Origin of the sequence: Rhodoferax ferrireducens, assembly GCF_049302455.1 — a bacterium.
GTDB classification, from domain to species: domain Bacteria; phylum Pseudomonadota; class Gammaproteobacteria; order Burkholderiales; family Burkholderiaceae_C; genus Rhodoferax; species Rhodoferax ferrireducens_B.
On the sequence record NZ_JBAQMD010000029.1, the window covers coordinates 1 to 115343 of the forward strand.

Annotated in this window: 107 protein-coding genes, 2 tRNA genes and 1 pseudogene (1 of these 110 running past the window's edge); 38 read left to right on the forward strand and 72 right to left on the reverse strand. The window is 59.2% G+C overall.

Annotated elements, in window-relative coordinates; translation table 11 throughout:
* Positions 1-446: 446 nt before the first annotated feature.
* On the reverse strand, positions 447-2318 hold the full coding sequence (locus WA157_RS04805; protein WP_422619885.1) for a DEAD/DEAH box helicase: 1872 nt from the start codon (positions 2316-2318) through the stop codon (positions 447-449).
* A gap of 236 nt (positions 2319-2554) precedes the next feature.
* Positions 2555-3142, reverse strand: a complete 588-nt coding sequence (orn, locus tag WA157_RS04810; RefSeq protein ID WP_422619886.1) for an oligoribonuclease — start codon at positions 3140-3142, stop codon at positions 2555-2557.
* On the opposite strand from orn, the gene WA157_RS04815 reads away from it, so the two are divergent.
* The 3 genes from WA157_RS04815 to rsgA are packed head-to-tail and all read left to right on the forward strand — an operon-like array spanning position 3141 to position 5760.
* Entirely contained in the window at positions 3141-4457 is a 1317-nt protein-coding gene (locus WA157_RS04815) for a M48 family metallopeptidase (protein WP_422619887.1), read from the forward strand. The genes orn and WA157_RS04815 overlap by 2 nt on opposite strands.
* A 21-nt stretch (positions 4458-4478) precedes the next feature.
* The gene (locus WA157_RS04820; protein ID WP_422619888.1) at positions 4479-4814 is read left to right on the forward strand and encodes a 4a-hydroxytetrahydrobiopterin dehydratase; all 336 of its coding nucleotides are present in this window, start codon (positions 4479-4481) and stop codon (positions 4812-4814) included.
* A gap of 25 nt (positions 4815-4839) precedes the next feature.
* Positions 4840-5760 (forward strand): ribosome small subunit-dependent GTPase A, encoded by a 921-nt coding sequence (rsgA, locus tag WA157_RS04825; RefSeq protein WP_318667388.1) that lies wholly within the window; start codon positions 4840-4842, stop codon positions 5758-5760.
* On the opposite strand, the gene hisC is transcribed toward rsgA, so the two are convergent.
* From hisC to rpsP, 7 genes are all read right to left on the reverse strand, one after another.
* Positions 5737-6837, reverse strand: coding sequence for a histidinol-phosphate transaminase (gene hisC / locus WA157_RS04830; protein ID WP_422619889.1), 1101 nt, complete (start codon positions 6835-6837; stop codon positions 5737-5739). The genes rsgA and hisC overlap by 24 nt on opposite strands.
* Before the next feature lie 57 nt (positions 6838-6894).
* Positions 6895-7881 carry a CobD/CbiB family protein gene (locus WA157_RS04835; RefSeq protein ID WP_422619890.1) on the reverse strand — a complete coding sequence of 329 codons (987 nt, stop codon included), beginning with the start codon at positions 7879-7881 and terminating at the stop codon, positions 6895-6897.
* Positions 7882-7906: 25 nt separating this feature from the next.
* Entirely contained in the window at positions 7907-8608 is a 702-nt protein-coding gene (locus WA157_RS04840) for a CoA pyrophosphatase (RefSeq protein WP_422619891.1), read from the reverse strand.
* 82 nt (positions 8609-8690) lie between these two features.
* Entirely contained in the window at positions 8691-9071 is a 381-nt protein-coding gene (rplS, locus tag WA157_RS04845) for a 50S ribosomal protein L19 (protein WP_422619984.1), read from the reverse strand.
* Positions 9072-9237: 166 nt separating this feature from the next.
* Positions 9238-9984: a tRNA (guanosine(37)-N1)-methyltransferase TrmD gene (gene trmD / locus WA157_RS04850; RefSeq protein ID WP_422619892.1), complete on the reverse strand. Its 747-nt coding sequence runs from the start codon at positions 9982-9984 to the stop codon at positions 9238-9240.
* Positions 9985-9994: 10 nt separating this feature from the next.
* Entirely contained in the window at positions 9995-10558 is a 564-nt protein-coding gene (rimM, locus tag WA157_RS04855; protein ID WP_422619893.1) for a ribosome maturation factor RimM, read from the reverse strand.
* 10 nt (positions 10559-10568) lie between these two features.
* The gene (gene rpsP, locus WA157_RS04860) at positions 10569-10820 is read right to left on the reverse strand and encodes a 30S ribosomal protein S16 (protein ID WP_011463703.1); all 252 of its coding nucleotides are present in this window, start codon (positions 10818-10820) and stop codon (positions 10569-10571) included.
* Positions 10821-10953: 133 nt separating this feature from the next.
* On the opposite strand from rpsP, the gene WA157_RS04865 reads away from it, so the two are divergent.
* On the forward strand, positions 10954-11478 hold the full coding sequence (locus WA157_RS04865; RefSeq protein WP_422619894.1) for a GNAT family N-acetyltransferase: 525 nt from the start codon (positions 10954-10956) through the stop codon (positions 11476-11478).
* Between the two features lie 9 nt (positions 11479-11487).
* Positions 11488-11934 (forward strand): hypothetical protein, encoded by a 447-nt coding sequence (locus WA157_RS04870; RefSeq protein WP_422619895.1) that lies wholly within the window; start codon positions 11488-11490, stop codon positions 11932-11934.
* Between the two features lie 65 nt (positions 11935-11999).
* Here the strand turns inward: WA157_RS04870 and WA157_RS04875 are convergent, their stop codons facing one another.
* From WA157_RS04875 to WA157_RS04885, 3 genes are all read right to left on the reverse strand, one after another.
* The gene (locus WA157_RS04875) at positions 12000-13010 is read right to left on the reverse strand and encodes an inorganic phosphate transporter (protein WP_422619896.1); all 1011 of its coding nucleotides are present in this window, start codon (positions 13008-13010) and stop codon (positions 12000-12002) included.
* A gap of 12 nt (positions 13011-13022) precedes the next feature.
* Complete coding sequence (locus WA157_RS04880; protein ID WP_422619897.1) at positions 13023-13670, reverse strand: DUF47 domain-containing protein; 648 nt, start codon at positions 13668-13670, stop codon at positions 13023-13025.
* Between the two features lie 81 nt (positions 13671-13751).
* On the reverse strand, positions 13752-15080 hold the full coding sequence (locus tag WA157_RS04885; protein WP_422619898.1) for a cation:proton antiporter: 1329 nt from the start codon (positions 15078-15080) through the stop codon (positions 13752-13754).
* Between the two features lie 131 nt (positions 15081-15211).
* On the opposite strand from WA157_RS04885, the gene WA157_RS04890 reads away from it, so the two are divergent.
* Positions 15212-15556, forward strand: a complete 345-nt coding sequence (locus tag WA157_RS04890; protein ID WP_422619899.1) for an HPF/RaiA family ribosome-associated protein — start codon at positions 15212-15214, stop codon at positions 15554-15556.
* Between the two features lie 59 nt (positions 15557-15615).
* Here the strand turns inward: WA157_RS04890 and WA157_RS04895 are convergent, their stop codons facing one another.
* Both WA157_RS04895 and WA157_RS04900 read right to left on the reverse strand, forming a co-directional pair.
* The gene (locus tag WA157_RS04895; RefSeq protein WP_422619900.1) at positions 15616-15846 is read right to left on the reverse strand and encodes a hypothetical protein; all 231 of its coding nucleotides are present in this window, start codon (positions 15844-15846) and stop codon (positions 15616-15618) included.
* Positions 15847-16216: 370 nt separating this feature from the next.
* Positions 16217-17134 (reverse strand): LysR family transcriptional regulator, encoded by a 918-nt coding sequence (locus WA157_RS04900; RefSeq protein ID WP_422619901.1) that lies wholly within the window; start codon positions 17132-17134, stop codon positions 16217-16219.
* 414 nt (positions 17135-17548) lie between these two features.
* Between WA157_RS04900 and WA157_RS04905 the strand changes: the two genes are divergently transcribed.
* The 3 genes from WA157_RS04905 to WA157_RS04915 all read left to right on the forward strand — a co-directional run bounded on the left by WA157_RS04905 (position 17549) and on the right by WA157_RS04915 (position 21093).
* Positions 17549-18643 (forward strand): class 1 fructose-bisphosphatase, encoded by a 1095-nt coding sequence (locus tag WA157_RS04905; protein ID WP_422619985.1) that lies wholly within the window; start codon positions 17549-17551, stop codon positions 18641-18643.
* A gap of 80 nt (positions 18644-18723) precedes the next feature.
* Positions 18724-19602, forward strand: a complete 879-nt coding sequence (locus tag WA157_RS04910; protein WP_422619902.1) for a phosphoribulokinase — start codon at positions 18724-18726, stop codon at positions 19600-19602.
* Positions 19603-19713: 111 nt separating this feature from the next.
* Complete coding sequence (locus WA157_RS04915; protein WP_422619903.1) at positions 19714-21093, forward strand: ribulose-bisphosphate carboxylase; 1380 nt, start codon at positions 19714-19716, stop codon at positions 21091-21093.
* Between the two features lie 37 nt (positions 21094-21130).
* Here WA157_RS04915 and WA157_RS04920 read toward each other — a convergent pair whose 3' ends face one another.
* A complete protein-coding gene (locus tag WA157_RS04920) occupies positions 21131-22057 on the reverse strand; it encodes a DHH family phosphoesterase (RefSeq protein ID WP_422619904.1) in 927 nt (308 codons plus the stop codon).
* A 97-nt stretch (positions 22058-22154) separates the two neighbouring features.
* On the opposite strand from WA157_RS04920, the gene WA157_RS04925 reads away from it, so the two are divergent.
* Positions 22155-22448 (forward strand): 2Fe-2S iron-sulfur cluster-binding protein, encoded by a 294-nt coding sequence (locus tag WA157_RS04925; RefSeq protein WP_011463690.1) that lies wholly within the window; start codon positions 22155-22157, stop codon positions 22446-22448.
* On the opposite strand, the gene ylqF is transcribed toward WA157_RS04925, so the two are convergent.
* The 4 genes from ylqF to yegQ form a co-directional block, all read right to left on the reverse strand.
* The gene (ylqF, locus tag WA157_RS04930; RefSeq protein ID WP_422619905.1) at positions 22443-23393 is read right to left on the reverse strand and encodes a ribosome biogenesis GTPase YlqF; all 951 of its coding nucleotides are present in this window, start codon (positions 23391-23393) and stop codon (positions 22443-22445) included. The two genes, WA157_RS04925 and ylqF, sit on opposite strands and share 6 nt — an antisense overlap.
* 52 nt (positions 23394-23445) lie before the next feature.
* Positions 23446-24036, reverse strand: a complete 591-nt coding sequence (locus WA157_RS04935; RefSeq protein ID WP_422619906.1) for an NAD(P)H-dependent oxidoreductase — start codon at positions 24034-24036, stop codon at positions 23446-23448.
* A gap of 125 nt (positions 24037-24161) precedes the next feature.
* The gene (gene arfB / locus WA157_RS04940; protein ID WP_422619907.1) at positions 24162-24587 is read right to left on the reverse strand and encodes an alternative ribosome rescue aminoacyl-tRNA hydrolase ArfB; all 426 of its coding nucleotides are present in this window, start codon (positions 24585-24587) and stop codon (positions 24162-24164) included.
* A gap of 9 nt (positions 24588-24596) precedes the next feature.
* Positions 24597-25955, reverse strand: a complete 1359-nt coding sequence (gene yegQ, locus WA157_RS04945) for a tRNA 5-hydroxyuridine modification protein YegQ (protein WP_422619908.1) — start codon at positions 25953-25955, stop codon at positions 24597-24599.
* A gap of 444 nt (positions 25956-26399) precedes the next feature.
* Between yegQ and WA157_RS04950 the strand changes: the two genes are divergently transcribed.
* Positions 26400-27530 carry a beta/gamma crystallin-related protein gene (locus WA157_RS04950; RefSeq protein WP_422619909.1) on the forward strand — a complete coding sequence of 377 codons (1131 nt, stop codon included), beginning with the start codon at positions 26400-26402 and terminating at the stop codon, positions 27528-27530.
* Between the two features lie 72 nt (positions 27531-27602).
* Here the strand turns inward: WA157_RS04950 and WA157_RS04955 are convergent, their stop codons facing one another.
* The 16 genes from WA157_RS04955 to WA157_RS05030 all read right to left on the reverse strand — a co-directional run bounded on the left by WA157_RS04955 (position 27603) and on the right by WA157_RS05030 (position 46580).
* Positions 27603-28892 (reverse strand): TRAP transporter large permease, encoded by a 1290-nt coding sequence (locus WA157_RS04955; RefSeq protein ID WP_422619910.1) that lies wholly within the window; start codon positions 28890-28892, stop codon positions 27603-27605.
* On the reverse strand, positions 28889-29407 hold the full coding sequence (locus WA157_RS04960; protein WP_422619911.1) for a TRAP transporter small permease: 519 nt from the start codon (positions 29405-29407) through the stop codon (positions 28889-28891). Before WA157_RS04960 ends, WA157_RS04955 begins: the two co-directional genes overlap by 4 nt.
* A 75-nt stretch (positions 29408-29482) precedes the next feature.
* Positions 29483-30517: a DctP family TRAP transporter solute-binding subunit gene (locus WA157_RS04965; protein ID WP_422619912.1), complete on the reverse strand. Its 1035-nt coding sequence runs from the start codon at positions 30515-30517 to the stop codon at positions 29483-29485.
* Positions 30518-30592: 75 nt separating this feature from the next.
* Entirely contained in the window at positions 30593-30721 is a 129-nt protein-coding gene (locus WA157_RS04970) for a hypothetical protein (RefSeq protein ID WP_422619913.1), read from the reverse strand.
* Position 30722: 1 nt separating this feature from the next.
* A complete protein-coding gene (gene fusA / locus WA157_RS04975; RefSeq protein ID WP_422619914.1) occupies positions 30723-32777 on the reverse strand; it encodes an elongation factor G in 2055 nt (684 codons plus the stop codon).
* Positions 32778-32904: 127 nt separating this feature from the next.
* Entirely contained in the window at positions 32905-34209 is a 1305-nt protein-coding gene (locus WA157_RS04980; RefSeq protein ID WP_422619915.1) for a dihydroorotase, read from the reverse strand.
* A 1-nt stretch (position 34210) separates the two neighbouring features.
* The gene (locus WA157_RS04985) at positions 34211-35173 is read right to left on the reverse strand and encodes an aspartate carbamoyltransferase catalytic subunit (RefSeq protein ID WP_422619916.1); all 963 of its coding nucleotides are present in this window, start codon (positions 35171-35173) and stop codon (positions 34211-34213) included.
* Between the two features lie 3 nt (positions 35174-35176).
* Positions 35177-35674: a bifunctional pyr operon transcriptional regulator/uracil phosphoribosyltransferase PyrR gene (gene pyrR, locus WA157_RS04990; RefSeq protein ID WP_422619917.1), complete on the reverse strand. Its 498-nt coding sequence runs from the start codon at positions 35672-35674 to the stop codon at positions 35177-35179.
* Positions 35674-36144, reverse strand: coding sequence for a Holliday junction resolvase RuvX (ruvX, locus tag WA157_RS04995; RefSeq protein ID WP_422619918.1), 471 nt, complete (start codon positions 36142-36144; stop codon positions 35674-35676). The genes pyrR and ruvX overlap by 1 nt, the downstream gene beginning before the upstream one ends.
* 11 nt (positions 36145-36155) lie before the next feature.
* Complete coding sequence (locus WA157_RS05000; protein ID WP_422619919.1) at positions 36156-36755, reverse strand: YqgE/AlgH family protein; 600 nt, start codon at positions 36753-36755, stop codon at positions 36156-36158.
* 305 nt (positions 36756-37060) lie between these two features.
* On the reverse strand, positions 37061-42712 hold the full coding sequence (locus WA157_RS05005) for an Hpt domain-containing protein (RefSeq protein WP_422619920.1): 5652 nt from the start codon (positions 42710-42712) through the stop codon (positions 37061-37063).
* Between the two features lie 44 nt (positions 42713-42756).
* Positions 42757-45036 carry a methyl-accepting chemotaxis protein gene (locus WA157_RS05010; protein ID WP_422619921.1) on the reverse strand — a complete coding sequence of 760 codons (2280 nt, stop codon included), beginning with the start codon at positions 45034-45036 and terminating at the stop codon, positions 42757-42759.
* Between the two features lie 20 nt (positions 45037-45056).
* Positions 45057-45587, reverse strand: coding sequence for a chemotaxis protein CheW (locus tag WA157_RS05015; RefSeq protein WP_422619922.1), 531 nt, complete (start codon positions 45585-45587; stop codon positions 45057-45059).
* Between the two features lie 15 nt (positions 45588-45602).
* Positions 45603-45968, reverse strand: a complete 366-nt coding sequence (locus WA157_RS05020) for a response regulator (protein WP_011463674.1) — start codon at positions 45966-45968, stop codon at positions 45603-45605.
* Positions 45968-46366 (reverse strand): response regulator, encoded by a 399-nt coding sequence (locus tag WA157_RS05025; RefSeq protein ID WP_011463673.1) that lies wholly within the window; start codon positions 46364-46366, stop codon positions 45968-45970. The genes WA157_RS05020 and WA157_RS05025 overlap by 1 nt, the downstream gene beginning before the upstream one ends.
* Positions 46367-46427: 61 nt before the next feature.
* A complete protein-coding gene (locus WA157_RS05030) occupies positions 46428-46580 on the reverse strand; it encodes a rubredoxin (RefSeq protein WP_422619986.1) in 153 nt (50 codons plus the stop codon).
* Positions 46581-46837: 257 nt separating this feature from the next.
* On the opposite strand from WA157_RS05030, the gene hemL reads away from it, so the two are divergent.
* Complete coding sequence (gene hemL, locus WA157_RS05035; protein WP_422619923.1) at positions 46838-48148, forward strand: glutamate-1-semialdehyde 2,1-aminomutase; 1311 nt, start codon at positions 46838-46840, stop codon at positions 48146-48148.
* A 170-nt stretch (positions 48149-48318) separates the two neighbouring features.
* Here the strand turns inward: hemL and WA157_RS05040 are convergent.
* From WA157_RS05040 to cysS, 6 genes are all read right to left on the reverse strand, one after another.
* Positions 48319-48411: transfer RNA gene (locus WA157_RS05040), tRNA-Ser, on the reverse strand.
* A gap of 37 nt (positions 48412-48448) precedes the next feature.
* On the reverse strand, positions 48449-49717 hold the full coding sequence (locus WA157_RS05045) for an aspartate kinase (RefSeq protein WP_422619924.1): 1269 nt from the start codon (positions 49715-49717) through the stop codon (positions 48449-48451).
* Positions 49718-49729: 12 nt separating this feature from the next.
* The gene (gene tilS, locus WA157_RS05050) at positions 49730-50692 is read right to left on the reverse strand and encodes a tRNA lysidine(34) synthetase TilS (RefSeq protein WP_422619925.1); all 963 of its coding nucleotides are present in this window, start codon (positions 50690-50692) and stop codon (positions 49730-49732) included.
* 39 nt (positions 50693-50731) lie between these two features.
* The gene (locus tag WA157_RS05055) at positions 50732-51709 is read right to left on the reverse strand and encodes an acetyl-CoA carboxylase carboxyltransferase subunit alpha (RefSeq protein ID WP_011463653.1); all 978 of its coding nucleotides are present in this window, start codon (positions 51707-51709) and stop codon (positions 50732-50734) included.
* Positions 51710-51897: 188 nt separating this feature from the next.
* On the reverse strand, positions 51898-52548 hold the full coding sequence (locus WA157_RS05060; protein ID WP_422619926.1) for a DNA-3-methyladenine glycosylase family protein: 651 nt from the start codon (positions 52546-52548) through the stop codon (positions 51898-51900).
* A 45-nt stretch (positions 52549-52593) separates the two neighbouring features.
* A complete protein-coding gene (cysS, locus tag WA157_RS05065; RefSeq protein ID WP_422619927.1) occupies positions 52594-53973 on the reverse strand; it encodes a cysteine--tRNA ligase in 1380 nt (459 codons plus the stop codon).
* Positions 53974-54157: 184 nt separating this feature from the next.
* On the opposite strand from cysS, the gene WA157_RS05070 reads away from it, so the two are divergent.
* From WA157_RS05070 to WA157_RS05090, 5 genes are all read left to right on the forward strand, one after another.
* Positions 54158-55180 (forward strand): L,D-transpeptidase Cds6 family protein, encoded by a 1023-nt coding sequence (locus WA157_RS05070; RefSeq protein WP_422619928.1) that lies wholly within the window; start codon positions 54158-54160, stop codon positions 55178-55180.
* A 120-nt stretch (positions 55181-55300) separates the two neighbouring features.
* The gene (locus tag WA157_RS05075; RefSeq protein WP_422619929.1) at positions 55301-56494 is read left to right on the forward strand and encodes a L,D-transpeptidase family protein; all 1194 of its coding nucleotides are present in this window, start codon (positions 55301-55303) and stop codon (positions 56492-56494) included.
* Positions 56495-56544: 50 nt separating this feature from the next.
* Positions 56545-57090, forward strand: a complete 546-nt coding sequence (locus tag WA157_RS05080) for a peptidylprolyl isomerase (RefSeq protein WP_422619930.1) — start codon at positions 56545-56547, stop codon at positions 57088-57090.
* Between the two features lie 3 nt (positions 57091-57093).
* A complete protein-coding gene (locus WA157_RS05085) occupies positions 57094-57600 on the forward strand; it encodes a peptidylprolyl isomerase (protein WP_422619931.1) in 507 nt (168 codons plus the stop codon).
* Between the two features lies 1 nt (position 57601).
* Complete coding sequence (locus WA157_RS05090) at positions 57602-58432, forward strand: UDP-2,3-diacylglucosamine diphosphatase (protein WP_422619932.1); 831 nt, start codon at positions 57602-57604, stop codon at positions 58430-58432.
* 55 nt (positions 58433-58487) lie between these two features.
* Here the strand turns inward: WA157_RS05090 and WA157_RS05095 are convergent.
* The 11 genes from WA157_RS05095 to WA157_RS05145 all read right to left on the reverse strand — a co-directional run bounded on the left by WA157_RS05095 (position 58488) and on the right by WA157_RS05145 (position 69755).
* Positions 58488-58564, reverse strand: a tRNA-Pro gene (locus tag WA157_RS05095).
* A gap of 38 nt (positions 58565-58602) precedes the next feature.
* Positions 58603-59052, reverse strand: coding sequence for a MerR family transcriptional regulator (locus WA157_RS05100; protein ID WP_422619933.1), 450 nt, complete (start codon positions 59050-59052; stop codon positions 58603-58605).
* A 103-nt stretch (positions 59053-59155) separates the two neighbouring features.
* Positions 59156-59491: an integration host factor subunit alpha gene (locus tag WA157_RS05105; RefSeq protein ID WP_422619934.1), complete on the reverse strand. Its 336-nt coding sequence runs from the start codon at positions 59489-59491 to the stop codon at positions 59156-59158.
* A gap of 37 nt (positions 59492-59528) precedes the next feature.
* Complete coding sequence (gene pheT, locus WA157_RS05110; protein WP_422619935.1) at positions 59529-61961, reverse strand: phenylalanine--tRNA ligase subunit beta; 2433 nt, start codon at positions 61959-61961, stop codon at positions 59529-59531.
* 21 nt (positions 61962-61982) lie between these two features.
* Positions 61983-63059 (reverse strand): phenylalanine--tRNA ligase subunit alpha, encoded by a 1077-nt coding sequence (gene pheS, locus WA157_RS05115; RefSeq protein WP_422619936.1) that lies wholly within the window; start codon positions 63057-63059, stop codon positions 61983-61985.
* Between the two features lie 101 nt (positions 63060-63160).
* A complete protein-coding gene (rplT, locus tag WA157_RS05120; protein ID WP_011463641.1) occupies positions 63161-63520 on the reverse strand; it encodes a 50S ribosomal protein L20 in 360 nt (119 codons plus the stop codon).
* Between the two features lie 25 nt (positions 63521-63545).
* Positions 63546-63749 carry a 50S ribosomal protein L35 gene (gene rpmI, locus WA157_RS05125; protein WP_041791621.1) on the reverse strand — a complete coding sequence of 68 codons (204 nt, stop codon included), beginning with the start codon at positions 63747-63749 and terminating at the stop codon, positions 63546-63548.
* Positions 63750-63944: 195 nt separating this feature from the next.
* Positions 63945-64526, reverse strand: coding sequence for a translation initiation factor IF-3 (gene infC / locus WA157_RS05130; RefSeq protein ID WP_422619987.1), 582 nt, complete (start codon positions 64524-64526; stop codon positions 63945-63947).
* 89 nt (positions 64527-64615) lie between these two features.
* A complete protein-coding gene (gene thrS / locus WA157_RS05135; RefSeq protein WP_422619937.1) occupies positions 64616-66541 on the reverse strand; it encodes a threonine--tRNA ligase in 1926 nt (641 codons plus the stop codon).
* Between the two features lie 263 nt (positions 66542-66804).
* Positions 66805-68124: an isocitrate lyase gene (aceA, locus tag WA157_RS05140; RefSeq protein ID WP_422619938.1), complete on the reverse strand. Its 1320-nt coding sequence runs from the start codon at positions 68122-68124 to the stop codon at positions 66805-66807.
* Positions 68125-68510: 386 nt separating this feature from the next.
* Complete coding sequence (locus WA157_RS05145) at positions 68511-69755, reverse strand: nitronate monooxygenase (protein ID WP_422619939.1); 1245 nt, start codon at positions 69753-69755, stop codon at positions 68511-68513.
* Between the two features lie 313 nt (positions 69756-70068).
* Here WA157_RS05145 and WA157_RS05150 point away from each other — a divergent pair, with 313 nt between their 5' ends.
* Complete coding sequence (locus WA157_RS05150; protein WP_422619940.1) at positions 70069-70977, forward strand: CoA transferase; 909 nt, start codon at positions 70069-70071, stop codon at positions 70975-70977.
* A gap of 40 nt (positions 70978-71017) precedes the next feature.
* On the opposite strand, the gene ispD is transcribed toward WA157_RS05150, so the two are convergent.
* On the reverse strand, positions 71018-72274 hold the full coding sequence (ispD, locus tag WA157_RS05155; RefSeq protein WP_422619941.1) for a 2-C-methyl-D-erythritol 4-phosphate cytidylyltransferase: 1257 nt from the start codon (positions 72272-72274) through the stop codon (positions 71018-71020).
* A 110-nt stretch (positions 72275-72384) separates the two neighbouring features.
* On the opposite strand from ispD, the gene mfd reads away from it, so the two are divergent.
* From mfd to serB, 5 genes are all read left to right on the forward strand, one after another.
* Positions 72385-75927: a transcription-repair coupling factor gene (gene mfd / locus WA157_RS05160; RefSeq protein WP_422619942.1), complete on the forward strand. Its 3543-nt coding sequence runs from the start codon at positions 72385-72387 to the stop codon at positions 75925-75927.
* Between the two features lie 57 nt (positions 75928-75984).
* The gene (locus WA157_RS05165) at positions 75985-76770 is read left to right on the forward strand and encodes an NRDE family protein (protein ID WP_422619943.1); all 786 of its coding nucleotides are present in this window, start codon (positions 75985-75987) and stop codon (positions 76768-76770) included.
* Between the two features lie 54 nt (positions 76771-76824).
* On the forward strand, positions 76825-77151 hold the full coding sequence (locus tag WA157_RS05170) for an antitoxin (protein WP_422619944.1): 327 nt from the start codon (positions 76825-76827) through the stop codon (positions 77149-77151).
* The gene (locus WA157_RS05175; RefSeq protein ID WP_422619945.1) at positions 77148-77576 is read left to right on the forward strand and encodes a type II toxin-antitoxin system VapC family toxin; all 429 of its coding nucleotides are present in this window, start codon (positions 77148-77150) and stop codon (positions 77574-77576) included. Before WA157_RS05170 ends, WA157_RS05175 begins: the two co-directional genes overlap by 4 nt.
* Positions 77577-77645: 69 nt before the next feature.
* Entirely contained in the window at positions 77646-78359 is a 714-nt protein-coding gene (gene serB, locus WA157_RS05180; protein ID WP_422619946.1) for a phosphoserine phosphatase SerB, read from the forward strand.
* Between the two features lie 17 nt (positions 78360-78376).
* Here the strand turns inward: serB and WA157_RS05185 are convergent.
* Positions 78377-79737 (reverse strand): annotated as a pseudogene (locus WA157_RS05185) (TrpB-like pyridoxal phosphate-dependent enzyme).
* 215 nt (positions 79738-79952) lie between these two features.
* Between WA157_RS05185 and WA157_RS05190 the strand changes: the two are divergent.
* Complete coding sequence (locus WA157_RS05190; RefSeq protein WP_422619947.1) at positions 79953-81230, forward strand: O-acetylhomoserine aminocarboxypropyltransferase/cysteine synthase family protein; 1278 nt, start codon at positions 79953-79955, stop codon at positions 81228-81230.
* A 142-nt stretch (positions 81231-81372) separates the two neighbouring features.
* On the opposite strand, the gene WA157_RS05195 is transcribed toward WA157_RS05190, so the two are convergent.
* Together WA157_RS05195 and polA are read right to left on the reverse strand one after the other, a co-directional pair.
* The gene (locus tag WA157_RS05195) at positions 81373-82989 is read right to left on the reverse strand and encodes an alkaline phosphatase D family protein (protein WP_422619948.1); all 1617 of its coding nucleotides are present in this window, start codon (positions 82987-82989) and stop codon (positions 81373-81375) included.
* A gap of 8 nt (positions 82990-82997) precedes the next feature.
* Complete coding sequence (gene polA, locus WA157_RS05200; protein WP_422619988.1) at positions 82998-85895, reverse strand: DNA polymerase I; 2898 nt, start codon at positions 85893-85895, stop codon at positions 82998-83000.
* A 60-nt stretch (positions 85896-85955) separates the two neighbouring features.
* Here polA and WA157_RS05205 point away from each other — a divergent pair, with 60 nt between their 5' ends.
* The 7 genes from WA157_RS05205 (at position 85956) to WA157_RS05235 (ending at position 91532) form a co-directional block, all read left to right on the forward strand.
* Positions 85956-86252, forward strand: coding sequence for a hypothetical protein (locus tag WA157_RS05205; protein ID WP_422619949.1), 297 nt, complete (start codon positions 85956-85958; stop codon positions 86250-86252).
* 3 nt (positions 86253-86255) lie between these two features.
* Positions 86256-87251 (forward strand): homoserine kinase, encoded by a 996-nt coding sequence (locus WA157_RS05210; RefSeq protein WP_422619950.1) that lies wholly within the window; start codon positions 86256-86258, stop codon positions 87249-87251.
* The gene (locus WA157_RS05215) at positions 87248-88027 is read left to right on the forward strand and encodes a BPSS1780 family membrane protein (protein WP_422619951.1); all 780 of its coding nucleotides are present in this window, start codon (positions 87248-87250) and stop codon (positions 88025-88027) included. Before WA157_RS05210 ends, WA157_RS05215 begins: the two co-directional genes overlap by 4 nt.
* Before the next feature lie 104 nt (positions 88028-88131).
* Positions 88132-88416 (forward strand): DUF1778 domain-containing protein, encoded by a 285-nt coding sequence (locus WA157_RS05220; RefSeq protein ID WP_422619952.1) that lies wholly within the window; start codon positions 88132-88134, stop codon positions 88414-88416.
* Between the two features lie 8 nt (positions 88417-88424).
* Positions 88425-88724 carry a type II toxin-antitoxin system RelE/ParE family toxin gene (locus WA157_RS05225; protein WP_422619953.1) on the forward strand — a complete coding sequence of 100 codons (300 nt, stop codon included), beginning with the start codon at positions 88425-88427 and terminating at the stop codon, positions 88722-88724.
* Positions 88725-89095: 371 nt separating this feature from the next.
* Positions 89096-90661, forward strand: a complete 1566-nt coding sequence (locus WA157_RS05230) for an ATP-dependent nuclease (protein WP_422619954.1) — start codon at positions 89096-89098, stop codon at positions 90659-90661.
* A 241-nt stretch (positions 90662-90902) separates the two neighbouring features.
* Positions 90903-91532: a hypothetical protein gene (locus tag WA157_RS05235; protein WP_422619955.1), complete on the forward strand. Its 630-nt coding sequence runs from the start codon at positions 90903-90905 to the stop codon at positions 91530-91532.
* Between the two features lie 397 nt (positions 91533-91929).
* Here the strand turns inward: WA157_RS05235 and nadA are convergent, their stop codons facing one another.
* The 4 genes from nadA to WA157_RS05255 all read right to left on the reverse strand — a co-directional run bounded on the left by nadA (position 91930) and on the right by WA157_RS05255 (position 96902).
* On the reverse strand, positions 91930-93066 hold the full coding sequence (gene nadA, locus WA157_RS05240) for a quinolinate synthase NadA (RefSeq protein ID WP_422619956.1): 1137 nt from the start codon (positions 93064-93066) through the stop codon (positions 91930-91932).
* A 42-nt stretch (positions 93067-93108) separates the two neighbouring features.
* Positions 93109-93987, reverse strand: a complete 879-nt coding sequence (gene nadC, locus WA157_RS05245) for a carboxylating nicotinate-nucleotide diphosphorylase (RefSeq protein ID WP_422619957.1) — start codon at positions 93985-93987, stop codon at positions 93109-93111.
* 129 nt (positions 93988-94116) lie between these two features.
* Positions 94117-94605, reverse strand: a complete 489-nt coding sequence (locus WA157_RS05250) for a DUF1854 domain-containing protein (protein ID WP_422619958.1) — start codon at positions 94603-94605, stop codon at positions 94117-94119.
* A complete protein-coding gene (locus tag WA157_RS05255) occupies positions 94602-96902 on the reverse strand; it encodes an ABC transporter ATP-binding protein (protein WP_422619959.1) in 2301 nt (766 codons plus the stop codon). Before WA157_RS05255 ends, WA157_RS05250 begins: the two co-directional genes overlap by 4 nt.
* Positions 96903-97037: 135 nt before the next feature.
* Between WA157_RS05255 and cphA (WA157_RS05260) the strand changes: the two genes are divergently transcribed.
* Together cphA (WA157_RS05260) and cphA (WA157_RS05265) are read left to right on the forward strand one after the other, a co-directional pair.
* Positions 97038-99206, forward strand: a complete 2169-nt coding sequence (gene cphA / locus WA157_RS05260; protein WP_422619960.1) for a cyanophycin synthetase — start codon at positions 97038-97040, stop codon at positions 99204-99206.
* 4 nt (positions 99207-99210) lie between these two features.
* Positions 99211-101787 carry a cyanophycin synthetase gene (gene cphA, locus WA157_RS05265; RefSeq protein WP_422619961.1) on the forward strand — a complete coding sequence of 859 codons (2577 nt, stop codon included), beginning with the start codon at positions 99211-99213 and terminating at the stop codon, positions 101785-101787.
* A gap of 40 nt (positions 101788-101827) precedes the next feature.
* On the opposite strand, the gene WA157_RS05270 is transcribed toward cphA (WA157_RS05265), so the two are convergent.
* The 4 genes from WA157_RS05270 to WA157_RS05285 form a co-directional block, all read right to left on the reverse strand.
* Entirely contained in the window at positions 101828-102868 is a 1041-nt protein-coding gene (locus tag WA157_RS05270) for an NAD(P)H-dependent glycerol-3-phosphate dehydrogenase (protein ID WP_422619962.1), read from the reverse strand.
* A 51-nt stretch (positions 102869-102919) separates the two neighbouring features.
* On the reverse strand, positions 102920-103384 hold the full coding sequence (gene secB / locus WA157_RS05275) for a protein-export chaperone SecB (protein WP_422619963.1): 465 nt from the start codon (positions 103382-103384) through the stop codon (positions 102920-102922).
* A gap of 174 nt (positions 103385-103558) precedes the next feature.
* On the reverse strand, positions 103559-103819 hold the full coding sequence (gene grxC, locus WA157_RS05280; RefSeq protein WP_422619964.1) for a glutaredoxin 3: 261 nt from the start codon (positions 103817-103819) through the stop codon (positions 103559-103561).
* 40 nt (positions 103820-103859) lie between these two features.
* A complete protein-coding gene (locus WA157_RS05285) occupies positions 103860-104267 on the reverse strand; it encodes a rhodanese-like domain-containing protein (protein WP_011463612.1) in 408 nt (135 codons plus the stop codon).
* A 105-nt stretch (positions 104268-104372) separates the two neighbouring features.
* On the opposite strand from WA157_RS05285, the gene gpmA reads away from it, so the two are divergent.
* The 3 genes from gpmA to WA157_RS05300 all read left to right on the forward strand — a co-directional run bounded on the left by gpmA (position 104373) and on the right by WA157_RS05300 (position 107602).
* Positions 104373-105116, forward strand: coding sequence for a 2,3-diphosphoglycerate-dependent phosphoglycerate mutase (gene gpmA, locus WA157_RS05290; RefSeq protein ID WP_422619965.1), 744 nt, complete (start codon positions 104373-104375; stop codon positions 105114-105116).
* Between the two features lie 250 nt (positions 105117-105366).
* Positions 105367-106839, forward strand: a complete 1473-nt coding sequence (locus WA157_RS05295) for a S41 family peptidase (protein WP_422619966.1) — start codon at positions 105367-105369, stop codon at positions 106837-106839.
* Between the two features lie 10 nt (positions 106840-106849).
* Positions 106850-107602, forward strand: coding sequence for a HesA/MoeB/ThiF family protein (locus WA157_RS05300; RefSeq protein WP_422619967.1), 753 nt, complete (start codon positions 106850-106852; stop codon positions 107600-107602).
* Between the two features lie 10 nt (positions 107603-107612).
* On the opposite strand, the gene WA157_RS05305 is transcribed toward WA157_RS05300, so the two are convergent.
* Positions 107613-108140 (reverse strand): thermonuclease family protein, encoded by a 528-nt coding sequence (locus WA157_RS05305; protein WP_422619968.1) that lies wholly within the window; start codon positions 108138-108140, stop codon positions 107613-107615.
* A 180-nt stretch (positions 108141-108320) separates the two neighbouring features.
* Here WA157_RS05305 and WA157_RS05310 point away from each other — a divergent pair, with 180 nt between their 5' ends.
* Together WA157_RS05310 and WA157_RS05315 are read left to right on the forward strand one after the other, a co-directional pair.
* Positions 108321-109091: a GGDEF domain-containing protein gene (locus WA157_RS05310; protein WP_422619969.1), complete on the forward strand. Its 771-nt coding sequence runs from the start codon at positions 108321-108323 to the stop codon at positions 109089-109091.
* Between the two features lie 2 nt (positions 109092-109093).
* Entirely contained in the window at positions 109094-109930 is an 837-nt protein-coding gene (locus WA157_RS05315) for a MinD/ParA family protein (protein ID WP_422619989.1), read from the forward strand.
* Here the strand turns inward: WA157_RS05315 and WA157_RS05320 are convergent.
* The 7 genes from WA157_RS05320 to aspS all read right to left on the reverse strand — a co-directional run.
* Positions 109914-110786 carry a DUF429 domain-containing protein gene (locus WA157_RS05320; protein WP_422619970.1) on the reverse strand — a complete coding sequence of 291 codons (873 nt, stop codon included), beginning with the start codon at positions 110784-110786 and terminating at the stop codon, positions 109914-109916. The two genes, WA157_RS05315 and WA157_RS05320, sit on opposite strands and share 17 nt — an antisense overlap.
* 21 nt (positions 110787-110807) lie before the next feature.
* The gene (locus WA157_RS05325) at positions 110808-111230 is read right to left on the reverse strand and encodes a BLUF domain-containing protein (protein ID WP_011463604.1); all 423 of its coding nucleotides are present in this window, start codon (positions 111228-111230) and stop codon (positions 110808-110810) included.
* Between the two features lie 2 nt (positions 111231-111232).
* The gene (folE, locus tag WA157_RS05330; protein WP_422619971.1) at positions 111233-111961 is read right to left on the reverse strand and encodes a GTP cyclohydrolase I; all 729 of its coding nucleotides are present in this window, start codon (positions 111959-111961) and stop codon (positions 111233-111235) included.
* Between the two features lie 78 nt (positions 111962-112039).
* Complete coding sequence (gene clsB, locus WA157_RS05335; RefSeq protein WP_422619972.1) at positions 112040-113275, reverse strand: cardiolipin synthase ClsB; 1236 nt, start codon at positions 113273-113275, stop codon at positions 112040-112042.
* Positions 113276-113317: 42 nt separating this feature from the next.
* On the reverse strand, positions 113318-114076 hold the full coding sequence (locus WA157_RS05340) for an endonuclease/exonuclease/phosphatase family protein (RefSeq protein ID WP_422619973.1): 759 nt from the start codon (positions 114074-114076) through the stop codon (positions 113318-113320).
* Positions 114073-114552 carry a dihydroneopterin triphosphate diphosphatase gene (nudB, locus tag WA157_RS05345; RefSeq protein WP_422619974.1) on the reverse strand — a complete coding sequence of 160 codons (480 nt, stop codon included), beginning with the start codon at positions 114550-114552 and terminating at the stop codon, positions 114073-114075. Before nudB ends, WA157_RS05340 begins: the two co-directional genes overlap by 4 nt.
* A gap of 63 nt (positions 114553-114615) precedes the next feature.
* Positions 114616-115343, reverse strand: the end of a protein-coding gene (aspS, locus tag WA157_RS05350; RefSeq protein ID WP_422619975.1) for an aspartate--tRNA ligase. It continues 1108 nt past the right edge of the window; the window shows 728 of its 1836 coding nt (coding positions 1109-1836); the start codon falls outside the window, past its right edge; its stop codon occupies positions 114616-114618.

Consider the following 115343-nt stretch of genomic DNA (forward strand, 5'->3'; position numbering starts at 1 on the left):
GGGGGGGGCCTCCGGCGGCCTGGCAGGGGCCTGATTTAAAAATATCCAAAACCGAATTCAGAAACACCTTTCACGGAGTCCAGTTTCATTGGTTCGGGAAACTACAGAACGAATGTTGCACTACCAACTGAGCCCGTCAGTGTCGGGTATCTGGCACACAATTTCGCAAGCTGCAGGCCAGCTTACAGTCTAAATCTGTCTTAGAGTGGCGCCTTGAAGCCTTGGAAGTAGGACTTGTCGGTTTATCTAAGTAGTCCCGGATAGTTGGCGAAAGAAAAGCCCGGTTGGCCCGGGCTTAATAGTTTTAAGTTGTAACCTGTAGACAGCTTTTTTCGAACCATAGACAAAAAAAACCTCGCTACCGTTATGGCAGCGAGGTTTTTTTACTAAAAAATACTTTTTTCAGTGCCGCAAGCCGGCTTTTGAAAAGGCATTAAGCCGCTAAATCAAGCACTGCGCGTGGGGCGCTTCTTCGCGTCGCGCGGCACAAACACCTTGCCGCCGTTACCAGGTTTCACACCCATCGGCTTGCCAAATGCTGGCTTGCGGGCGCCAAAGTCGCCACGCGGCGCAGCACCGTCGTTGCGGGCGCCGGCAAAACGATCATTAAAACCGCCTTTGCGTTCGTAGTTGAAGCCTTCGGGCGCACCACCACTGCGCGCATCGCGTTGACCGAAGCCGTTATTGCTGGCATTTTGGTAACCGTTGTTGCCTGAATCACGGGGCGCGCCCGCGTTTCTGTCTGCAAAGCCACCACGATTGGCGCCGAAACCGCCAGGACGGCCACCGCCACCAAAACTACGCTCACGCGAATGGTAGTCACCGCCACCACCACGGCTTTCACGGCCACCAAAATTGGAAGTGGGACGCGAGTCAGGGAAACGCTGTTGCGGCTCCATGCCAGGAATGGTTTCGCCCTTGAACTGCTGGTGGCTGTAGTGCTCGATGTCCATGATCTTGCGCCGATCACGGAACTCGGCAAAGGTCACGGCAATACCGTCGCGCCCAGCACGACCGGTGCGCCCAATACGGTGCGTGTAATCTTCTGCCTTCATCGGCAAGCCAAAGTTGAACACATGGGTGATGGTGGGCACGTCGATGCCGCGTGCCGCCACATCGGTTGCGACCAGAATCTGCACCTGGCCTTGGCGCAGCGCCATCAAGCGTCGGTTGCGCAGGCCCTGGCTCAAAGCACCATGCAAGGCAACGGCAGAGAAGCCTTCTTGCTGCAGGTCGTTGGCCAGGCCGTCACACTCGATCTGGGTGCTGGCAAATACCAGCGCCTGATTGATGGTGGTGTCGCGCAACCAGTGATCCAGCAATTTGCGTTTGTGCTGGGCGTTGTCAGCCCAGAACAGCTTTTGGCTGATGTTGGCGTGTTTTTCTTGCGGCGAATCGATTTGCAAACGCTGGGGTTCGCGCATGACACGTGAGGCCAGTTGCTGGATGCGCGGCGCAAACGTGGCACTGAACATCATGGTTTGCTTGCGCTCAATGGTCAACTGGTTGATTTCAGCCAGGTCATCGGAGAAACCCAGGTCCAGCATGCGGTCGGCTTCGTCAACCACCAGGAACTGCACCTGATCGAGCTTGATTTGCATGGAGCGCTGCAGATCCAGCAAACGCCCCGGTGTGGCCACCACGAGATTGGCATTTTGCAGCTTGGCAATTTGCAGCTGGTAAGGCATGCCACCCACAATGTTGGCAACGCGCAGACCGCGGCAATGCTGCACCAGATCAATGGCGTCGTGGGCCACTTGCTGGGCCAGTTCCCGCGTCGGGCAAACGATCAAGGCGCCGGGCGCAGCAGGTGCGAAATGGCGCGGGTTGGTCGGGTCTTTGCGCTTGGCGCGCTTAGGGGGCGCCTCGCCTTTGGCCGCAGCATCGGCCACGGCGCGCTCGAAATCGCTACGTTCTTTCGCCTCGGCTTGCGCCATTTGTGTCAGCAGGGTGTGCAACACGGGCAACAAGAAAGCAGCGGTCTTGCCACTGCCGGTCTGGCTCGACACCATCAGGTCAATAAAACGTGCTGCGTCGTCGCTTGCACTGTGGCCTTGCATGGCCAGGGGAATGGTTTTGAGCTGCACCGTGGTGGGCTGGGTGAAACCCAGGTCTTTCACGGCTTGAATCAACTCGGGGGCCAGGCCCAGAGTGACAAAGCCATTGGGGACCTCGGCAACGGCCTCAACGGTGGCAGGCACCTCGGCAATTTGAATTGCCGCAGCGACTTGCACAACGTCTTGCGTCACTTCGACGGTGTCATTGGAAAAATTTTCGACAAGCGAAATATCGCCCGTCGCTTGAATAGCGTCAGTCATGAATTTACTCACACGCGAGCGCCGCAAGGTATGCGACTGCTCCGTCAATGGTTAAAAAACATCAACCATCAAACGGAACCTGCTCTGACTCACAAGGAGTTCAATCAGCGCTGGGGCCCTTTTGTGGAAAACGCAAATGCGAATTCGCTGCGGGCCTGTGAATGAAGGGAGATGTACAAATATGCATTGCAGATTGCAACACAGCCTCGCATTATGCCATGGATCCGGGTTTCTACCTAATCAGTCATCTTGATAAAGTGTTTCCGGTAGTGCTCCAGTTCGTCAATCGACTCGTGCACATCGGCCAACGCCGTGTGGCGCTGCTTCTTTTTGAACGATTTGTACACATCCGGGCGCCAGCGTTTGGACAGCTCTTTGAGCGTGCTCACATCCAGGTTGCGGTAGTGAAAGAAAGCCTCCAGCTTGGGCATGTACTTCGCCAGAAAACGCCGATCCTGCCCGATGCTGTTGCCACACATGGGGGCGCCCTTCTTGGGCACATACTGACTCAGGAATTCGATGATCTGCGCCTCAGCCTGCGCCTCCAGCAAGGTCGAGGCTTTGACCTTGTCAATCAAGCCGGTTTTGCCATGCGTGCCTTTGTTCCATTGGTCCATCTTGTCAAGCAGTTCATCGCTTTGATGGATCACCAGCACCGGGCCCTCGATTCGGCATTCAAGATCGGGTCCGGTGACGATCACGGCAATTTCAATGATCCGCTCCACTTCCGGATCAAGACCCGTCATCTCGCAGTCAAGCCATACCAGGTTTTGGGCGGATTTGGCCAGCGTTGCGCTCGCCACAGGGGTGTTGGTGGAATCCATGGCGAGAATTGTCGCCGATGACATAAACTCGCTCGCCATGGCTGATCCGTTTCCCTCTCTTTCCCTTTCATTGGTGTTGACCTTCGCTTTTGCGCTGGCGTTGCTCGCCGGTCTGGTGTTGAACTTCTGGCTCAGCTCCCGGCAGATCCGGCATGTGGCACAACACCGTGGGCAAGTGCCGCCGGCCTTCGCCCAGACCATCCTGCTTTCCGCGCACCAGAAAGCGGCCGACTACACCATCACCAAAGCACGTTTTGGTTTGCTGGAGCTGACGCTGGGTGCTGCCGTTCTTTTGGGTTGGACCTTGCTGGGTGGGCTGTCCAGCCTCAACCAGGCGCTGCTCGGGTGGCTGGGCGGCGGCATGGGGCAGCAAATTGCGCTGCTCGCGGCGTTTGTGCTGATCAGCGGCCTGATCGATTTGCCCGTGACCCTTTACCAGACCTTCGTGATCGAGGAGCGCTTCGGCTTCAACAAGATGACGCCCAAGCTCTGGCTGCTGGATTTGCTCAAGTCAAGTCTGATCGGTGCCGTCGTGGGCCTGCCGATTGCCGCATTGATTTTGTGGATGATGGGTGCGACGGGCAGTTGGTGGTGGCTGTGGGCCTGGGGCGTGTGGATGGGGTTCAATTTGCTCCTGCTATTGATCTACCCGACTTTCATTGCGCCGCTGTTCAACAAGTTTGTGCCCCTGGAGGATGAAACACTCAAGGCCCGCGTGACGGCGCTGATGAAACGTTGCGGCTTTGCCGCCAAGGGCTTGTTTGTGATGGACGGCTCTAAACGCAGCGCCCACGCCAACGCCTACTTCACCGGCTTTGGCGCATCCAAGCGGGTGGTGTTTTATGACACCCTGCTGGCCAAACTGTCAGCAGGTGAAGTGGACGCCGTGCTGGCGCACGAATTGGGCCACTTCAAGCACAAGCACATCATCAAGCGCATCGTGTCCATGTTTGCCCTCAGTCTGGTGGGCTTTGCCTTGCTGGGCTGGCTGGCAACGCAGGCCTGGTTTTATGCCGGGCTGGGGGTTCAGCCCAACTTGGGTGCGCCCAATGACGCACTGGCGCTGTTGTTGTTCATGCTGGCGTTGCCAGTGTTCAGCTTCTTCATCGCGCCTGTCATGGCCCATTTCTCACGCAAGCATGAGTTTGAGGCCGATGCCTATGCCGTACGCCAGACCAGCGGCCCGGACCTTGCCACTGCTCTGCTCAAGTTGTATGAAGACAATGCATCGACGCTGACACCGGATCCGCTGTATGTGAAGTTCCACTACTCGCATCCACCGGCGTCCGAGCGTCTGGCGCGGATGACAAGCTGAACACAGCGACCGAATGACGCCATGAACACTATTCATAAGACAAATGAGGCTCTAGCCCCCGTCAGACGGGCGTTTAAAGCTACAGAAATTGTAGCAAATCTGGCCAAACTGGAAGGCTGGAGGCTGACCGGCGATGGTGCCGCAGTGGCCATTGAAAAGACCTTCACCTTTGCGAATGACCACGAGACCATTTCCTTCGTGAATGCGGTGGCCTTCATCGCACACAGGCAGGATCACCACCCCGAGTTGTCGGTGCATTTCAAGCACTGCGTGGTGCGCTTCAGCACCCATGACGTGGGCGGTCTCTCGATGGCCGATTTTGACTGCGCGGCGCGGGTTGACGCGCTGTTGGCATGACGACAACGCACCAAGGACACGCTTGATGGAACGGGCCACACTCGACCGCGGCCTGATCGTCGCCAACTATGGTCGCCACTTTCTGGTCGAGACACCGGAAGGAAAGCGACTGATTTGCCACTCGCGCGGCAAGAAAAGCCAGGGGCTGGTAGGCGATCGCGTCCTGTGGCAGGCCTCGCAGGACGAAGGCACGATTGAAAAGATCGAAGAACGTCGCAACGTGTTTTACCGTCAGGATGAAATTCGCACCAAGTCATTTGCGGCCAATCTGGACCAGATATTGATCCTGATCGCGGCGGAACCCGAGTTCTCCAGCAGCCAGCTTTCGCGTGCCCTGATCGCTGCAGAGGCGGAGCACATCACGCCCATCATTGCCCTCAACAAAAGTGATCTGGTCGAGCCCTTTGCGCGCGCCTGGGCATGGTTGCGGCCTTACCGGCAAATGCATTACGGCGTGTTGCCGCTGTCGCTCAAACAATCGGGTGACGCTGATCGCGCCGAACTGCTCAAGCTGCTGCACGGTAAAACAACGCTGGTGCTGGGACCGTCGGGCGCGGGCAAAAGCACCTTGATCAACCTGCTGGCACCGGGCGCACTGGCGCAGACGGGCGAGATTTCGCAAGCCCTGAACTCGGGCAAACACACCACCACCAGCACCACCTGGTACTGGGTCGACGCGGACAAGACCACGGCTTTGATTGATTCACCGGGCTTCCAGGAGTTTGGCTTGAACCACATCGACCCGGCGCAATTGGCCGCTTACATGCCGGACTTCAAACCCCATGTGGCCAATTGCAAGTTCTATAACTGCAGCCACCTGCATGAACCCGGTTGCGGCGTCATGGCCGCCGTCAAACCCGACGGTAGCCCGGACGGGATCAGCGCGAACCGCTATAAGATTTACAGCGACTTGTATGCGGAGTTAAGCCAGCGCCGCAAGTACTGAGCCCAGCGCCTGCACCAAAGCATCGCATTGTGCCGGCGTGCCGATGCTGATCCGCAAGTACTGCTCGATGCGCGGCAGTCTGAAATGCCGCACCAACACACCACGTGCACGCAGGGCGGCGGCGATAGCGGCCGCATCCTGCGTGGGATGCCGTGCAAACACAAAATTCGCCTGTGACGGCAGCACCTTGAAGCCCAAATCCTCCAGCGCCAGGGCCAGCCCTTCGCGGCTGCTCATCACAGCGCGACGCGTCTGCTCGAACCAGGCCTGATCCTCAAAAGCCGCCACCCCACCGGCAATGGCCAATCGATCCAGCGGATAGGAATTGAAGCTGTTCTTGACCCGCTCCAGCGCCTCAATCAAGTGGGCCTGACCACAGGCAAAGCCGACACGCAAACCGGCCAGTGAACGTGACTTGGACAGGGTGTGGACCACCAGCAAGTTGGAATAGCGCGCAATCAGTGGCATGGCACTGTCGCCGCCAAAGTCCACGTAAGCCTCATCCACCAGCACCACGCGCTGCGGGTGCAGACGCAGCAATTGCTCCACCTGTTGCAGCGGCAAGCCGACGCCGGTGGGGGCATTGGGGTTGGCGATGACCACGCCAGCCACAGCCACACCGTCGGTACGGGCGTAAGCCGCGACGTCAAGGCACAGGGTTTCGGTCAAGGGCACGGTTTCAACCGGGATACCGTAGAGCCGGCAATACACTTGGTAAAAGCTGTAGCTGATGTCGGGCATCAGCAACGGGCAACCCTGCTGAAAAAAGGCGCAAAAGGCATGCGCCAACACCTCATCGGAACCGTTACCCAGGAACACTTGTTGCGCCGCCAGTCCGTGATGGGCCGCAATGGCTTGGCGCAGTGCCGTTGATTCAGGATCGGGATAAAGCTGCAAACCCTGCTGCGCCGCCAACTGGATGGCGGCAATCACACGGGGTGACGGCGGGTAGGGATTCTCGTTGGTATTGAGCTTGACCAGCTTGTCGATCTTGGGCTGTTCACCCGGCACATAGGGCACGAGTCGACTCACCACCGGGCTGTAAAACGAGGTCTCCAGGCAAGAATTCTGCTTCAATTTAAATAGCAACTTATGCAGTAGGGACGGTGGTTAGAGGCTAATTTTGTATAAAAACTAGCCCAACAGCCGGGCCAGCGTCAACAGTGCGAGCAGAAACATCCACATCACCACGGCGCGCCACACCAAGCCAACAATAATGACCAGGTGGGCCAACTCAGGCGTCTGTCCCGGCCTGGCTTCTCTACGCCTGTCAACCGTTCCTGGCGGCAACGCCGGTGCGCCGTTGGCCGCAGCTGCAGTCACCGGGGCGGCGACACCCAATCTGATATTCACGGCGCCCGCTGTGGCGGCCAGGACAATACCGTCGTTGTCCCCGTCAAAGCGCGACTCGTAATTTCGCCAACCATCGATCGCATCCTCAAAACTACCCACCACCGCAAAGCTGATCGCCGTGATGCGGGCGGGCAGCCAGTCAATTGCCGTCCAGATCACAGTCGCGGTCTGCTGCAATGCATCACTGACAGGCTGATGATGGGCTTTGCGCTTGTGCTGCCAGTAGCGGGCAACAAATTCACTCAATCGGTACAGCACTGCACCAGTCGGGCCAAAACCAAAAGCCGCCAGCACCGAGAACCAGGCCAGCACGCCGAACACGTGGCGATGCGCCGACAGCACCGAATGCTCAATGACGTGCCGGACAATTTCGCTGCGCGGCAATTCGCTGGCGTCCATCTGCTTCCAACTGGCCAGCAACTCGCGGGCGCGGTCTTCGTCACCGTCGGCCAAGGCATCCCGAATCTCGGTGAAATGGAAACTGAATTGCCGAAAGCCCAAACAGGCATAAAGCACTGCAGCGCTCCAGATCACCCCCAAGGGCCAACCCACAAACGTGATCAACAACCAGTAAATAAGCAATGCCGCCACGGACGGGCCACCGACCGCAAAACCCCATGCCAGCCAGCCGTGAAACGGCTTGCCGGCGTCAAAATTCTGGGTACTCCAACGCACCCAGGCACGCAGCCCGGCATGGATCGGGTTACCTTTGCTCAAGGGTCGGACCTGCTCAAGCAGCAGGGCAAAAAGCACCGAGATAAAGCTCATGGCTTCATCATAACGGCACAACGCATCAGGCTGACAGCAGCCGGTAAAAGTTGCGCAGCATGCCCGCCGTGGCGCCCCAAATGAAGCGCTGGCGCAACTGATCCTGATAGGGCATGGAGAACCATTCGCGCTGAACGCCTTCCCACTCAAAAGCATGACGCCGATGATGCGCGGGATTCATCAGAAATTCCAGCGGCACTTCGAAAATATCGGCCACTTCATAGGCATTGGGGGTCAGCGAGAAGCCCGGCTGCACCAGGGCCACGACCGGCGTGATGATGAAGGCAGACCCCGTCACGTAGTGTGGCATCACGCCCAGCACCTGCACAAAAGCGGGGTCCAGCCCAACTTCTTCTTGCGCCTCGCGCAAGGCCGTGGCGGCTGCATCAGCGTCATCTTCATCGGCCTTGCCGCCCGGAAAGGCAATTTGCCCGGAATGCGTTGACAAATGCATGGTGCGCTCGGTCAGCAAGACGGTCGGGTGTTCGCGCATCACGATTGGCAGCAGCACCGAGGCATGCATCGGTGCCCGATCCAGAAATTTTTTCTCCGCCAACAGTTCAGGTACCCACACCGGGGGCGAAGCGAAGCGTTGCCGCAAGGCCGCCGGCTGCAGCGATGCCAATGGAACCGCAGGCAAATGTGCATCCACACCGATAACCGGGATCTGGCGCGGATCGAACTGCGGCAGACTCGACAGCGGCCTATCGGGCAAGTTGATTGACATGGGGAACCATGTTTTTAAAAAAAGACAACAAAAAAGCCGCCCCAAACATCAGCTGGGACGGCTTTTTTGCAAAACAGTTCGCTTATACAGCAGCCGTCTTGATCTTGCGGGCTGGCAATTTTTCTTTGATACGCGCCGACTTGCCGCTACGGTCACGCAAATAGTACAGCTTGGCACGACGCACATCGCCACGACGCTTGACTTCGATAGCGGCGATCAACGGACTGTAGGTCTGGAACGTGCGCTCGACACCTTCGCCGCTGGAAATCTTGCGTACCGTAAACGCGCTGTTGAGGCCGCGATTGCGTTTCGCAATCACAACGCCCTCATAGGCCTGCACACGTTTGCGCGCACCTTCAACCACGTTGACACTCACAACAACAGTGTCACCGGGGGCAAATTCGGGAATTGTTTTTCCGAGACGAGCAATTTCTTCCTGCTCAAGGGTTTCGATCAGATTCATGATGTCCTCAAATGATCTTGGATGCGCCAGTGTCGGGATTGACACAAAGAGCCAACTGCACAGCAGTCGAACGGCCAGCCAGAGGATCGGTAAGCCCGCCATTATAGCCAGATCAAGTGTTTCCTCTTGAAAAACTGGCGTCTTGGCAAACGGCTTCCAGCGTCTTTCAGACTTGGCTGGCCAGAAAAGCTTCATCGGCGCGACTCAAACGCCCATCGCGGCGCGCCTGGTCGATCAACTCCGGGCGCAGACGCAAAGTCAGCGCCAGCCTCTGTTCGCGCCGCCAGCGCTCAATCTGGACATGGTGCCCCGACAGCAGCACCTCCGGCACGGGCCGGCCCAACCAGTTCTCGGGCCGGGTGTAGTGCGGGCAATCCAGCAAGCCGTCCAATACGGGGTTAAAGCTATCCTGCTGGTGACTGTCTGCCGCATTCAATACACCGGGTTGCAGGCGCGCCACGGCATCGAGCAAGGCCATGGCCGCAATTTCGCCACCCGACAGGACAAAGTCACCCAGGCTGATCTGCTCGGTGACATAGGCATCGATAAAGCGCTGATCCAGGCCCTCGTAGCGGCCACAAATCAGGATCGCACCCTGGCTGTCGGACCAACGCTGAACCATGGCATGGTTCAGCGTCTGGCCCGCAGGCGAAAAAAGCAGCACCGGGGCGATTTCGGTTCGTTGGGACTGGATGTTCTTCAGGCATTGTGCCAAGGGCTCGGCCATCATGACCATGCCGGGGCCACCGCCAAACGGACGGTCATCGACCCGCCTGTAATTGCCTGCCGCAAAATCACGCGGGTTGGCCAGTTCGACATCGACCAAACCCGACTCAAACGCGCGTCGCGTAATGCCACTGGTCAAAAACGGGGCGAATAGCTCGGGAAACAGCGTGACGACGTCAAAACGCATGGGGCAACGCTTAGAAGTCCGCTTGCCAATCCACCAGAATGCGCCGGCCGGGCAAGTCGACCTCGTCGATATAAACCGAGACAAAAGGAATCATCCGCTCCTGCGGCTTGCCATCTTGCGCATAGTCCAGCACCAGCACGGTCTGCGCCCCGGTCGAGAGCAATTCTTTCACCGTGCCCAGCGCCACGCCCTCACGGTTGACGACATCCAGTCCAATCAGGTCAACCCAGTAATACTCGTCTTTTTCTGCGCTTGGGAAACTGGAGCGGGCCACAAAAATACGCGCCCCGCGCAAGGCCTCGGCGGCAGTGCGGTCATCCACGGCTTGGGCTGAGGCGACCACAGTGTCTGAATGCACCTTGGCTTCCTTGATCGCCAGTTGGGCTACACCAGAGAAAGTCCTGGCACCTTTTTCGGCTGGCAGCAGAAACCAGCGCTTGGAAGAAAAAAGCGCCTCGGGATCGGCGCTGTAGGGCAGGACTTTGAACCAGCCTTTGATGCCCCAGGCATCCGCGATGCGCCCGACTTCGATAGCATCCGCCGGCAATTCGGCGGCTTCAAGGCCAGGCAACATCACAATAAAATCAAGCCGCTTTTTTGGCCGCTTGGCTGATCAGGCGTTCCACCGTGGGAGAGGCCTGAGCGCCAACGCTGCGCCAGTAGGTCAGGCGGTCCTGGGCAATGCGGATACTCTCTTCATTGGCAGTCGCAATCGGGTTGTAAAAACCCAGGCGTTCGATGAAACGGCCGTCACGACGGGTGCGCTTGTCAGCGACGACAATATTGAAAAACGGGCGTGCTTTTGCACCGCCACGGGCGAGTCGGATGACGACCATGATTTATCCTTTGGGAGACGGAGTTTGACATCCATCGTTTGATTCAGTATCTAATTCAGCGTTTGAGACACGCGACATAGCCACCCGGCCAGCGACACACTGAATAGCCGGCCATTATAACGTTCCAATTTGTATGACACTCATTCGCCCCAGCCAAACTGAAGACATCCCGGCCATCGCCGCCATTTATGCCCACCATGTGCTGCACGGCACCGGCACCTTTGAGATTGATCCCCCCTCACCAAACGACATGGCGCAGCGCCGCCTTGACGTCCTGGCCAAGGGTCTGCCGTATCTGGTTGCGGCAAAAGGCGACCAGGTAATGGGTTTTGCCTACTGCAACTGGTTCAAGCCACGCCCGGCCTATCGGTTCTCAGCCGAGGACTCGATCTACCTGGCCGATGAAGCCATGGGACAGGGCCTTGGACGCGCGTTGCTGGCGGAACTGATGGCCCAGGCCGAAAAAGCGGGCGTACGGAAATTGATCGCGGTCATCGGCGACTCAGCCAACCACGGATCGATCGGCGTGCACCGGTCTGCCGGGTTTTCCATGGTCGGCGTGCTCAAATCATGTGGCTGGAAATTTGATCAATGGCTCGATGTGGTCATGATGGACAAAGCCCTGGGTCTGGGCGACACCAGCACCCCGCAAACATAATCAGTCCTCATGAAAAACAAAACTGTGGCCGCCTGGCTGGCCTTTGTCGGCGGCCCCTTGGGCCTGCACCGTTTCTATTTGCACGGCAAGGGCGACCTGCTCGGCTGGCTGCTGCCGGTGCCCACGGCACTGGGCCTGTATGGCCTTGAGCGTGTGCAGCAAAATGGTCTGGACGACCTCTGGAGCTGGGTCTTGATACCCTTGCTGGGTTTCACCATGGCCGGTTGCGCCTTGAACGCCATCGTCTATGGTTTGATGACGCCTGAGAAGTGGAACGCCCGCTTCAATCCGTCAGCATCAAAGGATGCGGCACCCGGGCGCACCAACTGGTTCACCATTGGCGTCATCAGCCTGGCCCTGCTGGTGGGCACCACGGCACTGATGAGCAGCCTGGTGTTCAGCTTTCAACGCTATTTCGAATACCAAATCGAGGAAGCGCGCAAGATTTCTCAATGAAATTTCCAGCAAGACGGGGCGGGCCCGGCTTGAAACGATTTCAGTTGACGACTGTTTTTGGAACTCTAAAAAATCTGCAAACTTAGCCAATAGGCCAAAGCCGCCATCAACGCCGTGGCCGGAATTGTGAGAATCCAGGCCCAGATAATGTTGCCCGCCACACCCCAGCGCACAGCGCTGGCGCGCTGGGTGGCGCCAACACCGACGATAGCGCCGGTAATGGTGTGCGTGGTCGACACTGGAATGCCCAGAACCGCCGCAATGAAAAGCGTGACGGCGCCCCCTGTTTCGGCGCAAAACCCATGCACCGGCTTGAGCTTGGTAAGCCTCTGCCCCATCGTCTTGACAATCCGCCAGCCGCCAAACATGGTGCCCATGGCGATCGCCGAATAACAAGTCAACACCACCCAGGTTGGTGGCGATTTGTCTGCCACCGCGGTGTAGCCGGTGGCGATCAACAGCATCCAGACAATGCCGATGGTCTTCTGCGCATCATTGCCGCCGTGACCCAGACTGTAAGCCCCGGCCGACACCAGTTGGAGACGACGAAACCAGCGATCAACACGACTCGGCGTACTCAGGCGCAAAGTCCATGAAACCGCAATCAGCATGAGCGATCCAAGCAAAAAACCCATCAAAGGCGACACAAATATGAACAGCACGGTCTTCATCACGCTGGCAAACACCAAAGACGAAGCACCGGCTTTGACCATGACAGCGCCCACAATGCCGCCGATCAGTGCGTGGGACGAACTACTGGGAATACCGAAATACCAGGTAATGAAATTCCAGCTGATGGCCCCGACGAGCGCACCAAAGACAATATGCACGTCCACCACGCCCGGTTGTGCCAGCCCTTTGCCGATCGTGGCAGCAACGCTGAACTGGAAAACAAAAATGGCAACAAAATTGAAAAATGCCGCAAAAAGCACCGCCTGCCCCGGCTTGAGCACGCCGGTGGACACTACCGTCGCAATTGAATTGGCAGCGTCGTGAAATCCGTTCATGAAATCGAACACCACGGCCAGTACCACCAGCAATATCACGACCCACAACCCCACCTGAACCGATGCCATGACGGATCGGCCTCAGGAATTCTCGAGGACGATGCCCTCGATGACGTTGGCAACGTCTTCGCATTTGTCGGTGATCGTCTCCAGCAATTCATAAATCGCCTTGAGCTTGATCAATTCCCGCACGTCCGGCTCTTCCCGAAAGAGTTTGCTCATGGCACTGCGCATGATGCGGTCGGCGTCCGACTCCAACTGGTCGATTTCTTCGCAGGTTTTCAGGGCTGCTTCCGCTGTTGCCGGGTCGGCAATCCTGGCCAATAGTTTCACCGCGTCGCGTACCCGCTCGCAGCATTTCACGCTGACATCGGTCAGGCGCACGATATCGTCAGTCATATGGTGCACGTCATACAGAGCCATGGTTTCAGCCGAGTCCTGGATCAGGTCGGCGATATCGTCCATGGTGTTGATCAAACAATGAATTTGCTCGCGATCAATCGGCGTGATGAATGTCTTGTGAATACCTTTGTTGACTTCGTGCGTGACGCGGTCGGCCGCGCGTTCAGCGATATCAACGTCCTGATTGAATTTCTGGCGCAAGTGCGGGTCACTGTAATTGGCCACCAGCTTGGAAAACGCGTGGGCCGCCTCCACGATTCGGTCAGCATGCTGGTTAAACATTTCAAAAAAATTGCCGTCGCGCGGCAACAACTTGGCAAACAGCATCGCTTACTCCATGGGAAATATATCAGTCAGATGACTTCTCTATGACAGGCGGGAGTTTAACCGCCGCCCCGGTGGCATCTCCTATGGCGATGATCGATGTGCCTGGCGCTTCCAGAAATACCCCATCAACGGCTTGACGCTGATACCGTGCAAAAGAATGGACAGCGCCACAACAACCAGCGTCAGTTGTATCAAGTGCAGAGCCAGTGGCTCGGACAAGCCGTGTTGAATCGCATACATCAAATAGTAGAGCGAGCCGATGCCGCGCACACCGAACCAGCCGATCATGCCGCGTATCGGCCAGGTGGTACGCGTACCCAACAGACCAAGCAGAACACTGACCGGGCGCGCCACCAGAAACAAAAACAATGCCAATCCAACCGCTTCCCAGCTCCAAGAGTTCAAAAACAATGTGCCACCGACCAATAGAACCAGCACCACTTCCGACAACCGCTCCAGATGCTCTTTGAATACCAGTGATCCTTCACTCACCGTTGGCAGCGGCTCAAGGTCAGGGCCTGAAGGGTTTACCTGGCCTGTCTTGGCATCGGAGTCATTCGGAACCTGACACTCGTGCGTGGCATGCTGCGCTGCTTTGGCCAGCTTCAGCTCAGTCTGACGCAACGCGACGGCCGCAAAAAAAACGGCCAGAAAGCCCCAAGCGTTCAGCATCACAGACAAACCATAAACGACGCCAATCAGCCCGAGGCCGAGGAAGTCATCCATCAACTCATGTTGATGCGGTGCACGACGCAGTTTCCAGCCCAGGCGCGCCAGCGCCACCCCCGCGACGATGCCAATCGCAATGCCACCTGCTACAGCCCACAGCACATCGACCACGACCCAGCTCAGGTTGAACTCGCCGAGTTCATGCAGCCCCAGCATGCCCAGCCCCAGCATCACAAAGGGGAACGCACTGCCGTCGTTCATGCCCGCCTCGCAGGTCAGGGTAAAACGCAGCTGGTCACGGTCTCCAGGGTGGCGGCTTTGCACATCGGTGGCCAACACCGGATCCGTCGGTGCCAGGATCGCGCCCAGCAGCACGCCGGCACCCAGGGGCAAGCCCAGCATGTAGTAGGCAAAGGCAGCAACCAATGCCACCGTCATACTCATGGACACGGTCGCCAGTAAAAGCGGCGCGCGCCAGCGCGAAAAGCTGAACGGCACCGGCATTTTGACGCCCGCGGAAAACAGGGAGATCAAGACCGCGACTTCAGTCAATACCTCCAGCAGCGCCGATTCCTTGAATGGATTGAAATGAAACAGATTGAGTACGCTAGGCCCCACCAGCAAACCCACCGCCAGATAAAACATGGCGGCCGTGACCGGAGAGCGCTTAAGCAGGGTCGGCGTGAGACCCCTGACAAGCAATAGCCCGCCGATCAACGCAAACCAATGTGCGTTAGTCATTGAGAGGGTGCTGATTCATCCACACAAGTTTAGTCCGGGAAACAACTATCCTGCCGCAAAACCACGCCAAAGGCAAGGAAACCGGCACCAGTCCTGCGCCCGGGCACCAAGCTAGGATGAATAATGCACGCATGCAAATTCAAATCAATACCGACCATCACATTGAAGGTCACGACGCGCTGGCGGCATGGGCTACTGGTGAGGTCAGAAGTGGCTTGAGTCGTTTCAGCGCGAGTGTGACACGGGTGGAAGTCCACCTGAGCGACGAAAACGGCCACAAGAGTGGACCGGATGACAAACGCTGCGTGATGGAAGCTCGCGTGCAAGGCCGACAACCCCTGGCGGTGACGCACAACGCACCAGGCCTGTACCCGGCAGTGACCGGCGCGGCCGAAAAATTGTCACGATTAATTGACAGCACCCTCGGGCGCGCGGCGCGCTCGGACACCTTGCCCGGGTCCATTAATCCAGACTGATCAGGCAGGCGACCCATGGGCGAAAGCCCAAAAAAAAACCACCTGACGGTGGTTTTTTTCTAAGAAGCAGAAAGACTCAGCTTACTTCTTCGGGGCTTCTTCAGCAGCCTTGGCTGCGTCCACAGCAGCAGATGCTGCGCCAGTGGCAGCGTCTGCTGCACCGGTAGCAGCAGATGCTGCACCAGTGGCAGCGGCAGCCGCATCAGTGGCGGCAGCAGCAGCGGGGGCGGTTTCAACGACGGCAGGTGCAGGAGCTGCAGCAGGTGCGGGAGCTTCTTCTTTTTTGCCACAAGCGACCAAAGCAGCAGCAATTACAGCGGCCAAAACGAGCGATTTATTCATTTTAAAAATTACCTAATAAGTTGACGAAACAATTTCCGGAAATTGTCAATGCAGAAAACTGCAAGGACCAAGTAAAAATGACTCGAGCTCTTTTTACTTAGCAATATATTATAGAGTGAAAATTCGATAGCGGATGTCTGCGCCTGAAGACCTCGGCCAAGCAATGAATGCTGTCGTGTAGCGCACGCGGCAAGCCTTTCGCACGCAATATTTGGTCAGCAGAAAACTGACCCCAATTTAAAGAATTGGCATTTGGCTTGAAATAACAACAACTGATATCCCGTGCCATTTCGCGCTGGCGTTGACCCGGCGCTCGATTCAGCTCCAAGCGTCCATCAGGCTGGCGCCTTGCTCAAGCAAAAATTCCTTGAAGGCCCGGGCCGCCGGTGACAGTTTTTTGGTGCTCAGATGCGTGATGTACCAGTCGCCCATCCAGGGCAGGCCCTCAATATCCACCAGCGCGATGTGACCGCTGGCCAGTTCCTGGCGCACGGTGCGCAAGGACAAAAAGCTCAGACCCATGCCCGCCATGACCGCTTGTTTGATGGTCTCGTTGCTGGGCATTTCCATCACCTTATTCAGCGCAGTTTTGTTGGCAGCAAACAGTCGCTCCATCGCGGCGCGGGTGCCCGAGCCCTCCTCGCGCACCACAAAGGCATACTCAGCCAGCACGGAAAAGGGCAACTTCTTGCGGCGCACCAAGGCGTGTTCGGGCGCCGCCACGATCGCCAGCGGATTGCTGGCAAAAGCGGTTGCAACGCAGTCCAGATGGGCCGGCGCGCGGCCCATCATCACCAGGTCAACCTCGTTGCGTGCCAACAGGCCCAGCACATTCTCCCGGTTGTCAATGCTGAGATGAACCTCAACGCCTTGAAACAATTGTTTGAAGCGCACCAGCAGCATCGGCACAAAGTACTTGGCGGTACTGACCACCGCCAGGTCGATACGGCCTTTTTTCAAACCCACATGCTCGGCCATCAAGGCCTCCAGGTTTTTGAGCTGCCCCATGGCCGCCTGGGCGTGGGTTAAAAAAACCTCACCCGCATGCGTCAACTGGATGTTGCGGCCCAGGGGCTCGATCAAGGGCACGCCAAAAGCGTCCTCCAGCTGGCGGATTTGCATGGATACGGCCGGCTGAGTGACAAACAAGCGCTCGGCCGCCTTGGAGACCGAGCGCTGCTTGGCCACCTCCATAAAGGTTTGCAGTTGCTTCAGGGTATAGGGACGCATGGACATGCTTTCTTCATCAGTTTTATCTGATGACTTATTCACAAAACGTGATTAGATTTTATGTATTAAGGTGTTTAAAGTAAATCCATCACAAGCGATAGGCATGCACTTTGCGCTGACTTGATGGAGGTACCCGATGTCAATCCCTGCCCTGCAAACCCTGATTTTTGGTGTCGATGGCACCTTGGCCGATACCGAAAGCGCGCACTGCAACGCAGTTGATCGGGCGTTTGCCGAGATGGGATGGGACTGGACTGGGTGTGGGACCGGACCTTGTACACCGAACTGCTCGACATTTCGGGCGGCAAGGAGCACATCCGGCATTGTTGGCAAACCTCGCAGCCCACGCCAGCGTCACCCGACCCGACAGCAGCTTGTCACATTACAAAAATCCCGCTTCATCGCTTTGAAGGAAGTGCCATGCCCTTAACCTACCGATCCACCCTGACCCAATTCCTGATCGAGGAGCGCCGCCGCTTCCCCGGCGCCAGTGGCGACTTCAATGCGCTGATTCTGGACGTCGCCCTGGCGTGCAAGGCCATTGCCCGGGCGGTGGCCCTGGGCGAGTTGGGCGGCGCCATGGGCGACCACGCCGCCGACACTGGCGGCAGCGTCAACGTGCAGGGCGAGACACAAAAAAAGCTGGATGTGCTGAGCAACGAGGTCTTCATTCGGCGCACCGAATGGGCGGGAAATCTGGCCGGCATGGCCTCCGAAGAAATGGAACTGCCGTATCAGATTCCGCGGCAGTACCCGCGCGGCAAATACATGCTGGTGTTTGATCCGCTGGACGGCTCCAGCAATATCGACGTCAACGTCTGCGTCGGCAGCATCTTCTCGGTCTTGCGGGCGCCGCAAGATGCGCTCGACAGCGGCCGCGACCTGAACGAGGCCGACTTTTTACAGGCCGGGCGCCAGCAAGTGGCCGCCGGCTACGCGGTGTATGGTCCGTCCACCCTGCTGGTTCTGACCGTGGGTAACGGTGTCAATGGTTTCACACTCGACCCCAATCTGGGTGAATTCATGCTGACACACCCCAAGATGCAGATTCCACCGGAAACCCACGAGTTCGCCATCAACGCCTCCAACAGCCGGTTTTGGCAGGCGCCCGTCAAACGCTATGTGGACGAATGCCTGGCGGGCCAAACCGGGCCGCGCGGCAAGGACTTCAATATGCGCTGGATTGCCAGCATGGTGGCCGAGGCGCACCGCATCCTGATGCGCGGCGGCGTCTTTATGTACCCGCGCGACAACAAGGACCCCGCCAAACCAGGCCGCCTGCGTCTGCTGTACGAAGCCAACCCGGTGGGCATGCTCATGGAGCAGGCGGGTGGACGGGCTTCAACCGGTGAGTTACCCATGCTGGACGTGCAGCCGACCTCGCTGCACCAGCGCATCGGCCTGGTGTTTGGCTCCAAAAATGAGGTTGAGCGCATTGAGCGTTACCACGCCGAGCCGGTTCAGGCCGAACCCAGCAACCCGCTGTTTGCCGAACGCAGCTTGTTCAGGAATTAATTTGATAGCTACTCACGCTTATTCAGCGGGGGCTAGAGCCCTATTTCATATAAATTTTTATCCAAAGGGGAGAACCCGCCATGTCGATACGCCATCCCATCATCGCCATTACCGGCTCCAGCGGTGCCGGCACCACCTCGGTGACCCGCACCTTCGAGAATATTTTTCGGCGCGAAAAAATCACGGCCGCTGTGATTGAGGGCGACAGCTTTCACCGCTTTGACCGCCAGGCCATGAAGGCCCAGGCAGCCGCAGCCGAAGCCGCGGGCAACAAAAACTTCAGCCACTTTGGCCCCGAAAACAACCTGTTTGCCGAGCTGGCCGAGCTGTTTCGGGCCTACGGCGAAACCGGCACGGGCCAGCGCCGCAAATACCTGCACGACGCGGAAGAAGCCGCGCCCCACGACCAGGACCCCGGCACCTTCACCCCCTGGGAAGACGTGCCGACGGGCACCGACCTGCTGTTCTACGAAGGCCTGCACGGTGCCGTGGTCACGCCCGAGGTCAACATCGCGCAGCACCCCGATTTGCTGATTGGCGTGGTGCCGGTGATCAACCTGGAGTGGATTCAAAAGCTCTGGCGCGACAAAAAGCAGCGCGGCTACAGCCTTGAGGCAGTCACCGACACCATCCTGCGGCGCATGCCCGATTACGTGAACTACATCTGCCCGCAGTTCATGCACACCCATGTCAACTTCCAGCGCGTGCCGATGGTCGACACCTCCAACCCGTTCATCGCGCGCGACATTCCGAGCGCCGACGAGAGCATGGTGGTGATCCGTTTCGCCAACCCCAAGGGCATCGATTTCCAGTACCTGCGCAGCATGATTGACGACAGTTTCATGAGCCGCGCCAACACCATCGTGGTGCCCGGCGGCAAGATGGAGCTGGCCATGCAGCTGATCTTCACGCCTTTTGTCTGGCGAATGATGGAGCGGCAAAAAAAGGTGAGCAGCTGAACCGCTCATTCATCATGAATAGCTGATCAAACAGACAATTTATTTGAATTTTCATGATGAATTGCCTTGCCTATAGTCGAATCCATTAGCACCCAACACCGGAGATTTCACATGGACCAATCCAAGCGCTACGCTGACTTTAGCCTCCAGGAAGCCGCCCTCATTGCAGGTGGCCAGCACATTCTGTGCGCCTACAAAATGGCCCCCAAAGACGGGCTGAATTATCTGGAGGCCGCAGCCCACTTTGCCGCCGAGTCCTCGACCGGCACCAACGTGGAGGTGTGCACCACCGACGATTTCACCAGAGAGGTGGACGCGCTGGTGTACTACGTCGATGAGGCCACCGAGGACATGCGCATTGCCTACCCGTTGGCGCTGTTTGACCGCAACATCACCGACGGGCGCTTCATGCTGGTGTCCTTTCTGACGCTGGCCGTTGGGAACAACCAGGGCATGGGTGACATCAAGCACGCCAAGATGATCGATTTTTACGTGCCCGAGCGCGTCATCCAGATGTTTGACGGACCGGCCAAAGACATCAGCGATTTGTGGCGAATTTTGGGCCGCCCGGTCAAAGACGGCGGCTTTATCGTCGGCACCATCATCAAACCGAAACTCGGTCTACGCCCCGAACCCTTTGCCCAGGCGGCTTACCAATTCTGGCTGGGGGGCGACTTCATCAAAAACGACGAGCCGCAAGGCAACCAGGTGTTTTCGCCGATCAAAAAGACCTTGCCGCTGGTGTATGACGCGCTCAAGCGCGCCCAGGACGAAACCGGCCAGGCCAAGCTGTTCTCGATGAACATCACGGCCGACGACCATTTTGAAATGTGTGCCCGCGCCGACTTTGCGCTGGAAACCTTTGGCGCCGACGCCGACAAACTGGCATTTCTGGTCGACGGTTTTGTCGGCGGCCCCGGCATGGTCACCACCGCTCGGCGCCAGTACCCCAACCAGTACCTGCACTACCACCGGGGCGGCCACGGCATGGTGACATCACCCTCGTCCAAGCGCGGCTACACCGCCTTGGTGCTGGCCAAGATGAGCCGCCTGCAGGGGGCATCGGGCATCCACGTCGGCACCATGGGGCACGGCAAAATGGAAGGTGCGGGCGACGACCGGGTGATTGCTTACATGATTGAGCGCGACGAGTGCCAGGGGCCGGTTTATTTTCAGAAGTGGTATGGCATCAAGCCGACCACGCCGATCGTCTCGGGCGGCATGAACGCGCTGCGCCTGCCGGGCTTTTTTGACAACCTGGGCCACGGCAACATCATCAACACCGCGGGCGGCGGCTCTTACGGTCACCTTGACTCACCCGCCGCTGGTGCGATTTCTCTGCGCCAGGCCTACGAATGCTGGAAGGCCGGTGCCGACCCGATTGAATGGGCCAAAGAACACCGAGAATTTGCCCGCGCTTTTGAGTCCTTCCCGCAAGACGCGGATCGGCTATTTGCGGGCTGGCGCGACAAGTTGGGCGTCGGCGCTTGACGCCAACAAGCGGCGGGCCTGCCGCCAGAAGTGTGTCCTATTGCGTTACCAGGGCGTCAAGCGTGCCGCTCAGCAGCTCGGGCAGCCGATCCAGCGCCATCTTGAAACCGCAGGCCTGCGCGTGGCCACCGCCGTCCATGCTTTCAGCCAGGGGAATGCAACTGAAGCCGCGTTGCGAGCGCAGGCCGGCCTTGACCAGACCGCTCTTGTCGACGCTCCACATCAAGGCAAACGTGCCACTTTTCTTGCTCAAAATTTCACCCACCAGACTGTGAAAAATGCCGGGGGCATTGACCATCAGCCCGCGCTGACCATTGAAGCTGATGGGCTGCGCGCCCTCGGCGATGTCCAAGGCCAGCTTGCTGAACTTCTCGTCCATGGCGCGGCCGCGCTCCACGTAGCTGGCCAGCTGCGCGGCATCAAACGCCGCAATATCGCGCCAGCGCTCAAACTCGAACGGCTCCATGTCCAGTGCCGCCAGGAATCCGGCACTCTCGGGGTATTGCCAGACCCAGATGTCGCGGTCCTCAACAAAACGCACCAGATCGGGCACGGCCTGCTCGGGGTGAAAGAACTCCCAAGCCAGGCGCGCGCCGGACTTGTGCATGTCGAAATGCACCACGCCGCAGCGACAGGCAAAACCCGTCAGCTTGTCAGCGGCACTCTTGTGGTGATCGAGCATCACCAGCTTGGCGGCGCGCTCTTCGATCTGGCGCGTGATCTCAGGGGAGAAAGAAAAGTCGAGGATATAAACAGCGCGGCCGTCAAGCGCGGGCAGGTCCGTGATCGACTTGATGTCGCCATGGTCAAGCCCCAGAAATTCGGCCTGACCCGCGTAATACAGCCAGGCTGCCAGCGCCGCCGCGAAACCGTCGGGGCAGTTGCGGCCATGGTAAAGAACAAGCGGCTGCGGGTCGTTGAGGTCGGGCTTGATCAGGAGACTCAGGGGAAGAATAGTTTTCATGGGCAATCGATTTATTGAAATATGCTATCTATTTTATAGCTAATTAGGCAGTAGGTACGGGGGCTACAGCCGGATTTAATACAAATATAATGCAAAGATGAGCAGTACCGAAGCACCCCCATTTTTCATCGCCAGTGTCGCACCAAGCGGGCAGCAGTTTGACGCCTGGTCAAATCAGCCGCTGCTGCTGTCGCTGGAGCAAGGCGGCCTGGACTGGCCCAGCTCCTGCCGCAACGGCACTTGCCGCACCTGCATCGGCCAACTGGTGCAGGGCCGGGTGCGCTACGAGATCGAATGGCCGGGTCTGAGCGCGGAGGAAAAACTCGAAGGCTATGTGCTGCCCTGTGTCGCATTTCCGTGCTCGGATTTAACCTTGCGCCGGGATTCATGAAGAAGCCGGACGCGCAATCTGCTTGAACCGAATCTTGCGGTCGAGTTCAATCGCATCTTTCTTGACCTGGCGCGCGGCATCGAGCTTTTGCCCCTCGGCCAGCCACTGCGCAAATTCCTGTGGAGTTTCCAGCGTGATGCGGCCCAGTGCGGCGGCACGAAAGTCGTAAATCACAATCTCGCCCGCTTTTTGCAGGTTAACCCCCTTGCCACTCTGCAGCGCGCCGCGTTTGCGGCCAATCGCCTCCAGCAATTCCTCATCTTGCAAGCTGCTCACCACGTCAAGCTTGTAGCGCGCCGCCAGCAAGGGGGCGTAATGCACTTTCAGGTAAGCCAGCAGTTCCAGCGCCACCTCTTCCTCGTTGAACGCGTTGCGACCGATGGCGCCGCTGGCGGCCAGGTTGTAGCCGCTCTTGGCCACGATGATGCGCGGCCACAGCATGCCGGGCGTGTCATACAGGTAAAAGTCGTCGGCCAAGGAGATGCGCTGCTCCAGCTTGGTGATGCCCGCCTCATCGCCGGTCTTGGTGGCGCGTTTGCCGGTCAGGGTGTTGATCAGCGTGGACTTGCCCACATTGGGGATGCCGCAAATCAGCACCCGCATCGGCTTGACCATGCCCCCGCGACTGGGGGCCAGCGCAAAACATTCCTTGATCAGCGCCTTGGCCGGCGCGCTGACACTGGCATCCAGGCCAATCGCGCGTGTGCCCGCAAGCGCGTTGTAATGCGCCAGCCACAGGGTGGTGCGCGCCGGATCGGCCAGGTCTTGTTTGTTGAGCACCTTGAGCGTCGGCTTGCCCGCCGTGAGTTCGGCCAGCATCGGGTTGGCGCTCGACCCTGGCAGGCGCGCGTCCAGCAGTTCAATCACCACATCGATATTCTTGATCCGTTCCTGAATCGCTTTGTGGGTCAAATGCATATGACCCGGAAACCACTGGATTGCCATTCTCTTTTTTCCTTTTGCCGATTCAGGCGGGCTCGCCGAACCCGCTATTGTCCTATTGCGCGGCGCCGCCCAGTTGGCGCAGCTTGTCCGTCCACTTTTGCACGCCCGCGTCACCCAGCTTGTCCACCATGCCGATCAAGGTCTCATTGACCGGGGCAATACCGACAGAGCCCAGTATGTTGCGTTCCAGATTCTTGACGCTGTGAGCCCGAAAGTACCAGCGGTACAGCAAGGCCGGCATGCCCATGGTGACCACCACCCGGGCGGAACGCCCGCTCAAGCCCTTCCGGGCGAACAGATCGTCCCCCTGCGCCTGGAACGCAAAACCAGGCCGCGCCACCTGCTCCAGAAAGCCCTTGAGCAGGGCGGGCATGTCGCCCAGCCAGAGCGGGAAGAACAGCACGATATGCTGGGCCCAGGCAATGTCGGTCTGCGCCTGTGCCAGCGCCGCTGGCAAGGCACCATCCTTCCAGGCCTCCTCGCTGCGCAGCAGCGGAAAATCGAGTTGCGCCACGGCCACCCGGCGCACTTCATGCCCCCCGGCCTCGGCGCCCTGGGCATAAGCGTCTTCCAGCGCGTGGCCCAGATGAGGCATCAAGGCGTCAGGGTGACCTTGAATCAGGACAATACGTCGTGCGACCATGTTGACCTCCTTGGGTAAATAGACAGCATAGAAACGCAGCCGGCAAGGGGACTTGATGTTGCGCAACGCGGGCGCGCGAAAAACTGTGCATCGGTCGCAGCGCCGCTGAACAGCGCCGCGCCCGGTCAGGATTGCGCGTCAACCCGGCCGCGCGAGGCCTTGATCTCGGCACGCTGGCGCTTGGCGACGCGCAGCCGTTGTTTCGATGCGTAGCTGGGCTTGGTGGCGCGGCGGGTCTTGGGCGCCAGCGCCACACTGTTGACCAGTTCATGCAGGCGCATCAGGGCGTCGAGCCGGTTCATCTCCTGCGTGCGCTGCTGCTGCGCCTTGATCACCAGCACGCCATCCTTGGTGATGCGACTGTCGTGCAGGGCGAGCAAGCGCTCTTTGACGTCCTGCGGCAAGGAAGAGGCCGCAATGTCAAAACGCAGATGAATTGCGCTGGACACCTTGTTGACGTTTTGCCCGCCCGCCCCTTGTGCCCGGATGGCCGAGAGTTCAACCTCGGCTTCGTTGATTTGCAGCAGGGGCGAGGTGGCAGGCTTGCTCATGACACTCTCTCAGGCGCTCACGGTTTCAGATTCCGGCGCCGCCACGTAGCGCGCCACAAAGGCGCCGACCGCATGGGCGGGCAAGGGCAACCAGACGACGTGGCCACTGCCGGGTGCCACCGTCACGGCTTGCCCGTCGGCATTCTCCATGCGCTCAAGCTGCAAATCAAAGTTGCCGCCCGGGTGGATGATCTCCAGCCAGTCCCCCACCGCAAAACGGTTCTTCACGATAACCTGCGCCAGCCCACGCGCCTGGTCAAACAGCGCCACATCACCCACATACAGGCTGCGTCCCGACTCGGAATAACCGCGCAGATAATTTTGCGTGGACTCTGGCGTGTGGCGCTGGAAAAAGCCCGAGGTGTAACCCCGGTTGGCCAGCCCTTCAAGCTGCCCGAGCAAGGCTGGGTCCAGCTCGCGCCCGGCCACGGCGTCGTCAATCGCCCGGGCATAACTCTGGACCGTGCGCGCCACGTAATACGGGCTCTTGGTGCGGCCCTCGATCTTGAGTGAATCGACGCCGATCTCGACCAGGCGCTTGACATGCTCGATGGCGCGCAAGTCCTTGGAGTTCATGACGTAGGTGCCGTGCTCGTCTTCTTCGATCGGCATGTAGCTGCCGGGACGCTGGCCTTCTTCGATCACATAAACCTGATCCGCGGCAGTGCCGCGTTGGGCCTGCTCCTGCTCACGCTCTGTGGCGGCCTGGGGTGCCAGAATGTCGCCGGAGGCATCGACCACGCCGGGCAAGGTTTTGTAGTCCCAGCGGCAAGAGTTGGTGCAACTGCCCTGGTTGGCATCGCGGTGGTTGAAGTAACCCGACAACAGACAGCGCCCCGAATAAGCAATACACAGCGCCCCGTGCACAAACACTTCAAGCTCGGTGTCCGGACAGTCCTGGCGGATTTGCTCCACCTGATCCAGCGATAACTCACGCGACAGGATCACCCGACTGACACCGACTGCTTTCCAGAAACGCACCGCCGCCGCATTCACCGTGTTGGCCTGCACCGAGAGGTGAATTTCCATCTCGGGCCAGGTCTCGCGCACCATCATGATCAGACCAGGGTCGGACATGATCATGGCGTCGGGCTTGAGCGCAATCACCGGCGCCATGTTTTGCACATAACTCTTGATCTTGTTGCCATGCGGGAAGATGTTGGACACCAGATAAAACTTGTTGCCCAGCCCGTGCGCCCGCTCAATGCCCTGCTGCAGCACCTCGATCGCACCAAAGTCATTGTTGCGCACGCGCAAGCTGTAACGCGGCTGGCCCGCGTAAACGGCCGTGGCGCCAAAGGCAAAAGCAGTCTCCAGCATGGTCAGCGATCCTGCCGGCGCCAGCAGCTCAGGTTGTTTCAAGCTCATGCCCGGACTCCGGCCAGGCCGACAGGCCGTGTGCCCGCTGGCTTGGGCGTGAGAAACAGGGTGATTGGGGCAGTTGACATCAATGAATTCCGTCTTGAAGAAAGAGGGTGACAACGCGTCACGGGTCGCTGATTATCGGTTCTGCCGCAGTTTTCGTCCTGGCAAGGCCAATCGGCAGGCGCCAATGCGAGCGTCGAAGAAGCGGCCGCGCCCGTCGCTGACAAACAAGTCAATTTCGCCTCTAGCCACCGTTGAATATAGGCAAGTAGCTATACAAATAATAGCAAATCAGGTCGATCCATGCGTTTCCCGGCTTATGTTTGCTGCCGCACAGACGCCACCTGGAAGGGAGAAGACAGTTGCGACTGTGTTACTTGTCTTCTGGAGGCCAGCAGCACGTCGGTGAGGATGGGCAACCCACCATAACTTCTACAGGAACAACGAATGAACGCACTATTGAAAAACGCATTGGCAGTAACCGCCGTGGCCATGGCCGCGCAAGCGTCGGCACAGGTTACTTTGTACGAACAGAATGGTTTTCAAGGCCAGTCCATCACGATATCCAGGACGGTGGATAACCTGGCTCGCAGGGGATTCAACGACCGTGCCTCGTCGGCGGTAGTAGCCGGTGAGCGCTGGGAGGTGTGCGAAGACGCGCGCTTCAACGGTCGCTGTGCCGTGTTGCGCCCAGGCCAGTACCCGTCACTCAATGCGATGGGCTTGAACAACCGCATCTCATCGCTGCGAGCCGTGAGCCGCGACGCCCGCATCGATGACCAGCGCTACGCGCCCGCGCCAGCGGCTGCGCCCATGAACCCGCAGGTTACCTTTTACGAAAACGAAGGTTTGACCGGCCGGTCTTTCACCACGGAGAGGCAGATCAACAACTTGAACCGCTTTGGCTTCAATGACCGCGCCTCATCGGCGGTGGTGGTGGGCGAGGGCTGGGAGGTTTGCGACGATGTCCGGTTCCAGGGTCGCTGCGTGGTTTTGCGCCAGGGCAGTTATGACTCGCTCAGAGCCATGGGCTTGAACGACCGCGTGTCGTCAGTGCGAATCCTGGATGACAATGCCCGCAACAATGACCGTCGTTATGCGCCCGCACCCGTTGCGGCGCCGGAGCCAGTGGCCGCCCCCGATTTCCGTCCGCGCCGCGACGAGCGGCTGTTTGAAGCCGATGTCACGTCCGTGCGTGCGGTGATGGGCACGCCTGAGCAGCGCTGCTGGGTCGAGCGCGAGCAAGTCGCCCAGAGCCAGAGCAGTACCAACGTCCCGGGCGCGATTGCCGGCGCCTTGCTGGGCGGCATTCTCGGGCATCAGGTCGGCGGCGGAACCGGCAAGGATCTCGCCACCGCAGGCGGCGCGATCGCTGGAGCCGCCATCGGTGCCAATGTCAACGGCGGCACACCGCAGGCCGCAACCCAGGACGTTCGGCGCTGCGAAACCGTACCCAACCAGAGACCCCAGTACTGGGACGTCACCTACAACTTCCGGGGTCAGGAGCATCGCGTCCAGATGACCGCCCCACCCGGCCCGACCGTGACCGTCAACGCGCAGGGTGAGCCGCGCAGGTAAGCGCTGCTGGCTGGATCAGGCGCCAGCCATCAGGCACCGGCGGTGTGCTCAATAACGCAGAGGTTTGCTGGGCTAGTAGCCCAGCAAACGGGGCAGCCACAACACCAGTTGCGGAAACACCATCACCAGTGTCATTGCCAGCAACATCGCAACCACCATCCACAACGCCCAGCGCACGGTGGATTCCATCGAGACACCCGCAATGCGGGTGCTCACCATCAGGTTGACCGCCATCGGCGGCGTGAATTGCCCGATCGCCATGTTCATCGTGATGAGGACGCCAAACCAGACCGGGTCCCAGCCGTAGGTGAGCATGATTGGCACCAGGATCGGCAGGAACACCAGAAAAATCGACACTGCATCGAGCAACATGCCGGCGATCAGCAGCATGACGGTGATCATCACCAGCATCAGGGCCTCATTGCCGGTGAAACCGAGCAACAGCTTGGCGAACGCATCGAACGCGCCGAGCGTCGAGCCGGCATGCGCGAAGACGCCAGCCAGAGAAATGATGATCAGCACCACGGCCGAGATTTCAGCCGATTCGACCAGCACCTGGTACACCTTGCGCAGGTCCAGCGTGCGGTAGACAAAAACGCCGACAAAAAGACCGTAGAAAGCGGCCACGACCGCTGCCTCGGTCGGTGTGAACATGCCGGTGCGCATGCCACCCAGAATGACCACCGGCGCGAGCAAACCCCAAACAGCTTCCTTGAAACTGTCCCACAGACGTGGTGTTTCTTCGTCTGAAGCGTTGCCCCAACCGTTCTTGCGCGACAGGTACAAGGTCGGAACGATCAAGGCCAGCCCGGCCAGCACGCCGGGCAACATGCCACCGGCAAACAGCGCCGGCACGGAGGCCGCCGGCACCAGCACGCTGTATACGATCAGAGCGATCGAGGGCGGAATCAGGATCGCAGTCGAGCCTGCAGCGGCGATCAGCGTCGCGGAGAAAGCCTTCGGATAGCCCTGCTTGAACATGCCCGGAATCATCACCATCGCCACCGCCGCAGCATCGGCCGGGCCGGAGCCGGAAATGCCGCCCAAAAACATGCACACCAGAATGGCCACCACTCCCTGGCCGCCGCGGCGCTTGCCGACGATGGCGGAGGCGAAACGCACGATGCGCAGCGCCACACCGGCACGCTCGAACATCATGCCGGCCAGCACGAATACCGGTAGCGCCAGCAGGGGATACTTGGCAATGCCGTTGTAGGCATTGGTGGGTACTGCCATGATGCCCAGACCTTCGATCAGGATCACGGCCGTGCCGGTGATGCCGAGCGCAATGGCCAGCGGCGCCCCGATCAGCAGCAGCAGCGCAAAACCGGCAAATAAAATCAGGCTGCCTTCGGCGATCATGACGCGCTCCGATCGGCGACCTGCCGACTAAAACGGATCAGGCGGCCAACGATGCGCAGGAAAATTACCGCCGACAGCAGCGGCAACCAGATCGTGTAAATCCATTGCGCAATGCCGATGCCGGGCGAGGTGGTGTCAAACTGCCAGTCATCCCAGAACAGGAAAGTGCCATACCAGGCCATGATGGCAAACATCAGCGCGCCCAACACCAGCACCACGTATTCGAGCAGACGCGCCAGTCTGACAGGCAGGCGATCCGTCACAAAGGTCATGCGGATGTGGCTGTTACGCGCAAAAGCCGCGGCAGCGCCAAAAAATGTCAGCACCACCATCAGGAAAATTGAAAACTCTTCCGTAAAGGCAAATGAAACATCGGTGAAATAGCGCACCAGCACATTGGCAAATGTGATGCAACAAATCAGCGCCATGGCCAGCGCGGCAAAAAATTCCTCAATCCTGACAGGCACCCGTGGGGCTTCCTCGGTCGGGTGGGTGGTGTCGGGCTCGTCACTCATGGCACTGGCCTTTTCATTGGACTAAAAAACAAAAAAGCCCTGTGGTGAGCAGGGCACATGGGGGGAAGAGTCAGGCTACTTGCGCGCAGCAATTGCCGCTTCGGCTTTTTTAACCAGGCCGGCTCCGATGGTCTTGGACCATTTGTCGTAGGTTGGCCGGGTCAGCTTGCGAAAGGCATCAACTTCAGCCGGGCTCAGGTGCGTGACCTTGACACCCAGCGCTTCAACGTTTTTATAAACGGTGTTGTCAGCCGTCGTGAGGCCTTTGCGTGCCAATGCGGTTTCTTCACTGCCAGCTTGTACGGCAGCAGCGCGCACGGCATCCTGATCTGCCTTGCTCCAGCTCTCCCAAACTTTGCGGTTGACGACAAAGATCAGCGGATCAGCGACATAACCCCACAGCGTCAGGTATTTTTGCCCGACGGCATGAATCTTGGCGCCAGTAAACACCGAAATCGGGTTTTCCTGACCATCCACCGCGCCCGAGGCCAGCGCAGGCTGGGCATCAGCCCAACTCATCTGTGTCGGGTTGGCGCCCAAGGCGGTGAATGTGTCGTTAAACAGAGGCGAACCCACCACGCGGAACTTCAGCCCCTTCATGTCGGCCGGGGTGCGGATTTCACGCTTGGAATTGCTGACTTCGCGAAAGCCGTTTTCACCCCAGGCGAGTGGCACGACGCCATTTTTTTCGATGATGCTGAAAAGGTCCTTGCCGACCTCGCCGTGCGTCAGTGCATCGATCGCCCGGTAGTCGGGCATCAGGAACGGCAGCGAGAACAGGTTGAGCTCTTTCACCTGGGGCGACCAGTTGATCGACGAGCCAACCGCCAGATCAATCACACCCTGACGGATCGCCGTGAATTCACGGGTCTGATCGCCGGCTACCAGCGAGGTGCCAGGGTACATCTTGATGTTGATGCGGCCCTGGGTCTTTTCCTTGACGAGCTCTGCCCAGCGCTCGCCGCCTTTGCCCCATGGAAAAGCGGTGCCCAGCACGGTGGACAGACGGTATTCAGGCTGGTAATTTTGCTGCGCGCCGGCGGGCAGCGAGACGGCGAGTGTGGCGGCAATGGCAGCCGAAGCGGCCAGCGACAAGAGGGACTTAATCAAGGCAGTATCTCCTTCATGGTTTGGAACAGCCGGAACCGGCCAGTTTTTTGACACGTCGATCATAGTGCAGCCCGTTCAACGCTGAAGTTCCCCAACCGGCACATGACAGACAAAGTTGATGATCAGCGGCGCAAGGTGGATGGCGCGCCGCGTGAACAGCAAGGGGATGACATCGGCGGCTGCGTTGATGTTGGTCGCCAGCACCTTACTCGTCGTCCAGGCTGACCGCCTTGTACTTGCCGGCCAGTTGCTTCTGCGTGTCGCCGGGAACCGGTGCGTAGTGCGAAAACGTGATGTTGTAGGAACCCTGACCCCCCGTGAGCGACTTCAAGCGGCCCTGGTAGTCATCGAGTTCGACCAGGGGAATCTGTCCGCTGATGGCCACGTTGCCGCTCAAACGTGGCTGCGTTCCCGTGACATGGCCGCGCTTGGCTGCCAGGTCACCCGTGAGGTCACCCATGCTGCTCTCGGGCGCCAGTACCTCGATATCGACCAGCGGCTCCAGCACGATCGGCCTGGCTTTGAGCACCGCATCGATGGTCGCTTTGCGGCCGGCCGCCATGAAGGCGATGTCCTTGCCATCCACGGCGTGCGTTTTGCCGTCAAGCACCGTGACGCGCAGATCGTGCAACGCAAAACCGGCCACCGCGCCTTCTGCCAGTGCCTGACGCACGCCTTTTTCCACCGCAGCCATGAACACGCCCGGAATGGCACCGCCCTTGACCAGATCCACGAACTCGAAGCCAGCACCGCGCGCCAGCGGCTCCACGCGCAGCATCACCTCACCAAACTGGCCGGCACCGCCGCTTTGTTTTTTATGGCGGCAATGGCCCTCGGCCGGGCCCGTGATGGTCTCGCGGTAGGCGATTTGCGGCGCGCTGGTGTCAAGCTCCAGCTTGTACTGTTGCTGCATGCGCAACAACTTGGTGCGCAGGTGCATTTCACCCAAGCCGCGAATCACGGTCTCATGGGTGCCGGGACGGCGCTCGATCTTGAAGCAGGGGTCTTCCAGCGCCAGCTTGGACAGAATTTCAAACAGGCGCTGCTCGTCACCCTTGCGCCGGGGCTGCACCGCCAGCCCCTGCATGGGCTGCGGAAATTGCAGGGGCTTGAGGTGGATGGCGTCCTGGTCGTGCGACTCATGCAGCACACAGTCAAACTCGATCTCATCGACCTTGGCGATAGCCCCGATGTCGCCGGGAATGAGCGCGGGCACTTCCAGATAGTCCTTGCCCTGCAGGCGGTACAGGTGGGTCACCTTGAAAGAACGTTTTGCTGCCCCCACAAACAGAGCGGCGTCCCTGCGAACCGTGCCCTGGTGGACCCGGAACACGCCGAGCTTGCCGATAAAGGGGTCCACCACGACCTTGAAAACATGGGCCAGCACCGGCAGCTCATCATCGGGCTGGGCCAGAAAGGCTTGCGGCTGCTGGCCCGGCTCGCCCCGATAAAACGGCGGCGGGTTGCCCTCCGCCGGGCTCGGCGCCAGTTTGGCCAGTGCGTCCAGCAGTTGCGCCACGCCAGCGCCGGTCTTGGCCGAGACAAACAGGATCGGAATCAGATGGCCGGCGCGCAACGCGCGCTCAAAAGGCGCGTGCAATTCTTGCGCACTGGGCTCAAGGCCGTCTTCCAGGTAGCGCGCCAGCAGGCTGTCGTCTTCTTCAATCAGCTGGTCGATCAGGTCGCGGTGCGCAGCGGCCACCGAGGCAAAGTCACTCTCGCCCTCATGGTGACCGAGCAGCTCCACCACTTCCTGCCGGTTGTGCATGGGCAGCTCCAGCAACAGGCATTGCTTGCCAAAACGCGCGCGAATGTCCGTCACCAGGGCCAGCAGGTCGATATTGTCGGCATCGATTTTATTAACCACGATCATGCGGCACAGGCCCCGCTCACCGGCCAGCGTGAACATGCGCTCGGTCGAGAGTTCTATGCCGGTTTGCGCGTTGATGACCACCAGTGCCGTGTCCACGGCAGCCAGCGCGCTGATGGCCTGGCTGGCAAAGTCGGGGTAGCCGGGGGTGTCGATCAGGTGAACCTGGGCGCCGCCGGTCTTGAAGCTGACCAGGGACGATTGCAGCGAGTGGCCCAATTCTTTCTCGATCGGGTCGAAATCACACACGGTATTGCCCTTCTCAACCGAGCCCCGGCTGGTGATGGCCCCGGTGGCTGCCAGCAGGCTCTCAGCCAGGGTGGTTTTACCGGCGGCACCGTGGCCGACCAGGGCGACCGTGCGAATTTTGCTTGAGAGGTTCTGGCTCATGAAAGTCCCTTGAAGTAGCGCGGCGCCAAGTTTCAAGCAACCCAGGATGAATTGACTTGCTGTTCGTCAACTGCGGCGCATTGTCTGAACACTTGGGTCCGGTCACTGGCCGAGCCCCTCAATCAACTTATTTCCCGAACGCAATACGCCCGGCCATGATCGTGCAACGCACCCGGCCCGGTAACTCGTAGCCCGAGAACGGCGTGTACTTGCCCTGGCTGCGCAAGGCATCGCTCTGCACCGTCCAGGCGGCTGCCGGGTCAAACACGCACAAGTCGGCCGCGCCACCCGCCAGCAGGCGGCCGGTGCTGGCTTGTCTTTTGCCCAGCGAGGCACCCAGGACGGCAGCTGGCCCCTGGGTCACCACGGCCAGGGCGCGCGCCAGATCAACACCGCTGTCCTGGCTCCATTTGAGTGCCAGACTCAGCAGCAACTCAACGCCCGTGGCACCCGGCTCGCTCTCGGCGAACGGCAGCGTTTTGGCGTCTTCGTCCACCGGCGTGTGATCGGACACCAGTGCATCAATGGTGCCATCGAGCAAACCGGCACGCAGCGCGTCGCGGTCACGCTGCTGGCGCAAGGGCGGGTTGAGACGGGCCCGGCTGTCAAAGTAACCGATGTCGGCATCGGTCAGATGCAGCGAGTTGATGCTGATGTCGCAACTCACCTTCAGGCCGTCGAGCTTGGCCTGACGCACCAAGTCCACGCCCGCGGCACTGCTGAGGCGGCACAAATGAACGCGGGCGCCGGTGGCGCGCATCAGTTCAAAAATGGTGTGCAGCGCAATGGTTTCGGCGACCACCGGCACACCGCTCAGACCCAGGCGGGTCGCCAGGGCGCCGCTGGCGGCCACGCCTTGACCCAAAAACAAATCCTGCGGGCGCAACCAGACGGCGTAGCCGAAGGTGCTGGCGTATTGAAACGCGCGCTGCATGACTTGGGTGTTGGGGAGAGGCACTTCGGCCTGGCTGAACGCCACACAGCCGGCCTCGGTCAGTTCCTGCATCTCGGACAAGGATTCACCGGCCAGATTGCGGGTCAAGGCACCGAGCGGATAAACCCGGGCCTGGTTCAGCTTTTCGGCCCGAAAGCGCAGCATCTCGACCAGGCCCGGCTCATCGAGCACCGGGTCGGTGTCAGGCAGACACACCAGGCTGGTGACGCCACCGGCCATCGCTGCGGCCATTTCAGATTCGAGCATGCCTTCGTGCTCATGACCGGGTTCGCGCAGGCGCACCGCCAGGTCCACCAGACCGGGCATCACGATGCAGCCAGTGGCATCCATGATTTGATCGGGCCGGAAATCAGTAGCTATATTTTTAATAGCTAGAACCGTCCCATTGGCGAGGGCTACATCCACTATTTCATCAAAACCACTGGCCGGATCGATGACCCGGCCGCCCTTGATCAGAATATTCGGCAGTGTTTTCATATCAGGCCTCATTCCCTGCCACGATGCTCATCGCGGCCATGCGTACGGCAATACCAAAAGTGACCTGCGGCAGGATCACGCTGTGCGTGCCATCGGCCACCGCCGAGTCGATCTCCACCCCCCGGTTGATCGGCCCCGGGTGCATCACGATGGCATCGGGCCGGGCCAGTTGCAGCTTTTCCGGCGTCAAGCCAAAGCTCTTGAAGAACTCCTGGCTGGAGGGCAGCAGCGCGCCGCTCATGCGCTCGTTTTGCAGACGCAGCATGATGATCACGTCAGCGCCTTTGATGCCTTCTTCCAGCGTGTGGCAAACGCGCACACCCATGGGCGCCATGTCGCCGGGCACGATGGTCTTGGGCCCCACCACCCGCACTTCAGGGCAGCCGAGCGTGGTCAGCGCATGAATGTCGGAGCGGGCCACGCGCGAGTGCAACACGTCGCCCACGATGGCCACCGTCAGATTGGAGAAGTCCTTTTTGTAGTGGCGGATGGTGTACATGTCGAGCAAGCCTTGCGTCGGGTGCGCATGGCGCCCGTCGCCGGCATTGATCACGTGCACATGCGGCGCCACATGCTGCGCAATCAGGTAGGGCGCGCCCGATTCGCTGTGGCGCACCACAAACAGGTCAGCGGCCATGGCGCTCAGGTTGGCAATGGTGTCAAGCAAGGACTCGCCTTTGGCCGCCGACGAGCGCGCAATATCGAGGTTGATGACGTCGGCACTGAGCCGCTTGGCAGCAATCTCGAAGGTGGTGCGGGTGCGCGTCGAGTTCTCAAAAAACAGGTTGAACACACTCTTGCCGCGCAGCAGCGGCACTTTTTTGACCTCACGGTCGCCGATGCTGACGAAATTGGTGGCGGTGTCAAGCACCTGGGTCAGGATGCTCTTGGGCAAGCCCTCGGTCGAGAGCAGGTGAATGAGCTCGCCATTTTTGTTGAGCTGGAGGTTGCGTTTGTAAAGCATGGTCTAGCGCGCCTTCACGTTGAAACTGAACACCCCGGCGTCACTGCGCGCCAAGGCCAATGACTGAGTCGCGGGCAACACGATGCGGGCCGCACACACGTCGGCCTGAATCGGCAGCTCTCGCCCCCCCCGGTCCACCAGGACCGCCAACTTCACCATCGCCGGGCGACCGAAGTCAAACAGCTCGTTGATGACCGCGCGAATGGTGCGCCCGGTGAACAGCACATCATCGAGCAGGATGATGCTGGCGTTATTGACATCAAAAGAAATTTGCGTTTGCGCCGCAGCGGTCATGCCACGGCGGGCGTAATCATCCCGGTGCAGGGCCGATGAGATCACACCGTGGGGCTCAGTCAAGCTCAGGTCGCGCTGCAAACGCTCGGCCAGCCATGCCCCGCCTGAAGTGATTCCGACCAAATGCATGCCGGGGCGAAACAGGGCGCGCACGCCCATCAACAACTCAAGATACAGGCCTTCAGCGTCCAGCGCCAATATGCTCATCAAATACTCCTTAAAAATTGTTCCAGAATAATGCAGGCGGCCATCGCGTCGGCGTCACGCGCCCCCCGCCCCAGCGCTTCCGTCGTCGTGTAACGCTCATCCACTTCAAACACCGGCAGTTTGAAGCGACCATGCAACTGGCGCGCAAAGCGCCGCGCCCGCAGCGTGTTCTCATGCGCGGCGCCGTCCGGGTGAAAGGGCACGCCGACCACCAGTGCATCGGGCTGCCATTCCTTGATTTGCAGGGCAATTTTGACAAAGCGCGCATCGCCTTCAGCGGCAATCGTGCCCTGCGGTTGGGCCGTACGCAACAGGCGATTGCCGACGGCAAAGCCGGTACGCTTCATACCGAAGTCAAGGGCCAGAAAAGTCTGCAGGTTCGCCGCAACGTGCACCGGGTTTTCTCCGGGAGCCGCGTCAGCCAGGGGTTTGCTCAAGGGTTCCGGCATGGGCTGTAACGGCAATGGCATCATCGAGCGGGTTAGGCGTGCCCGGCGTCAGGCGACAGCATCCACAGCTCCAAACCGAGCAACAACAAGGCCTGCTCGTAGCGCTGGGCCACCGGTGTATCAAAGATGACACTGTTGCTGGCGGCCACGGTCAACCAGCTGTTTTCTGAAATTTCAGACTCCAGTTGCCCTTCACCCCAGGCGGCATAGCCCAGCGACACCAACACTTTGCGCGGCCCGGCTCCGATGGAAATCGCTTCCAGCACATCTTTGGACGTGGTCATCTCCAGCCCGCCCGGGATCACCATGGTGGAGGCGTAAACCGACTCGGCCGGTTTGTCGGCGTCGGCAAAAGTCGCCTCATGCAGCACAAAACCGCGCTCGGTTTGCACTGGCCCACCCAAAAAAACTGGCGTGTTGGAGAGGTCGGCGCGGCACATCGGCAGTTCCACCTTTTCAAACAGGCGCTTCATGTCGATATCACAGGGCTTGTTGATGACCAAACCCAGCGCACCGCGCTGGCTGTGCTCGCACACATAGACGACGCTACGCGAGAAGATCTCGTCCTGCAAACCGGGCATGGCGATCAGAAAATGATTCGTCAGGTTGGTCAAGGCAAAATCTGCAGGCATGCTGCGATTTTAACGGTGATCATGAACAGGCAATTCGATTCTGGTTTGATGTGGCTTCGCCCTGACCTGCGGTTGATCGACAACGCCGCCTTGTGCCTGGCCCTGGACCGTCAAACCGCTTGAATTGCAGATGGCGGGCGTGACGCTGGGCCAAAACTGCCCTGCGCCCAATGTGGCGCACGCTGCGGCACGTGCGCTAACCTTGCAACGCTACGCTGTCGTCAAAAGACATCAATCTGCCGCTTGAATTTTTACTATAAACATAATAGCAAACAATCCAATATTCATGCGGTCTAGAGGCAGTTTTAAGCTTCAACAGTCGCGATGCAATACTGCCGCACCAAACCAATCAGTTCGTCTTCTGAGTACGGTTTGCCCAAGTAGTGATCAACACCGAGTTCACGGGCGCGCTCACGATGTTTCTCGGCAATGCGCGAGGTAATCATGATGATGGGAAGATCGCGCAGTCTGGCATCGCCTCGGATATTTCGCACCAGGTCGAAGCCATCCATGCGTGGCATTTCGATGTCAGAGAGAACAACCGCCGGCTTTTCCTCCTGCAAACGCTCCAGCGCCTGCAGGCCATCGATGGCCAGAGCCACCCTAAAGCCTTCGCGTTTGAGCAGGCGCTGGGTGACACGGCGCACCGTGATCGAATCGTCAACCACCAACACCAGGGGCGCCTGATTGACACTGGTCAGCGACGAAGCCTGTGATGCTGTGGCGGCTTGGTCCACAGCCTGCGCTGCATCCAGACTGAGGTGCCGTGCCCGCTCGCCATAAACAGTAGCCAGGGCCACCGGGTTGTAGATCAGGACCACCGCACCTGAGGCCAAAACCGACATACCGGTCAGGCCCGGCAGACGGGACAATTGAGGTCCGAGGTTTTTGACCACCACTTCCTGATTACCCAGCACTTCATCAAAGTGCACCGCAATTCTTTGACCCGCACTGCGGAAAATAGCCACCGGCAGCGTCTTGGTGACGGCCTCGTTGCTGTGCGCCGAGGCCTGTAACAGAGCGCCACCCCAGAAAAACGGCACCTGCTCGCCACCATAGGCAAAGACATGGTCTTGATAGGCGCGCTCAAGATCGGCAATCGGCACCCGACGCACCATCTCAACCAGATTCGCCGACACGCCGACCACCAACTCGCCGACGCGCAACATGACCACCTGCGTCACCGCCGTGGTCAGCGGCAGCACCAGCTTGAACTTTGTTCCCTGTCCACGTTCGGTCGAGGTTTCAATGCGGCCACCCAGCGCGCTGACTTCGGAGCGCACGACGTCCATGCCAATGCCGCGACCGGCCAACTCGGTGATCTGCTCGGCGGTGGAAAAGCCGGGGGTAAAGATCAGATCGGCGGCCTCGTCATCGGTCAATGTGCCATCCTGCGGCATCAGGCCATTGGCCCGTGCCTTTTCCCGGATCCGGTCCAGGTCCAGCCCGGCGCCATCGTCACTGAACTCCACCGTGACGTCATTGCTTTGTTGTTGCAGATGGATGCCAATGCTACCGGTCATCGGTTTCCCCGCTGCCACGCGCAGCGACGAGTCCTCAATACCATGTGCCACCGAATTGCGCAGCAAATGTTCGAAAACGGGCGCCATGCGATCCAGCACGCCGCGATCCATATCCAGAGCCCCCCCTTTGATGTCGAGCTTGACCTGCTTGTTCGCTTCCTTGGATGCCTGGCGAACAACGCCGTACAGACGGTCCGACATACCGTCGAACTCCACCATTCGGGTGCGCAACAGGTCACGCTGCAATTCACGGGCCTGGCGCCCCTGGGCGATCAGATCGTCTTCACTCCCCTGCACCGCACGCTGCAAGTTACGTTGCACCGTCGCGACGTCATGCACTGATTCAGCCATCATCCGGGTGAGCTCCTGCACCCGGGTAAAGCGGTCAAATTCCAGCGGATCAAAACCCTGCGCGGTGTCTTTGGCCTGTGCCAGCCGCGACTGCATCTGGGACTCCGACTGCACCTCGATATCGCGCAACTGGTTTCTCAAGCGATCCAGATTGCCGGTAAGTTCACCCAGTGACCCACGCAACTGACCCAAGCGAGCCTCCATCCGGGACCGCGTGATCATCACCTCTCCCGCCTGATTCACCAGGCGGTCCAGCAGCTGTGAACGCACGCGCACAGTTGGCTGGGCTCCCGGGCGTGGCAATGCCCGCGGAATGAATCCCGATGTATCGGGCGCCACCAATTTTGTCGGCTCGGTCTCTGCAGCCACCACCTCGGCGAGCCCGGCTGGGGCAATCTCCTCCTGGGGCGCCGCACTGACCTCCGGCAAAATCAAGGCCTGTTCCGGCGTTGCGCGCAATTGGTCAAAGTTGGCCTGCATTGCATCAAACCGAGCCAACAGGGGCTCCAGCTGTGCCGCCGACAAAGATTCGCTCCCCATCCGTTCTATCGCGCTCTCCATGCGGTGAGTCATCTCACCCAATTGCATCGCGCCGGCCAGTCGGCTGCTGCCTTTGAGCGTGTGCAAAACCCGCAGCACTTCATTTCGAGCACCCAGGTTGTCGGGGCGGGCCGTCCACTGCCTCAAGGCGCCGCCGAGCTGCGGCAACAATTCAAGCGCCTCGTCCTCAAAAATCGGGAAGAGGTCAACGTCAAGCGCATCAAGTGCATCAATATGTTCAACTTCGGCATCGCCATTTGCGGGGCCTGCCACAGCTTCGGCGTCAGGCGTCCATACAAGCGGCTCTGCTTCTGCTTCCGACTCCGTCACGACACTGTCCGCGACCTCATCAAAGCCGGGCGGCTCGGCAATTTCCGACTCATCCGCCAGTTGAGCGTAAAAGCTGTCAACCACGCCCGCTGCAACGGCCGGGAATTCGATTTCCAGAATAGCCTTCAGTGCGTCGAGCAGCGCCTGATCGGGCTCCTTGAGGAATCCTGCTGCGAATTGATGCAGCAGGCGGCGCATATCCTCTGCCGCCGCCATGAATACCTGGGCATGCTCTGGAATGCCCTGAACATGAAGCCGCACATGCTGCAAGGCATGTTCCAGCGCCCGCGCCATCTCGGACAGGGCAAAAAAACCAACCGTTGCCGAACTGCCAGCCAGGGAATGCGCCAGTGCCACCGTCGTCTCCGAAACCGGTTGATGCAACTCCAGAGCCCATTCGCTTAGTTCTGTCAGCAAGCGCCGGGACAACTCGTCTGCCTCGTTCAGGTAGACGTTGTAAAGTGGGATACCAATGCGCAGGGATCCGATAACCTTGACCTGTTCTTCCAGATCCAAATCCAAGAAACTGGCCTGTTGAGGCTCAGACTGAACGTCGGGGGCTTGACTCACGAGGACAGCAAGCTCGGCCGAGAAGGGCTCCACTTCGTCCGAAACGTCCGGAGCAACTGCGGCCTCATCAGGTGGTGGCGTCAGGTCAGCGCCAACACCAAAATCGAAGTCGTCAAGCGCCAGCGGCTCATCCGGGACCGGCGCAGCCGGGGACAATCCCGAAGCGCCATCGACCGGCAAGGCGAGATTGACATCAAAAGCCTGCGTCAAGTCCAGATCAATCACTTGTGTCGAGACGAAATCGGCATGCGGGATCTCATCCGGGGTCGGGCTCTGCACCTCTTCACCCGGCAACAAAAGTTCAACTTCAGCGTTATCAAGGCGCAAACCGTCAGCAGCCTTGCGAAAGGCCTGCGCATTCCACTTCGCATCTTCTCCTGCTGCAATATCCTCGACCCAACGGTCGAAGCCATGCATGGCCCTGTCTGCGAGCCTGACCAATTCACTGCTGGCAGGCTTTTGCTCAGCCAACCAGGTATTGAGCAACTGCTCCAGGGACCAGGCTGCTTCACCAAATTCACTCAGACCCACCATGCGTGAGCTGCCTTTGAGCGTATGAAAAGCGCGCCGCAATGTCGTCTGTTGCCCCATATCTGCGGGCTCGTCTGCCAATGCGGCGATGGCCTCAAGCCCGGCATGAAGCACTTCACGCGCTTCTTCAAGGAAGATATCCTTCAAGTCAGTCTCATCGTCATCGTCTGCTGGCTCGGCCAGCACCGGGGTGACCGGTTCTGGCGCCAAGACCAGCGCCGGGGCTGGCTCTTCGACTGGAACTGCTGCCGACAAGCTCTCAGAAGGCGCTTCCACGGCAGCCAGCGCCTTGTCGGAAACCTTGTCAACGCCAGGCACCGACGGGCTCTCTGCGGTCCGGTCGCTCGCCTTTTCACGCCCCATCAGGGGCTTGAACTCACCCAATTCCTCGTCGTACACAAAGAGTTTCTTGGCCAGCGTGCGCTGGTAACTCAGCATGTCAATCAGAAACCCAAGGGCCCCCAGACTGTTACCCAGCTTTTCAAAAACGCCCGCTCGCGCAGCATCAGCGTCAATATCGTCAACCAGAAATTTTTCGACACTGTCACGCATGCGCAGCGTTGCAAGGGCTGCCTGATCAAGGCCCAAAACCGAAAAAACGCCCCGCATCTGTGCCAACTGACTAGGCACCTCGTGCAAGGGAACCTTATCAAGAGGATTACGAAAGAATGAATCCAGCGATTTTTCAACGCCCCCAAGCGTCATTCGCAACTCGTCAACGACACTACCCATGATCTGACGATCACTGACCCTGCGGTACAACTCCTCCATCCAAGCCTCGAGCGGCTCCGGTTGCCCGCCCGCGTTGACATTCTCCATCCGGGCTGCAAGACTGGCACTGCGCTCTTTCATCTGCGAGTCGGTCGGATCCAGATCGTCATAGGCAGCCTCAAGATACAGCACAACGGTCGCAACTTCCATGGCCAGTGCGGGGGCTGGCGCCTCACCAGACAGCGCCGTCTTTTCAATCGCCTGCGTCAATGCCCGCACCAAATCAGCACTCTCGGGATGCATTTTCAATACGGAATCGGTCACCAGACTGAATTGGTCAAGGGCCACCTTCAAGCGATTGGTATCGCCACCGGCTAGCGCAGACCAGGTTTCGGTGGCGGCCGCAATACGCTTGCGGGCCTGAACCAGTAGCGCTGGATCGAAACGTCCAAACTGAGGCCGTTCGTAATCAAATGATTTCGTCTGGGTCAACCCATACGCGGCGCGAACCGCAGCCAGTACGGGCGCATCAGCCGCTTGAGCAGGCACCGCCTGTGCACAAAAAAACAACAAATCCTGCACCAATCGCTCGGAAATTCCCGGCTCGCCTCGAGCCAGGGTCCTGTATTGATGAAGGATTCGGGAAGCTGCCAGCTTGCCGTAAACATCAGGAGGGCACAGACCCAAGGACAGAGCTTCAAAATAGGCCGCAGAAATCTTCCAAAAAACGCGTGCTTCCAATGTCTCTTGGGCCGCTGCAAACCCCAGACTGATACCGCGCATGGCCTGTGCAGCGGCGACGTCGCCTGACTTGACGATTTGCAGAACTGCCTTATCAAGGCGGGTGCGAACCAATGAATCATAGCCAAGCGCCAACGCTTCTTGTGGCAAAACGACGTCAATCCAGCGCAATTCGAGTGGCCACAAGTCCGCAGGATGAACACGATCATTGCCCACCAGCTCCAAAACATCGCGGTACTGGGGAAACAAGGCCACCGGTGAAGCGCTTTTCCCCTTGAGAACCCCTTCCAGATATTCAGTCAGGGCAAAACTGGCACGCTCTACCTTGCTAGCGGCCTCGTCACTGCACAACTCGGGACGTTGCACAAATCGCTGCGCCAGCGCCTCCATCGATCGCAATATCTTGGCCGGCACAGCCATGCCGACCATCTCCAGGGCGCCAACCGCCTGATGCAATTGCTGGCGGGCGATGCGCAACTGACTGGCGTCCAGCGCAGCCAGATCAGAACCTCGCGCCAACTCGGCGTCACGGACGAACCGGCGAAGGGCTTTGGTCGCACCGCTCAACGACTTACGCAGCTCTTCGAGCACCCAGGCCAAAGGCCCAAGGTCGTGGGACACCGGTTCACTGGTGCCGGTCGGGGCAGCGTTTACTTGCATGGGATCGTGCACTCCTGGGGGCAACAAGGTCAGATTGAAGAAGGTCAGGCAATCTTGAACCGTGACACTGACTGCCGCAACTCCTCAGCCATTTTCGAGAGCTCGCGGACCTGGGCTGCCGTGGAACGAGTCCCCTCACCCGTCTGTTCGGTAACCGCAAAAATGTGCTGGATATTGTCAGCCACCACGTTGGCCAGGTTCGCCTCGCGGGAGGTTGAACTGGAAATTTGTTCGATCAGCTCCGCCAGGCGCCGGGACACCTGGTCAATCTCAGTCAACGCGGTACCGGCGTTGTCCGAAAGCTTGGCGCCTTCCACCACCCCTTGGGTTGACCGCTCCATGGCACCCACCGCATCCTGCGTGTCGGTTTGAATCGCTTTGACCAGTGCCGAAATTTGACGCGTCGCATCGGCTGATCGTTCGGCAAGCCGCTGTACCTCCTCGGCCACCACCGAGAAGCCCCGCCCGGCTTCACCGGCCGACGCGGCCTGAATGGCGGCGTTGAGCGCCAACACGTTGGTCTGTTCGGTAATGTCGGAAATCAGCTCCGTGATTTCACCAATTTCCTGCGACGACTCGCCCAGGCGCTTGATGCGCTTGGATGTCTCCTGTATCTGGTCCCGAATCGAGTTCATGCCGCCAATGGTGTTTTGCACCGCCTTCAAACCCACCTCCGCAGCCTGCAGAGACTGCCTGGCAACCGAGGCAGATTCCTGTGCCTGCACAGAGACGTCATTGATTCGTGAAGCCATATCCACGACCGAGCGACCGGTTTCCCGAATTTCATGCAACTGTTCATTGGAGGCTGCCAACAACTCTGTCGACGTCGTGTCCACTTCAGCGGTCGTCTGCGCCACGCGGGTGACCGTGCTTTGCACATTACCCACCAGCGACCGCAGCTCCTCCACCGTGTAATTGACCGAATCGGCGATGGCCCCCGTGATGTCCTCTGTCACAGTCGCCTCTTGCGTCAAATCGCCTTCGGCGACAGTTTGCAACTCGTTCATCAAACGCAAAATGGCAGCCTGGTTGGCATCGTTCACACGCTTTGCCTCCTTCTCCTGACGCTCGGCCTCCAGGCGCTGCGCTTCGGCCGCGACCTGACGCTTGCGGCTGTCAAGCAATTGAACATAGGACAAGCCACCAGCACAAAGCAGCGCCAGCAAAACAGAACCCACCAGCATCGACAAAGCGCCCGCACCGAGACCTGCGTGTGCTGACAGTTTGCCCTGCAGCTCTTCAAGATTTCGACGCAGAGGTTCACTGTCCGCAATAATGGAAACCTGTGCTTCACGGGCCGAAACCAGCCCTTGCAGATTGCCCAAAATGGCACCCGCCTGCTTTCGGGTCTCCTCAAAAAGATTGATCAAGGCAGCCAACTGCTCACGTGTTTGCGGGTCTTTCGTCGCGCCCAAACGCAACTCGGGACTGCCATCAAGCATGCCTTGAGCGATTTCCTTGAACGAGTTCAAGTCCTTGCCCAGCAGAAAAACCGCCTCCGGACTCACACCCTCAACCGTCAGGAACTCGTTTGAAGACTTGCCAATACGCTGCGTCAACATCACCAACTGACCGGCCGCCGATATCTCGGCGGCGGCGGCGTTTTGTTGCAGCTTGAGGGAGGACACCGTCTCTGCGATTTCCAGTAAATCCGAAGATTGCCGATTGATCAGCCGAAGTGCGGCACCGACCTGCGTCAATATCTTTTGTTGACCTAACACAATCGCCGCATTCTTTTCTGCCCGCTCCATCAGCGGCGTGATTTTGTCAAGCTCGGGCAAATAATCTGGACTCAAGGCACTCAATCCCATTTGCTCATCGCCGGCTTTCAGACCGCGTACTGACTTGGCTAAAACGCCCGAGCTCTCCACCACGTCGGGGAAGGCCTCTGCACCACCCACCAACGCCTGAGAAACCGACTTCGCCAGACGCTGTGACTGCATCAGCGACTGTCCCGTGGCTCCTAATTGCTGCGCCACCTTGTTCGCCTGGTTTAACGCAAACAAAGTCACAACTGCGAGCAAAACCAGGGCCAGACCCAGCAGTGTCGAAAGCAGGCGCTGATGCTGGACTACCGTTTTCTTTCCCAAAACCGGAAGCGCAATCAGGTTGGTCGCCTCGTCATCAATCGCCTCACCCGTGTCGCCGTTGGACTGCCCTGGTGCAACCGGTCTTTGTTGTCTGGATTCTGTTGTGCCCGTTATTTGATCCATCTCCATCGGATACATGGTGGCGCCCGGCACGCCAAGGCTCAAGCGGGAATCTTGATCAGACTCGGGTACATTTTTGACAAAAAAATTTTTCAGTTGATCAACGACGGACATGATGAAACCCTAGGTAAAACTTAAGCGCTAATGCTGAGAAATTCTGGAAGTTGAGACAAGGACTGCAAGTTGATTTCCTGCCAATGCGCGCCGTCGCGGTCAGTAAACCGGGTGCCAAAAAAAACCGGAGAACCCTCGGGTGACGCCTCGGCAACGGTAAACGCATCACGCTTGCGAAGTCCGGCCAGGCCGTCCACCATCAAAGCACAATTGAGCTCCAGCGCCGCGTTGATCGTGATGACACTGGACTCAGCGAGCGACTGTTCGGTTCTGCCCCGAGTCGATCCGCCGCTCATGAAACTTGCCAGATCGACAACGCCAAAAAGGCCACCACGAAGATTGACAACACCCATGAACCATTGACGGCAATAGGGGACAGCCTGAACGTTGATCAGTGGAAATATCTCGCCGGATTGCGCCAGCGGAAAAAGGTAGTTTGACTCGCCCGCCTTGACAGCCAGCCACGCAACCGACACGTCCCCGGAGCGAGCCGCCTGCAATCGACTGGCAAGGCGGGTCTGGAGTTCTCGAAGTGCTTCGCGATTAGCCATGCGATCCTGGGGAGTTCAGCCCAGTGCCTTGATCTTGACCAACAACTCGGCCGCATCAACCGGCTTGGTGATGTAGTCGCGCGCGCCTTGGCGCATACCCCATACGCGGTCTGTCTCCAGACTTTTACTGGTGCACATGATGATTGGAATATCCGAATACTCGGGCGTACGATTGATGGACCGCGTCAGTTGAAAACCGTTTTGACCCGGCATCACCACGTCCATGAGGATCAGATCGGGCTTTTCTTCTGCGAGTCGACGCAGCGCTTCATCAGCGCCCTCTGCCGTGCGCACCGACATACCGTTTTTTTGCAGCAAATTGGTCATGAACATCAACTCGGTTTTTGAGTCGTCCACGATCAGAACTTTATGGATAGCCATCAGTTAACTCCTTGCGCCACTTTGCCGAACTGCTGTACAGCCTGCAATAACTGGTCTTTGGTAAATGGTTTTGTCAAGTAATCTTGCGCCCCGACCATGCGTCCGCGCGCTTTGTCAAAAACGCCGTCTTTCGAAGACAACATGACTATGGGAACGTCTGAATACTTGGCATTTCGCTTGATGATCGCACAGGTCTGGTAGCCATCCAATCTAGGCATCAGGATGTCGCAAAAAATGAGCTGGGGCTGGTAGTCATTGACTTTTGCCAAGGCATCAAAACCATCTTCAGCCAGCATGACTTCATGCCCGCCTTGCTTCAAAAAAATCTCGGCACTGCGCCGGATGGTGTTGCTGTCGTCAATCACCAGAACTTTGAAAGTCGATCCAGTCGTATTCACAAAACAAGACTCCTGAAATGGTGATAAATCTTAGCGATAGTACACATTTCAATAACGGCGCCTAAATTTGCACCATTTCGAAATCCTCCTTGCGCGCACCACATTCAGGGCAAGTCCAGTTGACAGGCACTGCTCTCCATTCTGTCCCCGGGGCAACGCCGTGATCGGGATCCCCCCTGTCTTCGTCATAGATCCATCCACAAATCAGACACATCCATGTTTTGGTCGATTCCACAGCTTAAAAGGCCTTCGAATAGAATGCAAGCATCGAAAAAAAAGCGGCATTCGCAAGCTTCGCCGCACGCCACGCTATGTGATATTTTGCCTGAAGAAACACACTGGCCCGCTCACACCAGCCCCCATGGTTTCCCCTAGTAGCCAAATACTTGAACCAGTCATTGGCAGAGGTCCGCCGAACCAGCGCGTTACCCTCATCTTCCTTTTTATCCCCACTCTGAAACCCCCTTCCCCATGACACTCAACACTGATAACAACCAAATTTTGTTCGAACGTGCCAAACGCGTAATCCCCGGCGGTGTCAATTCACCGGTCAGGGCCTTCAAGGCAGTTGGCGGCACGCCACGTTTTGTCAAACGCGCCCAAGGCGCCTATTTCTGGGATGCCAATAACCAGCGTTACACCGACTTTATTGGCTCTTGGGGCCCCATGATTCTGGGACACGGGCACCCGGCGGTCGTAGAAGCGGTACAGGCCGCTGTACTTGAAGGCTTTTCTTACGGCGCGCCAACTGAACGCGAAGTTGAGCTGGCCGAAGAAATTCTGCGCCTGGTTCCGTCCATGGACATGGTGCGCCTGGTCAGTTCCGGTACCGAGGCCGCCATGAGCACGATTCGCCTGGCGCGCGGCGCCACCGGCCGCAGCAAGCTCATCAAATTTGAGGGCTGCTACCACGGTCACGCTGATGCACTTTTGGTGAAGGCGGGTTCAGGTCTGGCCACTTTTGGCAACCCGACCAGCGCCGGCGTGCCTCCTGAAGTGGTGCAACACACAGTGGTGCTGGAATACAACAACATTGAGCAATTGGAGGAGGCCTTTGCCATGCAGGGCAGTGAAATTGCCTGCCTGATGATGGAACCCATTTGCGGCAACATGAACTTTGTGCGCGCCAGCGTGCCATTTGTGAAACGCTGCCGCGAGCTCTGCACCCAGTACGGCGCACTGCTGGTTTTTGACGAGGTGATGACTGGTTTCCGGGTGGCGCTGGGCGGCGCACAGAGCGTTTATGCCAAGGAAATCCCCGGCTTTGAACCCGACATGACGGTGATGGGCAAGGTGATTGGCGGTGGCATGCCGCTGGCCGCCTTCGGCGCCAAACGCGCTGTCATGGAGCACCTCGCACCCTTGGGAACGGTCTACCAGGCCGGCACACTGTCAGGCAATCCGGTAGCGACGGCCTGCGGCCTGGCCACCCTGCGCGAAATCAGCAAACCCGGATTTTATGAAAATCTTGCGCGCACCACCCGCTCACTGACCGACGGACTGAAGGCTGCCGCAGCCGCCGAAGGCCTTGCTTTTAGCGCCGACAGCGAAGGAGGCATGTTCGGCTTTTTCCTGCTCGATACCCTGCCGCAAAATTACGTCCAGGTCATGAAATCCGACAGCGTTCGCTTTAATCAACTTTTTCACGGATTGTTGGATCGCGGTGTGTACATTGCACCAGCCTTGTATGAGGCGGGGTTCGTGAGCGCAGCCCATACCGCTGAAGACATTGCGGCCACTGTGGCAGCGGCGCGCGCGGTGTTCAAGGTAATTTCAAAATAACAGGGTGGAGTTTTTGCCCAACATGGCTCAACACCCCAACTCAAATTTGACCGTCGGTTAGCGTGTGCTGGTCAAGACCCAAAAAAATAGCCCCGGCTCCAATGAGGAACCAGGGCATTTTTTTTGGGGTCATTTTTTCAAGTCACGGAGACTGTCAAAAATATTCAATTTGGCGGAAACGGAGGGATTCGAACCCTCGATGAGGATCTACACCCCATACTCCCTTAGCAGGGGAGCACCTTCGGCCACTCGGTCACGTTTCCTGAATTGGCTGGATTATCTCATGAGTCGGACTGAATTTTAAGCAGGCGCCTGTTCAAGCTCAAATGCCTTGTGCAATGCGCGCACGGCCAGTTCCATGTACTTCTCGTCAATCACCACGGAGGTCTTGATCTCGGAGGTTGAAATCATCTGAATGTTGATGCCTTCTTCACTCAGGACGCGAAACATTCTGCTGGCCACACCCACGTGACTGCGCATGCCAATACCGACGATCGACACTTTGCAGATTTTGGTGTCGCCCACCACCTCTTGGGCCCCCAGCTTGGGAAGCACTTTTTCTTTCAGCAAATCGACGGTCTTGGCATACTCGCCCCGGTTGACTGTGAAGCTGAAATCGGTCTTGCCATCTTTGCTGATGTTCTGAATGATCACATCGACATCAATATTGGCATCGGCCACGGCGCCCAGAATCTGGTAGGCAATTCCGGGCTTGTCGGGCACGCCCAGGACGGAGATTTTGGCTTCATCGCGGCTGAACGCAATGCCGGAAACAATGGCTTGTTCCATGTGTTCGTCTTCCTCAAAAGTGATCAAGGTGCCGGAGGCGGCTTCCTCGTTGATATCAATATCCCACGGCGTAAAGCTGCTCAAAACACGCAGCTTGACTTTGTATTTGCCGGCAAATTCGACCGACCGGATCTGCAGCACTTTGGAGCCCATGGAGGCCATTTCCAGCATCTCCTCAAAACTCACGGTCTGCAGGCGGCGTGCCTCGGGCACCACACGTGGGTCGGTGGTATAGACACCATCGACGTCGGTGTAGATCAGGCATTCATCGGCCTTCATGGCGGCTGCCACGGCCACGGCGGAAGTATCCGAGCCACCACGCCCCAGTGTCGTGATGTTGCCCAGTTCATCCAGTCCTTGAAAGCCGGTGACGATGACCACCCGGCCAGCGTCGAGATCAGCGCGCACCTTGGTGTCTTCAATCGACTCGATACGTGCTTTGGTGTACGCGCTGTTGGTGCGAATGGGCACTTGCCAGCCGGCGTAGCTCACTGACTCCAGGCCTTCAGCTTGCAGCGCAATGGCCAGCAAGGCGCTGGAGGCCTGCTCGCCAGTTGCGGCCAGCATGTCGAGTTCGCGGCTGTAGGACTCAGTTGCTTTCGCCGGCGCCAGTTCTTTCGCCAGCGCCAGCAAACGGTTGGTCTCGCCGCTCATGGCGCTTGGTACGACCACCATCTGATGGCCAGCGCGCGCCCATTTGGCGACGCGTTTGGCGACGTTGCGGATGCGCTCGGTTGAGCCCATCGACGTGCCGCCATATTTGTGAACGATCAATGCCATTGGTAAGATTTATTAGAGCAAAACCGCAGGATTGTACCAATGCAGCACAGCGCCCCTGCGCTCGCAGAGACCGGTGCCAACCTTGATCCTGATCTGGTGTCCCCGCGTGGTGCAGACGGCAATCTGGTCCAGCAGCTCGGCCAACTGCGCCGTGCTGGGCACGGCTTGAAAAGCGGTGTTGAGCCAATGGCGCAGCACATTGGCCTGGCGCGGGCGATTTAAGGCCTGCAGTTGCGTAATCACCGGTGGATCACCAATGTGCGCCAGGTCCTGCACCGCCACATCAAGCAACACGGCCTGCGCCTGCGCCGCATGGGCGGCGCTGCGGACAAAGGTATCGCGAAATTGCGGGAATGTGGCGTCCAGCGCTGGCAACAGCCGCGCGCGAATACGGTTGCGGGTGAACTGTTCATCGACATTGGTCGGGTCCTCAATCCAGGTCACGCCACGACCGATAAGCCAGCGCCGGATATCTGACGCTGCGACCCGCAGCAGTGGGCGATGGTAGGTGAGCCCCGCGCGCTGCCAGCTCGCTGGCATGGCGCTCATTCCCGGCAAACCCGCACCCCGACTCAGGGCCAGTAACAGTGTCTCAACCTGATCATCGGCATGCTGCGCAAGTGCTATACTTTTTATAGCTACTTGCGTATATTCCACGAGGGCTACAGCCTCAAAAGCCTTATATCTGGCGCGGCGTGCGGCGTCTTCCGGGCTCTGGCCCGATGCGTGACGAGCATCCACGCGCTTGACCACCAGCGGCAGGCCCAGTCGCACACAAACAGCCTGGCAATGCCGCTCGAAGTCATCGCCCGCCGCCTGTACCCCATGGTGAATGTGGATGGCATGGACCTGCCCCGGCCATTTCTCGGCACAGGCCAACAACAAAGCGGTGGAGTCGGCCCCACCACTGAAGGCCACCGCCAGCGGCAAGGTCGGCGTGAAAGCGGCCATGGCGTCAGCCAACGTTGCAGTCAAACGGCCACCTGACTAAAAGCGATACCGACGCGCCATCCGTTACTTCGCCGCTGCCTTGGTATCGATGAAGCGACCATAGCTTTGCAGGCGGTCGTAGCGACGGTCCAGCAGCTCCTTGACCTTGAGGTCGCTGACCTGGCGGTAGGCGTCGGTCAGGGCGCGCTTGAGGAAAGCCGCCATCTGCTTGTAATCGCGGTGCGCACCGCCAACCGGCTCGTTGACGATCTTGTCAATCACGCCCAGCGCCTTGAGCCGGTGCGCGGTAATACCCAGCGCGTCCGCCGCTTCCTGCGCCTTCTCCGACGTCTTCCAGAGGATGGAGGCGCAGCCTTCCGGGCTGATCACCGAATAAATCGAATACTGCAGCATCAGCACCTGGTCACCAATCGAAATCGCCAGGGCGCCGCCCGACCCGCCCTCGCCGATGATGGTGGTGATGATGGGCACTTCGAGCTGCGCCATCTCGAAGATATTGCGGCCAATAGCCTCGGATTGGCCCCGTTCTTCAGCATCGATGCCGGGGTAGGCGCCAGGCGTATCGACAAAGGTGAACAAGGGCAAGTTGAACTTTTCAGCGGTTTTCATGAGGCGCAGGGCTTTGCGATAACCCTCAGGCTTGCTCATGCCAAAGTTGCGCAGGCCGCGCTCTTTGGTGTCACGCCCTTTTTGCTGCCCCAGCACCATGCAGGGTGTGCCATTAAAACGCGCCAGGCCACCCACAATGCTCAGGTCGTCGGCGAAATGGCGGTCGCCGTGCAGCTCGACAAAATGGGTGAAGATGTCGTTGATGTAATCGAGCGTGTAGGGTCGCTCTGGATGACGGGCAATTTTGGTAATTTGCCACGGGCTCAAGTCGCTGTAAATGTCTTTGGTGAGCTGCTGACTTTTCTTGGCCAGTTGACCAATTTCAGTCGAAATGTCCACCGCCGACTCGGTCTGCACATAGCGCAGTTCTTCGATCTTGTTTTCGAGATCGGCAATCGGTTGCTCAAAATCGAGGAATGTTTTCTTGGCCACAAATGACTCCTATACGGTTGGGGACAGCGCTTGTTCGCTTGGCGTCACTGCGGTCTGTCCCACATCTTTAATCGGTTGGGGACAGAGCTTGTTCGCTTCGCGTAACGGCGGTCTGTCCCACAAAATCTCAGCCTTGTTGGGGACAGAGCTTGTTCGCTTCGCGTAACCCCGGTCTGTCCCACAAGGTCTCAATAGTCCACCGGCAGTGGATCCAGCGAGCGCCAAATATACCAAGTTGCCACACTGCAATACGGCGCCCAGGCGGCGGCTACTTCGCGGGCGTCACTGCGGCTGACCACGTCGCCTGAAAAATAGTTCTTGCTGATGCCATTGATCAGCCCCACATCGTCAAGCGGCAACACATTGGGGCGCATCAGGTGAAAGATCAAAAACATCTCAGCCGTCCAACGGCCAATGCCACGAATGGCAATCAACTCGGCGATGATCGCCTCATCGTCCATGGTCTCCCAGGTCTCGACATGCACCGTGCCACTGTCAAAGTGCAGCGCCAGGTCCACCAGGTATTCCACCTTGCGCACGCTCAAGCCCGCGGCGCGCATGTCATCAACTTTGAGCTTGAGCACGTTGGCCGCTGTGATCTTCTTGGGCAGCAGCGCAAAGCGATTCCATACGGTCTGAGCCGCCTTGACCGAAATCTGCTGACCCACCACGCTGCGCGCCAGCGTCACAAAAGCATCGCCCCGGGTTTGCAGGCAGGCGTCGCCAAACTGCGGAATGAGCCGCTTCATCACCCGGTCTTTTTTCATCAGGTGTTTACACGCGTCGCTCCAGTAGGCGGGAGCGACGGCCACTGCCGCTACAGTGCTGGTAGCTGACATTGCACTATCCACGGGGGCTAGAGGCCAAAATGACCATTATAAAAATCATGCCGCCACTTCCCAGACGGTGCCTGCGGCTGAATCTTTCAAAACAATGCCCCGAGCCAACAGGTCCTGGCGAATGCGATCAGCCTCGGCAAAGTTCTTGGCTGCCTTGGCCGCCGTGCGTTGCGCAATCAAGGCCGCAATGGACGCCGCGTCGAGCGTGGCGCCGGCCTGCAAAAAAACTTTCGGGTCGCCCTGCAGCAAGCCAAGGCAGGCGCCCAGCGCCTTCAGCAGACCCGCCAATTTGGGGTCGCGGGTTTTATTGACCTCGGTCGCCAGCTCAAACAGCACCGCCACCGCCTCGGGGGTGCCGAAGTCTTCATCCATCGCCGCCTTGAAGCGCGCAGCAAAAGGCTGGCGCCAGTCAATCTCAAGCAGCGGTTCGGGCGCCACCAAATCAAGCGCGGTGTAGAGGCGCTTGAGCGAATTGCGCGCATCATCCAGATGCGCGTCGCTGTGGTTCAGGGCGCTGCGGTAGTGCGCCCGGATGATGAAAAAGCGCGTGGTCTCAGCGTCATAACGCGCCAAAATATCGCGGATGGTGAAAAAATTGCCCAGGCTTTTGGACATTTTCTCGTTGTCGCGCGTCACAAAGCCGTTGTGCATCCAGATGCTCGCCAGTGGTTTGCCGGTGGCACCCTCGCTTTGGGCAATTTCATTCTCGTGATGAGGAAACTGCAGATCAGCGCCGCCACCATGAATGTCAACCGTCTCGCCCAGCATCTGGCCACACATGGCCGAGCACTCGATGTGCCAGCCCGGGCGGCCCTGGCCATAAACACTGTCCCATTTCGCATCCAGCGGCTCGTTCGGTTTGGCCGTTTTCCAGAGCACGAAATCAAGCGGATCATCCTTGCCGTCCGCCACCGCCACCCGTTCACCGGCGCGCAACTCATCGAGTGACTTGCCGCTGAGCTTGCCGTAACCGGGGAACTTGCGCACCGCGTAATTCACATCGCCATTGACCGACTGGTAGGCCAAGCCCTTTTGTTCAAGTCGTCCAATCAGGCTCAACATTTGCGGAACATACTCAGTCGCCCGGGGCTCATGCGTGGGTCGCTCAATACCCAGAGCATCGGCATCCTGATGCAATGCATCCACCATGCGCTCGGTCAGTGCCCGGATGGATTCGCCATTCTCCAACGCACGTTTGATGATTTTGTCGTCAATATCGGTGACATTGCGCACATAGGTCACCCGCAAGCCGCTGACCTTGAGCCAACGCTGCACCACGTCAAATGCGACCATGGCGCGTGCATGGCCCAAATGGCACAGGTCGTACACCGTCATGCCGCAGACGTACATGCGCACGTGGCCAGGTTGCAGCGGAATCAAAGGTTCAATGGCACGCGACAGCGTGTTGTAAATGCGCAAACTCATGGGTGTTTCAAACAACGGCGTCAGGGTAGTCAACCGAACGGTGGCCTCGCAAAGACAGCAAAAGGGGCGTAATTATGGGGCACTGAAAAACAACCCCTAAGCTACAATTCTTTGCAGTATATAGCCCGGTCGGCTGGCCCGCCGCAATTGGCGGGCGTTCACCCTGCAGGAATCAAAAAACCCCATGACGCTCGCCCGCACTGCCCTTTTCACCACCCTGCGCCTGCTGACGCTCGCTCTCGCCTGCGCCACTTCAGTTGCCTACGCAGACGACTATGGCGATGTCAGTCAGCTGGTGCGTGCTGGCAAGCTGGACGAGGCCATGGTCAAGGCCGACAGCTACCTGGTTGGCAAGCCGGCCGACCCTCAGATGCGCTTTCTCAAAGGTGTCATCCAACGCAATTTGGGCAAGCAAGCAGAGGCCATTGCCACCTTCACCAAGCTCACTGAAGATTATCCCGAGCTGCCCGAGCCCTATAACAACCTGGCCGTGCTCTACGCGGGCCAAAGCCAGTTCGACAAAGCCCGTGCCGCGCTTGAAATGGCCATCCGCACCAACCCCAGCTACGCCACGGCGCACGAAAATTTGGGCGACATTTACGCCCGGCTCGCCAGCCAGGCCTACAACAAGGCGTTGCAACTCGATGGTGCCAACGCAGCGGTGCCGCCCAAGCTGGCCCTGATTCGGGAGTTGTTCAGTCCCAACAACAAGGGGCAGCATCCCGCTACTGCGGCGCCGGCCGCTGCCCCGGCAGTGCCTGTCGCAAAACCGTCAACGCCGGCGACTGCCGTTCCAGCCGTCGTAGCTCCGGCCACAACCATCAGAGCTGCACCCGCAAAACCCGTCGCCAGCGACAGCGCAGCCCAAGAATCCAGACAAGTCGAAGCGGCCGTGCAGGCCTGGGCCACGGCTTGGTCGGCCAAAGACATAACGGCTTACCTGGGCGCTTATGGCAAAGAGTTTGATCCGGCCGGCCAGCAGACTCGCAACGCCTGGGAAGAAGAACGCCGCAAGCGCATCGTCGGCAAGACCAGCATCAGTGTCAAGCTGGAGAAACTGAGCGTCACAGTCAATGGCGCCAAGGCGATCGCCAAATTCCGCCAGGACTACCGCGCCGGTGCGCTGGCGGTATCGAGCCGCAAAACGCTTGAATTAGCCAAAACCGGCAACCGATGGCTGATCGTCAAGGAAAGCACGGGAAACTGATGCGCGCGGTCGGATCACAGCGAACCTGGCTGACGATGCCGCTGTTGTCATTGGTCGACTGACGCCCTTATGAAGCGGTATTTTCCGACCCTCGTTGTTGCAGCCCTTGTCACTCTGGCAATGAGCACTGACGCGAGCGCTCGCAAGAAGCCCGCGACCAAAGCCAAGCCGGTCGCGACCGTCAAGCAAAAACAAGCGGCCAATGCCGACCTGGCTGAAGCACGCCTGATGGGCATTTACCAGCTCATGGCCAAAGCACAGGGCCGTGAAGCCTTGGCCCAGGCCGAGCAACTGGTCAAAGACCACCCTCACTTTCAGCTCGCGCAACTGGTCTACGGCGACCTGCTGGCCGCGCGCACACGACCCGTTCGAATGGTTGGCGACGTACCGGAGCCCATGCGCAAAGCCGCTGCACCGGTGCTCAATCAACTCCGCGATGAGTCGCAAATGCGCTTGAAGGCGCTTCGTGAACGCCCCCCTTCTGGCGCACTGCCGTCGCAATTTCTGGCCTTGTCAGCTCGCAACAAACACGCCATTGCCATAGATGCGTCCCGCTCGCGCCTGTATCTGCTGGAAAATCGACCCACCGGACTGACACTGATTGCCGACTATTACGTCTCCATCGGGAAATCCGGGCTGTCAAAAAACGCCGAGGGTGACTTGCGAACACCCATGGGGGTGTACTTCATCACCAGCAACCTGGACCCCAAGTCGCTGAAAGACTTTTACGGCTCAGGTGCCCTGCCCATCAATTACCCGAACGTACTCGACAACCTGCGTGGCAAAACAGGCGGCGGCATCTGGCTGCACGGCACGCCGCCCGGCCAGTTTTCGCGCCCCCCCCTGGCCACCGACGGCTGTGTCGTTTTGGCCAACCCCGACTTGATGGCACTGATCCGGACCGTCGAAGTTCGCACCACACCGGTCGTGATCTCGCAGAGTCTGAAATGGGTAACACCCAGCACGGCTCGTTCTGAGAGCAAGCCCTTTGAACAAGCATTGACGGCTTGGCAAAATGCCAAATCCAGCGGCAACATGAACCAGGTGCTCAGTTTCTACAGCCCCAGCTTCAACAGCAATGGCAAGTCACTGACAGAATGGACGCCGGCACTGCGCAGTGAGTTAAACAAGGTGCAGGGACGCGCGATCCAGCTCAAGGATCTGTCCTTGCTGCGCTGGACCGATAGCGCCGACACCATGGTGGTCACTTTTGGCGAGGTCACGGATGGCACCCGTACGGGGCCGACCAAACGCCAATACTGGGTTCGCCAAGGCAGTGACTGGAAAATATTTTACGAAGGAGTTATTGGATGAAATATATACGTTTATGGGCTATAGCCCCCGCAGTTATTGGACTTTCAGCTATGTTTTTAGTAGCATCCGAGGCATGGGCGCAAGCACCAGCCCAGGTCAAGTTTGCCACCACGGCAGGCGACTTTGTGGTCGAGGTCTACCCCGACAAAGCGCCTAAAACAGTCGACAATTTTTTACAGTACGTTAAAGACAAACATTACGACGGCACGATCTTCCACCGCGTGATTCCCAACTTCATGATCCAGGGCGGCGGCTTTGATGCCCAGTACGTGCAGAAGAAAACTCGCGCGCCGGTGCCTCATGAGGGCCGCGAAGCACTGGCCAAGGGCGGTCAAAAAAATGTGGTCGGCACCTTGGCCATGGCCCGTACCAATGACCCGCAATCGGCGACGGCACAGTTCTTCATCAATGTCAAAGACAATGCGTTTCTGGACCCCACGGCGGATCAATATGGCTACACCGTGTTTGGCAAGGTCACCAGCGGCATGGATGTGATCCAGAAAATCAAGGCCGTGCCTACCGGCCCGGCCGGCCCCTTTGGCTCCGATGTTCCCAAAACCCCAATTCTTATCAACTCTGCAACCCTGGTGAAGTAAATCATGAGCAACCCGCAAGTCGAACTCCACATCGCCAATTACGGCGTCATCACCCTTGAACTCGATCAGGACAAGGCACCCAAGTCAGTGGCCAACTTTTTGAGTTACGTCAAAAAAGGCCATTACGACAACACCATTTTTCACCGCGTCATTCCCGGTTTCATGGTGCAAGGCGGCGGCATGGAGCCTGGCATGAAAGAAAAAAAAGGCGACCAACCCATCGTCAACGAAGCTGACAACGGCTTGAAGAACCTCAACTACACGGTCGCCATGGCCCGCACCGGTGACCCCCACTCAGCCACCGCGCAGTTTTTCATCAACGTGGCCGACAACGGCTTCCTGAACCACACCGCCATTTCAGCCCAGGGCTGGGGCTACGCCGTGTTTGGCAAGGTCGTGTCGGGCACTGACGTTGTTGACAAAATCAAGACGGTCAAGACCGCCCGCAAAGGCTACCATGACGACGTACCGGTGGACGACGTAGTGATCGAAAAGGCCGTGGCACTCTGACATGAGCGCATCCCGGCCCAGGAACACGACGCCAACCGTGGCGCCATCCTGGCCGGTACTGCAAGCGCCCGCGCACTGGCGGCAACTTGATTTCATCTCTGACTTGCACTTGCAGGACAGTGACCTCGCCACCTTCAGCGCCTGGCAACACTTTATGCAGACGACGCGCTCTGACGCTGTGTTTATCCTGGGTGATTTGTTTGAAGTGTGGGTCGGTGACGATGTATTGGCAACGCCTGGCTTTGAAACCCGCTGTGCTCAGGTTCTGCAAGCTGCCTCGCATCGATTGACCATTTTTTTGATGCGCGGCAACCGCGACTTTCTGCTGGGCGACGCCTTTGCCCAGGCTGGCGGCCTGACCCTGCTGGACGACCCCAGCGTACTGAACTTTGCTGGGCAACGCTGGCTGCTTTCGCATGGCGATGCTTTGTGCCTGGAAGACACCGACTACCAGCAGTTTCGCTCGCAGGTGCGCAGCGCGGCCTGGCAACAAGACTTTTTAAGCCTGTCTCTGACGCAACGCCAGCAGTTGGCGCATGGCATGCGGATGCAAAGCGAAGCACGCAAGCGCAGCGGCGCGCCGTATGCCGACCTTGACGAGCCAATGACCTGCAGCTGGTTGCACATGGCCCAGGCCAGCACGCTGATTCATGGCCACACCCACAAGCCCGCTGACCACCAGATGACCGATGGCCTGCGCCGCATCGTCCTGAGCGATTGGGACGCCACCGCTACGCCACCGCGTGCTGAAGTGTTGCGCCTGAGCGCGGCTGTTGCGGGTCAAGCCGAGGGCAGCACCGTGCAACGCCTGCAGGCGACTCGGGCAGAGTGAAGCCAAAAAGACAAAGGGGTTAGCAAGCGATAAAGCTGCTAACCCCCGTATTTATTGGTCGGTGTGAAAGGATTCGAACCTTCGACCCCTTGCACCCCATGCAAGTGCGCTACCAGGCTGCGCCACACACCGTCTAAGGGCGAAATTATAACCGCTAGCCAAGCGCAACTTCAGCGCGCGGGCGAGAGGAGTTCACGAATTTCAAATAACTCCCTGCGCACGAGCAGCAACGGGTCTAAAGCGCCGTCGGACGCCGGCTCCAGCTGGGTGTCTTCAAAGTCGTTCAATTCGGACTCGTTGAGTTCAATCACCTCGATGCCATCGAGCGACAGGTCACCATTGCACTTTTTGTCACGCTCAGTCTGCAGGATTTCCTGCATTTTTTGGCGCGCACCGCTAATGGTGAAACCCTGGTCATAGAGCAAATCGCGGATCCGCCGGATCATCAGCACCTCGTGGTGCTGATAGTAGCGGCGGTTGCCGCGCCGTTTCATGGGCCGCAGTTGCGTGAACTCTTGCTCCCAATAACGCAGCACGTGCGGTTTGACGCCACACAAATCGCCCACCTCACCAATGGTGAAATAGCGTTTGGCAGGTATGGGAGGGAGGGAGTTCTCCATTTAAATCAATGCGGCCGGAGAAGAATTTTGCAGGTTACCCCAAGTCACCACGGTGTGTAAAGCAGCAAATCAGCTCCAGACACCAAATAACCACAACCTGACCCTATGGCGCCAAAGGCACCAGCTCTTGATCCTGAATTTGCTCTTTGAGTTTGTACCCAGCATGAAACGTCACCACCCGGCGCGCCTGAATGGGAATGGTCTCACCGGTGCGCGGATTTCTCCCTGGGCGTGGCGCCTTGGTGCGAATCTGAAAATTTCCAAAACCTGAAATCTTGACGTCCTCACCCTGTAGCAGGCTGTCAGCCACCAGGTCAAAGAACGCGTCCACCATGTCTTTGGATTCGCGCTTGTTCAAGCCGATTTTCTCAAACAGCAGCTCAGCCAGTTGCGCTTTAGTCAGTGCTGGCATCTCCAGGCTTTCAACCGATAGATCCATGGGGTACTCGCTTTTTGTTCGGGTTGAGGGTGAAGGGTCAGGTTCGCTGACGCGCACCCAATTTGCTCAGGAGTGAAGCAAGCACCGCTTGCGTCGCATTGTCAATTTGTTCTTCGGTCAGCGTGGCATCGTCGCTGTTGAGCGTTAAACGTATCGCATAGCTTTTTTCCGAGCCGGGCGCGTCCAGATCCTTGGCACTCTTGGGTCGATAGATATCAAACAAAACAGCGTTGCGCAGCAGTCCCGCCGTGGGCGCGGACCAAATGGCGTCCATCAAGTCAGCATGTGATGAAAGCTTTTCGCTCACCATCACGGCAATGTCACGGTCCACTGCTTGATGCTTGGCTACGCCTTTGAATACGGACACCTCGCGCTGCAGCAAGGCGTCAAGATCGAGTTCAAACATGAGCGGCGCTTGCGCCAGATCGTAGGCCTGTCGCCATTTGGGATGCAACTCTCCGACGAAGCCAATCGCAACACCGTCGAGCATCACGCGGGCGCAACGCCCCGGGTGCATGGCGGGATGCTGCGCAGACTCAAAGACAGGACGGCGTGGCGCCAGCAAAATCTCCACATCACCCTTGATGTCAAAGAAATCGACCGGCCGCTCTTTGTGCCCCCACTGCACTGCGTCGGCACTGCCACACACCAGACCTGCCACGCGCATGGGCTGATCAAAACCTTCTACCGTGGCATCGGTGTTTTTGACGGAAGCATCGCGCAAGAAGACGCGGCCGAGTTCAAAGACGCGCACGCGCTGCGCCTTGCGATCCAGGTTGAACTTCAAAACCTGCAACAGCGAGCCCAATAGCGACGAGCGCATCACGCTCATCTGGCTGGCGATCGGGTTCAGCAGTTTGATCGGATTCGGGTTGGCGCAAAGCTCATGTTCCCAGCGTTCCTCAACAAAACTGAAGTTGATGGTTTCCTGATAACCCAGCGCGGCGATGCTACGGCGCAGGGCAAACGGACTGCGCTGCGTCTCAGGGCGAACCTTGGCGGTGATCGGTGCCAGGGGCGGTATCGAAGGCAGGTTGTTGTAGCCCACCATGCGGGCTACTTCTTCAATCAGGTCTTCTTCAATTTGCAGGTCGAAGCGGTATGACGGCGGCGCCACGGTGATGATGCCCTCGCTCTGTGTGATCGCCAGACCCAGGCGCGTCAGCGCGTCCGCGCATTGCGCCTGCGTGAGCGCCATGCCGATGACTTTGCAGGCGCGCGCCACGCGCAGGCTGACGGGTGGCGCAACAGGCATATTCACCTGCTGGTCGTCAATGGGGCCACAAACGGTGTCGGCCGTGCCACAGATGTCAATGATCAACTGCGTGATGCGCTCGATGTGCTCCACGGTCTGACTCGGGTCGACGCCGCGCTCAAAGCGGTGACCGGCGTCGGTGGAGAAGTTGAAGCGGCGGGAACGCCCGGCGATGGCTTTCGGCCACCAAAAAGCGGCTTCCACATAGATATTTTGCGTATTGTCCGACACCGCCGTCGCGTCACCGCCCATGATGCCCGCGAGCGACTCTACTTCGGCTTCATCGGCAATCACGCCAACCTGATCGTCCACCGTGACCGTGTTGCCATTGAGCAGTTTGAGTTGTTCACCGGGTTTGCCCCAGCGCACATTGAGGCCACCGTGGATTTTGTCCAGATCAAAAATATGCGATGGCCGTCCCAGCTCGAACATCACGTAGTTGGAAATATCGACCAGCGCCGTGACACTGCGCTGGCCACAACGCGCCAACCGCTCCACCATCCAGTCGGGCGTACTGGCCCGGGGATTGACGTGGCGCACGATGCGGCCGGAGAAGCGCCCGCACAGATCGGGGGCACTGACCTTCACTGGCAAGGTGTCTGCGCCGCCGGCCTTGACGACGGAGAAGCTGGGCGTCATCAAAGGCGCACCGGTCAAAGCGGCAACTTCACGCGCCACACCGTACACACTCAGGCAATGCGCCAGATTGGGCGTGAGTTTGAGCGTGAACAAGGTATCGTCCAGCTTCAAATGCTCGCGAATGTTTTGGCCCAACGGAGCATCGCTGCGAAGCTCCAGCAAACCGCCATGATCGTTTGACAGTTTGAGTTCCCGGGCCGAACAGAGCATGCCGTAGCTTTCAACGCCGCGCAGTTTGCCCACCTTGATCAGAAAAGGTTTGCCATCTTCACCAGGGGGCAACTCCGCGCCGACCAAGGCGCACGGCACCTTGATGCCGACCCGGGCATTCGGGGCGCCACAAACGATGGTGAGCAGTTCAGCCTGGCCGACGTCCACCTGGCAGACGTGCAGCCGATCGGCATTGGGATGCTGCGCTGACTCTTTGATCTCACCCACCACGATCTTGGTGAACGGCGGGGCGACGGGCTTGAGTTCTTCGACCTCAAGACCGGCCATGGTGAGTGTTTGCGCGAGTTGTTCAGTGGACAGTGGCGGGTTGCAGAATTCGCGCAACCAGGATTCAGGGAATTGCATGATGATTCTTTAATCGGTTTCTTATGATTGGAATTGCGACAGAAAGCGGACATCACCGTCAAAGAACAGGCGCAGGTCATTCACGCCATAGCGCAGCATGGCAAGCCGGTCCGGCCCCATGCCGAAGGCAAAACCAATGTATTTTTCCGGCTCCAGGCCCATGTTGCGAATCACATTGGGATGCACCTGGCCCGAACCTGCCACTTCCAGCCAGCGACCCGCCAGCGGTCCGCTTTGGAACTGGATATCAATCTCGGCACTCGGCTCGGTGAACGGGAAAAAACTGGGGCGAAAGCGCAGCACCAGGTCATCTGACTCAAAGAAGGTGCGACAAAAATCGGTAAAGACAAATTTGAGGTCTTTGAAACTGACGTTCTCACCGACCCACAGGCCCTCGCACTGGTGGAACATGGGCGAATGCGTGGCGTCGCTGTCGACGCGGTAGGTGCGTCCGGGCGCGATCACGCGAATCTCGGGCATATCGCCTGAAAAAAGTCCTTCCGTCGGACCAACACCGGCCGCCGCACGGTGCCGTTTGACATGTTGCACCGCATAGCGGATCTGCATCGGGCTGGAATGAGTGCGCAACAAATTTGGGGCAGTGGCGGTGCCGCCCTCGACATAGAAGGTGTCATGCATGGAACGCGCCGGATGGTCCTCTGGCGTATTCAAGGCGGTGAAGTTGAACCAGTCCGACTCAATTTCGGGACCTTGTGCGACATCAAATCCCATTGAGCCAAAGATCGCCTCGATGCGTTCCAGGGTGAGCGACACCGGGTGCAAACTGCCCTGCCCGCGCTGGCGGCCTGGCAGGGTCACGTCGAGCGCCTCAGCCTGGAGCTGCGCCTGCAATTCAGCGTCGGCCAATGCCTGGCGGCGGTTATTCAGTGCCACTTCAATGGCCTGCTTGGCAAGGTTGATGGCGGCGCCGCGGGACTTCTTCTCGTCCACGGTCAAGGCGGCCATGCCCTTCATCAGCTCGGTGATGCGGCCCGACTTGCCCAGAAACAACGCTTTGGCGTTTTCCAGGTCTGCCGGGGTGCGGGCTTGCTCAAAGGCGGCTTTGGCACTGTCAACGACGCTGTTCAACTCGTTCATAAATTCTCTTGAAATTGAAAAAGGGCTAGTGCCTTTTAAAGCTCTAGCCCTTGTCTCTATTGCATAATTCGCTATTAAATTAATAGCGCATCAGCGTGAACTCAAGCTGCCAGCTTGGCCTTGACTTGATCCACGATGCTGGCAAATGCCGCCATGTCATGCACAGCGATATCGCTCAGGACCTTGCGGTCAATCTCGATGTTCGCCTTCTTCAGGCCGTTGGCGAATTGACTGTAGGTCATGCCGCACTGACGCGCAGCGGCATTGATACGGGCAATCCACAACTGACGGAAGACGCGCTTTTTGGTACGGCGATCACGGTAGGCATATTGCCCGGCCTTCATCACCGCTTCTTTGGCAACGCGATAAACATTACCGCGGCGACCGCGGAAACCTTTGGCAAGGGCTAAAACTTTTTTGTGGCGGGCGCGAGCCGTTACACCACGTTTGACGCGAGGCATGTGAGTACTCCTTGTTCGTCGTTAATTAAATGCCACGGCCGGGCAACATCTGTGACATGCGACCCATATCGGTCTCATGAACAGCTGTCGATCCGCGCAATTGGCGTTTATTTTTGGTGGTCTTCTTGGTCAAGATGTGACGTTTGAAGGCTTGGCCGCGTTTGACGGTGCCACCTGGACGGACGCGGAAGCGTTTCTTCGCCGCGCTCTTGGTCTTCATTTTGGGCATGTTCATGCTCCTTTTCATTGTGCTCGTGAGGCGTCTGCAAACTATTTGCAGTCTTGTTGGCCCCGAGCCACTTTTGAGCGGTGAGTGTTACTTCACCACTTTTCAGCAACGCTTTTCACAGCATCGCTGTCGCGGCGGGTATTAACCCACCCCGTTTTGTAGCGCACCAGCTTGGCAAGCAGTGCACAAAATTCTTCAAGCCGTCGTGTCTGCCACCGGCTTCGTGGCAATCTTCTTCTTGCCCGGCGCGATCATCATGATCATCTGGCGCCCTTCGAGCTTGGGAAACTGCTCAATCAAAATCAAATCACCCAACTCAGTGCGAATGCGGTTCAACAAGGCCATGCCAAGATCCTGGTGTGTAATCTCGCGACCCCGGAACCGCAGCGTGATCTTGCACTTGTCACCTTCAGCCAAAAAGCGCTTGATGTTGCGCATCTTGATGTTGTAGTCGCCTTCGTCAGTGCCTGGACGGAACTTGATCTCTTTGATTTCGATGACCGTCTGCTTGGCCTTCGCTTCCGCCGCCTTCTTCTGCTCCTGGTATTTGAACTTGCCGTAATCCATCAAACGACAGACCGGCGGAACCGCCGTGGCGGAGATTTCAACCAGATCAACATCGAGATCACCCGCCATCCGCAGCGCCTCCATCAGGCTGACCACACCGAGCGGCTCGTTTTCAACTCCCGAGAGTCGGACTTCCGGGGCCATGATTTCCCGGTTCAGGCGATGTTTGCGTTCTTCGCGGTGACGGCGGTCACGATATTCAGTAGCGATGGCTTAATCCTTCACAATTTTTGCCACGATAAACGCAGCTCCAACCGTCTGGCGCACGCGGGCAAACTGTTATTTCGCTTCAAATGAGCTCAACCAACAGACTTGTGAGTGATGTCACTGGATATTTTTTGCACGAATGCATCGAGGGACATCACACCGAGATCTAAACCACCTCGGGCGCGCACTGCAACGGTACCTGCTGCTTTCTCTTTGTCACCAACGACCAAGATGTAGGGCAGCTTTTGCATTGAATGCTCGCGTATTTTAAACGTAATTTTTTCGTTCCGCAGATCAGCGACCGCCCTAAGCCTTTGATCTGGCAATGCATTTTTTAATTTTTCAACAATTTCGCGACAATAGTCAGCCTGCGCGTCGGTGATATTGAGCACGGCAACCTGCACCGGAGCCAGCCAGGTTGGCAAAGCCCCGGCACTTTCCTCGATCAAAATTCCGATGAAACGTTCCAGACTGCCGACGATGGCGCGATGCAGCATGACCGGCCGATGGCGGGCACCATCCTCGCCGACGTACTCGGCATCGAGCCGCTCGGTCATGAAAAAATCGACCTGAATGGTGCCGCATTGCCACTGTCGACCGATGGCATCTTTGAGCGTGTACTCGATTTTGGGGCCATAAAACGCGCCCTCGCCCGCGGTGATTTCAAATTCGCAACCCGACGCCCGCAGGCTTTCCATCAGGGCATGTTCGGCCTTGTCCCAGCTTTCATCCGAGCCGATGCGCTTGTCCGGGCGGGTGGCTATCTTGTAGATGATGTTCTTGAAGCCAAAGTCGGCATAGACTTTTTGCAGCAGCGCCGTGTAATCGACACACTCCTGCAAGATCTGGTCTTCAGTGCAAAAGATGTGACCATCATCCTGCGTAAAGCCGCGCACCCGCATGATGCCGTGCAAGCCGCCCGAGGGTTCATTGCGATGGCACTGGCCGAACTCGCCATAGCGTAGCGGCAGATCGCGATAGCTCTTGATGCCCTGTTTGAAGATCAGGATATGCCCCGGGCAGTTCATCGGCTTCAGGGCGTATTCGCGCTTCTCCGACTCGGTCGTGAACATGTTCTCCCGGTATTTGTCCCAGTGGCCGGTCTTCTCCCATAAAGACTTGTCGAGGATCTGCGGCCCTTTGACCTCCTGGTAACCGTTGTCGCGATACACGTGGCGCATGTATTGCTCCACACCCTGCCACAAGGTCCAGCCCTTGGGGTGCCAGAACACCAGACCCGGCGCATGGTCATCAATGTGAAACAGATCAAGTTCGCGCCCGAGTTTGCGGTGATCGCGCTTCTCGGCTTCTTCGAGCATCGTCAAGTGCTGCTGCAATTCATCTTTGGTGGCCCAGGCCGTGCCGTAGATGCGCTGCAGCATTTCGTTGCGATGGTCCCCGCGCCAGTAGGCGCCGGCCAGCTTCATCAGCTTGAAGAACTTCAGCTTGCCGGTGCTGGGCACATGCGGGCCACGGCACAAATCTTCGAACTTGCCTTCGCGGTAAAGCGACACGTCTTCGCCCGCCGGAATGCTGGCGATGATTTCCGCCTTGTAGTTCTCACCCAAGCCTTTGAAATAGGCCACTGCCTCGTCGCGCGGCAGCACGCGGCGGGTGATGGGCTCGTCTTTGGCGGCCAGCGCAGCCATCTTCTGCTCAATCGCGAGCAAGTCCTCTGGCGTAAACGGGCGCTTGTAGGAAAAATCGTAGAAAAACCCGTTTTCAATCACCGGGCCGATCGTGACTTGCGCATCCGGGAACAATTCTTTGACCGCGTAAGCCAACAAATGCGCGGTCGAATGGCGGATGACCTCCAGCCCCTCGGCGTCCTTGGCCGTGACGATAGCCACCGCGCTGTTCGCCTCGATCAGATAACTGGTGTCCACCACCCGTCCGTCAACTTTGCCCGCCAAGGCTGCCTTGGCCAGACCGGCACCAATGGAGGCGGCCACCTCGGCCACCGTTACCGGAGCGGGATAGTCGCGTTGGGAACCGTCAGGAAGTGTGATTTGAATCATGATGAAAACCAGAAAGATATAGAGCAAAAAAAAAGCGCGGCACCGGCCGCGCTCTACTATGATTTTTGTAACTGCCAGCGCACAAGGCGCGCGGACTAGCGGCTTGCAAGCTGTATAAACTTTGCCGACGTAGTTCGCGGTGTCATAACCAGACTGCCTTTCTCGCTCTTTTTGCAGGAATGAAGCGGCGAGTTTAACAAAAAAGGCCTGTGCCACCCATCACTGGATGACACAGGCCCATTTTCCTGGACCCGCAATGCTGCTTAATGGAACTGTTCTTCTTCAGTGGAACCGGTCAGCGCCGTCACATTGGACTTGCCGCCCTGAATCACAGTGGTGACTTCGTCAAAGTAACCGGTGCCCACTTCTTGCTGGTGTGACACAAAGGTGTAACCCCGAGCGCGTGCAGCGAACTCGGGCTCCTGCACCTTCTCGATATAAGCCGTCATGCCACGTTTGACGTAATCCTGCGCCAGGTCAAACATGTTGAACCACATCGAGTGAATGCCGGCCAAGGTGATGAACTGGTACTTGTAACCCATGGCGCCGAGTTCTTTCTGGAACTTGGCAATGGTGGCGTCGTCGAGGTTTTTCTTCCAGTTGAACGAGGGCGAGCAGTTGTAAGCCAGCAATTTGCCCGGATGTTTGGCGCGCACGGCCTCTGCAAATTTGCGGGCAAATTCCAGGTCAGGCGTGCCGGTTTCGCACCAGACCAGGTCGGCGTAGTCAGCGTAAGCCACGGCGCGGCTGATGGCTTGGTCCAGGCCTTTGCGGGATTTGTAGAAACCTTCGGCGGTGCGCTCACCGGTGAGGAAAGGTTTGTCGTTTTCGTCGTAATCACTGGTCAGCAGGTCAGCCGCTTCAGCATCGGTGCGGGCAATCACCAGCGTCGGCACGCCGCAGACGTCAGCTGCCATGCGGGCTGCAATCAGCTTTTGAATTGCTTCATTGGTGGGCACGAGCACCTTGCCGCCCATGTGGCCACATTTCTTGGCCGATGCCAGTTGATCTTCCCAATGCACGCCCGCAGCGCCGGACCTGATCATGTTCTTCATCAACTCAAAACCATTGAGCACACCGCCAAAACCGGCTTCGGCGTCGGCCACGATGGGTGCAAAGTTGTCGACATAGCCGGTGTCACCGGCGTCAATACCTCTGGAGTGCTGAATCTCGTCGGCACGACGGAACGCATTGTTGATGCGCTCGACCATGGTGGGCACCGAGTCAACCGCGTACAAGGATTGATCCGGGTACATCGACATGGACGTATTGCCGTCCGCGGCGACTTGCCAGCCCGACAGGTAAATCGCCTTCACGCCGGCCTTGACTTGCTGCATGGCTTGACCGCCCGTCAAGGCGCCCAGGCAATTGACATAGTCTTCGGTATGCAACAAGTTCCAGAGCTTTTCGGCACCGCGGCGCGCCAGGGTGTGCTCAATCTGGAACGAACCGCGCAAGCGCACCACATCGGCGGCGCTGTAGCCGCGCTTGATGCCCTTCCAGCGCGGGTTGGTGGCCCAGTCTTTTTCCAGTGCGGCGACTTGTTGTTCGCGGCTCAGTTGCTCGTTGATGGTTTGTGTCATGAGATCACTCCTTAAGTTGAAAAAAACGTTGGCATTGGCGCTTTGCAGCTCCCTTGCTTCAAGATTAATTTTAGGTCTTGTATAAGACTAAAAATAAATCTTATGTCTTATAGAAGACATTTTTTAAATCAAACAAAATCAATGACTTACAACCATCAATTCGCAATATGAAAATGAATTTTTCACAACGAGAAAAAATTTTGCCATGGGCTCGGTGATTTTTTTACATTCCGAAATTACTTTTCCGCGATGTGGAAAAATTGAAAGGCAGCCACACTGCCCGAATTCCAGAGCGCGCCCAACAAGGCCGCGGCAGCAATGACGCGAACTGCGGCGCTTCAGCCGTCGATCGAGTTCAGAAAAGTAACAGGGAACCCGCCAAGGGATCAAACCGGCAAGACAACTTTCTGATCGACGCTGAACTGATAGTCTTTGAAAATGTGCTCGGCACTCAAAGTCTGGTAAGTACCGTCGGCATTGCGCAGCGTCGTATCTTTGAGGCGGTAGGTGTAATGCCCGCAAGTCCAGCAATTAAAGTTGCGCATGTGGGTGCACAAGCAGGTTTTGTCCATGACGACAATGTTTTTGCCGTCCGGGTGCAGTGCCAGTTCGCGGTTATACGCGGTGATGTACGCACAGTTGCCATTGCCGTCGAGCAAGTAGCCATAAGACTCACAGCCGGGCCGGATGCCCGAACCGATAGCGGGTGAGCTTTTGAGCATGCGCATGGGGTAGCCGGTCGGCGAGATCGTGTTGACTTCAATGTCAGCTTCGCTGGCCTTGAAGTAATCCTGCTTGACTTGGGCGGGCAAACCACACTCATTGGCCACGGTGAACCGGGTGGCGACCTGCACCGCGGCCGAGCCCATTTCCAGAAACTGCACCGCGTCACTGCCGGTAAAGATGCCACCGGCGGCAATCACCGGAATGTTGAGCTGCTCGTCTTTCACATACTTGATGACTTCAGCAATGATGGTTGCCAGATCGTATTGCGCCCAGTCCATGCCAAAACCCAAATGGCCCCCGGCCAGCGGGCCTTCCACAATCACATAGTCGGGCTTGCGCTCCAAGCGTGCATTCTTGCGCAAAAACAATTGCAGCGCGCGCACCGAGGACACGATGATGCCCAGCTTGGCATCGCGAAAACGGGGGTGGTCTGCAATAAGCCCAAACGAGCCCAGGTGCAAGCCGGCGCTCAAGGTGATGCCATCAATGCCTGCATCCAACGCTGACGCCATGCGCACCTGCAGGGTCTCGCGCGGCCCGTTCATGGTCAGCTTTTCCATGCAATTGACAAAAATCAGGCCCTCGCTCCCCTTGGCCTGCATGGTGGCTTCAACGTGGCGCCGGGTAGCCTCGGCCAGCACACCCAGATCGAACTTGATGATGGACTTGTCGGAGTTGTCGATGTTGGCCTTGTAGAAACGGGTTTTGTCCTTGACAAAACTGGTGTCAAAGCGCCGGTCAGATACGTCGGGCACCATGGCGTCAGAGATGTGGCCGATGCCGCCAAGCCGGGCGGTTTCCAGGGCCAGTTCGGCGGTTGAAATATCAACACCCATGCCACCGACGATGATCGGGACAAACTCTTTTTTTCCGAACTTCAGACGGAAATCATCAACACGTTTCATGAAAATCCTCGGGGGGACTCCAACATCTCGGGTACCCGTCCTGGACGCGGACCCCCAAGGGGCACGGAGAAGCTGAAAGTCGCAAGACAATATAGTCCTGTAAGCGCGGAATTCTACCCGCCCGCCCCCTCAAATCTGCCGGATTGATAATTCCCCTTGCCGACTCAAGTGCTTGGCCGAGGCCATCCGGCCCGGCGTTCGAGCGGTCTCGGGCCCACGCAGCGCGTGACGCGTTGGCCCGCAGACGCTCACGTAAGATGGACGCCCAAAGCCTCTTATTTAAATAGCCACAGTTCACAAGGCATTGACCCCCATGGCCACTTCATCCAGCAAGCCCCTGCGCCCGCTCAAGGGCGTGCGCATTCTCAGCCTCGCGCTCAACCTGCCAGGCCCGGCTGCCCTGATGCGCTGCCAGCAAATGGGCGCGAGCTGCGTCAAACTCGAACCGCCAGCGCCCTTTGGCGCGCCGCCCGGCGCGTCTGGCGATCCCATGGGCTTGTACAACCGCACGGCCTATGACGTGCTGCACCGGGGTGTTCGCATCAAAGTCGCCGACCTCAAGACGGAACAGGGTCAAAAAGCCTTGCACCGGGAATTGGCCAAGACCGATGTGTTGCTGACTTCTTTTCGACCGTCGGCCCTGAGCAAACTGGGGCTGGACTGGAAAACGCTACACAAGCGTTACCCGGCCCTGTCACAGGTGGCGATTGTCGGAGCCCCCGGCGCGCGCGCCGAAGAACCGGGACACGATCTCACCTACCTGGCGGAAAACGACCTCATCAGCGCTCTGGACTTGCCACCAACCCTGTACGCTGACATGGGCGGCTCGCTGATGGCATCGGAAGCCGTGCTCACGGCGGTGTTGATGCAGCAGAAAAATGGCAAAGGCTTGTTGATTGAAGTCGCGCTGTCAGACGCCGCGGGCTATCTGGCCTTGCCGCGCAACTGGGGCTTGACCCAGCCTGGCGCCGCTGTCGGCGGTGGCCACGCCGGCTACCGCGTCTACCCCTGCAAGGACGGCCGGGTGGCGGTGGCGGCGCTGGAGCCGCACTTTGCCAAAGCCCTGTGCGACGCAGCCGGGGTTTCCTATGCCAACATCCTGACCCTGTTGTCACCTGACACGCATCAGGCCATTGCCAGCTACCTGCTCGGCATGACCCGCCAGGCCCTGGATGCGCTGGCCAGAGAAAAAGACATTCCCCTGCATACACTATCAAATTAATAGCTACAAAGCAAGGTAGGACGGGGGCTAGCGGCCTGTTTTATATAAATTTCTGCAGCAGCACCGTGGCGCGCGCTTCCATGGCCTGACCCAGCCCCACCGGGCCCATTTTTTCTGCCGTCTTGGCTTTGACATTGACTTGATCGACCTCAAGCGCCAGCGCCAGCGCAATTTGCGCTCGCATGGCGGCCATATAGGGCATCAACTTGGGCGCCTGCGCGATCACCGTGCTGTCCACATTGCCGATCTCAAAACCATGCTCGCGTACGCGCCGCGCGGCCTCCGTCAGCAAAACCAACGAATCAGCGCCCTTGAAGCGCGCATCGGTATCCGGAAAATGCGTGCCGATGTCCCCCAGCGCGGCGGCGCCCAGCAAGGCATCGGTGATGGCGTGCAATAGCACGTCCGCGTCCGAGTGGCCGAGCAGCCCGAGGTGATAGGGAATCTCGACGCCCCCCACCATGAGCTTGCGCCCCGCAACCAGAGCGTGGATGTCCCAGCCTTCACCGATTCTGAAATTCATGTCACTGGCCCTGTTAAAAGCGATGGTTGACGGCTGCAGCGCTGAAGCACTGGACGAGCGTGCCTGCAGCACCGCTTCGGCCAGAGAGAAGTCTTGCGGGTAAGTCACCTTGAAATTCTGGGCGCTGCCGGGCACCAGCTTCGGGCTCAGGCCCATGGCTTCCATGGCGCTGGACTCGTCGGTGACGGTGATGCCTGCCACTTGCAACGCGTCCAACAGACTGCCCAGGCGAAACATCTGGGGGGTTTGCGCCAGCCACTTGTCGGCACGCTCCAAGGTGGCGGCCACCCGGCCAAGGGACTCACGTTTGAGGGTGTCAGGCAAGGGCAGTGCCAGCAGGCCGCCCACCTCATCTTGCCAACAGGCATCGATCAACTGATCTATCTGATCCGGACGAATCAGACAGCGGGCCGCGTCGTGCACCAGCACCCAATCGTGCCGATCAGCACCTTGTCTCAGCAGAAAATTCAAGCCATTCAATACGCTGGCAGCCCTCGTCGAACCTCCACAAGCAGCTACTAAAAAGCGAGCGTCATTCAAGGTCTGCGAGGCAAAAAAAGCATCGTCTGGCGCGACCACCACCAGTGTGCGGGCAATACGCGGCACCGCCGCAAACGCCGCCAGGGTGTGCAGCACCATCGGCTGCCCGGCCAGCAGCTGGTACTGCTTGGGGCCCGCCGCCCCGGCCCGCGAGCCGGTGCCCGCGCAGGGAATCAAGGCCCAACAGCGCGGAGCCGTGTCGGATTGGGGGATAAGTGCGGGGGTGTCTAGCATGGTGTGGCCCGCATTCTAGAATCGATATCAATTCACCCTGGCCTGAAACGCGCAGGGTGTTGGCGTTTTTGTCACGCATTGGCGCTTTAGCCACCACCTGCCCTGCATTCATGGAATTACCCAAACTCATCCCCGGCAAACGCTTCACGCTGCCGCGCCCGGTCGGCTCAGCCGATGCGCTCTTACTGGCCCAGCTGGGGCTGCGCGAGAAGAGCCAGCACAAGGTCACGGCCATCATCACGGCCGATGCCCTGGACGCGCAGCGCCTGATCGACGAGATGGCGTTCTTTGCGCCCGAGCTGCGCTGCGTGCTGTTTCCGGATTGGGAAACCCTGCCCTACGACACCTTTTCACCGCACCAGGACCTGATCAGCGAGCGCTTGGCCACCCTGTGGCGCATCAGCCAGCGCAACAAGGACACCGGCGCCGATGTGGTGCTGGTGCCCGCCACCACCGCGCTCTACCGGCTCGCGCCGCGTGCCTTTCTGGCCGGCTACACCTTTCATTTCAAGGTCAAACAAAAGCTTGATGAAGCCAAACTCAAGGCCCAACTGACTTTGGCCGGCTACAGCCACGTGACGCAAGTGGTGAGCCCGGGCGAATACGCGGTGCGCGGCGGCCTGATCGACCTGTTTCCGATGGGCAGCGCCGTGCCCTACCGCGTTGATTTGTTTGACGACGAGATCGACAGCATCCGCACCTTTGACCCCGACAGCCAGCGCAGCCTGTACCCGGTGCCCGAGGTGCGCCTGCTGCCCGGGCGCGAGTTCCCGATGGACGACGAGGCGCGCGCGCGCTTTCGCAACCGCTGGCGTGAGTTGCTGGAGGGCGACCCGACCCGCAGCCGCATCTACAAAGACATCGGCAACGGGGTTGCCACCGCCGGCATTGAGTACTATTTGCCGCTGTTCTTTGACGACACCGCCACGGTGTTTGACTATTTGGGTGAGGCGGCCACGGTGGTGCTGCACGGTGACCTGGAACCCGCCTTTGCCCACTTCTGGCAAGACACGCGTGAGCGCTACCGGCTGGTGCAAGGCGACCCGGAACGCCCGGTGTTGCCGCCGGGGGCCCTGTTTTTAAGCACTGAGCAGTTTTACGAGCGGGTCAACCAGCATGCGCAACTGGCCATCAGATCCGTTCGGGCTGAGCCGCCTGTCCTGAGCACGGTCGAAGGGGCCCCAGCCCTCCCTTCGACAGGCTCAGGGCGAACGGAGTATCTGGAATTTGGCACCTTGCCGCCTTTGAGCGTGGTGCGCGGCGCCGAAGATCCGCTTGCCCGCCTGAAAGCCCATATCCGCAACACCCAGCAGCGCACCCTGGTGCTGGCCGAAAGCGAGGGCCGGCGCGCCAGCCTGCTGGACTTCTTGCACAGCAGCCAGTTCGACCCGCCGGCGTTTGACTCGCTGGCGGAATTCGAGCGCAGCGATGAGCCGATCGGCATCGCCACCTCCAGCCTGAGCGCGGGCTTTGGCTGGCTGGAAGCGGGCATCGACTTCGTTACCGAGACCGAACTTTTTGCCGCTGGCCCGACCACACGCCGGCGCAAAAAGCAGGAGCAGGTCAGCGACGTCGAAGCGCTGATCAAGGACCTGAGCGAGCTCAACATCGGCGACCCGGTGGTTCACTCGGCCCACGGCATTGGCCGCTACCGCGGCCTGATCAACCTGGACCTGGGCAACAGATTAGCCAATGGCGAGCCCGAGGTGCAGGAATTTTTGCACCTGGAATATGCCGACAAGGCCACGCTGTATGTGCCGGTGAGCCAGTTGCAGCTCATCAGCCGCTACACCGGCGTGGCCGCGGACGAAGCGCCGCTGCACAAACTGGGCTCCGGCCAGTGGGACAAGGCCAAGCGCAAAGCAGCCGAGCAAGTGCGCGACTCGGCCGCCGAGCTGCTCAATATCTATGCCCGGCGCGCCTTGCGCGAAGGCCATGCGTTCCGCTACTCGGCCAGTGACTACGAAATCTTTGCCAACGACTTCGGCTTTGAGGAAACCGCCGACCAGAGCGCCGCCATTCACGCCGTGATTCAGGACATGATCAGCCCGCGCCCGATGGACCGGCTGATCTGCGGCGACGTCGGTTTTGGCAAGACCGAGGTCGCCCTGCGCGCCGCCTTCATTGCCATCACCGGCGGCAAGCAGGTCGCTTTTCTGGCACCGACCACGCTGCTGGCCGAACAGCACTACCAGACGCTGGTCGACCGCTTCAGCAAATGGCCGGTCAAAGTGGCCGAGATGAGCCGCTTCCGCTCCGCCAAGGAAATCACCGCCGCCATGAAAGGCATTGCCGACGGCACCATCGACATCGTCGTGGGGACCCACAAGCTGCTGAGCAAAGACACCCACTTCAAAGACCTGGGCCTGCTCATCATCGACGAGGAGCACCGCTTTGGCGTGCGTCACAAGGAGCAGATGAAAGCGCTGCGCGCCGAGGTCGATGTGCTCACGCTCACCGCCACACCGATCCCGCGCACGCTGGGCATGGCGCTGGAAGGCCTGCGCGACCTGAGCGTGATTGCCACCGCGCCGCAGCGCCGCCTGGCCATCAAAACTTTTGTGCGCACGGAAGGCGCTGGCGTGATCCGTGAGGCCGTGCTGCGTGAACTCAAGCGCGGCGGCCAGGTTTACTTTTTGCACAACGAGGTCGAAACGATCGAAAACCGCCGCGCCAAGCTGGAGGAACTGCTGCCCGAAGCGCGCATTGCCGTGGCCCATGGCCAGATGCCCGAACGCCAGTTGGAGGCCGTGATGCGCGACTTTGTGGCCCAGCGCTTCAACCTGCTGCTGTGCTCCACCATCATCGAGACCGGCATTGACGTGCCGACGGCCAACACCATCGTGATGGCGCGCGCCGACAAATTTGGCCTGGCCCAATTGCACCAGTTGCGCGGCCGCGTCGGCCGCAGCCACCACCAGGCCTACGCCTACCTGATGGTGCCCGACCTGGAGGGCCTGACCAAGCAGGCGCAACAGCGGCTGGACGCCATCCAGCAAATGGAAGAACTGGGCAGCGGCTTCTACCTGGCCATGCACGACCTGGAGATTCGCGGTGCCGGTGAGGTGCTGGGCGAAAACCAGAGCGGCAACATGCTGGAAGTCGGCTTCCAGCTCTACAACGAGATGCTGAGTGAAGCGGTGCGCTGCCTCAAAGCCGGTATCGAGCCCGATTTGCTCAGCCCGCTCAACGTCAGCACCGACATCAATCTGCACGCCCCGGCGCTGTTGCCGAATGATTTTTGTGGCGACGTGCACCTGCGCCTCTCGTTTTACAAAAAGCTGGCCACCGCGAACAATACCAACCAGATTGATGCGCTGCTGGAGGAACTGGTGGACCGCTTCGGCAAACTGCCGGCCCAGGCGCAGACCCTGATCGACGTTCACCGTCTGCGCGTTTTGGCCAAACCCTTTGGCGTGGTCAAGGTCGATGCCGCGCCCGGCGTGATCACCATCACCTTCAAGAAAAACCCGCCGATTGATCCGATGAAGATTATTGCGATGATCCAGAAGAACAAACACATCAAACTGGCGGGCAATGAGAAGCTGCGCATCGAGCGGGAACTGCCCTTGCCACAAGACCGGGCGCAGATGGTGCGCGATGTGCTGAAAAATCTGGGGCAGCCGGTGGCGGCTGTTGCGACAGTCGCATAGAAGAACAAGCCCACCTGACAGCCAACCAGCCACAAACCCACAGAGGTCTCAATCCGCATGTGCCTGATCGCCTGGAACTGGCAACCCGCCAGCCACACCCCGCTGCTGTTAATTGCCAACCGCGACGAGTACTACGCCCGCCCCACTGCGCCCCTGCACTGCTGGGATGACGCGGACATCCTGGCCGGACGCGATTTGCAGGCCGGCGGCACCTGGCTGGGCATCAGCCGCTCGGGACGGTTGGCTGCGTTGACCAACCACCGCAATCCAGCGGCCCTGCGCGCGGATGCACCCTCACGCGGCGAACTTGTCAGCGCTTACTTACAGACCGATACCAGCGCGCTGGACTACCTGACGGAACTGGCTGGGCGCGCCGGCGACTACAACCCGTTTAACCTGCTGGTTTTTGACGGCACCAGCCTGCTGGGTCTGGAGAGCCGCCACGCCAAGGTGACTACCCTGCGCCCCGGGCTGGGTGCCGTGTCCAACGCGGACTTTTTGACACCCTGGCCCAAGCTGGCCAACCTGAAAGGCGGTCTGCAAACCCTGCAGGGGCAAGAGCCGCCCAGCGATGCCCAGTTGCTGGCGCTGCTGCAAAACCCAAGCGTTGCAGCCGATGCCGACTTGCCGGACACGGGCATCCCGCTGGAATTCGAGCGCGCACTCTCGGCCGCATTCATCGCCCTGCCGGATTACGGCACCCGCGCCTGCAGCATCGTGCGATTTGAGGCGGATCACATCACGTTTCTGGAGCAGAGCTTTGATGCCCATGGCGCCACAGGTACCCGCCAACTCACGACCGCATGGCGCCACGTGACGGGTGAGCCGCCAAAATGGTCATGACATATGCTACGGCATAGGCTAAACTGACTATTCGAACCCGCCAGGAGAAACATCATGCCCACCGTCTCAGAAAAAGCCGCTGACTATTTGGTTGAGCCGCCCGCTCGCCACGTTCGCCTGTTTCGCAATGGAGCCAATCAGGCCGTGCGCATCCCCAAAGAGTTTGAGCTGCCGGGCACCCAGGCGTTGATGCACCGCGAAGGCAACCGGCTGATTTTGGAGCTGCTGCCAGACAGGCCCAAAAAAGGCACGCTGGCCGCGCTGGTTTTTGCCTTGGATGAAATTGCCAAACTAGGCCCCTGTCAGGATGAGTTTCCAGACATTGGCGATGAAGGACTACTTCCTCTGGATGACATTGATTTTGGTGACGATGCGCCATGACAACAGGCATCACCTTCCTGCTGGATACCAACATCATCAGCGCCCTGATGAAAGACCGCTCCGGCACGGATACTGCGCGTGTGCGCGAATGGGCACTGCGCACACCCGACTGCACACTGGTCACTAGCGTGATTGTGCAATATGAACTTCTCTTTGGCCTGGTGAGACACGGGTCCCCGCGCCTGCAGGCCGCGTTTGACATCCAAATGCAAAGCCTGCTGGTGCTCCCTCTGGATGAAGTCGTGGGCCCCCATTACGCCAAACTGCGCTCCCATCTGGAACAAGCCGGTACACCCATCGGGGCCAACGACACGCTCATCGCCGCCCATGCCATGTCACTTGGCGCCACCTTGGTCACCGCAGACGCAGAATTTGCCCGCGTACCGGGCCTGCGAGTCGAGAACTGGCTGCTGTCTTTCACATAACAAATCGGCCTCTATCCACCGTCCTGCTTGCCTAAGCAGCTATTAAAACAGTAGTAATTTTCTCCCCTCATGCACCCTATTGCAATCGCCCCCGGACTGATCATTCAAGGCTTTACCCCACCGCTGCGTTTGAGCGACTTCAAACTGATCGCCTTCGACATGGACTCCACACTCATCAACATCGAGTGTGTGGATGAAATTGCTGACGCGGTCGGGCGCAAGCAAGAAGTCGCCGCCATCACCGAAGCGGCCATGCAGGGCAGAATCGCCGACTACAAAGAGAGCCTGCGCCAGCGCGTGGCGCTGCTCCAGGGGGTGACCGAAGTGCAGATGAACCAGATTTATCAGGAACGGATGCAGTTCAACCCCGGTGCCTTTGAACTGGTGGCGGCCTGCAAGACGGCCGGGCTCAAGGTGCTGCTGGTCTCAGGCGGATTCACCCACTTTACCGAGCGCGTGGCGCAGCGCCTGGGCATTGACTACACCCGCGCCAATGTGCTGCAGATTGAGAACGGCGTCCTCACCGGCCGCATGGTCGATCAGCCCTGGGGCGACATTTGTGATGGTGCTGAAAAGCGCAAGATGTTGCTCGAAACCTGCGCTCTGCTGGGTATTGCGCCCAAGCAGGCAATTGCCGTGGGCGACGGCGCCAACGACCTGCCGATGATGCGTGAGGCGGGTTTGTCAGTGGCGTTTCACGCCAAATCCGCCGTGCGCGAGCTCGCCAATGTGTCCATCGAGTCAGGCGGGCTGGACCGCCTGCTTGAGCTGTTCCAGCCCTGAACCGGGCGTTATTCCCGTCACACCGTTTCCGGCACGTTCGGCAAACTGGCCAGCGCCAGCGCCAACTCGGTTTCGTCGTAATGCTCGTCGGTCAACTCACCGGCAAAGTACTTCTGGTAGGACGTCATGTCGAAATGACCGTGCCCACTCAGGCAAAACAGAATGGTCTCTGCCTTGCCCTCGCGCTTGCAGCGCAGGGCCTCTTCAATCGCGCCCTTGATCGCGTGGTTGGACTCGGGCGCGGGCACGATACCCTCGTTGCGCGCAAACAGCACGCCGGCTTCAAAACACGCCACCTGGTCATAGGCCACGGCCTCCAACAGCCCCAAGGCCTTGCAATGCGACACCAGCGGTGACATGCCGTGGTAGCGCAGGCCGCCCGCATGAAAGCCGGGCGGCGTGAACTGACTGCCCAGCGTGTACATCTTGGTCAAAGGTGTCATGTGCCCGGTGTCGCCAAAGTCGTAGGCGTATTTGCCGCGCGTCAGTGTGGGGCAAGCCGCCGGTTCAACCGCCACGATGCGCGGTTTCTGGCCACCGCGCAAGCCGTGCCCGATGAAGGGAAACGCAATGCCCGCCAGATTGGAGCCGCCACCGGCACAGCCCACCACCACATCGGGCCAGTCATTGGCCATTTGCATCTGCAGCATGGCCTCTTGCCCGATGATGGTCTGGTGCAACAGCACATGGTTGAGCACCGAACCGAGCGCGTATTTGGTGTCCTCGCGCTGCACGGCGAGCTCCACCGCTTCCGAGATCGCAATGCCCAGGCTGCCGGGATGGTCCGGGTTCTTGGCCAGCACGGAGCGGCCATACACCGTCTCATTGGAGGGTGAGGCGACACAACGCGCACCATAGGTTTCCATCAAGGCGCGCCGATAGGGTTTTTGGTCGTACGACACACGCACCTGGAACACTTCAACTTCCAGGCCGTAGAGCGAGCCGGCAAAAGCCAGCGAGGAGCCCCACTGGCCGGCCCCGGTTTCGGCTTGATGCCGGCCTCTTTGTTGTAAAACGCCTGCGGCACGGCGGTGTTGGGCTTGTGGCTACCGGCCGGGCTGCCGCCCTCGTATTTGTAATAAATCTTGGCCGGCGTGCCGAGCGCTTTTTCAAGGCGGTGGGCACGAAACAGCGGCGCTGGCCGCCATAGGCGAAACACATCGCGCACCGGCTCAGGAATCTCGATCTCGCGCTCCTGGCTCACCTCTTGCATGATCAGCGCCATGGGGAACAAGGGTGCCAGGTCATCGGGCCCGACTGGCTGCATGGTGCCGGGATGCAGCACGGCCGGCATCGGCTTGGGCAAATCGGCCTGCAGGTTGTACCAAAATTTTGGCATCTGGTCTTCGTTCAAAAGAAACTTGGTCTGCTTGCTCATCAATGCTCCTGAATCAGTTTGGAATCAACAATGAAAATGACGGGGCCACCCGGAGTATCCCCGCGTTTGGACTGAAATCACGGCACCGAAGCGCTCGGGTTTACCCGCAGCACATGGATAAAAACCCGGCATATCGATATGAAAACTCGGTCTGTGCGCAGTCCGATGCGGGCCTTAAGATGTGCCATCATTTTTTTGCACTCGAAAGCCCCCTCATGAAAATCGAAACCCTGGCCGTCCACGGCGGCTACACGCCCGAGCCCACCACCAAAGCGGTGGCCGTGCCCATTTACCAAACCGTGGCCTTCGCGTTTGACGACACCCAGCACGGCGCCGATTTGTTTGACCTGAAGGTCGCAGGCAACATCTACAGCCGCATCATGAACCCGACTTGTGGCGTATTGGAGGCGCGTGTGGCAGCGATGGAAGGCGGCATTGGTGCACTGGCGGTGGCCTCGGGCATGGCGGCGATCGCCTATGCGATTCAGACCATCACCGAGGCGGGCGACAACATCGTGTCGGCCTCCACCTTGTACGGCGGCACCTACAACCTGTTTGCCCACACCTTCCCGCAGATGGGCATCGAGGTGCGCTTTGCCGATTACCGCGACCCGGCCTCGTTTGCCAAGCTGATCGACGCGCGCACCAAGGCGGTCTACTGCGAAACCATTGGCAACCCGCTAGGCAACGTCACCGACCTGGCCGCGCTCGCTCAAGTGGCCCATGCCCACGGCGTGCCCTTGATTGTGGACAACACGGTGGCCAGCCCGTATCTGTGCCGCCCGTTCGAACACGGTGCCGACATCGTGGTGCATTCGCTGACCAAATACCTGGGCGGCCACGGCACCACCATTGGCGGCATCATTGTGGATTCAGGCAAGTTCCCGTGGGCCGAGCACAAGGAGCGCTTCAAGCGCCTGAACGAGCCCGATGTGAGCTACCACGGCGTCGTCTATACCGAGGCGCTGGGCGCTGCCGCCTACATTGGCCGCGCCCGCGTGGTGCCGCTGCGCAACATGGGCGCCGCCTTGAGCGCGCTGGCTGCCTTCCAGATTCTGCAAGGCATTGAAACGCTGGCCTTGCGCATGGACCGCATCTGCGACAACGCCCTGCGCATCGCCCAGCACCTGCAAGCGCACGCCAAGGTGGGCTGGGTCAACTACGCCGGGCTGCCCGATCATGCGGACCACGCTTTGGTGCAGAAATACCTGGGTGGTCGCGCCTCGGGCATCATCACCTTCGGCCTCAAGGCCAGCGACAGCCTGGCGGCCGGTGCGCGCTTTCAGGATGCGCTCCAACTGTTCACCCGGCTGGTCAACATTGGCGATGCCAAGTCCCTGGCCTGCCACCCGGCCAGCACGACGCACCGCCAGCTCAACGCCGAAGAATTGGCCAAAGCGGGCGTGAAAGCCGACATGGTGCGTCTGTCAATCGGCATTGAGCACATTGACGACCTGCTGGACGACCTGGACCAGGCGCTGGCGGCGGTTTGATCCCTTAGGCCCAATGCTGTTCAGATAACACCCCATCACCGTTCGGGCTGAGCCTGTCGAAGCCTGGCAGCCCTTCGACCCCTTCGACCGTGCTCAGGACAGGCGGCTCAGGGCGAACGGACTTAAGTGAACAGCATTGCCCTCAAGCCCGCTCCACCACGGGCCGCCCGGCCTGCACCGTGAAGCGGGCCAGGGTTTCAATTTTGGTATCTTGCCGCGTCACGTCGTCGACCACGCGCAAGGTGGTGGTGAGCTGCGCCTTTGTGAACTCGGCCACGCCGTAGCCTTTGCGCAGCGCATCGGCAAAGACAAAATGCGGGTTCTCGGCCAGCCGCTGCGCCGTCTTGGCGTTGCCGCCGGAGCGCGAGCTGATGCTGGTGCCACAGAATTCGACACCAATGCTGGCACTATTCGGATCAGCGTAATCGGCCTTCACGTGGCCGACCCAGTTTTCATGCACGTCGCCGCCCAGAATCACCGGGTTGGCCACCGCGTGCTGGCGCAAGGCATCGGTCAAGCGCGTGCGGGCTGCGGGGTAGCCGTCCCAACCATCGTTCCAGAGGGTCTGGCCGGGGCCGGCTTGAAAGTCCCGTTGGCCGAACAGCGTGGGCTGGCCCAGCACATTCCAGCCGGATTCGTGCGCATGGGGTTTTGAAAATTCGTCATACAGCCAGCGCTCCTGCGCGCGCCCCAGCAGCGAGCGAGCCGCATCGTTCCACGGCGGACAGTCAGCCGGTTTCACCATGCCGGAGCCCACGCCGCCGCCGGGGGTGCAGGCCTGCGGGTCTTTGTACTGCCGACCATCGAGCAGGTACAAGGAGGCGAGCTGGCCATAGGGCAAGCGGCTGTAAATGCGCAGATCGGCGCCGGTCGCCAGGCCGGCCAGCCCTTGCGTCAGCGCGCAGGCGCGCACCGGCATGTGTTCGTACCAGGCCTGGTAGGCCGCGGCACGACGGGCCAAAAAGTTCTCGGGCTTCGAAGGGTCAAGCGCGCTGCTGTAGCCGGCTTGCACGCCCGCGTAATCGTTTTGCAGCTCGTGGTCGTCCCAGGTCAGCAGCCACGGACAGGCCGCATGCATCGCCTGCAGGTCGGCCTCGCCCTTGTACAGCGCATAACGTTGGCGATAGTCGTCCAGCGTCAACACCCAGCCACCGGTGGGCACGCGCACCTTGCCGGTGAGCGCCGGGTATTCGTAGATGTAGTCGCCCAGAAACAGCACCAGATCGAGGTTCTCTTCGCGCATGTGGCGCCAGGCGGTGAAAAAACCGTCCTCCCACTTCTGGCACGACGCATAGGCCAGCCGCAACCGGGCCACCTGTGCCTCAGGTCTGGGCACCGTGCGCGTGCGCCCCACCGGACTGACAAAATCGCCCACCATGAAGCGGTAGAAATACCAGCGATCAGCGTCGAGCCCGGCCACCTCGATGTGAACCGAATGCGCCAGCTCCGCGCTGGCCAAGGACTGTCCGCTTTGCACGATGCGGCTGAACTGCTCGTCGTGCGCCAGCTCCCAGCGCAGCGGCACCGCAGCGTGACCCAGCTCGTCACTGACACCCAGCAGCGACGACCGGGCGGTGTGCAAACGCGTCCACAAGACGACCGAATCATGTGTGGGCGAGCCGCTCGCCACACCCAAAGTGAACGGGTTTTGCTTCAAGCGCGGCTGGCTCCAGGCGCTGCGCGGCAAACTCCAGGCAGCGGCACCGGCGCCAATCAACTGCAACAACTGCCGGCGCGTCCGGGATTCAAACGGGGTCATGAAAAAGCTCAGTGCGCCTTGTCCCAATTCGCGCCCACCCCCACCTCGGCCAGCAGCGGCACCTTCAGGTGCGCCACCCCCGCCATCAGCTTGGGCACCTCATGGCGGACCCAATCGATTTCCGACTCTGGCACTTCAAACACCAGCTCGTCGTGCACCTGCATGATCATCTTGGTGGCCCGTTTTTCTTCATCAATCACTTGCTGCACCTTCACCATGCTGAGCTTGATCAAATCAGCCGCCGTGCCCTGCATGGGCGCGTTGATGGCGGCGCGCTCGGCGCCGCTGCGACGCGGGCCGTTGGGGGAGTTGATCTCGGGCAGATACAAGCGGCGCCCGAACACGGTTTCAACATACCCTTGGCGCTTGGCGAGCGCCCGGGTGTGCTCCATGTAGTTTTTCACGCCGGGGTAGCGGTCAAAATAACGTTCGATGTAGTTTTTGGCGGCCGTGTTGTCAATGCTCAACGCTTTGGCCAGGCCGTAGGCACTCATGCCGTAAATCAGGCCAAAGTTGATGACCTTGGCGTAGCGGCGCTGCTCGCTGGTGACCTGGGTCCTGTCCACACCAAAAATTTCAGACGCGGTGGCGCGGTGCACGTCGATGCCGTCGTGAAACGCCAGCAGCAGGGCCGCATCACCGCTGATGTGCGCCATGATGCGCAGCTCAATCTGGCTGTAATCGGCGCTGGCAATGACGCTGCCGGGTGGTGCCACAAAGGCCTCACGCACACGCCGCCCCTCCGGCGTGCGCACGGGAATGTTTTGCAGGTTGGGGTCATTGCTGCTCAGGCGCCCGGTCACCGCCACCGCTTGCGCGTAATGCGTGTGCACGCGCCCAGTGCGCGGCAGTGCCAACTGGGCCAGCTTGTCGGTGTAGGTGCCTTTGAGCTTGGCCAGGCCCCTGTGCTCCAGAATTTTGGCCGGTAGCGGGTAGTCTTCGGCCAATTTCTGCAGCACTTCATCGTCGGTGCTGGGTGAGCCGGTGGGGGTTTTTTTGACGATCGGCAGGCCGAGCTTGGTGAAGAAAATTTCAGCGATTTGCTTCGGGCTACTCAAGTTGAAGGGTTGCCCGGCCAGCTCGTGCGCTTCTTTTTCAAGCTGCAAAATGCGCTGACCCAGCTCGTGGCTCTGCACCGCCAGCGTGGGGCCGTCGATCAGCACGCCGTTGCGCTCAATGCGGTAGAGGGCTTCGCTGCTGGCGATTTCCAGCTCGTAGATGAAGCGCAATTTGTCATTCGCCTGCAGCAGCGGCCACAGCGCCCGGTGCACGTCCAGCGTCATGTCGGAGTCTTCACATGAATACTGGGCGGCTTGGGCAATATCCACCTGGTCAAAACAGATTTGATTGGCCCCCTTGCCACACAAGTCCTCAAAGCTGATACCGGTGCGACCCAGATGCCGCTCGGCCAGGCTGGCCAGGCCGTGGGGTTTGGTCACCTCCAGCACATAGCTTTGCAGCATCGTGTCGTGCGCGTAGCCTTGCACCTCGATGCCGTGGTTGGCGAACACGTGGCGGTCGTATTTGACGTGCTGGCCCAGCTTTTTGTGGCTGGCGTCCTGCAACCAGGGCTTGAGTTTGGCCAGCACGTCGGCCAGTGGCAACTGCGCAGGGGCGTCGGGGTAGGCGTGCGCCAGCGGAATGTAAGCGGCCTCGCCCGGCGTCACACTGAAACTGATGCCGACAATTTGGGCCCGCATCTCGTCGAGCGAGGTGGTTTCGGTGTCCAGCGCCACCAGGTCTGCCGCTTGCACTTTGGCCAGCCAGTGGTCGAAGGCGTCCCAGGTCAGGATGGTGTCGTAGTGCAGGTTGGTCACACGGGCCGGGGCGGGGGGTTCAATGTCGTCGAACAGGCCGGGTTCAGATCTGTACCCGGAATTGGGGTCTGAGCCAGCGACGGAAATGGGGTCGGATCCACGAAGCGAAGCGGAGCTGGCTCTGACCCCTTTTCCGTCGACCCCAAATCCTGAGCCTGCTTTGTTTGCAGCACTGGCGGAACCGCCACCGATCGCCCGGGCCAGCCCCTTGAACCCGTATTTTTCATAAAAAATAGCCAGAGCCCCCGTATCCATTGTGCCGGTAGCTATTGAATCAAGAGCAGGCAAATCAGGCATCCAGCCATCCAGATCGCAGTCCGTCTTGATGGTCAGCAGTTGGCGACCCAAGGGCAACCAGTCCAGCGACTTCTTCAGGTTCTCGCCGACCACGCCTTTGATCTGGTCGGCGTTGGCCACCACGGCGTCGAGCGAACCGTATTCCTGCAACCACTTGGCAGCGGTCTTGGGGCCGACCTTGGGCACGCCCGGCACGTTGTCAATCACGTCGCCCACCAGGGTCTGAAAGTCCACCATCAGCTGCGGCGGCACGCCAAATTCGGCCTCGACCCCGGCCACGTCGCGGCGGCGGCCGTTCATGGTGTCGATGATGGTGATGTGCGAGTTGACCAACTGCGCCAAATCCTTGTCGCCGCTGCTCACAATCACCTCGATACCCTGGCGCGCCGCCGTCACCGCCAGCGTGCCGATCACGTCATCGGCTTCGACACCGGGCACGGCCAGCACTTTCCAGCCCATCAGGCGCACCACTTCATGAATCGGCTCGATCTGGGAGCGCAAATCATCGGGCATGGGCGAACGGTGCGCCTTGTATTCGGGGTACAGCGCATCCCGAAAGGTCGGGCCTTTGTCGTCAAAAATACAGGCGGCATAGTCAGCCGGCACCTCTTTGCGCAGGCTTTGCAGCATGTTGATCATGCCGCGGATAGCACCGGTGGGCGCGCTGCTCGGGTCGCCCGGCACGGCGCGCAAGTCCGGCATGGCGTGAAAGGCGCGGTACAGGTAGCTGGAGCCGTCCACCAAGAGCAGGGTTTTGGGCTTGGCTGGGGAGTCAGGAAAGGAGTCATTCATATTCATGCGCCCATTTTGCCTGCGAGTGCCGCTCGGCTGCGCCCGCTCTACAATCGGGCGATGCGAATCGCCCTGTTTCTTACCCTCTCTTTGTCGTGTGGCAGCCTCGCGCTGGCACAGTCTGCCGCGCCAGCCCAGAAGGCGGCCGTGCAATCACGCGCTGCGGCGTCCTCCGCACCCGGCGTGATTGAAAAGCGCACCGAGCGCATTCAAATCGAAGACTCGGGCGCCCGCATTGATGAGCTGCGCGTTGGCGGTGAAACCAAAACCATCTCGGTTCAGCCCAAGGGGCGTCTGCCCGGCTATCAAGTTGAACCCACCAGCGGTGAGCGCAGCTGGAAGATTCTGGGTTTCTGATTCATGGCGGTTTACACAGAAGTCTCTACCCAAGAGGCGCGCGACCTGCTGCGACAACTCAAACTGGGCGAACTCACCGCCCTGCAAGGTTGCACCAGGGGCATCGAAAACACCAATTATTTTGTCAGCACTGAGCAGGGTGGCGAAACCTTTGATTACGTGCTGACCTTGTTCGAGCGACTCACTTTGGCGCAGTTGCCGTTTTATCTGCGCCTGATGAAACACCTGGCCGAGCACGGCATCCCGGTGCCCGCGCCGAGCGCCAACGCGCGCGGTGATCTGGTGTTTGAGTTCAAAGCCAAACCGGCCGCGGTGGTGACCCGATTGCGCGGCAGCAGCGAGCTCTCGCCCACGCCGGCCCATTGCGCGGCCGTCGGCACCACCCTGGCCAAAATGCACCTGGCCGCACGCGACTTCCCGCTGTCGCAGCCCAATTTGCGTGGCCTGGCTTGGTGGAATGAAACGGTGCCGGTGCTGCTGCCCCATGTCAACCCGACGCAGGCCGCGTTGCTGCAAAGCGAACTGGCCTACCAAAACCACGTCGCCGCTTCTTCAAGCTATGCCGCCCTGCCCCGTGGACCGATACACGCCGACCTGTTTCGGGACAACGTGATGTTTGACAACGCGCAAGGCCAGCCGGAGCTCACCGGCGTCTTCGACTTCTATTTCGCCGGCGTCGACAGTTGGCTGTTTGACATGGCGGTTTGCATGAACGACTGGTGCATCGATCAGGGCACCGGCACGCATGACGCGCAGCGCTTCCACAGCTTCCTGCGCGCCTACAGCGCAGTGCGCCCGCTGGAGAGCGCAGAGCGGGCGCTGCTGCCCGCCCTGCTGCGCGGAGCAGCCCTGCGTTTCTGGATTTCACGCCTGTGGGACTACTATCTGCCGCGCCCGGCAAGCCTGCTCCAGCCCCACGACCCGGCCCATTTTGAGCGGGTGCTGCAGCAACGGGTCATGCACCCGCAGGCCACCAACTCGCTGGAGATGCAGCCATGAAGCTCAACATCGTTCCCGCCCGCAGCGGCACGCTCTGGGTCAAGCTGGGCATGCAGACATTTTTCAAACAGCCACTGGCCCTGGCCGGTCTGTTTTTTCTGTTCATGGCGACGATGACCGTCGTCAGTCAGCTTCCTTTCATCGGTATGGCACTGGCCATGACCCTGCTGCCTGCCGCGACGCTGGGCATGATGGCGGCAACCCGGGAGGCGATCGACGGCCGCTTCCCCATGCCCAAGGTATTGCTGACCGCCTTTCGCGCTGGCCGTCAACAAACCCGTGCCATGCTGCTGCTGGGCGCCCTGTACGCCCTGGGTTTTTTACTGGCCATGGGGGTCTCCTGGCTGGTCGACGACGGCGCCTTTGCCCGGGTCTATCTGGGCGGCGCGACACCGACGCGCGAAATGATGCTGGAGCCCGATTTTCAGGCCGCCATGTGGGTCTTTATCGGCTTGCATCTGCCACTCTCCTTGATGTTCTGGCATGCACCGGCGCTGGTGCACTGGCACGGCCTGTCGCCCATCAAAAGCCTCTTCTTCAGCATCGTGGCCTGTGGGCGCAATTTCTGGGCCTATGCGGTCTTTGGCTTGATGTGGCTGGCCGTGCTGATCCTGGTGGTGGTGAGCGTGACCACCATCGCATCCCTGATGGGCAATCCGGGTTTGGCCGGCGACCTGCTGTTTCCCGCCCTGCTGCTGATGGCGTCGATGTTTTTTACCTCGCTTTATTTCACGTTCCGTGACAGTTTTGACTTCACACCAGAGGAGCATCCATGACACGGCACGCCATGGCGTTGATATCGGGCGGTTGAGTAAAATCCCGGCGGTTTGCATGAGTAGCACAATCATGCTACATTGATCTGGTACTTTGAAAGAGAACCATGCAGACCACCACCATCCGGCTCGATGACAGCATGAAGGAGCGCATCGCTGCTGCGGCAGAACAGGCTGGTAAATCAGCTCATGCCTTCATTCTCGACGCCATAGCCCAAACGGTTGAGCAGGTTGAACTGGACCATGAATTCCATGAAGTCGCAGACGAGCGGTGGAAGGAAATATTGGCTTCCGGGAAGACGGTATCCTGGGACGACGCGAAGGCGTATCTGAAAGCCAAATCACTTGGCAAAAGCCCGACCAAGCCATTGGCTCGTATCTCCAAGCATTGACTGCTGCAATGACCCGCATTGAGATAGCTCCTGAGGTATTCGACGACTTCGACCGCTTCTTTGACTACATCGCGCAGTTCGACATCGACTCCGCGCCCGAACGTATCGGCGAAATTGTGGAGGCAGTGCAAGTTCTGGCGACCAGCCCCATGATTGGTCGTCCAGTCAAAGGCGGCAAACGCGAGTTGATCATTGGGCGGGCTTCCCGTGGCTACGTTGCGTTATACCGATACGTGGCGCCGCTTGATACGGTTTTTGTGCTGGCCCTGCGAAGCCAGCGCGAATCAGGATACAAAAGCAAACGTTGAAATTGAGTAGGTCAATTTAGGTACCTACTGTTCAGTGGGACATTGTTATCAGATTACCGCAGCGCAAGTCGACGGACTCTTGAAGAGTGGGTCCGGTCAGTCAGTACTCCTTTGTCGCGGCGCTTCTTGGCGTCAAGCAGTCACTCGCACTGGTCTGGATTGATGCTGTTGGTTCGAGCCTGCGTTGGGGGAGCCAATTCGACACGAATCTGGCCCCGCACTGGCCCCCTTTTCCTTGCAATGACGCGTGCGGGATGCCTGATCCGCAATTTTGATACCGGAAACTAGAGATAAAGCGGCTACTATGCTCTTTTGTATTTGTAGCCCCCGTGTTACTTAAACGGGGGGCCAACTCCGGGGGGCCATCTAAGATGAAGTATCGCGAAAGCCATAAGGACAAGCAGCTCAGATCGTGGTTCGCGAGCGATATGACCCGCGGTATCCTCAGACGGATATTCTTGAAAAATGGTGTCCTTCGAGGGCTGAACTCTCTTGACATCACGTTCGAATACCCAATAACAGCTATCGCTGGTAAAAACGGAGCTGGAAAATCAACGATCCTAGCCTTGGCATGCTGCGCTTTCCACAATACTGACAACGGATTCAAACTTCCGAAACGCAGAAATTCATACTACACGTTCTCTGACTTTTTTATTCAAAATTCAGCCGAAACTTCACCACAAGGTCTCGAGATTTACTATTCTTTTGCTTACAACAATTGGAAAAAAGGTCCGACCGTTCCTGAAGGTATCGGCATCGGGAGCCAACTGCGAAAAAAGACCAAGGGAGGGAAATGGAATGACTATGACCGGCGGGTTAAGCGAAACGTAGTTTTTCTGGGGATCGAGAGAATTGTTCCGCATAGCGAAAGAAGCCAGTCTAGATCCTACTCGAAAGTATTTAAAGATACCAAGCCCAAGGGATGGGAGCCTAAAGTAAGGGAAGCTGTAGGACACATACTTGGGAAGACCTACCTAGACTTTAGATACTTGGAACATTCAAAGTACAGTCTTCCCATTGTCAAGTGCAAAGACGTCGTTTATTCGGGCTTCAACATGGGAGCCGGTGAGAATGCTCTTTTTGAAATTTTTTCTACCCTCTACGCTGCTGGTGACGGCGCGCTACTCGTAATGGATGAAATAGAGCTTGGTCTCCATGCGGAAGCTCAAAAACGGTTCATTGATCGCCTCAAAGATGTTTGTCTAGAAATGCACACTCAGGTCATATGTACGACTCATTCGAAAGAAATATTCGACTGCTTACCTAATGACGCAAGGTTCTACGTTGAGTCCGTAAACAATAAGACACGGGTTACGCAAGGTATTTCTTCAGACTTTGCCTTTGCAAAGATGAGTGCGACAACTGGGACGGAACTTGATATCTATATTGAAGACGAAGTGGCAAAATCAATTTTGATGACATCTCTTCCGTCTTCGATCCGAGCGCGATCGACATTTACGGTAATCGGTTCTGCTACCGCATTGGCTCGCCAACTTGCTGCGCTGTACGTCCGGGGAGAGACGAGACCTGCCCTTGCAATATTCGACGGAGATCAGCGCATAAAGGAGGCAGATAACCTAAACCATGCCAGAAAAATGGCCGAGAAGGTCAAAGCAGATTTCGACGCATGGTTTGCGAATCACATCTGTTATTTACCTGGAGACACATGGCCAGAAGCGTGGTTGCTCCAGAAAGCCACCACAATGCTTGATCCTCTTTCTGCTGTCGTAGGGAATACGCCAGATGAACTTGCAGAGATAATTGAATATGGGTTACAGGCCGGAAAGCACTGCGAGTTCTTCGAAATGTCCAAGCATCTTGGCCTTGACCAACACCAGTGTCTACAGCACTTTACAACCGTTGTTCACCAAATGTTTGCTGCAGATTTGCTCCCGGTTTCCACCAAGATTGGTGACATACTCGCGGCGAACGACTAAATCCAGTAGAACTTAACTTCCCAGTTCTCAGAATCGACCGGTCCGGGGAGGCACTTTGACACGAATCTGGCTCCGTACTGGTCCCTTGTGCTTGCAATCGGGCGCGGTGGATGCCTGATCCCGAATTTGGATGCCGGTAACTCAAGATAAAACGACTACTATGCTCTTTGATATTAATAGATCCCCGCGTTACTTGAATGGTGGAAAGCATCCGGCTAATTACGGAAGAAAACGGACATACATGGGAAAGAATAAACTTTGGGACTCTGTCTCCGTCTTTGAAACAGGCCTTTCCGCTGCGGAATGGGTATGGCGAATAGTCACCTTTTTATTCATTGTGAGTGGCGGAACTGCAACCGCATTTTTGGCCAAGGCCGATCCGCTTCTTAAAGAGCTCGGTCCAATTTATTGGGTTGCGATCGGCTTCATTACATCGCTTGCTCTTTCGGTTATTTTTTATCTCTTTAAATCTGCAAACCTGAAGCAGGCACAGGCTGATTTCCACAGAGTTATGGCAACACCAAGGACTTCAATTAATCCTTTGGCTGAGTCTTTTAAGGACTTAATAATTTCAGTGGAAGATCTTAGGCTCCCGACATCCCAACTTCATGAAGGCAAACACTTTAAGAGATGTAAGTTCGTTGGCCCTGCAGCACTCGCAATCCTAGGCGGGACCTACAAGAATAGTAACTTCCTTGAATGCGGTGATATTGTTGCTTTGCCGGAAAACACGAACATGACTGGAATAATTGTTTTGAAAAGTTGTACGGTTGAAGAATGCGAATTTATTAGAACATCAATCTTCACGGATCAGAATACTGCAAAGGGCTTTGCCACAATACCTGGTGCAATGGTGAAGGGCATTGCCTGAGTGCTGTCAAGTCGTCTGCGGGGTAGTTAGCGTTATTTAAATAGAACTTCGATTACCCAGTTACCAGATTTGTCCTGACTGGGGAGCAAATCAAGGCTCGAACCAACAGCATCAATCCAGAGCAGGACTGGTTGTTATTTGAGGCCAAGAAACGCTGCGACAAAGGAACGCTGAACGACAGTAACCAAGCTGCAGCCCTATCCTTCGCGAGCATCAAAACTTGCTTCGTTAACCAGGGACGTCGCCCCCAGAGCTTGGGGCGTGGGCTCCTCCCGCCGATTTAGTTACGACATAACTTGCGGGCAAGTTAGTCTCCTCTGAAACTTCCATTTCTGGGCGTTTGACAGTATGAGGCGGGGGCCCATGCCCCAATCTCTGCCCTCGCGACCAGCGCCGACTACGCAGCCCCAATCAGCGGCACCAGACTGCCCGCATCGCGCCCGCCTTTGAGCGCCGCGGTAAAGGCCAGCATGCGGTCAATCGGAACGCGAGCCCGCAGGCCCAACGCGGGATCGACGTGAACCTCGTTGGCGCCGGTTTCCAGCACGCGGGCTACGTCGGCCAGGCAGTTCATGGCCATCCAGGGGCAATGGGCGCAGCTCTTGCAGGTGGCGCTGTTGCCGGCGGTGGGCGCTTCCAGAAACAGCTTGCCCGGATTGAGCGTGCGCAGCTTGTGCATCATGCCGCTGTCGGTGGCGACGATGAACTCCTGGGCCTCCATCTCATGCGCCGCTCTGAGGATGGCCGATGTGGAACCCACCGCGTCGGCCAGCGCCACCACGTCAGCCGGTGACTCGGGGTGCACCAGCACGCGGGCACCCGGGTGCTCCTTCATCAGGGCCTTGAGCTCAAAGGCCTTGAACTCGTCATGCACGATGCACGAGCCGCCCCACATCAGCATGTCGGCGCCGGTTTCGCGCTGGATGTAGCCACCCAGGTGGCGGTCGGGCGCCCACAGAATTTTGTGGCCTTTGTCTTTGAGCGCACTCACAATCTCCAGCGCGCAGCTCGACGTGACCAGCCAGTCGGCGCGCGCCTTGACGGCCGCGCTGGTGTTGGCATAGACCACCACCGTGCGGTCCGGATGCGCGTCGCAAAAGGCGCTGAATTCGTCCACCGGGCAACCGAGGTCGAGCGAGCAGGTGGCGTCCAGGTCGGGCATCAAGACCCGCTTTTCAGGCGACAGGATTTTGGCCGTCTCACCCATGAAGCGCACGCCCGACACCACCAGCGTCTGCGCCGTGTGGTCGCGGCCAAAGCGGGCCATCTCCAGCGAGTCGCTGACCAGGCCGCCGGTTTCTTCGGCCAGGTCTTGCAGGTCCGGGTGCACGTAGTAATGCGACACCATGACTGCGTTTTTTTCTCTCAAGAGACGGCGGATCTTGTCTTTCAGCGCGGCGCGCTCGGCTGGGCCGGGCTCGGCCGGCACCCGTGCCCAGGCGTGTTTGGTGGCACACACCGCGGCACCGGCTGCGGTTTCACGCTGGGGCTGTTCGTAGTCAACTTCTTTGACCGTGTCCGTGGTGTTCGTCATGGCAACTCCTGTTTATCAAAATCAATAGCGCACTACGCAGACTCAGAGCGGGCTAGAAGCAAAACGCATTGAAAAATCAATCGCCTTGACGTCCTTGGTCAAGGCGCCGATGGAAATACGGTCGACCCCGGTGGATGCAATGGCGCGCACCGTGGACAGGTTCACGCCACCCGAGACCTCCAGCACGGCCCGCCCGGCGTTGAGCTGCACCGCCTCCTGCAACTGCGCCAAGGTCATGTTGTCGAGCAGCACCATGCCGGCGCCGGCGTCGAGCGCCTCTTTGAGTTGCGCCAGGGTTTCCACCTCAATCTCGACAAACTTGGCATCAGGCGCCAAGACGGCAGCGCGGCGCAGCACCGCCGCCACACCGCCGGCGGCGGCGATGTGGTTCTCCTTGATCAGCAAGGCGTCATACAGACCCAGTCGGTGGTTGGTGCCGCCGCCGACCCGCACCGCATACTTCTGTGCCAGACGCAGGCCCGGCAAGGTCTTGCGCGTGTCCACGATCTGCGCCCGGCTACCGGGCACGCTCTGCACGGCGGCCACATAGTCTGCCGTTTTACTCGCGACGGCACTGAGCAGTTGCAGAAAATTGAGCACCGTGCGCTCGGCCGTGAGCAACGCACGGGCCGGGCCTTGTAACTCCAGCACCACTTGATCAATTGCACAGCGTTGACCTTCCAGCACACGCCACTGCAGGCGGATGGCCGGATCAACCTGCTGCAGCGCGGCTTGCGCCCACGGGGCGCCGCAGATCACAGCCGCCTCGCGCGCCAGCACATGCGCGCGGGCGTGGCAACCGGGGTCGATCAGCCCGGCCGTGAGGTCACCGCTGCCGACATCTTCCTGCAGGGCACGGGCCGCGTCGACGCGGGCCAGTTCGGCCACGGCCGGGTCGGAAAAATCAAAATAGCTGGTCATGGCAGAAAGCATAGTGACATAAATCCATGGATGTAGTTCATTAACGGGGCGGGCGCCATCGACACCTAACAATTACTATCAAATTAATAGCTACTTACCCATATAACACGGGGGCTAGAGGCCTATTTCTTATAAAAAGCGGTCCAGAATTTTTTGGCTGTCCTTGGTCAGGTTCGAGCGGTCACGGATCAAAAACTGGATGCCGTGCGAGTCGGTCACCAGCAAAATGGTGGGGCCGACGCGGCGTATGTCCTCATCGCCGCGCAGCACAAAGCGCGTGTCACCGCGGTCGGTCTGGACCTGCCAGGTGCACGGTGTGGAAAAGCTGGTGACACTGTCAATGTGCAAGATTTCGGGCATGAATTCGCGCGTTGCCAGCTCTTCGCGGATCAGGCCTTGCGCCGGCTCGGGCAGCTTGTCCAGGCGCTCAACCCACGCCACTTCATGGCCATCGGTGTGCACCAGGGCAATGCCGTCCTCGGGCGACTGGATCGGGAACGCCCGCACCGGCACCACGCCCTCAAACACCTCGCCCGCGGCGGTCGTCAGAACAAGCAGCCCGAACGGATTGCGGGTCAGCTGAAAATGGCTTGTGGCCATGGCAGTGGTCGCGTTCATTTGTCGTCTTTCACGTTATCGACCCTGACATTGCGTCTTCTGTCATCGTCCACGTCCACATCCATGTTGCGCGCCTGCGCCTGGTACAGGTTGAAATACGCCCCTTCGCGCGCCATCAGGTCGTCGTGCGTGCCCACTTCCACGATTTCGCCCCGGTCCAGCACCACCAAGCGGTTGGCGCGGTGCAGGGTGGAAAGGCGGTGGGCAATGGCAATGGTGGTGCGCCCCTGCACCAGATTCTCCAGCGCCTTCTGGATTTCCTTCTCGGTCTCGGAGTCGACCGAAGACGTCGCCTCATCCATGATCAGGATGCGCGGATCGATCAACAGGGCGCGCGCAATCGAGATGCGCTGGCGCTCGCCGCCCGACAAGCCCTGGCCGCGCTCCCCCACCATCGAGTCATAACCCTGCGGCAAACGCAGAATGAACTCATGCGCGTGTGCGGCGCGCGCTGCGGCAATGATCTCGGCCTGACTGGCGTGCGGTTTGCCATAGGCAATGTTGTCGGCAATGGTGCCGAAGAAGAGAAAAGGTTCCTGCAGCACCAGACCGATGTTGCGACGGTAGTCGGCAATGGGGAACGAGCGCACATCGACACCATCGACCCGGATCGAGCCTTCCGACACATCGTAAAAGCGGCAAATCAGATTCACCAGCGTGCTCTTGCCCGAGCCGCTGTGACCCACCAGGCCAATCATCTCGCCCGGCTCAATGGTCAAATTGACGCCCCGGTTGACTTCGCGGTTGCCATAACGAAAACTCACATCACGCAACTCGATGCGCCCTTCCACGCGGTCCAGCTTCACCGGTTGCGTCGGCTCGGGCACGCTGGAGACATGGTCCAGGATGTCAAAAATGCGCTTGGCGGCCGAGGCGGACTTTTCGGTCACCGAGACGATGCGGCTCATGGAGTCGAGCCGGCCATAAAAGCGGCTGATGTATGCAATAAAGGCCATCAGCACACCAACCGTGATGTCACCCTTGGACACCAGCCAGATGCCAAACGCCCACACCACCAGCAGCCCCCACTCGGTCAGCAGGGAGACGCTGGGCGAGAACAGCGACCAGATCTTGTTGATCTTGTCATTCACCGCAAGATTGTGTTTATTCGCCTCGCGAAAGCGCGCCGCCTCGCGATCTTCCTGCGCAAAGGCCTTCACCACGCGCACGCCGGGAATGGTGTCGGCCAGCACGCTGGTGACTTCGGACCAGACGCGGTCGATCTTCTCGAAGCCGGTTTGCAGCCGAAAACGCACCGAGCGGATCATCCAGACGATGAACGGCAGCGGCACCAGCGTGACCAGCGCCAGCCAGGGGTTGATGGAGATCAGGATCACTGCCGTCATGACCAGCATCAGGATGTCGGAGGCAAAGTCGAGCAGGTGCAGCGACAAAAAGACGCAAATGCGGTCACTCTCGCTGCCGATGCGCGACATCAAATCACCGGTGCGCTTGCCGCCAAAGTACTCCAGCGACATGCGCAGCAGGTGCTCGTAGGTGGTGGTGCGCAGGTCGGCCCCGATGCGCTCGGACACCAGCGCCAGGATGTAGGTCTTGGCCCACGACAGCCCCCAGGCCAGCAGCGCCGAGCCGAACAGCCCCGACAGGTAGAGTGCCACCAGCATGGGGTCAATGTGCTGCCCGTTCTGAAACGGAATCAGCACCTCGTCCATCAAGGGCATGGCCAGGTACGGCGGCACCAGGCTGGCGGCGGTGCCCAGGAGCGTCAACGCAAAACCGGCGAACAGCTGAATGCGATACGGTCTGGCAAAGCGCCAAAGCCGAAATAACGTGCGGGTCGAGGGCGGGGTGTGGATGACTTTGGTGCAGATCGGGCATTCGTCCTGATCGGGCGCCAGCGGCGCTTTGCAGCTGGGGCAACAACGCCCCTCAAGCAGCACCGGGGGCAGCCCGGTCACGGCACTCTGCGCATAAATCTGAAACTGATCGAGCAGGCGGATCGCCTGCAGATTGTGCCCCAGCGTGAAGCACCAGGCGGCCAGCCGTCCCTGGGCGTCATTGAGCGCCAGATGGCCCACCCCCGCATGGTCATGGTGTTTCAGTGCCAGCCCGGGCTGGTAAGGCCAGGCCTGCCAACTGCCGTCCGGCGCGCGGCTCAGCAGGCGCCGGTTGGTGACCAGCACAAAACCGGCAACAAAACAAAGTTTGTTGTCCAGGTCCACCTGAAGCAGGGCTGAGACGTTCTCATCTGCTTGCAGCTGCGTTTGGACCTGGGCACGCTCCTCGTTGGAGAGTTCATTCAGCCAGGGTTCAGAGTCGAGGATTTGCTTGGTCATGGGGGCCAGAGGATTCTGCAGGTTAACGGGCGGGTTGACGACAGCCCGGACCACCGGCGCCAGTTGCGAACTGCAATAGACTAGAGAAGATCAAAATTTATACCGACTACGGGCTTACCGGAAGTATTTGGATTCATGACAACGAAGAACATTCAATTGCTGCGGGTGACTCATCTGCGCGGCCCCAATATCTGGACCTACCGTCCGGTGATCGAAGCCTGGGTCGATATCGGCGCACTGGAAGATTTCCCCTCCAACACCATACCCGGATTTTATGAGCGTTTGACCGCCATGCTGCCCGGACTCGCGGTGCATCGATGCGGCGTCGGCGCGCCGGGCGGATTTTTGGAGCGCTTGCGCGAGGGCACCTGGGCCGCTCATATCCTGGAGCATGTGGTGCTCGAGCTCCAAAATCTGGCGGGTATGCGCACCGGCTTCGGCAAGACCCGGCAAACGTCGGTGCGCGGAGTGTACAAAATGGCTTTCCGGACCCGGCAAGAACAGGTCGGTCGTGCCGCGCTGGACACCGGCCGCGATCTCGTCATGGCCGCCATCGAGAATCAACCCTATGACCAGGCGGCGGCCGTGGCCAAGCTACATGACCTGGTCGATTCACTCTGCCTGGGCCCCAGCACGGCGCACATCGTGGAGGCGGCCACCGAGCGCGGCATCCCCCACCTGCGTCTCACCGAGGGCAATCTGGTACAACTCGGCCATGGCGCGGGCCAGCGCCGCATCTGGACGGCGGAAACCGACCAGACCAGTGCCATTGCCGAAGAAATAGCCAGTGACAAGGATTTGACCAAGTCCCTCTTGCATTCCTGTGGCGTGCCGGTGCCGCAAGGGCAAGTCGTGAACAGCGCCCAAGAGGCGTGGGAGGCCGCGCAGGACATCGGGCTGCCAGTCGCACTCAAGCCCTATGACGGCAACCACGGGCGCGGCGTGTCATTGGACCTGAACAACCAGAAAGACATCGAAGCGGCCTTTCTGCTCGCGCAGCGCAAAGGCGGCGGCAGCGTGATCGTCGAGCAATTTATTTCGGGCAACGAGCATCGCCTGCTCGTGGTTGGCAAGCGCGTGGTGGCTGCGGCCCGTGGCGAAACCGCCTGGGTCACGGGCGACGGACGGTCCAACATCATTGAACTGGTCGACCGCCAAATCAATACCGATCCCCGGCGCGGCACCGGAGAAGACGCCCCGCTGAACGCGCTGGCGCCCCAGGACGGCGCAGAAATCATTCTTGAGCTGGAGCGCCAGGGCCTCACGGCCTACTCGGTGCCGGCCCTAGGCGAAAAAGTCTTGATTCAGCGCAATGGCAATGTCGCCTTCGATGTCACCGACCTGGTCCACCCGAGCGTGGCGGCTGCGGCGACCCTGGCGGCACGGGTGGTGGGGCTGGATGTTGCGGGGGTGGACCTGGTCCTTGAAGACGTCTCCCGCCCTCTGGCCGAGCAGCGTGGCGCCGTGATTGAGGTGAATGCCAGCCCCGGTCTGCTGGCCCACCTGAAACCAGCAGACGGCCTGCCGCGACCGATTGGCAAAGCCATCATCGAACACCTGTTTGGCATGGACAAAACCGGGCGCATTCCGGTGGTCGGCGTCACTGGCACCCAGGACACCACCCGCATTGCCCGCCTGGTGGGCTGGCTGGTCCATATCAGCGGCAAACAGGTCGGTGTGGCCTGTCGTGACGGCTTTTATCTTGGCGCCCGGCAAGTGGATTGCAGGGACGGCACCCCATGGGACGCGGCGCAGCGCCTGCTCATCAACCGTTCGCTGGAAACCGCGGTGTTCGAAAACAGCAGCCGCATGATTCTCAGTGAAGGTCTGCCCTACGACAAGTGCTCGGTCGGCGTGGTGACGGATGTCGGCGGCATGGAGGCACTGGCTGAGTTCCATATTGATCACATGGACAAGCTTTACAGCGTGGTCCGCACGCAGATCGACGTGATCCTGCCGCACGGAACGGCCGTGCTCAACGCTGCCGACCCGCAGGTGGTGGAGATGGCCTCCTTGTGTGACGGCAAGATCATTTTCTATGGACCCGACCCTCAACTGGAGGCCATCGCCACGCACCGGGCCAAGGGTGAGCGGGTGCTCTTCGTGCGCGACGGGCAGATCGTGCTGGCCCAAGGCATGCAAGAGGCGGCCGTGATCGCCCTGGCCAGCATGAAGCCGGCCAAGGCCGAGAAACCGGACATGCTGATGGCGGCGGTGGCGGCGGCCTGGGCGTTGGGCATCGACCCGGAACTGATCGCAGCCGGGCTGCGCGCTTTTGAATCAGATTTGAAGAAACAAAACTAAGCTTATGGACATCTCACGCGTTCGCGCCCTGCGCGGCCCCAATCTCTGGAGCAGTCACACCGCCATCGAGGCGGTCGTGACCTGCACACCCGCCGAGTGCGCCATCAACACGCACGACGGCTTTGAGAGCCGTCTTCGGGCGCGCTTCCCGGAACTCGGAACACTGCTGCCGACCGGACACGACACCACGGTACCCATGGCCCATGTGCTCGAAATGGCCACGCTGGATCTGCAGGCCCTGGCTGGCTGCCCGGTCACCTTCGGACGCACAACGGCCACCACGGAACCCGGCGTCTACCAGATTGTGGTGGAGTACTCAGAAGAAGCGGTGGGCCGCCTGGCCCTGGAGCTGGCCGAATCCCTGTGTCTGGCGGCGCAAAACGACACCCCCTTCGATCTGCAGCAAGCGCTGCAGCGCTTGCGCGAGCTCGACGAAGATGTACGCCTGGGCCCGAGCACGGGCGCCATCGTGCAGGCGGCGCTTGCGCGCAACATTCCCTTTCGCCGCATGACGCAAGGCAGCATGATCATGTTCGGCTGGGGCAGCAAGCAGCGCCGCATCCAGGCCGCCGAAATGGACATCACCGGTGCCATTGCTGAAGCGATCGCCCAGGACAAACAGCTGACCAAAAAGCTGCTGGCTGCGGCGGGCGTGCCGGTTCCGCTCGGCCGTGAGGTCGACACCCTTGAAGATGCCTGGACTGCCGCCTGTGAGGTCGGTCTGCCGGTCGTGGTCAAACCCACGAGTGGCAACCAGGGCAAGGGCGTGACGGTCAACATCACGTCGCGTGAACAGCTGACAGCGGCTTACGCGGCGGCCGCCGAGTTCGGCGATGACATCCTGGTCGAACGCTACATTCCCGGTAACGACTTTCGCCTGCTGGTGGTTGGCAACAAGCTGGTGGCAGCGGCTTATCGTGAACCGCCCAACGTGGTGGGTGATGGCCAGCACACCATCCGTGACATGGTGGAACAGGTCAACAAAGATCCGCGCCGCGGCTCCGGCCATGCGACCTCGCTGACCAAAATCCGATTTGACGATATTGCCCTGGCTTGCCTGGCAAGCCAGGGGTTTGATGCCGACTCGGTGCCGCCCAAGGGCCAACGCGTCACCCTGCGCCACAACGCCAATCTGTCCACCGGCGGCTCCGCCACCGATGTCACCGACAGCGTGCACCCGGAAGTGGCAGCCCGAGCCGTGGCTGCCGCACGAATGGTGGGACTCGATATTTGCGGCGTGGACGTTGTCTGCAACAGCATTCTGCATACGCTCGAAGAACAGGGCGGTGGTGTGGTCGAGGTCAATGCCGCGCCGGGTCTGCGCATGCACCTGTCGCCGTCCTACGGCAAGGGGCGCCCGGTGGGTGAGGCCATCATCGCCAGCATGTTCGACCAGCATGAGAACGGCCGTATTCCGCTGGTGGCCGTCACCGGCACCAACGGCAAGACCACCACCGTGCGCCTGATCTCGCACCTGCTGGCCCAAAACGGCCTGCGCGTGGGCATGACCAATACGGATGGTGTCTACATCGCGGGTCAGCGCATCGACACCGGTGACTGCAGCGGCCCCAAAAGTGCGCGCAATGTGTTGCAGCACCCCGACGTGGATGCCGCCGTGCTGGAAACCGCCCGCGGCGGCATGCTGCGCGAAGGGCTGGCCTTTGACCGTTGTGATGTGGCCGTGGTCACCAATGTCGGAAGCGGTGACCACCTGGGCCTGAACTACATCACGACGGTTGAAGATCTGGCCGTGCTCAAGCGCGTGATCGTGCAAAACATCGCCCATGACGGTGTGGCGGTGCTCAATGCGGCGGACCCGATTGTGGTATCCATGGCCGGGCACTGCAGCGCTTCAGTCATCTTTTTTGCCATGGACAGGCATCATCCGGTCATGGCCACGCATTTGGCGCAGGGGCGACGCGCCGTCTACGTGGAAGGCGACCATCTGATGGCTGCCCAGGGCAAGGTGCAACACCAGATGGCGCTATCAGAGATCCCCATTACCCGTCGGGGCACCATCGGGTTTCAGATCGAAAACGTCATGGCTTCGGTGGCTGCCGTGTGGGCCCTTGGGGTCAAGTGGGAGACGATCAAGCTCGGACTGGCCAGTTTTATCAACAATAACGACAACGCACTGGGCCGCTTCAACCTGTTCAGCTACCGGGGTGCCACCGTCATTGCCGACTACGGCCACAACCCGGATGCGATTGCTGCGCTGGTTCAGGCGGTGGAAAGCATGCCCTCCAAGCGCCGCACAGTCGTGATCAGCGGCGCTGGCGACCGGCGCGATGAAGACATTCGCCAACAGACTGAAATTCTGGGCAACGCATTTGACAACGTGGTTCTGTACCAGGACCAGTGTCAGCGCGGCCGCGCCGACGGCGAGGTGCTGACGCTGCTGCGCGAGGGTCTGGCCCATGCGACACGCACCGAATCCATCGCCGAGATTCAAGGTGAGTTTCTCGCCATTGACACCGCGATGGACACCTTGTGCGAGGGCGATCTATGCCTGATTCTGGTTGATCAAGTCGAGCAAGCGCTGGCGCACATTGCAGCGCGAATTGAAAAAGACGCGGGCTGACCGGCGTGTGGCGTCAGCATGGAGCTGGCGCCCGCCAACACTAGAGTTGTTCGTTGGCCGGATCACGGCCCATGAGTGCGGCCACAGCCTCCGCCGGCTTCATCTGGGCATCCAGCAAAGCCACCACCGCCTGCGCAATCGGCATCTCGACGCCCAAATAGGCAGCGCGCTGCACCACCGTGCGAGCGCTATAGACCCCTTCAGCCACATGGCCCAACGAATCCACCGCTTGCTGCAAGGTCTGGCCTCGGGCCAGCGCCAACCCAATCTGCCGGTTGCGTGACAGATCGCCGGTGGCGGTCAGCACCAGATCGCCCAGACCACTTAAACCCATGAAGGTTTCGGCACGTGCGCCCAACGCCACACCCAGGCGCGTCATCTCGGCCAGGCCGCGGGTAATCAGGGCCGCACGGGCATTAAGGCCCAGGTTCAGACCGTCGCACAGGCCGACAGCGATGGCCAGCACGTTCTTCACCGCCCCACCGACTTCGACGCCCACGATGTCGTCATTGGCATAAACCCGCAGCGTCGGACTGTGAAAAGCCGCCACCAAGGTGTCGCGTACCACGGCATGAACACTGGCGGCGACCAGCGCAGTGGGCTGACCCTGCGCCACCTCCAGCGCAAAGCTTGGGCCGCTGAGTCCACCCGCCATTAAATCAGGCGCTTCCTGTGCCTGCACCTCGTGGGCCAGCAGCCCCAAAGTCTCTGAAGACCTGGCCACTTCAAAACCCTTGCACAACCAGGCCACGGGCACGCGGCACGCGGACAAGTGCGCCAGCATGGCGCGCAAGCCGGCCATGGGTGTTGCCACAATGACCAGATCAGCGCCGTCGATGAGACGGTCAAACGAGTCGGGGGGGGCAGAGGCGTCGGACAAGCGGGCTGAGCTGATGCCCAAAGCCGGTGGCAGGTTGATGCCCGGCAAGTAGCGCACATTCTCCCGGCGGGCCTGCATGACGGCGGCTTGCGCCGCATCGCGCGCCCAGAGCGTGACAGTGTGCCGGGCCGCAGGGTTGCTGCACGCACTGAGCGCCAACGCGGTGCCCCAGGCACCGGCGCCAAGCACTATTATTTTCATAGCTACTTACCCAATAAACACGGGGGCTAGAGGCTAAAACGCTCTATATTTTTACTGCGTAACTAGCTGTGGCGCATCGGCGCCGGCGCCGGCCTGCTGCTGTTGCTGCTCGAACATGGCCTGAAAGTTAATTTCCGACAAGTGCACCGGCGGAAAGCCTCCGCGCTGGATCAGGTCCGCCACGTTGCCGCGCAAATAGGGGTAAACGATTTGCGGACAGGCGATGCCCATGATCTGGCTCATCTGCTCTTGCGGCAAATTGCGAATCTCGAAAATACCGGCTTGCGTGGCTTCCACCAGAAACACGGTTTTATCCTTGATCTTGGTCTGAACCGTCGCGGTGACCGTGACCTCGAACACGCCCTCTGCCACCGGCGCCGCGTTCACGCCGAGCTGGATGTCTACCGTGGGCGACTCCTGCTCCAGCAGAATGGCGGGCGAATTGGGTTGTTCCAGGGACGCCTCCTTGAGGTACACGCGTTGGATTTGAAAAACGGGGGCTTGTTGGTCGGTCATGGAATTTCCTTGAGTGGTGGTGGCCAGCGCTGGCTCAGTGACCGCCTGGTGGCGATCTGTTACGCAAAATTTCAGTTAAAACAAAGCCCGCTGCCTTGTGAATTGAGCGGGCCAACGAAGGGGAACGGGCGTCATTATCTCAGGTGAGAATCATGGCGCCGGCTTCACACAGCGTCAGGCGGCATTGAGCAACGGCAGCAAGCCGTCCTGTGCATCGAGCGCGATCAGATCATCGCAACCCCCAACATGGGTCTGACCAATGAATATCTGCGGCACGGTACGCCGCCCGGTGATCTCCATCATCTGGGCGCGCGCCTGTGCATCAGTGTCAATGCGGATTTCCTCAATTTGGGCCACCCCTTTGGCTTTGAGAATCTGCTTGGCTTGCGTGCAGTAAGGGCAGACGGCGGTGGTGTACATCTTGACGGTTTGCATGGGACTCATTCTTCGAAAATCAGTTGGAAGGTCTTGTTCATCAGGATTTCTCAAGCGGCAAGTTGGCCGCTCGCCAGCCACCCAGGCCGCCCGCCAGGGATTGCGCCTGCGCATAACCCAGCTTTTTGGCGATCGCCTCGGCGCGCTTGGAACGGGCGCCCGACTGACACACCAGAATCAGCGGCACGGTCTTGTTCTTCACCACGGTGGGCAATTTTTCTTCCAGCTGGCCCAGGGGAATGTTCTTGGCGCCAACGATATGAGCAGCCGCAAATTCATTGACTTCGCAAATGTCGATCACCACCGCTTTTTCGCGGTTGATGAGCTGCACGGCGCCGGCCGCCGTCAGGGAGCCGCCGCTGGCGCCTTTGAGCACCGGCCAAAACAGCATGGCGCCCGATGCCAGCGCGACGGACATAATCATCCAATTGTCGAGAATAAACTTCACTTTGATCCTTGTAGAGAGCCGTGGCTAAAGGCGGCATTTTAGAATGACGGCGCGCGCAAGGCATTTGCGCCTTCGTTTTGCCCTTGTCCGAACCCCAACCACACCATGTATAAACTTGTTCTCATCCGCCACGGCGAATCCACCTGGAACCTTGACAACCGCTTTACCGGCTGGACCGACGTGGATTTGACCCCCCTCGGCATCGAACAGGCCAAAAATGCCGGGCGCCTGCTCAAGGCCGAGGGCTATGAATTTGATGTCGCCTACACCAGCGTCCTCAAGCGCGCCACCCGCACCCTGTGGCACGTGCTCGATGAGATGGACCGCACCTGGCTGCCGGTGGTCAACAGCTGGCGCCTCAACGAGCGCCACTACGGCGCCTTGCAGGGCCTCAACAAGGCCGAAACCGCCAAACAATATGGCGACGCCCAGGTACTGGCCTGGCGGCGCAGCTACGACACGCCCCCCCCCGCACTGGCGCCCGCTGACCCGCGCAGCGAGCGCGCTGATCCGCGCTACGCCCGACTGTCACAAGACCAGGTGCCCCTGACCGAGTGCCTGAAGGACACGGTGGCGCGGGTCATGCCTTTTTGGCACGAGGCGCTGGCGCCCGCCATCAAAGCGGGCAAACGCGTCGTGGTGGCAGCCCATGGCAACTCGATTCGGGCGCTGGTGAAATACCTGGACAACATCTCCGACGACGACATCGTGGGCCTGAACATCCCGAACGGCATTCCGCTGGTCTATGAACTCGACGAGAACCTCAAGCCCATCCGCCACTACTACCTGGGCGATGCCGAGGCTGCTGCCAAAGCGGCTGCGGCCGTGGCCTCGCAAGGTAAAGCTTGAGTAAATGGGGAACCTCACCCTCTGACATTCGTCAAAGCGAGTACACCGCATGCGGTTAAAACCTTCCAGTTCAGACCATCGCTCTTCAAAGCGAAGTAAGCTCTTGAATTAAGCAACATGAGACTTTGCGGGACAGACCGCAGTGACGAGCCGCGAAATAGCTCTGTCCTCAACTAACATGAGACTTTGTGGGACAGTCCGTAGCTACGCGCAGCGAGCAAGCCCTGTCCCCAACTGATTAAAGGTATATATGGGTCATAAACTGAAAATTACCGGTTGGATTTCAATTGGTGTCATGGCGGGCGCCTTGACCACGGTGTCGCTGCAGACCGTGGCGCGCGGCACGCTGACACCTTTGCCGCTGGAGGAATTGCAGCAATTGGCGGCCGTTTTTGGCATCGTCAAGAGCAACTACGTGGAACCGGTGGACGACAAAAAGCTGATTACCGATGCCATCGCCGGTATGGTGGCAGGACTGGACCCGCATTCGGTCTACCTCGACAAAAAGGCGCTGAAGGATTTCAACGAGGGCACAACCGGCAAATTTGTCGGCGTCGGCATCGAAATCTCGCAAGAAGATGGCTTGATCAAGGTGGTGTCCCCGATTGAAGGCTCGCCCGCGTTTCGGGCTGGCATCAAACCCAATGACCTGATCATCAAGATCAATGACACCCTGGTCAAGGGTTTGACGTTGAGCGAAGGCGTCAAGCGCATGCGCGGGGAACCCAACACCAAAGTGCTGCTGACCATTCTTCGCAAATCCGAAAACAGAACCTTCCCGGTCCCGATCGTGCGCGAAGAAATCCGCACCCAGTCGGTGCGCAGCAAGGTGATCGAACCGGGTTACGCCTGGATTCGCCTGAGCCAGTTCCAGGAACGCACGGTGGACGACTTCGCGCGCAAGATGGAAGAAATTTACAAGCAGGAGCCTCATCTCAAGGGCTTGGTGCTTGACTTGCGCAACGATCCGGGCGGCTATCTGGACGCTGCCGTGGCCATTTCGGCGGCTTTTTTACCGGCCAACGTGACGGTGGTATCGGCCAACGGCCAGTTGGCAGAAAGCAAATTCACCTACAAGGCGGCGCCCGAGTATTACCAGCGCCGCAGCGGCGGCGATCCGCTCAAACACCTGGCTGACGTGACCAAGGGCGCACTCAAAAGCGTGCCCCTGGTGGTGCTGGTCAATGAAGGCTCCGCCTCCGCCAGTGAAATCGTCGCCGGGGCGCTGCAAGATCACAAGCGCGCCAAGCTGATGGGCAATCAGACTTTCGGCAAGGGTTCGGTGCAGACTGCAGTCTGCCTGGACTCTGGATTTCGCATGGACAACTGCCCGACGGCTGCCCTGAAGCTCACCACCAGCCGTTACTACACGCCCAGCGGCAATTCGATCCAGGCCAAGGGCATCGTGCCCGACGTCATGGTGGACGAAACCGCCGAGGGCAATCCGTTTGCCGCGCTGCGCACGCGCGAGGCGGATCTGGAGAAACACCTGAGCAACGGCCAGAGCGACGAAAAGAAAAGTAGCGTCAGCGATAAGGTTCGGGAAGATGCGCTTAAAAAGCTGGAGGAGGAACTTAAAAAGCCCCTGGCCGAGCGCAAGCTGCCGGAGTACGGCTCCGACAAGGATTTTCAGCTGATCCAGGCCATCAAGCAGCTCAAAGGTCAGACTGTCCTGGCCAGCAAGACCCTGGTCGAGCGCCCGGAAGAAAAGAAAGAGGAGTGAAAGCCAGCGCATGACGGACGAGCAACTGCTGCGCTACTCGCGCCATATCCTGCTGAACGAAATCGGGATTGAAGGCCAGGCGCAGATTTTGGCCAGTCATGCCCTGATCGTGGGTGCGGGTGGTTTGGGCTCACCGGTTGCCCTCTACCTGGGGTCGGCTGGCGTCGGGCGCATCACGGTGGTTGACCATGACCGCGTGGACATGACCAATCTGCAGCGGCAGATCGCGCATACCATGGAGCGTGTCGGCCAGCCCAAGGTGCTGTCAATTCAGACTGCCATTGCCGCCATCAACCCCGACGTGCAAGTCACGCCGATCATGCTACGCGCCGATGCCGCGTTGCTGGACACCCTGGTGGCGCAGGCCGATGTGGTACTGGACTGCTCTGACAACTTTGCCACGCGCCACGCCATCAATACAGCTTGTGTGAAACACCGCAAACCGCTGGTATCGGGCGCGGCCATCCGCTTTGATGGCCAGGTCTGTGTCTATGACCCGCGCGACGCCAACTCGCCCTGCTACGCCTGTGTCTTCCCCCCAGACGACACCTTTGAAGAAACACGCTGCGCCACGATGGGCGTTTTTGCACCGCTGGTGGGCATCATCGGCTCCCTGCAAGCGGCTGAAGCGCTCAAGCTGCTCAGCGCCGTCGGCAGCCCCCTCACCGGGCGCCTGCTGATGCTCGATGGCCGCGCCATGGAGTTCACGGAAGTGCGTGTCGCACGCCAGGCCGGCTGCCCCATCTGCGGCGCGGCGCACTAATACCCCGGAGTTATCGCGGCGCGTCATGACACGAACCGTGCCGTTGGCGGAAATCACGTGGCAATTCGGCTTGGTCCTGCGCAAACAAGCCCAATCGTGTCTGCCTTGCAAGAGCCTCTTCGGCCGCGTAGGGTCCCAGGGCGCGACGCCAGCGGTAGGACCAGGCCTGGCCCGCCTGCACCATTTGCGCGCCCAGATCATGGCCGTCGAGCCGAATGCGCGCCAGTGCGCGTCCGTAATCATCATGGCGCCGAATTGTTACCTCGACATGCTGGTGCAGCACAAGCTGCCTGAGCACCTCAAGCGCGGCCTCGCCACCGGTCTGGCAGATCTCGGGCGCATCAATGCCGTCAATGCGCAGCTTGCGGGGCGGCCCCCCTGCGTCCGGGCGGACCCAGAGCGTGTCACCGTCCGAGACATGGGAGACTGTGCCGGCAAAAGCTGATGTCGCCTGGGCGTTATGGGCAGCAACAAGAGTCGAAACCAACAGGACAAGGAAGTTCCTCGTGAGTCCATGGTGCAAGAATGTGTCATTCATTCGGCCAATTGTCACAGCAACAGGTTCAAAGGCGACGACAAAGTCTTAAATCCTGGAACCACCAAAGCCCAGCCATTGGGTAGAAAAACCGGTCAACTTTTGGTCTGGATTCAAAAATGTTCCTGTTAGACTGGCTCGCTCTCACACTAATTTTCCGTGACTTCTCAAACTGTACCCGCCATGATCGACCTGCATGATTTGCGTCTGGATGATGCACGTGCCTTGCTGGAACATGATGCGACTGGCAGTTTGCCAGAACCGGATGAATCCCGCACCCAATACCTGCAAAGGGTCATCGACCAGCTGTGCGAACTCTCCCTCAAAGACCCGCTGACGGGTTTGGCCAACCGACGTCATTTCCGCCATGTATTGGGGCGCGAAATTGATGCTGTGGCCCGTTCAGGTGAATCTGCCTTGCTGTTGATGATGGATATTGATCATTTCAAGAAGGTCAACGACACCTACGGCCATTTGGCTGGAGACCGGGTGCTGCAGGCCGTTGCCAAAGCCCTGGCGTCCTGTGTGCGCCCGATGGACACCGTGGCGCGCTACGGCGGTGAGGAATTCACTGCAGTTCTGCCCAACTGTCCTCCCTCCTTTGGAAAAATCGTGGCGGAACGAATCCGCGCAACAGTCGGTTCGCTCCAGGTTTTAGTGGCGCCACTGGTCAGTCTGCAGGTCACGATCAGTATTGGGGGCGCCTTTGCGCCCGAATGGGTCCGCTCCACCACCGCGTTATGGATCGACCGGGCCGACACCCAGCTCTATCGGGCCAAGTCCGAGGGGCGTAACCGCGTTTACATTGATCGGCAGCCGGAAATCGCCGTGAGTTCAGAAGAAAAAAAAATGTTGTTTGGCCACCTCTCAATAGGGGACCCGGCCTGGTTGGAGAGCGTTTCGACTGACGCGTCGGTCAGTGCAGCAGACAGCGCAATGAATAGGGTGAACTGATGATGAGCGACGTCCTGAATCCTGCGCAAGACCATGGGGCCGCGCCCGGCGTACCGCTGCGACCACTGGGCAAGGTGCTGGCGGTGACCAGTGGCAAAGGCGGCGTTGGCAAGACCTTTGTTTCGGCCAATCTGGCCGCAGCGCTGGCCAAACGCGGCCACCGGGTGCTGGTGCTCGACGCTGACCTGGGGTTGGCCAATCTGGATGTGGTGCTGAACCTGTACCCCAAAGTCACCCTGCACGACGTGTTTACCGGCAAAGCCAAACTCGAAGAAGCCATCGTGCGGGCGCCGGGCGGTTTTTCGGTCTTGCTGGCAGGCTCCGGCATGGTGGAGTACTCGCGTCTGACTCCCGAAGTGCGCGACGACTTCCTGCGCATCATGAGCGGGCTGATACCGCATTACGACATCGTATTGCTCGATACCGGTGCCGGCATTTCTGATGTCGTGCTGTTTGCCGTTTCCCTGGCCTCCGAGGTGCTGGTGGTGGCCACACCGGAGCCGACCTCACTGACCGACGCCTACGCCACCATCAAAGTGCTGGTGGGCCAGCAAAAGCGGCAGAACATTCGCATGGTCATCAACCAGACGGCTCGTCTGGGTGACGGGCGTGCCATCACGACCCAATTGCAGCAGGTGCTGGACCGCTTTGTGGTCACCGAACCGGGACGCCCGATTCGCTTGATCCATCTCGGTGACATACCATCCGACCCCTCGGTACGCCAAGCGGTGATGCGCCGCCAGTTGCTGATGCAATCAACACCGGGCTGCCCGGCCGCCATGGCAATTTCCCAGTTGGCGGTCAAGCTGGAAGACACCATCATCAATCAGAAGGCCTAAGACCGCCACTGCAGGCGGTGACGATCCAGCCCTCCAGCGGATCCAGGTCAGCCGGCAAACCGTAGCAAGCGTCACCCTGCGCATGGCGCGCGTACGCCCAGGCCGCCTGCATCAGACACAGCGCTGCATCCAGCGAGTCACCGCTGGCGTCATCCACCAGTGCGTCACGCTGTGCATGGGTCAGTTTGAGCCGCAGACCGAGCCGGGTCTGGCCATGCTCCAGCGCAGTGATCAAGTCTTTGCGGGCAATCAGGCGCTCTGGCGTTTGCCGTGCCTTGTCGTCGCTCTTGTAGCTGCGACGACCCAGGACCTCGCGCGCCAACAGACCTGGATAAGCCTCCAGCGCCACCCGGCGCGCCTGACCACTCCCATCCACATCCCTGGGGTCACCCGCATGCAGCCCCGGCAGTTGCACGCCGGCCGCCAGCAACAGCGGGACGCCGGCATGCAGCATATAGGCCACCGGCGGGTTGACCCACTTCATGGACGGACTGGACCCGGCGGGGATGTCGGTCGCCCGGTGCGCAAATTTGCCGCCCACCGGGCGGGCAGCGCAGAACGCGACAAAAGAGGCACGAACCTGCTCCCGGCTCAAGCTGGCGTAATGACGAATACAGGCTTCCCACTGCGTCGGCCAACCCAGAGTTTCGACCAGTTCACGCGGCAAACCAAATGGCAGGTCAAAGCCCCCGACCCAGCACAGGGGTTGCTGCAACCAGCGTGCAAATGCATCCAGCGACTCCAGTCGCTCCAATTTCGATAGCTGGACACGCCCGGATTGCAATGCACCCAAGGCCAGAATGATGGGTTTTTTGCGGGATGGACGGCTTGAAAAGTCGCAGCCTAAAAGCACCATCCCGGTCACAGAACTGACCGCTCAGGCGTGCCCAATGATGCAGGCGGTGGCCATCAATTCTTCCAGCAATGCCAGCGACACCTTGCCCGACACCGAATACGGGTTCAACTCCGGTTTTTCAGCGTATTTGAGCAAAATGGAGGTATTGATCCTGGACATGTTGACCTGCCCCATGGTCCAGCCGCCAAAACGGCGCTCGGTTATTTCTTCATAGTCCAACAGCATCACGTCCTTGTGGCGCGGGTCCTTCTGGATGTGGCCATACAGCTCGCTCACGGCCATGCGTCCGCCTTCAATGGCCTGCAGAAAAATGCCGCCGCCGTAGCAAAGAATACCGGTGATGCCGCACTCCGGGTTGTGCTGGCGCGACTGCAGCAAAATTGCCTCAATGGCATCCGGGCCGGTGTCAACGGCGCGGCTGGCGTAAAGCAAACGGACCAACATGATCAGCCTTCTTTCTTGGGAATAAGGGACAGGAATTCACGGCGCAGATTGGGGTCCTTGAGGAAGCTGCCCCGCATGACCGAATTGATCATCTTGCTGTCCAGGTCCTTGACTCCGCGCCAGCCCATGCAGAAATGGGTCGCCTCCATCACGATGGCCAGGCCGTCGGGCTGGGTCTTTTCCTGAATCAGATCGGCCAGCTGGACCACCGCTTCCTCCTGAATCTGCGGTCGGCCCATCACCCACTCGGCCAGTCGCGCGTACTTGGACAGACCAATCACATTGGTATGTTCATTCGGCAACACACCAATCCATATCTGGCCGACGATCGGACACAAGTGATGGCTGCAGGCACTGCGCACCGTGATCGGGCCAACAATCATCAACTCATTGAGATGCTCGGCATTGGGAAACTCGGTGATGGTGGGCGCGCTGACGTAGCGGCCGTTGAACACCTCTTTGAGATACATCTTGGCGACCCGGCGCGCCGTCTCGTCGGTGTTGTGATCATGGTCGGTGTCAATCACCAGGCTGCTCAAGACGCCTTTCATCTTGTCTTCCACCTCGTCGAGCAACTGTTCAAGCTCACCGGGCGCGATGAAATCGGCAATGTTGTCGTTGGCGTGAAAGCGCTTGCGCGCGGCCAGCAGGCGTTGCCGAATTTTGACGGAGACGGGAATACCCTCATCGGCATCGCTTGGATTCATGGTGCTTTGGCTTTTCATTAACATACAAGAATGGTAGCAGCGTTTTACTTATAGGGTTTTTGGCAGATAGCCCGCATCCACGCTGCGTATCACGCTATTTATTTAATAGCGCTTCCCATTCAGGAACAGCAGGACGCGCATCACGCCCAATGCGACGCGATCCAGAAAGCGCTGGCGCCACGGACGGTTGGCATAGGCTGCAGGGTCCACGCGTACACCGTCCTGGTCCATGGCATCCTCAAGCCGCGAGCGCAAATTCTGCGCGAAAGCCGCATCGTCCACCACCACGTTCGCCTCACGCGCCAACAGCAAACTCAAAGGGTCCAGGTTGGAAGAGCCGACCGTGGCCCAGTGAGAATCAATGACCGCCACCTTGGCATGGAGAAAACTGACCGAATACTCATGGATTTCAACACCCGCCGCCAGCAGCGCACCGTAGACGGAGCGCGCCGCATGGTACTGCATGAAGTACTCGTAACGACCTTGCAGCAACAACCGGACCCGCACCCCGCGTTGCGCCGCATGCATCAGGCCCTTGCGCAGCTTGCGGCCCGGCACAAAGTAGGCATTGGCAATGATGATTTCAGTGCGGGCAGCACCAATCGCTTTCCGATAGGCCCGCTCGATCCGGGAACGGTTACGCAAATTGTCGCGCAGTACCAGGTCGGCATTGGTGTTTTCGCCCACTGTCTCACGGGCCCATGTACCCGCATCCCTGGGCATCTCAGCGTCCGAACGGGCCTGCAGCTTGAGCTTCACCGCTTCCTGCAGCGCCAGCCAGGCCGCCGGAAAGTCGCTTTGCCGCATGGTACTGGCCGCCTGCGAACGCCACCAGAACTGTGCCGTGGCCTCATGCACCGCCTGCACCAGCGGGCCCGTCACCTGCACGGCAAAGTCAAAACGGGGCGCTTTCAGGGTGCCATAGTTGGGGTCATACCAATCATCGAGCACATTGATGCCACCGCAAAATGCCACCGTGCCATCCACCACACACAGTTTGCGATGCAGGCGCCGCCAGCGACTCGGAATGAACAGCCCAAAGCGCCCCAGCGGCGAGAAAATTCGCCACTTGACCCCCGATGCGTCAAAACGGGACGCCCATTGCGCCGGAATACGCGGGGTGCCCACACCATCCATGACCAGATACACCGCCACGCCGCGCCGGGCGGCTTGCTCCAGGGCAATCGCCACACTTTCACCCGCAGCCTCAACACTGAAGATGTAGGTCTCCATCCGGACTTCATGCGCGCTACGCTCAATCGCTCGAACCAGCGCCGGGAAAAATGCCTGCGCACCCTGCAGCAGAAGAATCTGGTGACCGGTGCGGGCTTGTGGCATGGTTTCCTTCACGTGCTGCGGACAAGGCTTGCGGCGATGCCGCTACGCGCGGTCCGGCGATGGTTCAATTGCCGGCAAAGCGAACTCGGCAATCAAAGGTAAATGGTCGGACATACGCGACCATATCCGGCCATGGGGCACCTGCACCCCCAGCGGCACCAAGCCTCTGGCGTACACATAGTCCAGCTGCACCAGCGGTAGCCGGGCTGGAAAAGTCGGCTGCCGCGCGCCCGTGAAGGCTTTCAAGTTGGTCGCATCAAGCGCTCGCTGCACCAGACTGCCCCAGTCATTGAAATCCCCGGCCACCAGCAACGGTGCCGTCGGGGGCACTTCGCGCGCGACAAAGCGTTGCAACTGCGCAATCTGGCGGGCTCGACTGGCCTTGATCAGACCCAGGTGCACCACCACCACATGCACGGCTCGGCCATGCACCAGCACCTCGACATGCAGCAAACCACGCTGTTCAAAACGGTGATCGGAAATATCCTCCTGCTGGTAAGCCACCACCGGCCAGCGCGACAGCATGGCGTTGCCGTGCTCGCCATGCCGAGTAAATGCATTGGTGTGATAGACCGCCTCGTAGCCTTCCGGCGCCAGGAATTCAGCTTGCGACAACTCGGGCCAGCGCGTGAAATGCTGTTCCTCGCGCCGATTCAAAAGCCTCACCTCCTGCAGGCACACAATGTCTGAATCCAACTGCTCGACCGCATGGCCGAGGTTGTGTATTTCCAGCCGTCGCTGCGGACCAATACCCTGTACGCCTTTGTGAATGTTGTAGGTGGCGACACGCACGATATTCATATTGACGCCTTTGCAGCCGCCATCCTGGGCAGCATCAAACAAGCTTCCGCGTTGGAAGGTGAAAAACACGCGGCCGCCGCTTCAAGATAGGGAAGCCACTGGTAGCTCGTGTGTTCGCGCGGGCTCAGGCGCACCGGGGTTGCGGCGGGCACCTGCAAGCCAAACAAATGCTCGGTGTTGCGTGTCACACCGGGCCCGTAACGATGCCGCCAACGCGGATAAATGTCATAGACGTTTTCAAGTCGCCAGTCGCGCAAATGAGCGGCCAGTGGCGTACCGGGGGCGCAGTCAATGCCGGTTTCCTCCTGCACTTCACGCACCGCTGTTTGCTCAAAGGTCTCACCCGGCGTGTCTTTGCTGCCGGTGACCGACTGCCAGAAATCCGCAGCGTCGGCTCTTTTGATCAGCAGCACATTGAGCGCCGGGGTGTAAATCACAACCAGGACGGATTGGGGAATCTTATAGACTTTAGGCATAAAAAAACGGGCGCCATTCAAGCGCCCGTTCATTCTGCCTGAAGCCCGCCGTCCAGGGCTTGATCAAGCCGTTTTAATGGGCTCGGGCGTGCGCAGCCGGATGTGCAGTTCGCGCAACTGTTTCTCGTCCACCGGTGACGGCGCTTGCGTCAGCAGACACTGCGCACGCTGGGTTTTGGGGAAGGCGATGACGTCGCGAATTGACTCGGCACCGGTCATCAACGTAATGATGCGGTCCAGACCAAAAGCCAAGCCGCCATGCGGTGGCGCACCATATTGCAAGGCATCCAGCAAGAAACCAAATTTGTCTTGCGCTTCTTCCGGCGAGATTTTCAAGGCATCAAACACTTTTTGCTGCACATCGGCGCGGTGAATACGCACCGAGCCGCCGCCCATCTCCCAGCCGTTGAGCACCATGTCATAACCCTGCGAGATGCACTTCTCGGGAGCTGTGACCATCCAGTCTTCATGCCCTTCCTTGGGCGCTGTGAACGGGTGATGCACTGCTGTGTAGCGCTGCGCCTCTTCATCAAACTCAAACATCGGAAAGTCAACCACCCACATCGGGCGCCAGGACTTCTCGAACAAAGCATTCTTCTTGCCAAACTCGCTGTGACCAATCTTGATGCGCAAAGCACCGATGGCGTCGTTGACAATCTTGGCTTTGTCAGCGCCAAAGAAAATCAGGTCTCCATCTTGCGCACCGGTGCGGGCCAGCACTTCGGCAATGGCTTTGTCGTGAATATTCTTGACGATGGGCGACTGCAGGCCCGGCCACCGAAGGGCCTTGT

Excerpts from the sequence above, each read along its gene's own strand:
- WA157_RS05215 (WP_422619951.1), top strand. The coding sequence starts at position 87,248 with ATGAAGCTCAACATCGTTCCCGCCCGCAGCGGCACGCTCTGGGTCAAG.
- WA157_RS05225 (WP_422619953.1), top strand. The coding sequence starts at position 88,425 with ATGACCCGCATTGAGATAGCTCCTGAGGTATTCGACGACTTCGACCGC.
- WA157_RS05100 (WP_422619933.1), bottom strand. The coding sequence starts at position 59,052 with ATGGAGAACTCCCTCCCTCCCATACCTGCCAAACGCTATTTCACCATT.
- rplT (WP_011463641.1), bottom strand. The coding sequence starts at position 63,520 with ATGCCTCGCGTCAAACGTGGTGTAACGGCTCGCGCCCGCCACAAAAAA.
- mfd (WP_422619942.1), top strand. The coding sequence starts at position 72,385 with ATGGAATTACCCAAACTCATCCCCGGCAAACGCTTCACGCTGCCGCGC.
- aceA (WP_422619938.1), bottom strand. The coding sequence starts at position 68,124 with ATGACACAAACCATCAACGAGCAACTGAGCCGCGAACAACAAGTCGCC.
- pheT (WP_422619935.1), bottom strand. The coding sequence starts at position 61,961 with ATGCAATTCCCTGAATCCTGGTTGCGCGAATTCTGCAACCCGCCACTG.
- WA157_RS04960 (WP_422619911.1), bottom strand. The coding sequence starts at position 29,407 with ATGAGTGACGAGCCCGACACCACCCACCCGACCGAGGAAGCCCCACGG.
- WA157_RS04980 (WP_422619915.1), bottom strand. The coding sequence starts at position 34,209 with ATGAAAACACTGCCGAATATTCTGATCAAGGGCGGCCGGGTCATCGAT.
- WA157_RS05150 (WP_422619940.1), top strand. The coding sequence starts at position 70,069 with ATGGCCACTTCATCCAGCAAGCCCCTGCGCCCGCTCAAGGGCGTGCGC.
- WA157_RS05075 (WP_422619929.1), top strand. The coding sequence starts at position 55,301 with ATGAGCACTGACGCGAGCGCTCGCAAGAAGCCCGCGACCAAAGCCAAG.
- WA157_RS04890 (WP_422619899.1), top strand. The coding sequence starts at position 15,212 with ATGCAAATTCAAATCAATACCGACCATCACATTGAAGGTCACGACGCG.
- WA157_RS04920 (WP_422619904.1), bottom strand. The coding sequence starts at position 22,057 with ATGAAAACTATTCTTCCCCTGAGTCTCCTGATCAAGCCCGACCTCAAC.
- WA157_RS05325 (WP_011463604.1), bottom strand. The coding sequence starts at position 111,230 with ATGTTGGTCCGTTTGCTTTACGCCAGCCGCGCCGTTGACACCGGCCCG.
- gpmA (WP_422619965.1), top strand. The coding sequence starts at position 104,373 with ATGTATAAACTTGTTCTCATCCGCCACGGCGAATCCACCTGGAACCTT.
- yegQ (WP_422619908.1), bottom strand. The coding sequence starts at position 25,955 with ATGAGCTTGAAACAACCTGAGCTGCTGGCGCCGGCAGGATCGCTGACC.
- cphA (WP_422619960.1), top strand. The coding sequence starts at position 97,038 with ATGACAACGAAGAACATTCAATTGCTGCGGGTGACTCATCTGCGCGGC.
- WA157_RS04955 (WP_422619910.1), bottom strand. The coding sequence starts at position 28,892 with ATGATCGCCGAAGGCAGCCTGATTTTATTTGCCGGTTTTGCGCTGCTG.
- WA157_RS04985 (WP_422619916.1), bottom strand. The coding sequence starts at position 35,173 with ATGCTTTACAAACGCAACCTCCAGCTCAACAAAAATGGCGAGCTCATT.
- WA157_RS05295 (WP_422619966.1), top strand. The coding sequence starts at position 105,367 with ATGGGTCATAAACTGAAAATTACCGGTTGGATTTCAATTGGTGTCATG.
- WA157_RS05060 (WP_422619926.1), bottom strand. The coding sequence starts at position 52,548 with ATGTCAGCTACCAGCACTGTAGCGGCAGTGGCCGTCGCTCCCGCCTAC.
- trmD (WP_422619892.1), bottom strand. The coding sequence starts at position 9,984 with ATGCGTTTTGACGTCGTCACGCTGTTTCCCGAGCTATTCGCCCCGTTT.
- hemL (WP_422619923.1), top strand. The coding sequence starts at position 46,838 with ATGACACTCAACACTGATAACAACCAAATTTTGTTCGAACGTGCCAAA.
- WA157_RS04815 (WP_422619887.1), top strand. The coding sequence starts at position 3,141 with ATGGCGAGAATTGTCGCCGATGACATAAACTCGCTCGCCATGGCTGAT.
- WA157_RS04935 (WP_422619906.1), bottom strand. The coding sequence starts at position 24,036 with ATGGTCGCACGACGTATTGTCCTGATTCAAGGTCACCCTGACGCCTTG.
- WA157_RS04885 (WP_422619898.1), bottom strand. The coding sequence starts at position 15,080 with ATGACTAACGCACATTGGTTTGCGTTGATCGGCGGGCTATTGCTTGTC.
- WA157_RS05175 (WP_422619945.1), top strand. The coding sequence starts at position 77,148 with ATGACAACAGGCATCACCTTCCTGCTGGATACCAACATCATCAGCGCC.
- WA157_RS04925 (WP_011463690.1), top strand. The coding sequence starts at position 22,155 with ATGAGCAGTACCGAAGCACCCCCATTTTTCATCGCCAGTGTCGCACCA.
- WA157_RS05250 (WP_422619958.1), bottom strand. The coding sequence starts at position 94,605 with ATGAACGCGACCACTGCCATGGCCACAAGCCATTTTCAGCTGACCCGC.
- WA157_RS05205 (WP_422619949.1), top strand. The coding sequence starts at position 85,956 with ATGCGAATCGCCCTGTTTCTTACCCTCTCTTTGTCGTGTGGCAGCCTC.
- WA157_RS04880 (WP_422619897.1), bottom strand. The coding sequence starts at position 13,670 with ATGCTGTTTGCCAAGTTGTTGCCGCGCGACGGCAATTTTTTTGAAATG.
- pyrR (WP_422619917.1), bottom strand. The coding sequence starts at position 35,674 with ATGAGCATATTGGCGCTGGACGCTGAAGGCCTGTATCTTGAGTTGTTG.
- nadC (WP_422619957.1), bottom strand. The coding sequence starts at position 93,987 with ATGACCAGCTATTTTGATTTTTCCGACCCGGCCGTGGCCGAACTGGCC.
- WA157_RS05090 (WP_422619932.1), top strand. The coding sequence starts at position 57,602 with ATGAGCGCATCCCGGCCCAGGAACACGACGCCAACCGTGGCGCCATCC.
- WA157_RS05255 (WP_422619959.1), bottom strand. The coding sequence starts at position 96,902 with ATGACCAAGCAAATCCTCGACTCTGAACCCTGGCTGAATGAACTCTCC.
- WA157_RS05045 (WP_422619924.1), bottom strand. The coding sequence starts at position 49,717 with ATGGCATTGATCGTTCACAAATATGGCGGCACGTCGATGGGCTCAACC.
- WA157_RS05315 (WP_422619989.1), top strand. The coding sequence starts at position 109,094 with ATGAGCGACGTCCTGAATCCTGCGCAAGACCATGGGGCCGCGCCCGGC.
- ylqF (WP_422619905.1), bottom strand. The coding sequence starts at position 23,393 with ATGGCAATCCAGTGGTTTCCGGGTCATATGCATTTGACCCACAAAGCG.
- WA157_RS05010 (WP_422619921.1), bottom strand. The coding sequence starts at position 45,036 with ATGTCCGTCGTTGATCAACTGAAAAATTTTTTTGTCAAAAATGTACCC.
- folE (WP_422619971.1), bottom strand. The coding sequence starts at position 111,961 with ATGTTAATGAAAAGCCAAAGCACCATGAATCCAAGCGATGCCGATGAG.
- WA157_RS05230 (WP_422619954.1), top strand. The coding sequence starts at position 89,096 with ATGAAGTATCGCGAAAGCCATAAGGACAAGCAGCTCAGATCGTGGTTC.
- rplS (WP_422619984.1), bottom strand. The coding sequence starts at position 9,071 with ATGAATCTGATCGAAACCCTTGAGCAGGAAGAAATTGCTCGTCTCGGA.
- rimM (WP_422619893.1), bottom strand. The coding sequence starts at position 10,558 with ATGTTGCCTGGCCTTGAAGCCGCCGAATTGCCGGCGGATGCTATCGAA.
- WA157_RS04950 (WP_422619909.1), top strand. The coding sequence starts at position 26,400 with ATGAACGCACTATTGAAAAACGCATTGGCAGTAACCGCCGTGGCCATG.
- ispD (WP_422619941.1), bottom strand. The coding sequence starts at position 72,274 with ATGCTAGACACCCCCGCACTTATCCCCCAATCCGACACGGCTCCGCGC.
- secB (WP_422619963.1), bottom strand. The coding sequence starts at position 103,384 with ATGACCGACCAACAAGCCCCCGTTTTTCAAATCCAACGCGTGTACCTC.
- WA157_RS05085 (WP_422619931.1), top strand. The coding sequence starts at position 57,094 with ATGAGCAACCCGCAAGTCGAACTCCACATCGCCAATTACGGCGTCATC.
- WA157_RS05170 (WP_422619944.1), top strand. The coding sequence starts at position 76,825 with ATGCCCACCGTCTCAGAAAAAGCCGCTGACTATTTGGTTGAGCCGCCC.
- fusA (WP_422619914.1), bottom strand. The coding sequence starts at position 32,777 with ATGAGCCAGAACCTCTCAAGCAAAATTCGCACGGTCGCCCTGGTCGGC.
- thrS (WP_422619937.1), bottom strand. The coding sequence starts at position 66,541 with ATGATTCAAATCACACTTCCTGACGGTTCCCAACGCGACTATCCCGCT.
- WA157_RS05105 (WP_422619934.1), bottom strand. The coding sequence starts at position 59,491 with ATGGATCTATCGGTTGAAAGCCTGGAGATGCCAGCACTGACTAAAGCG.
- WA157_RS05080 (WP_422619930.1), top strand. The coding sequence starts at position 56,545 with ATGTTTTTAGTAGCATCCGAGGCATGGGCGCAAGCACCAGCCCAGGTC.
- WA157_RS05235 (WP_422619955.1), top strand. The coding sequence starts at position 90,903 with ATGGGAAAGAATAAACTTTGGGACTCTGTCTCCGTCTTTGAAACAGGC.
- WA157_RS05190 (WP_422619947.1), top strand. The coding sequence starts at position 79,953 with ATGAAAATCGAAACCCTGGCCGTCCACGGCGGCTACACGCCCGAGCCC.
- nudB (WP_422619974.1), bottom strand. The coding sequence starts at position 114,552 with ATGCCTAAAGTCTATAAGATTCCCCAATCCGTCCTGGTTGTGATTTAC.
- WA157_RS05020 (WP_011463674.1), bottom strand. The coding sequence starts at position 45,968 with ATGGCTATCCATAAAGTTCTGATCGTGGACGACTCAAAAACCGAGTTG.
- WA157_RS05165 (WP_422619943.1), top strand. The coding sequence starts at position 75,985 with ATGTGCCTGATCGCCTGGAACTGGCAACCCGCCAGCCACACCCCGCTG.
- WA157_RS05030 (WP_422619986.1), bottom strand. The coding sequence starts at position 46,580 with ATGTGTCTGATTTGTGGATGGATCTATGACGAAGACAGGGGGGATCCC.
- rsgA (WP_318667388.1), top strand. The coding sequence starts at position 4,840 with ATGGAACGGGCCACACTCGACCGCGGCCTGATCGTCGCCAACTATGGT.
- polA (WP_422619988.1), bottom strand. The coding sequence starts at position 85,895 with ATGAATGACTCCTTTCCTGACTCCCCAGCCAAGCCCAAAACCCTGCTC.
- clsB (WP_422619972.1), bottom strand. The coding sequence starts at position 113,275 with ATGCCACAAGCCCGCACCGGTCACCAGATTCTTCTGCTGCAGGGTGCG.
- cphA (WP_422619961.1), top strand. The coding sequence starts at position 99,211 with ATGGACATCTCACGCGTTCGCGCCCTGCGCGGCCCCAATCTCTGGAGC.
- ruvX (WP_422619918.1), bottom strand. The coding sequence starts at position 36,144 with ATGCCATTGCCGTTACAGCCCATGCCGGAACCCTTGAGCAAACCCCTG.
- WA157_RS04875 (WP_422619896.1), bottom strand. The coding sequence starts at position 13,010 with ATGGCATCGGTTCAGGTGGGGTTGTGGGTCGTGATATTGCTGGTGGTA.
- nadA (WP_422619956.1), bottom strand. The coding sequence starts at position 93,066 with ATGACGAACACCACGGACACGGTCAAAGAAGTTGACTACGAACAGCCC.
- WA157_RS05320 (WP_422619970.1), bottom strand. The coding sequence starts at position 110,786 with ATGGTGCTTTTAGGCTGCGACTTTTCAAGCCGTCCATCCCGCAAAAAA.
- cysS (WP_422619927.1), bottom strand. The coding sequence starts at position 53,973 with ATGAGTTTGCGCATTTACAACACGCTGTCGCGTGCCATTGAACCTTTG.
- WA157_RS05195 (WP_422619948.1), bottom strand. The coding sequence starts at position 82,989 with ATGACCCCGTTTGAATCCCGGACGCGCCGGCAGTTGTTGCAGTTGATT.
- WA157_RS05070 (WP_422619928.1), top strand. The coding sequence starts at position 54,158 with ATGACGCTCGCCCGCACTGCCCTTTTCACCACCCTGCGCCTGCTGACG.
- WA157_RS05300 (WP_422619967.1), top strand. The coding sequence starts at position 106,850 with ATGACGGACGAGCAACTGCTGCGCTACTCGCGCCATATCCTGCTGAAC.
- rpmI (WP_041791621.1), bottom strand. The coding sequence starts at position 63,749 with ATGCCCAAAATGAAGACCAAGAGCGCGGCGAAGAAACGCTTCCGCGTC.
- WA157_RS04905 (WP_422619985.1), top strand. The coding sequence starts at position 17,549 with ATGCCCTTAACCTACCGATCCACCCTGACCCAATTCCTGATCGAGGAG.
- WA157_RS05340 (WP_422619973.1), bottom strand. The coding sequence starts at position 114,076 with ATGAATATCGTGCGTGTCGCCACCTACAACATTCACAAAGGCGTACAG.
- WA157_RS05210 (WP_422619950.1), top strand. The coding sequence starts at position 86,256 with ATGGCGGTTTACACAGAAGTCTCTACCCAAGAGGCGCGCGACCTGCTG.
- serB (WP_422619946.1), top strand. The coding sequence starts at position 77,646 with ATGCACCCTATTGCAATCGCCCCCGGACTGATCATTCAAGGCTTTACC.
- WA157_RS05310 (WP_422619969.1), top strand. The coding sequence starts at position 108,321 with ATGATCGACCTGCATGATTTGCGTCTGGATGATGCACGTGCCTTGCTG.
- WA157_RS05220 (WP_422619952.1), top strand. The coding sequence starts at position 88,132 with ATGCAGACCACCACCATCCGGCTCGATGACAGCATGAAGGAGCGCATC.
- WA157_RS04840 (WP_422619891.1), bottom strand. The coding sequence starts at position 8,608 with ATGTCAATCAACTTGCCCGATAGGCCGCTGTCGAGTCTGCCGCAGTTC.
- arfB (WP_422619907.1), bottom strand. The coding sequence starts at position 24,587 with ATGAGCAAGCCTGCCACCTCGCCCCTGCTGCAAATCAACGAAGCCGAG.
- WA157_RS05305 (WP_422619968.1), bottom strand. The coding sequence starts at position 108,140 with ATGAATGACACATTCTTGCACCATGGACTCACGAGGAACTTCCTTGTC.
- WA157_RS05000 (WP_422619919.1), bottom strand. The coding sequence starts at position 36,755 with ATGCCTGCAGATTTTGCCTTGACCAACCTGACGAATCATTTTCTGATC.
- WA157_RS04915 (WP_422619903.1), top strand. The coding sequence starts at position 19,714 with ATGGACCAATCCAAGCGCTACGCTGACTTTAGCCTCCAGGAAGCCGCC.
- WA157_RS04805 (WP_422619885.1), bottom strand. The coding sequence starts at position 2,318 with ATGACTGACGCTATTCAAGCGACGGGCGATATTTCGCTTGTCGAAAAT.
- WA157_RS04910 (WP_422619902.1), top strand. The coding sequence starts at position 18,724 with ATGTCGATACGCCATCCCATCATCGCCATTACCGGCTCCAGCGGTGCC.
- WA157_RS04870 (WP_422619895.1), top strand. The coding sequence starts at position 11,488 with ATGAAAAACAAAACTGTGGCCGCCTGGCTGGCCTTTGTCGGCGGCCCC.
- WA157_RS04820 (WP_422619888.1), top strand. The coding sequence starts at position 4,479 with ATGAACACTATTCATAAGACAAATGAGGCTCTAGCCCCCGTCAGACGG.
- WA157_RS05145 (WP_422619939.1), bottom strand. The coding sequence starts at position 69,755 with ATGAAACGTGTTGATGATTTCCGTCTGAAGTTCGGAAAAAAAGAGTTT.
- orn (WP_422619886.1), bottom strand. The coding sequence starts at position 3,142 with ATGGATTCCACCAACACCCCTGTGGCGAGCGCAACGCTGGCCAAATCC.
- WA157_RS05005 (WP_422619920.1), bottom strand. The coding sequence starts at position 42,712 with ATGCAAGTAAACGCTGCCCCGACCGGCACCAGTGAACCGGTGTCCCAC.
- WA157_RS04835 (WP_422619890.1), bottom strand. The coding sequence starts at position 7,881 with ATGAGCTTTATCTCGGTGCTTTTTGCCCTGCTGCTTGAGCAGGTCCGA.
- WA157_RS04900 (WP_422619901.1), bottom strand. The coding sequence starts at position 17,134 with ATGTCCATGCGTCCCTATACCCTGAAGCAACTGCAAACCTTTATGGAG.
- grxC (WP_422619964.1), bottom strand. The coding sequence starts at position 103,819 with ATGCAAACCGTCAAGATGTACACCACCGCCGTCTGCCCTTACTGCACG.
- WA157_RS05270 (WP_422619962.1), bottom strand. The coding sequence starts at position 102,868 with ATGAAAATAATAGTGCTTGGCGCCGGTGCCTGGGGCACCGCGTTGGCG.
- pheS (WP_422619936.1), bottom strand. The coding sequence starts at position 63,059 with ATGAACGAGTTGAACAGCGTCGTTGACAGTGCCAAAGCCGCCTTTGAG.
- WA157_RS05015 (WP_422619922.1), bottom strand. The coding sequence starts at position 45,587 with ATGGCTAATCGCGAAGCACTTCGAGAACTCCAGACCCGCCTTGCCAGT.
- rpsP (WP_011463703.1), bottom strand. The coding sequence starts at position 10,820 with ATGGTCGTCATCCGACTCGCCCGTGGCGGTGCAAAAGCACGCCCGTTT.
- WA157_RS04865 (WP_422619894.1), top strand. The coding sequence starts at position 10,954 with ATGACACTCATTCGCCCCAGCCAAACTGAAGACATCCCGGCCATCGCC.